The sequence below is a fragment of the Janthinobacterium sp. GW456P genome (genome assembly GCF_002127655.1).
In the GTDB taxonomy this organism is placed as follows: Bacteria; Pseudomonadota; Gammaproteobacteria; order Burkholderiales; family Burkholderiaceae_D; genus Janthinobacterium.
This window is the reverse complement of record NZ_NEHB01000005.1, coordinates 56720-171324: the sequence shown is the minus strand read 5'-3', so window position 1 is coordinate 171324 and position 114605 is coordinate 56720. Positions and strand designations below refer to the sequence as shown.

The window sequence follows — 114605 nt, the reverse complement described above, 5'->3', positions numbered from 1 at the left end:
TAGATGGCGAACGGCGCCGTCAGGTCTTCATTGATGATGGCGTCGTCGAGCTTGGTGCGCAGCGGGGCGAAGCGGTCGATGTCGGCTTGCACGAAGAACAGTTTTTCCGCGTCCAGGGACTTGAAATAGCGGTCGAAGATTTTCTCCGACATGGCGTCGTCGAGCGGCATGGCCTTGTAATGGACGCGCGTCAATACGCGCGATGCCCACAAGGCGGCCTGCGTTTGCTGGGCCAGCGGCTTCATGGGTAGCGGAGGAGCGGCGCTCTTGTCCGTCTGGGCTGCGCCAGCGTGGGCTGACAGGGCAAGCACCAGGGTGACCAGCATCATTTGCTTCTTCATCGGCTTCTCCGAAAATTAGTTAAATCACTTCAGGCGGCGCAGTTCTATCTTCATGCGCCTGCCGGCAAGACAGTAAGGGGATACACGACTGGTCTGCATATTATTCTACAGGATACGGCCTGGCAGTCTCCCAAGGAAGATCAGTTTCTTCCTGGAAGCTTAAACGCGGATTAAAGACGGCGTCTCATTCATTACAAAGTGAAACATTCGTGACAAAAATCACATCTCTCGCCAACAATCGATATCAACACGCCCAATTCAAATCAAAAAAGTCAATAGGCCGCTTGCACAATCCTTGACACAGATAATGCTTTTACAGGAAAAATTAATTCCTGCGGGAAACACTTAGTAACAAATGGCAAGCAACATGCTATCATCGCACCCTGAAATCCGGCTTGCCTGCGCGTGACTCCCAAAGCCGGAGCGCTTTCGTTTCAACAGTCTCCCCACCAGATCCCCTCCCCGCGTGTCATGTCATGACCAGGAATGGCCGAGCTGATTACCCTTTGCCAGACTCACACTATGCCTACAATTTCGTTCTCCCCCCGCCAATGGAGTGTCGGCGGCAAGATCACCGTTTTCACTTTCGCCCTGGTCAGCCTGATCCTCGCCAGCCTGACGACCCTGATCAGCATCCGTACCTCGAATGCCCTGGAACAGCGTGCCGAAGCGGCCGTCACCAGCGAACTCAATAGCGTCATGACGACCACGCAAGTCTTCCATACGGCCATGGTCAACGAAGCGGCCAGCTTCGCGCGCCTGTTCGCGGCCGAATTTCCCGGCCCGTTCACGGTCGACGCGGGCGCCATGGTGGCCGTGGCCGGCAAGGCCACGCCCGCGCTGGCCAACGGCGGCAAGGTGCTCAACCTCGACACGGCCGTGGTCGACCGCTATACGGCCCAGACGGGCGTGATCGCCACCATCTTTGCCGCCAACGGCGATGAATTCGTGCGCATCAGCACGTCGCTGAAAAAGCAGGATGGCGAACGCGCCATCGGTACCCAGCTCGACCACAACCACCCGAGCTACGCGCCGCTGCGCGCGGGCCAACGCTTCGTCGGCATGGCAACTTTGTTTGGAAAGCAATACATTACGCAATATGATCCCGTGCGCGACGCGGCGGGCAAGGTGGTGGGCGTGCTGTTCATCGGCCTCGATATCAGCAAGAATCTGGCCATGCTGAAAGAGAAGATTCGCCAGGTGAAGATCGGCCAGACGGGCTACATCTATATCGTCGACACGGCGCCCGGCGCCAACTACGGCCACCTGGTGCTGCACCCGAACAGCGAAGGCAAGAGCGCGCTCGACTTCAAGGCCAGCGACGGCCGCCTGTTCATCCAGGACATGCTGGCGCAGAAAGACGGCGCCATGCGCTACACGTGGGCGGCGCCCGGCGAAACGGCGGCCCTCGCGCGCGAAAAGCAGCTGTATTACCGTCAATTCAAGGAGTGGCAATGGATCATCGCGGGCGGCACGTTTACGGACGAGATCACGGCGGAAGCGCGCCAGCTGCGCAACCAGCTGGCCATTTCCGGCTTCATCGCCCTGCTCGTCTTCGCCCTGCTGCTGTACTGGCTCGTGCGCACCCTCGTGTCGCGCCCGCTGGCCGCCGCCGAAACGGCCGCCACGCAGATCGCCGCCGGCGACCTGACGGTGCACCTCGATACCAGCAGCCTGGACGAGATCGGCCGCCTGCTGCGCGCCATGAACCGCATCAGCGACAACCTGTCGCAAGTGGTCGGCAACGTGCGCGGCAGCGCCGGCCAGATCGCCACGGCCTCCGGAGAAATCGCCAGCGGCAACCTGGATTTGTCGAGCCGCACGGAACAGCAAGCCAGTTCACTGGAAGAAACAGCCGCCTCGATGGAGGAATTGAGCTCCACCGTGCGCCAGAACGTCGACCATGCGCAGCAGGCGAGCCGGCTGGCGCACGACTCGTCGAGTCTGGCGGCCGAAGGCGGCGCGGCCGTGGCGCAGGTGGCCAGCACCATGGACGCCATCCGCAGTTCCTCGGGCAAGATCGCCGACATCATCGGCGTCATCGACGGCATCGCCTTCCAGACGAATATCCTGGCCTTGAACGCGGCCGTGGAAGCGGCCAGGGCCGGCGAGCAGGGACGCGGCTTCGCCGTCGTCGCCACCGAGGTGCGCACCCTGGCGCAGCGCTCGACGGCCGCCGCGAAAGACATCAAGGATCTGATCCAGGCATCCACCGGCACGGTGGACCTGGGCCACGCGCAAGTGAGCCAGGCCAGCGCCACCATGGATACCGTGGTCGCCAGCGTGCAGCAAGTGAGCACCATAATGGCGGAAATAGCGCAGGCAAGCGAAGAGCAGCGCAGCGGCATCGAGCAAGTCAACCAGGCCATCGCCCAGATGGACCAGGTGACCCAGCAGAATGCGGCCCTGGTGGAAGAAGCGGCCGCGGCCGCCGACGCCCTGCAGGAGCAGGCGCATGAGCTGAACCAGGTGGTGGGCGTGTTCAAGCTGTAAGGTCATGCCTGGTGCTAAGATGGGGACGAATCCACCTTGCCAGGAGACACGATGCACGACGACTATGTTTTGATTGCCCGCCTGATGATCCCCACGGATGCGCACGTCATCCGCGGCTGCCTGGCCGCCGCCGGCATCGACGTGCTGCTGACGGACGACCAGCACATGCAGGCCGACATGCTGCTGGCGGCAGCCATCGGCGGCGCCCGCGTCATGGTGCGCGAACACGACGTGGCGCGCGCCAATGAAATCCTCGCCGCGTTCGAGCGGGGCGATCTGGCGCTGGCGGATGATGCCGATGTGGGCGTGCCGGTGGTGGAGTAACTCAGGAGTAAAAACAGCGCCCGCACGCCTGGCGGTATGCCTCATTCCCGCCAATGCTGATCTGCTCGCCTTCCTTGATGCGGCGGCCCTGCTCATCCACGCGGATGTTCATCGTGGCCTTCTTGCCGCACGTACAAATATTCTTCAATTCCTCGATATCGTCAGCCAGCGCCAGCAGATAGGCCGAGCCGGGGAACGGCTCGCCCTTGAAATCCGTGCGCAAGCCGTAGCAGATGACGGGCACGCCCTTCACTTGCGCCAGCTGGTGCAGCTGCTGCACCTGGGCCGTGCTGAGAAATTGCGCCTCGTCCACCAGCAAACAGGCGACCTGGGGAATATCGTCGAGGAAATTCGTGTCGGCATGGAAGATATCGACCTGGCGCTGCGGGCCCAGGCGCGACGTGACGCGGCCCACGCCGTAGCGGCTGTCGATGGCGGCCGTGTACAGGCGCACCTGCTGGCCCTGCTCTTCATAGTTGTGCGCGACTTGCAACAAGGCCGTCGACTTGCCCGCGTTCATCGCGGAATACCGGAAATAAAGTTTTGCCACTGCCGCCTGCCCTGTCTGTCTGGTTTTTCAAAAATACTGTTTAGTACCTTTTCGAGGCGTGATTATAAATCGCAATGGCGGGCTTGCGGCAGCTTAATAGTCCTGCCTGTGGTGCGGCAAGCGGGCGAAAAACGGCGCATACTCGCATCGCGCACCTTGGCGCCGATATGCGAAGCGCGCATATGCAAGCATATAAACATTCGTTCGCCGCACTCGTCCACCCGCCTACACTGCGCGGCACGGAAGGCGGCTCGGGACACGATCCGGAGCCGCTGTTTCTCTGACAGGAGCCACCATGAATGATCGAATGCCATCCCCCTCCCAGCCGCCAGCGCTATACAAGCTGATCGGCAACACCCCGCTGGTCGAAGTCACCAGGCTCGACACGGGCCTGTGCCAGCTGTTTCTGAAACTGGAATCGCAAAATCCCGGCGGTTCCATCAAGGACCGCATCGGCCTGTCCATCATCGAGGCGGCCGAAGCGGACGGCCGCCTGCAGCCGGGCGGCACCATCGTCGAGGCGACGGCCGGCAACACCGGCATCGGCCTGGCCCTGGTGGGCCGCATCAAGGGCTACCGCGTGATTCTCGTCGTGCCCGACAAGATGTCGACGGAAAAAGTGCTGCACTTGAAAGCGCTGGGCGCCGAAGTGCACACCACGCGCTCGGACGTGGGCAAGGGCCATCCCGAGTATTACCAGGATTACGCGGCGCGCCTGGCGCGCGAACTGCCGGGCGCCTTCTTCGCCGACCAGTTCAACAATCCCGCCAATCCGCTGGCCCATGAAACGACGACGGCGCCCGAAATCTGGGAGCAAAGCGGCCATGACGTGGACGCCATCGTCGTCGGCGTCGGTTCGTCCGGCACCCTGACGGGCCTGACGCGCTACTTCCGCAAGGCCCAGCCGAAGCTCGAATTCGTGCTGGCCGACCCGCAAGGCTCCATCCTCACCGAATACATCGACACGGGCAAAATCAGCGACACGAGCGGTTCGTGGGCCGTCGAAGGCATCGGCGAAGATTTTATCCCGTCGATCGCCGACATGGACAGCGTCACCAAGGCCTATACCATCACGGACCAGGAAAGCTTCGATTCCGCGCGCGCCCTGCTGCGCGCCGAAGGCATTTTAGGGGGCTCGTCCACCGGCACCCTGCTGGCCGCCGCCCTTAAATACTGCCGCGAGCAGACCAGCCCGAAGCGCGTCGTCACGTTTGTCTGCGACACGGGCACGCGCTACCTGTCGAAGGTCTACAACGACGGCTGGATGCGCGACCAGGGTTTATTACAGCGTGCCCTCTCGGGCGACTTGCGCGACCTGATCGGGCGCCGCTACGACGAGGGCGACGTCGTCAGCGTGGCGCCGGGCGACACCCTGCTGACCGCTTTCAACCGCATGCGCGCCAGCGACCTGGCGCAACTGCCCGTCATCGACGGCGGTCAATTGGTCGGTATTATCGACGAATCGGACTTGCTGCTGCACGTATCGGGCGACGCCGCCCATTTCGCGGGCCTGGTGGGCGCCACCATGACGACGCAGATCGAAACCCTGGCGCCATCGAGCGGCTTGCCCGCCCTGCGCGCCACCCTGGACCGGGGCTTGACGGCCGTCGTCGCCGACGAAAGTACGTTTTACGGGCTGATCACTCGTTTCGACCTTCTCAACCACTTACGCAGGACTTTATCTTGAGCCAAGACATCCCCCGCAAGAGCCATCTGGCCACCCGCGTCATCCACGCCGGCCAGTCGCCCGACCCGTCGACGGGCGCCATCATGCCGCCCATTTACGCCACCTCGACCTTCGTGCAGGACAGCCCCGGCGTGCACAAGGGACTCGATTACGGCCGCTCGCACAATCCCACGCGCTGGGCGCTCGAGCGCTGCGTGGCCGACCTCGAAGGCGGCAGCGCCGCGTTCGCCTTCGCCTCGGGCCTGGCCGCCATCTCGTCCGTGCTGGAATTGCTGGACGCGGGCAGCCACATCGTCGCCGGCGACGACATGTACGGCGGCACGTATCGACTGTTTGAACGAGTGCGCCGCCGCTCGGCCGGCCATGCATTCACGTATGTCGATTTGACCAATCCCGAGAATCTGCTGGCCGCGCTGCGCCCGGAAACGAAAATGGTGTGGGTCGAAACACCGACCAACCCCATGCTGAAGCTGGCCGACTTGCGGGCGATTGCCGACATCTGCCGCGAACGCGGCATCATCGCCGTGGCCGACAACACGTTTGCCAGCCCGCTGGTGCAGCGCCCCCTGGAGCACGGCTTCGACATCGTCGTCCATTCAACCACCAAGTACTTGAACGGCCACTCGGACATCATCGGCGGCATCGCCATCGTCGGCGCGGAAGAGCGCCAGGCCGAATGGCGCGAGCAGCTGGGCTTCCTGCAAAACTCGGTGGGCGCGATTGCCGGACCGTTCGACAGCTTTCTGGCCTTGCGCGGCGTGAAGACGCTGGCCATCCGCATGCAGCGCCACTGCGAAAGCGCCCTGGCGCTGGCGCAGTGGCTGGAGCAGCAAAAGGAAGTGCGCAAGGTGTTTTATCCGGGCCTGGCCTCGCACCCGCAGCACGCGCTGGCGCAGCGCCAGATGGACGGTTTCGGCGGCATCATCTCGATCGACCTCGATACGGACCTGGCCGGCGCGCGCCGCTTCCTCGAGCGCTGCGAGGTGTTCGCCCTGGCCGAAAGCCTGGGCGGCGTGGAAAGCCTGATCGAACATCCTGCCCTGATGACGCATGCCAGCATCCCGGCCGAACAGCGGGCAAAACTGGGCATCGGCGACGGCTTGATCCGGCTGTCGGTGGGCATCGAGGATATCGAGGACTTGCGCCACGACCTGCGCACGGCGCTCGATGCGATTTGATGTGGTGATTTGTCGGATTACGCTCCGCTAATCCGACACATTATTGGCCTGACGAACACCGCTCATTCCCCCGGCCGGTACCGCCGTTCCAGATGCCTGGCCACGTCCTCGGGATAAAACAGCACATCCTTGAACTCGCCGCGCGCATACATGGCCGCCTGGTCCCTGAAATGCGGCGAGCGCGGGTCGCCGCTCTGGCCGCCCGCGAGGAGGCTTTTCGCCTTGATGCGGGGGCCGAATTCCACGGCCGCGACAAAGCTGTTACCGCGTTCGCCGTAGATGCGTTTCGTGCTGCTCTTGCTGCTCTGTCCATACGCGGCCAGCGCGCCCCAGTTGCCCGACGCGTAAGGCACGGGCAAGCTGGGTTGAGCATCGTCGAACGGCTGCACGATATCGTCCGTCAGGCGCTGGAAGCGGTTGATCTCGCCCCACGGCGTTTGCCAGTGGCCGAAATCGCGCTGCAGCTTGTCGGCCGCCGTCGCCAGGGCCGCCAGCCGTTGTTCCGCGCTGACCTTCTGCGTGGCCAGAAAATCGACCACGGGCACGCCTTGTTCGCGCGCCTGCTTGCCACTCAGCTCGGCCAGTTCCTGACCCCAGAACACGGCCAGGGACGTGGCCGTGGATGTCAGCGAGTAGCGCCAGTCCCAGGCCCGCAGCAACGCGATCTTGTCGGCCAGCGCCAGCTGTTGCGCGCCGCCGGCCGGCAGCGCATCGTACGCGGCGAACAGCGGCGGCAGCAGCGCCTCGAACGCCGTCAGTTCGCTGTCGTAGGAGGCGGCGATCAGGCTGTCCAGGGTGAACCCCGTTTTATTCTGGAAGACCTTGACGGCATGCAGGCCGCGCGCATTTTCGCCATACACGGACATGTAGGCGGGATAATCGCCCTGGCGCGGGCTGTCGCCGCCCGCCGCCGAATACGGCCAGTTGTTCGTGTTCTGGATCCAGCCACTCTTCGGATTGAACAGGGTGATGGTTTGCGCCACCGTGTGCAGCCCTTGCCATTCCGTGGCCGGATCGCTGCCGTCGACGGGCTGCTTCCAGTTGAAGCGCGGGTCGCGCACGGGGATGAAATTGCCGTGGAAATAGGCGATATTGCCGTCCGCATCCGCGTACACGGTATTGTTCGATGAATTCGTGCGCAGTTCCATGGTCCGGTAGAACGCCGCGTAATCGCGCGCCTTGGTGCGCGTGTACGACTGCATCAAAGCCTTCAAGGGCTCGTTCATCAGGCGCACGGCCACCCAGCGCCCGTCGTGCGCGCGCACGATGGGGCCGTGATGGCTGTAGTAGACGGTGATGGTTTTCGATGCCATGGCGCCGTCGGCCAGTTTATAGGGCAAGGTGATGGGCACGGCTTTCAGGGACCGCAGCGCGCCGTCATAGCGGTAGAACCAGGCGCCGTCCCGCTCCACGATGCTTTCCAGGTATTCGTCGATGACGTCGCCGCCACCCGAGGTATGCATCCAGCCCAGGCGTTCATTGAACCCCTGGTAGACGAAGAACTGGCCCCAGGTGACGGCGCCATACGCGTTCAGGCCTTCGCCGCTGATGACGTGCACTTCGGGACGGAAGTAGAACGAGGTGTGCGGATTGATCATCAACAGCGCGTGGCCGTTCTTTGTGATCGCGGGCGCGATGGCGAAGCCGTTCGAGCCGCTGGGTTCCGGCTCCAGCCCCGTTTCCAGGCTGGCCAGCGCCACGCCGGCGGGCTGCGCTTGCTGGCCATAAAACGCTTCGAGCTGCGCCAGGTTGACCGATTCGATATCGCCGCCGATGCTGCCCTCGCTGAAACTGAGGGCCATCCACGGTTCGAAATGCGCGATCAGCTTGGGTTTCACGTGCGGATGCGTGGCCAGGTAAAAATTCAGGCCGTCGGCAAACGCATCCATGAGTTTCTGCAGCCACGGCGGGCTGGCGCGGTATTGTGCCTGCAGCTCCTGCGGATCGATGAAGAGCTTCATGCGCAGGTCGCGGTACAGCTCCCGCTCGCCCTCCACTTCCGCCAGCCGCCCCATCGCATTGATGTAATTGAGTTCCACGCGGGGGAAATCATCCTCGGCCTGCGCATACATCAAGCCGAAGACGGCGTCGGCATCCGTCTTGCCCGTCACATGGGGCACGCCCCACGTGTCGCGCGCGATGCTGACGTTGGCAGCCTGCGCCTGCCAGCGGGCCAGGTCCGTGGCGGAAACGGCGGGCGCGGCCAGCGCGGGAGCACTGGCCACAATGCCGCAGGCGATGGCGGCGAACAGGGCACGGCGAACTGGCATGAACTACTCCAATACTCAGGATGCGTCGATCAGCGTGGCAATCCGCTGGTTGAGTTCCACATTTTCCGCCTGCAGCTGCGCCACCCGCTGTTTCAAGGTGGCGATCTCGCCGCGCAGGCGCTCCGTTTCGGACGGCGCCTGCGCCGCGTTGTCCGCCCATGGTTCGTTGCCCGTCTCCGGCGTATCCTGCGAAACGTGAGGCGCTTTCGGCTCGCGCGGCGTGCGCGTGGCGGCGCGCTGTTCGCGGATTTCCTTGGCCGCCTGGCGTAATAATTTCTTGCCGCCGGCGACCGCCGCCACCTGCTCTTCCGGCGGCAGAGATGCCACGGTGGCGGCGGCATTAATCGAGATCGTGCCAGACCGGACGGCTGCCACCAGTTCCGGCGAAGCGGCTTTCTGGATCTTCTCGATCTGGCTGATCTGGTTGCTGCTCAACCTCGCCGCCTTGGCCACCTCTTCGCGCGTGCTCATGGGGGGCTTGGGCGCGTTTTCGCCATCGGGCGCGTCCGCCGCGCTGACGGGCGCCGGGCTGCGCGCGGCGACGATTTCCTTCTTGCGCAGGGCCAACACGCCGCGCTGGAAGTCCGACACGCTACGCCGGGCCAGGTGATTGTCGATCATCCACAGCATGACGTCGTCGAGCGAACTAAAACTGGTGTTCTGGATGGTCTTGAATTCGATGCCGTGCTGGCGGCAGATGGCGTAGCGGTTATGCCCGTCGATCAGCACGTCGTTCCACAACACCAGCGCATCGCGGCAGCCCTCGGCCAGCAGGCTGCGCTCGAGCGCCGCGTACTCGCTGGCGGTGAGCGGGTCGATATACGACTGCAGCACCTGATTGATAGTGATATTCATGGTTGTCCTCAATATTGCGGCGCGATGGTCCGCGCCGGCACGAATGCTACACCATCCGCCGTGCCTGGCCGGGTAAAATCACGGCGGCACAGCTCATACAAAAACACGGACCATGAAAAGAAAGTACGCCACCGCGATCATTTTTGCCGTCGCCGCCATCGGCTTCACCTGGGTCAGCCCCTACATCGCCATGTACCGCATCAGCATCGCGGCGAAATCCGTGCGCCTGGAAACCCTGGCGCAGCACGCCGACCTGCCCGCCGTGCGCGCCAGCGTGGCGCGCCAGCTGCGCGCGGCCGGCGAAACGGCGAATGACGATGATTTCAAGGAAATGCTCGACGCCATCGTCTCGCCGCCCGGCATCACGGTATTGATCTTGCACGGCAAGCAGGGGGCCGATGGCAAGCGCCACGATTTCGGCATGGCGTACCGCTCGTGGAATGAAGTGGTGCTGCGGCGCAGCGACGCCGGCCCCGCCGCCAGCCAGTTTCTGCTGCGCCGCCATGGCATCTGGGACTGGAAACTGATGGACATTACCCTGCCGCCGGAATTACTTTAAGGAAACTTGATCTAAAACAACACTTACTTAAACCGCCATGTTGATTTTGGGAAATATTATGTAGAATGCCAACACCTCAGGCGCACCGGGTCGCCAGGCATCCGAGAGATTGCACGATGAACAGAATGATGCTTCTCGCTGTAGCGGTACTGGTCGCGCTGGCCGGCGTCTTCTATGGCAGCCCGTACTTCACCATGAACAAGATCCGCGCGGCCACCATGGACGAAGATACGCAGGCGCTGGCCGCGCAGATCGACCTGGCCCAGTTGCGCGGCAGCCTGGGGCAGCAACTGCACACCCTGTTCTCGGCGCCGGAAGTGGCCGACGATATCAATCCCGAGGTCATCGATCCCTTGCTCGACACCATGCTGATGCCCGAAGGCATCGTCGCATTGATGAAGCTCAATGACCGCTACGAAAACCCGATCGCCAAGGTCAGCGACATCAGCGGCCGCAAGCGCAACACCAAGCCCGACTACAGGCTGCGCTACACCTCGTGGAACAGCGTGGTGGTGCAGCGCGCCCACAGCAAAAGCCATATCGGCGAACTGACCCTGACGCGCGACGGCCTGTGGCACTGGAAGCTGGTATCGGTGGCCCTGCCAAAGAACTTGCTGGCCGACGCGTAAAGCGCCCGCCCTTCGTGTCGTCAATCCAGCGGCGATCCGGCACCGGACACTGCTATCATCGGGTTTTGATTTCCAACGGAGGCAGCATGTCAGACCTGGTACAACACGCCCTGACCCACGCGGGCAAACCGGCCACCACGCCCTGGGTGGTGACCCTGGTCGGCGGTGAAAAACTCACCGGCCCCATTTCCCCGCTTAGCGACGGCTGCTACGCCATCGGCCTGGGACAAATCAAGTACTTTTCCAGCGACAAGGTCGCCTGCCTGAATGTATCGGGCGCGGGCGCATTTCCCATCTGATCTGAATATGGCAATGGACGACGCGCAGGACAGTAAGCCGGACAGCCTGGCGGCACACCTGCAGGCGCTGGAAGCGGCGCTGCAAAGCCAGGCGGTGCGCGCCGACAGGGCCAGACTGGCGGCCCTGCTGGACGACGACTTCGTCGAGTTCGGCAGCTCGGGCAATCTCTGGACGCGCGCGGCCACCCTGGCGGACTTGCCGGCGGAAGACTTTTGTCAGCGCAGCATCAGCGATTTCCAGGCCCGCTTGCTGGCCGACGATATTGCCTTGGTTACCTACCGCTCGCAACGCCACCCCAACGGCACCCAGCCCGCCAGCGCCAGCTTGCGCAGTTCGCTGTGGAAGCAGCGCGATGGCCGCTGGCAAATGTTTTTTCATCAGGGCACGCCGATTCCCGACTGATTCCCCCCCCGGATACTGTCCCATGCCCGCTCAAACGGCGCAGGAACCAGCATCCATGCCGACAAGTTGTTTTTTGACACGCAAAATATCATTGATTTAATGAATTTTTTGTGCAACAATGAATTTAATAAATAAAACAAATAAATTATTGAAATCGGTTTTTTAGTTGATTCCATCCTCACACCACGAATCCGTGTTCTGGATAGAAAAGCACTGCGCAGGGCACGCCCCGTCGCCAGGCAAGCGCCTGCCACCCGTCCCGCGCAAGCCCCCTTTCTAATCATCACCACGTATTTTGGAGAGACATCATGGATAAATTCACCGTACGCACCCAGCTCACTCTGGCTTTCGGCCTGCTGGTCTTTTTCCTCATTGGCATATCGATCCTGTCCGTGCGGAGCTTTTCCAACTTCAACACCAGTTTTGACCAGTATGTCAACGGCATCACCGCCCGCGCCAATACGGCGCACCGCGTGCGTGACGCGATTGACATGCGTGCCGTGGCGGCCAGGAATCTGGTGCTCGTCACCAAGCCGGAAGACCTGGAGAGCGAACGCAAACAGGTCTTGCATGCGCAGGCCGAGGTCGTCAAGAACATGCAGCATCTGCTGCAGCTGACACAGCAGCCCGAGGTATCGGATGAAGTGCGCGCCATAGTCAACAAGATCGACGGCATCGAAAAACGCTATTCTCCCGTGGCGCTGGCTATCGTCGACCTGGCGCTGCAAAAGAAAACCGAGCAAGCCATCGTCAAGATGAATGAGGAATGCCGCCCGCTGCTGGCCGCCCTCGTCGCCGCCAGCGATGAATATTTCGCCCTGACGGACCAGCGCTCTACCGCCATCTTGCAGGAAGACAACGAGCGCTACATTCTCAACCGGAATATCCTCATCGGCGCCAGCCTGCTGTCCATCGTGCTGGCAGGCCTCGCGGGCTGGCTCATCACACGCAGCCTGCTCAAGGCGCTGGGCGCCGAACCGAAGCAGCTGTGCGACGCCGTCAGCCTGCTGGCCGGCGGCGACCTGACAGGCAAACTCAACGTTGCACCGCACGATACCGCCAGCGTGCTGTCGGCGCTGCAGCGCATGCAGGAGTCGCTGACCACGGTAGTGTCGTCCGTGCGCCAGGATTCCGACACCGTTTCCCTTGCCGCCGCGGAAATTTCCAGCGGCAACAGCGATCTGTCGCTGCGCACGGAACAGCAAGCCAGTTCGCTGGAAGAAACCGCTTCGTCGATGGAAGAGCTCACCAGCACCGTGCGCAAGAATGCGGAAAATGCCCGTGAAGCCAATGTGCTGGCCACGACGGCATCGGACGTCGCCAGCAAGGGCGGCGCCGTGGTGGGGCAAGTGATGGGCACCATGGACCTGATCAGCGAATCGTCGCGCAAGATTGTCGACATCATCAGTGTCATCGACGGCATCGCCTTTCAGACCAATATTCTGGCCCTGAATGCCGCCGTGGAAGCGGCGCGTGCCGGCGAACAGGGCCGCGGCTTTGCCGTCGTGGCGACCGAAGTGCGCGGCCTGGCCCAGCGCAGCGCCAGCGCGGCCAAGGAAATCAAGGCGCTCATCGACGATTCCGTCAGCCGCGTCGACGCGGGCTCCAGGCTGGCGGCGCAGGCGGGCACGACGATGTCCGAGGTGGTTGCCAGCGTCGCCCGCGTCAGCAACATCATCGCTGAAATCACGGTGGCCAGCCAGGAACAGTCCACCGGCATCGAGCAGATCAATCAGGCGGTGACCCAGATGGATAGCGTCACGCAGCAAAACGCCTCGCTGGTGGAAGAAGCGGCGGCGGCGGCCGAATCGCTGCGCGAGCAGGCCGGCCACCTGGTGCAAACCGTGAGCATCTTCAAGACGCATGACAGCCAGGTGGCGGCGCACGCGCCAGCCCCGGCACGCGCCAGCGCCAAGCCGCTGCGCCTGGTACCGGCGCCCGCCACCAGCCCCGCCAAGCGCCAAGCGGCGCCGGCAAAAGCCCGTGCGCCGCAAGCGGAAGCCGTGACGGCCGGCGACTGGGAAGAGTTTTAAGCAGAGAGAGAGAGGCATGCGGCCGCGCATGCCCCGCGTCACACGCACAGGGGAGAGCCGCAGCCGGCCTCCCCTGTCGCGTTGCAACAACACGCCCCTCCCATAAAAATCCGCGGCAACTGTTGTATTTGTGCCGCCCCGGATCCCGCTACTACGCCGAAACGGCGCATGCTTTTTTGCGCCTCCGCAGGAAACCTCGTCGTTCTGTCCAGCCTCTTTTGTTGCCGCACAAGCCTGCCGGCACTCCACTATGCACCCGCCAGATATTGACGACAAATACGATTTTACTCGCGTATTGAGTCGAAAAGGATATGAATAGCCATCGTTGGAAAATGGCATGAATACCAAAATTTCCCGTGCTAGCATGATTTTTCGTTCAGCTGGCCAGCGCCAGCTTGCATGCCCCAACAACCTTGACCGACAGGAGCCGTTTCATGATGACACCGCATGCCAGCACAGTACGCCACACCCTGATTGCCCTGGCAATCAGCGCCGCCTTTCCGCTGCAGGCGATGGCACAGGATAGCGCCCCGGCGCCAGCCGCCGACGCGCCTGCCGCTCCGGCGGCACAGGCCGGTCCTGGCCAGCTGGAAACGGTGATCGTGACGGCACAGCGGCGCGCGGAAAACATCAAGGACGTGCCGATGTCCATCGCCACCTTGAAGGGCGACAAGCTCGACACGCTGACGGCAGGCGGCGCCGACATCCGCTTCCTCAACAGCCGCTCGCCCAGCGTGTCCGTCGAATCGGACTACGGCCGCACCTTCCCCCGCTTCTACATTCGCGGCCTGGGCAATACCGACTTCGACCTGAACGCCTCGCAGCCGGTGGGCCTGGTGATGGACGACGTGGTGCAGGAAAACGCCATGCTCAAGGGCTTTCCCGTGTTCGACGTGGATCAGGTCGAAGTGCTGCGCGGCCCGCAAGGCACCTTGTTCGGCCGTAACTCGCCCGCCGGCGTGATCAAGTTCGATTCCGCCAAGCCCGTCTTCAAGACGGAAGGTTACCTGAGCGGCGGCTTCGGCAAGGATGGCATGAAGAACCTGGAAGGCGCGTTCAACGTGCCCGTCAGCGACACGGTCGCCCTGCGCTTTTCCGGCCAGACGCAGCGCCGCGACGACCGCGTGCACAACCCGCGCCCCACCGGCACGCGCGACTTCGAAGGCTATGAAGACAGCGCCGCCCGCCTGCAGGTGCTGGTCAAGCCCACGCGCGACTTCACGGCCCTGTTCAACGTGCATGCGCGCAACCTCGACGGCACGGCCACCCTGTTCCGCGCCAACATCCTGAAACAGGGAACGAACGACCTGGTCGACGGCTTTGATTACGACAACTACCCGACCGACGGCATCAACCGCCAGCACCTGAAAACCAAGGGCGCCAGCATGCGCCTGAAATGGGACTTGCCCGGTGTCACCCTGCATTCGATCACCGGCTACGAAAAGCTCGATTTCTTCAGCCGCGCCGACGTCGACGGCGGCTATGGCGCCGTGTCCGCGCCGCCGATGGGTCCGGGCTTCATCCCGTTCTTCGTGGAAACGGCCGACGTGATCCCCAACCACAAGCAGATTTCGCAGGAATTCCGCGCCGAATCGTCTGCCCGCGGTCCGCTGCAATGGATAGGCGGCCTGTTCTACTTCAAGGAAGATATCCAGATCGACAGCATCGGCTTCAACAGCCTGGCGCCCGGCAACCCGCAAAGCCCGAACTACGCAACGCAAAACCAGAGCTCGAAGTCGTACGCGGCCTTCGGCTCGCTCAACTACACGGTCTCCGATGCCCTGAAGCTGCGCGCCGGCCTGCGCTACACGAACGACAAGAAGGATTTCTCGGCCAAGCGGGTGGAAGCGACCACGGCCGGCCCTTTCAACCTGAACGACACCTCGCACAACATCAGCTGGGACGTGAGCGGCACGTATGTGCTGACGCCGGCAACCAATGCCTACGCGCGCATCGCCACCGGCTACCGCGCGCCGTCGATGCAGGGCCGCCTGAACGGCCTGGCCGACCGCCCCTCGTTCGCGGGCGCCGAGAAAGCGCTGTCCGTCGAGGCGGGCATCAAGCAAGACCTGTTCGACAAGCGCGCGCGCCTGAGCCTGGCCATATTCCAGTACCGCGTGAAGGACAAGCAACTGACGGCTGGCAGCGGCGCCGTCAACATGAACCAGCTGATCAACGCAGACAAGGCCACGGGCCGCGGCGTGGAACTCGATTTCCAGGCGAATCTCAGCGATTCGCTCAGCATGACCCTGGGCGGCAGCTACAACCACACGGAAATCCAGGACAAGAAACTGTTTGTGCAAAGCTGCGGCAACGCGCAAAACAACCCGGCCAGCGGCTGCACCGTGACCGACCCGCTGGGCCCGTTCAAGGGCACGGCCTACATCGACGGCAACCCGCTGCCGCGCGCGCCGGAATGGCAAACCAACTTCACATTAAAGTACAGCATTCCCCTCGCCAACGGCGAGTTCTACGCCTACACGGATTGGGCCTACCGCACCAGCTACAACTTCTTCCTGTATGAAGCGAAGGAATACAAGGCCAAGGAACTGCTCGAAGGCGGTTTGCGTGTCGGCTACAAATGGGACAAATACGAACTCTCCGCGTACGGCCGCAACATCACCAACCAGATCCAGTCGCTGGGCGCGATCGATTTCGACAACCTGACAGGCATCGTCAACGAACCGCGCACGTATGGGGTGCAGTTCAAGGCGACGTTCTGATGGCGGGTAGCTAAAACCGCTCTGTCCGGCGCAAACCGGACAGAGCGGCTCAGACACAAGATGGCGTGATGCGCATCACCTGTGCTAGAATCTCGCCGCGCTGCCCGGATGGTGAAACTGGTAGACACTGGAGACTTAAAATCTCCCGCCTGTAAGGGCGTGCCGGTTCGATTCCGGCTCCGGGCACCAGCGCACAGAATTCAGAAACATCGAAAAAGCCATTAAACTCAATAAAATCAATGAGTTAGTGGCTTTTTTTACGTCCCGCCATTCCCCTTAATCCAGATTAAACCCGACAAAAACCAGTAGCGATTACGCCAAATTTACGCCGTGATAGCGCTGGCAACGCCATCATGGTGGCCCTGCTCGCCTGGCTGAAAGTTCACCAGCTCGACCGGATGACCAATGAGAAAACGCGCAAGCACGGCATCGCCTTCAAGTTCGAATTCAACAACCGTGAAACAGTCGATATCTCGCTCCAGCTGGACCTGACCGAGCGCATCGCGGTCAACCGGCGCGGCCGGTCGCCTGGACATCCAGCATCTGGCCGAGATAAAGCACATGCCGCCCTACCGGGACAAGTTCTGAAAGCAGTACGAGGCTCCCCCCTGCTGAAATGGGCCGCGCGGCACACTGACAGCACGTCCACCTAGTCGGTGCGGACCGTGGGCGAACTGTTGATCGTTTTTTTCCCCGAGAGACCACCTAACCCACGGCGTGATCGCCGCCATCACCGCCGGCAGAGTGACGTCAAACGCTCTCTAGAAAACCGGCTGACCATGGCCGTGCAGGGGCGATGCAAGCCTGCGAGGACGAGCTGGCGAGCACCATCAGCTTGTTCAAGCAGCCTCACGGCGGCGTCAAGGCCGGTGGCGCCATTCGAATCCAAAAAATGAACCTAATTAGTTCTCTGCTGACTAATAGAAAGCCGATCTTAACAATCCATCAAAAAGAAAATTATATACAGACACAGCCTCAAAAAAATAGTACCGGAATGAAATTTAATTTAGCATCAAATTATCAGATTGAGAAATTACTCAGCCAATTAAGGAAGACACACCAAAGCCAGCAATAGAATCAGTCGCTATTTATCATAACAATGAAATATAAAAATACAAAGTATTGAACAATCTCATAAGCGCTTTGCGTACATTCTCACCTGCTTGACCTCATCGCCAGAGGCGAAAAATATTCGTTATGCGTAATGCTTAGGGATCTGTCCGCCTTTCAGCAAGAATCCTAAGCATGAATTCAAAAATGGTTCATACTGGAGAAATTATCATGCACAACAAAAATGTTTATTGGGATGAGGCCATGATGCAGAACGATTTTCATCAGCCGTCAATATTAGCAATTGGCGACAGCTGGTTCTGGTATCCTCTTCCTGGCGGCTCATTATTAAGCAAATTAGGAAATTTGGTTGAAAAAAAGGAGCATTACATTCTAGCGCACGGAAATAACGGTGCCGAAGCCTACGATTATGTTTACGGAACCTATAAAAGAAGAATCCAGACCGCATTACAACTACATGGGGATTCTTTGTCGGCTGTTTTCATAAGCGGTGGAGGGAACGACTTCGCCGGCCTATCCGATATGCGCCCGCTGCTGCTAAAAGACTGCTCCGCCTGCACTTCGGCTGAAGCTTGCTACCGATCCGGTGATGATGAGCAAAGCCTGAACCGATTTTTAAATAAGGTGACGGGAAGCTTCATCGCTCTTATCGACAAGATAATTGGCGCAACGTGGAATACGACGCAGAATGCAAGCGGTCCAACGAAGATCTATTTACATAACTACGACTATGCTCGGCCAACAGGTATAGGCATCTTTGGTGCCGAAAGCAAATGGCTGCGAGCATCGCTAGTAGTCGCAAACGTACCTACCCACCTGCAGAATTCCTGCATCCGTTTTTTGATCGACGAGTTCACTTTGCGGTTGAATGGACTGGTCACTCGTTATCCCGGCCGAGTTCGTCTTGTCGATAGTCGTGGCACCTTAAATGACGACGACTGGGCTAACGAGCTTCATCCAACGTCGACGGGTTTCGAAAAAATTGCGCACGATGCGTGGCTACCCGTATTGCAAGGCGATGGACTTGCGCCAAAGTGATAACTAGTTCAAGAAAGGTATGGAGGCTTTCTCAATTCCAGAAAATCCTCTTGTATCTTGCCCAATAGCATGTGCTGGCCGAGGGGCGGCATCTACGCGTAACTCTTCCTTGTCTGTAAATTCCGACACCTCCATCACCTCCACTTCTTCAACTTGCCGCGACTGTCATCACGATCAATGCCCACACCCGGACTAACCTGCTCCCACTGATGTTTTTACAACACATCGCCCCCTCTCCCTCCTCCACAGCCCCCTACTGATATAATACTTACAATCAAGTAATATTCCGAAATGTGCGCCTCCAGGCTCCCGCAACCGTCTGTGTACTGCTAGCCCATGCGCTCTCTTTTCGACCACGAGATCATCAAACAGCTGCACAGCGGTGCCCGCTCACGGGTTTACCGTGCCAGGGCCGCCGATGGCACCGCGCTGATCGTCAAGAAACCCAATCAGCAGTTCCCCTCCTTTCAGCAACTGGCGCAATTCAAGCGCGAGTATGCGATCGCGCGCCGTTGCCGCCATCCTGGCGTGGCGAATCCGCTGGCGCTGCAGCTGCACGGCGGGTGCTGGACGATGATCGTCGAAGATTGCGGTGGCCAGGCGCTCGACCAGGTGTTGCGTGCGCAGGTGGCGGCGCGCAGGATGCCGTCGCAACCCGCCTTGGCGCTGGACGACTTTTTCGACATCGCGCTGCAACTGTGCGCGGCACTGGACGAGGTTCATCGTCAGGGCGTGATTCACAAAGACATCAATCCCGCCAATCTGGTGTGGAATGGCGGCCGGCGCCTGCTGCAGCTGATCGACTTCGGCATCGCCTGTGAACTGCCTTACGAAAGCCAAGGCATCGCCAATCTCCAGACCCTGGAAGGAACGCTGCGCTACATGGCGCCGGAACAGACCGGACGCATGAACCGGCGCGTCGATTGGCGCGCCGATTTCTATGCGCTGGGCGCCACCTTCTACGAACTGCTGGCCGGCCAGGCGCCGTTCGAGACGGGCGACGAGATGGAACTCGTGCATTGCCACATTGCGCGCAGTCCCGACTGGTCGCACCCGGCGCTGGCAAGCTTGCCTGGCCAGCTACTGCCGATCATCCAGCGGCTGCTGGAAAAAAATGCCGATCAGCGCTACCAGAGCTTGCAGGGTTTGCGCAGCGATCTGGAAGCATGCCGCGCGCAAAAGCCGGCGCAGGTTCTCAAGCTGTCCGACCACAACGGCCGTTTCCTCGTGCCGCAAACGCTGCACGGGCGCGAGGATGCCATCGCCGTGCTGCTGGCGGCATTTGAACGCAGCGCCGCGGGCAAGTGCGAGATGCTGCTGGTGGCCGGCCATTCTGGCATCGGCAAGTCGGCGGTCGTCAATGAAGTGCAAAAGCCCATCATCGCGCGGCGCGGCTGCTTCCTGTCCGGTAAGTTTGACCAGCTCCAGCGCGATGTGCCGTATGCCTCGCTGATCCAGGCCTTCCAGGGGCTGGTGCGCCAGCTGCTCGGCCAGCCCGAGGAAACGCTGCGGCAGTGGTCCGCCAAACTGCACGAAGCGCTGGGCAGCGGCATCGGCATGCTGGTCGAACTGATTCCCCAACTGGCGTTGGTCGTCGGCCCCACGGACGCGGTGCCCGCGTCGGACCCGGCACAGGCCCAGCTGCGCCTGGACCGCCTCTTTCCCCGCTTCGTCGAAGTGTTCGCCTGCGCCGGACATCCGCTGGTGCTGTTCCTTGACGACCTGCAATGGGCCGATGCGGCCACGTTGCGAATGATCGAACTGCTGATGGTCTCCTGCGACAAGAGCTGCATGCTGTTCATCGGCGCCTACCGCGACAACGAAGTGAGCGACGCGCATCCGCTGATCGCGCTGCGCGACAAGCTGCGCGCGCGCGAGGTACGCCTGTCGACGCTGTTACTGAGCGCATTGACCGAGCCGCAGGTGGCGCAAATGGTCTCGGCCACCGTGCGCGTGGCAACCCACGATTGTGCGCCGTTGACCAGTATTTGCTACCGCAAGACGGCCGGCAATCCCTTTTTTCTCAACCAGTTCCTCGCTTCGCTCAATGAAACGGGCCATCTGCGCTACCGGGCCGCCGACGATTGCTGGGACTGGGACCTGCCCGCGATAGAACAGGCCACATATACCGACAACGTGGTCGAGGTACTGCTGGAAAAAATCCGCCGCCTGCCCACGGTGACGCAGCATCTGCTGCAACTGGCCGCCTCCTGCGGCAACCGCTTCACGCTCGATACGCTCGCGCTGGCAGTGGATCGCGCGCCCCGCCGAACGCAGCAAGACCTGTGGCCGGCGCTCAGGGCAGGCTTGATCCAGCCGCTCGACGAACGCTATAAGTACGTCAGTGGCGACAACGATGCGGCCAACAGCGGCGTCGCTTACCGCTTCCTGCACGACCGGGTGCAGCAGGCCGCCTACCTGATCGCCGACGACGCTACGCGCGTGGCCAACCATCTGCTCATCGGCCGCTTGCTCCTGCGGCATACGGCGCCGCAGCACCAGGACGCAACACTGTTTGAAATCGTCGAGCAGCTCAACGCCGGTCGCGCGCTGATCAAAGATGCGGACGAGCGCGTGCAGCTGGCGACGCTCAATCTGCAGGCCGGCGTCAAGGCACGACGTTCCGCCGCGTTCCAGTCTACCCTGGAACACATGCGCATAGGTCTCGAGCTGCTGCCGGCGCAGACGTGGAAGGTCCATGTCGGCCTCTGGCTCGACCTGCAGCTGGGCGCGGCCGAAGCGGCTTACCTGTGCGGCCAGTTCGATACGGCCGAGGCGATTTACCCGCTGGTGCGCGCCCGCGCCTTGAGCCCCTTGCTGCAGGTGCGCTGCATCGCCATCCAGGCGCACCAGTATCAATTGCAGGGCCGCCTGCTCGACGCCATCGCCGTGCAGCGCGACGGCCTGGCCCTGCTGCACATCGACATTCCGCACGAGGTGGCGCAGATGAAAGCGCGCTTCAGCGACATTCTCGCCGATATCGGGCGGCAGCCTGGCGCGCACGCGCCCGACACCCTGCTGGCGGCCGATGACATGTGCGAACCGGACGCCGTAGCCGCCATGCAGATGATGCAGGGCCTGTGGATGGCCAGCTATTACGCCGGCCAGCAGGATCTGAGCGCGCTGATGGTGGTGTCGATGACGCGGCTGTCGATACAGCGGGGAAACAGCGATTTCAGCGCTGTCGCCTATGTCGGCTACGCGATGATGCTTGCGCTGTACAGCGGCGACATTGCACGCGGCTACGCCTTCGGGGCGATGGCGATGGCGCTGGCCAGGCGCCGTGCCAACCTGCAGACGCGCACGCTCACGGGCCTGATGTTCGGCGCGCTCTGCAATCACTGGACGCAGCCGCTGCGCAGCTCCGACGCCCTGTACGAAGAAGCGTTTGGCTGGGCGCTGGAAATCGCCGACTTCGTGCAAGTCGGCGTGGTGGCGGCCGTGCGCGCCACCGACCGCATCATCCTCGGCGACTACCTGCCGCACCTGATGCACGACATCGAGCACGACCTGGCACTGATGCGCGCCAACGGCCAGCAGGCGATGGCCGATTGCTGCGTCGCCGCCGCGGTCCAGCCGATCAAATGCCTGATGGGCCTGCTGCCCCGTCACGACAGCTACGATGATGGGGCTTTCAGCGAGGCGCGCTTCCTCGATCAGTATGGCGGCTCGCAGCTGTACCGCGCCTACTTCTTGCAGGGGAAAATACGCAACGCCTACTTGTTCGACAGCGCCGACGCCGAGCCGCTGGCCGGCCAGCTTGGCATAGTCACCCAGATCATGCGCGGCCAGGCCAAGGTTGCCGAGTGCAGCTTCTACGCCGCGCTGATCCTGATCCGCGCCTTGCGGCGCGATCCTGCGCGTGCCGATGCGGGCGATATGCTGGCCGTGGTCGACACGCTGCAAACGAGCCTCGCCGACTGGTCCAGGCAAGGCTCGGACAATAGCGACGCCAAGCACCTGCTGGTGATGGCAGAGATGGCACGCTACCGGAAAGACCTGCAGCTGGCCACGCGCTGCTACCAGCAGGCGATCGACGCGGCCGGCCTGGCGGGCTACGTCAACATGCAAGCGCTGGGCAATGAACTGTGCGGCGAATGCTGGTTCGACCAGGGACATGCGCGCGTGGCCGGCATCTTCATCCAGGACGCCATCGCGCATTACGGCCAGTGGGGCGCGCAGGGCAAGGTGGCGCAGCTGCAGGCGCGCCATGGCGCACTGCTGTCAAGGATGGATGGCCGCGGCGCGCAACGGCATTCCGTCTCCCACACGCACGGCAGTTCAGCGCTCGACCTGGTGTCGCTGCTGAAAGCGTCGCAGATCCTGTCCAACGAAGTGGGCCTGCGCAACGTGCTGACGCGCCTTATTTCCATCGTGTGCGAAAACGCCGGCGCGCAGGTGGCGCGCCTGCTGCTGCTGTCCGATGGCAGCTACCAGCTGGAAGCCAATATCGATGGCGATGGCGTCGCCGTCCTGCAAGCGCGCCCGCTCGACCTGAACGCCGCCAGCGACCCGCAGTTCCCGCTGTCGCTGCTGCGCTACGTCATTCGCACCGGCGCCGAGGTGATCGAGGACAGCATCACGGGCGCCTCGCGCTTTGCCGCCGACCCTTACGTGCAATTGCAGCGCCCGCGCGCCGCCATGTGCCTGCCGATACGGCACGGCGGCCAGATCGGCGGCATCCTGTACTTCGAAAACCGGCTTGCCGAAGCCTCGTTCACGGAGGAGCGCGTGGCGTTCCTGCGCATGCTCGGCGCACAGGCGATGATCTCGATCTCCAGCGCCAGGCTGCATGACAGCCTCGAACGGCGCGTTGCCGAACGCACGGAACAGCTGGAAGACGCCAACCGCAAATTGGCGACCTTGTCCATCACAGACGGTCTGACCGGCCTGGCGAACCGGCGTCATTTCGACGACGTGTTGCGTGCCGAATGTGCGCGGGCCACGCGCGTCGGCCGGCCGCTTGCCGTCATCATGCTCGATGTCGACTACTTCAAGCGCTTCAACGACAGTCACGGCCACCAGGCCGGCGACGCATGCCTGGTCCGGGTCGCGCATGCGCTGGCGGCCGGCATGCGGCGCGCGGGCGACCTGACGGCGCGCTATGGCGGCGAAGAGTTTTCGATCGTGCTGCCCAACACCGGCGCGGACGAAGCGCGCCAGATCGGCGAAGCACTGCGGCGGGCGATCGAAGATCTCGGTATCTCCCACGCGAACGCGGAGGCGCGGCAGGTGACGATCAGCGTCGGCATCGCGGTCCAGCCGGCACCGGGAGCCGCCGATCCGGACGCCCTGCTGCGCCTGGCCGATGCCGCGCTGTACCACGCCAAGGATGAAGGGCGCAATTGCGTGGTGCTCAGGGTGCTGCCGCCTGGCTGAGCGGCAGCGCCGCGTTCACGGCGCCGGCCGTGCCTCATTCGCTGCCATGGCTGCTCGCGCGCGCCTGCTCCCGCGCTTTTTCGCTTGACGCCAGCCCGTTGAAGAACAGATTGAGCAGCACGGCAACGATGGCGGCCAGGAGGATGCCGCTGTGCAGCAACGGCGACAGGACTTTCGGCATGTGCTGCGCATATTGCTCGGCTACCAGCGGCAGCATGCCGAAACCGATAGCCAGGGCCACGATGAACAGGTTGTTGCGGTTGCTCTTGTAATCGACGCCGGCCAGAATGCGGATGCCCGTGGCGGCGACCATGCCGAACATCACCAGCCCTGCCCCGCCCAGCACGAACGCCGGCACGGCTTCGGCCGTCTGCGCGATCTTCGGGATCAATCCCATGATGAGCAGGATGATGCCGGCCGCCACGCAGACCCAGCGGCTGCGCACGCCCGTCACGCCCACCAGGCCCACGTTTTGCGAAAACGAGGTGTACGGAAAGGTATTGAAGATACCGCCGATCAATGTTCCCAGACCATCGACGCGCAAGCCGCGGCCGATGTCGGCCTGTTCGATACGCTTGCCCGTCATCTCGCCCAAGGCCAGGAACATACCCAGCGACTCGATCATGACGACGATCATCACCAGGCTCATGGTCGCGATGGCAACCAGGTCGAAAGTCGGCATACCGAACTGGAACGGCGTGACGATGGCAAACGCCTTGGCGCCGGCCACCTTGGCGAAATCGGCCTTGCCCAGCGCAAACGACAGGGCCGTGCCGGCGATGATGCCGATCAACACGGCGATATTCGGCAGGAAACCACGGCCATACTTGGCCACCAACAAGATGACGGCCAGCACGAAGAAGGCGATGCCCATGTTGTCCAGCGCGCCGTAGCCGGGGTTGGCGATCATGGGCACGGGGCCAGGCGGCGCGGGCAAGCCGGCCGCCGTCGCGGCAGCGGCCATCTTGAGGAAAACGGGATCGGCAATCTGCGCCATGGCTGGCGGCCCGCCCATGGCCCAGTTTACGCCCACGCGCATCAGCGACACGCCGATCACGGCGATGATGCTGCCGGTGACCACGGGCGGAAACAGGGCCAGCAATCGGCTGATGAAGGGCGCGATCAGCATGGACACGACGCCGGCGCCGATCACGGCGCCAAAGATGCCGGTGATGCCCAGCGCCGGATTGTTCGCCATGGCCAGCATGGGGCTGACGGCGGCAAAGGTGACGCCCATCATGACGGGCAGGCGGATGCCGAAATGTTTGCCTAGTCCCAGGGACTGGATCAGGGTCACGAGGCCGCAGCAGAACAGGTCGGCGCTGATCAGCGCCGCCACCTGCTCGGGCGGCAGCTTGAGCGCGCGGCCGACGATCAGCGGCACGGCGATGGCGCCCGCATACATGACGAGCACGTGCTGCAAACCCAGGGTGAACAGTTTCCCGGCCGGCAGGATTTCATCGACGGGCGATGGCGCGGCAGGCGCGCGACCGGGCACGCCGCGGTGGATGGATTTCAAACGGGGAGAGGCCATTTACGCTCCATTTCCTCGGTTACCGCGCGCCGGATGGGCGCAGGTGAATGGAAAAAACAAGAGAGAAACGGGACAACAGGAACACACTGGCGGCAGATGGTGCATGCGAAGCTCCTTGGATGGGACGACCAGTTAGCAATGCATGCATCGTGCCAGGTGGATTGTATACAGAATTTTTGCCGAAAATCACCGGAGATCAAGCAATTCGACGGCGGGTGCACCGTTTTCTCGCATGCCGCCCCGCGCATGCACCAGAAGGCGGCAACGGCGGCAGTGCTGGCAGACTACTCCTCACCGACGGCTGGCAGCATGAAACTGGTGACTGGTGACTCTGACTTGTGCTTAGATGCCACTACAGGCATCGAGCAGCGCTTCCAGCTGAAGCACGTGGGCGGCCCGCAAGTGCTCGCGCGCCAGCAAGGCCTGTACTTGCTCGAAGATGCCGTGGGATGGCACCGCCGGCAAGACGGGCGCGACGGGGCGCGTGACTATGCATGGCGCGCTCACCTGCCACGCCTCCACCTGGGATGCTGGACCGCATGCCGCGCAGCCGGTCAGCAGACTCGCCAACAATACCTTGGCGACACTTTTGACACCTCGCCTCCTTGCCCGCCACCACGCGCTCTGCCGCCCCACGCGCTCACGCAGCGGCCTCATGGCATTTCGCTGGCGATCAGCGCCTCGGCGGCCAGGCAGGCACCGCCTGCGGGTTGCAGCGCCAGGATGCGCGCCGCAGCCGCTTGCGCGTCCGCCTGCCCGGTCTGCGCCGTGGCCAACGCCTGGCGTACCCGCGCCGACCGGCGTGCGCCCTCTTCCCGCATCGTATCGAGCGCCTGGCTCTGGCGCCGCAACACGGCTTGCACGTCGAGTACTTGCGCCGCGCACGCGGCACGGCCCGTTTCACGGCCCCAGCGTTGCGCGCAAAACACGGCTGCCCCCAGCAACAGCAGCATGGCCACAATGCTCAACGACGGCTTCATGCCAGCACCTTGCGCGCGACGCGGTACAAGGCCAGGCGTTCGGCCAGGCCGTTGACGCCACCGTTGATATGGCGCGTCACCCGTTCCTGGTCGCCCGCATCGGCCAACCGGTTCAGCCCGCGCGATTGCCAGAACCAGCCGGCCGAGCGACACGCAAAAGTCGTTTGCTCCAGCAACTGCGGCGCCGCCAGCAGGTCCAGGCCCAACGCCACGCCGCACGCCGCATAATTGGCGCGCCCCGTCACCTGCAGCAAGCCGCGCCCCTTGAAGCGCACGCCATCGCCGGCGATCACATTGCCCAGGTCCGCGCGACCTTCATAGGCAGCGCCGCTGGCCAACTCGCGCACGTAGCGCAACTGTCCCGATTCGTGGCCCACCTGCGCCAGGAACGCCGCCTGGCGCAGCGGCGTATCGATGCTGAACTCGGCCATCGCCGCATTCAGGGGCGCCAGGAACAGCGTAGCGCGGCGGCCGGCCAGCGGCATGATCTGCATCAATTGCGCGCCCGTCACAGCACGCCCCGCACATCCTTGACGACGGCGGCCGCATCGACCGCCAGTTCGCCGATATCCTTGCCGCGCCGCTTGTCGAACCAGCGCACGCTGGCGCCCAATACCCACCACGCGGGCAAGCCGGCCGCCACCATCAGCGGCGCGGCGATAAACAAGAAGCCCGTGGCCGGGTCGCCGCCATACAGGCCCGCCACGGTTTTCGCACTGTCGAACAGGCTGGGCCACCACGACAGCACGGCCGCCACGAGCAGCGGGCCGAGAAAGGTGGAAATGATGATGCTGGAACAAAAACGAATAAATGCCTCCTTCGTGGATTGGGGCCACATGAACATAAAGCCCAGCGACGTGGCGGCGGCGCCGGCCAGCACGGGCACGCCAAACAGTTTGATCAATGCGCCGCCGGCGGCGGTGGTTTCGAGGGCCATGATTGCCTTTCAGGTGGTGGAAATGAAAAAACCCGCCGAGGCGGGTTGAAGTGGTAACAAGTAGATGGCTAGCCAGCAAGCTCAAGTGCAGCAAGCCGCAGTTCCAGCTGATCCTGGCGGGCGGCCTGGCCACGCGCGATAAACAGATTTAATTCATCAGGACGGAAACTGTAGATACTGCCAGCGGGTTGGACTACCGTTCGAGCAGCTTGAACCGCGCCAGGGGCGGTATTTCCCACAGTGAGCATTTCGTCGAAGGCCTCACCAGCGCCCATGGCTTCATGGTGGTTCACAACAGGTGGGGGCATTTGATCCGGCGGCTGGATCTCGGGGTGCTCGGTGGTTTTTTCGCCCCACTCGTCATAGCAAATAAAGCCGTAGGCGAGCGGATCGAGCTGGTGACTTTCCATGACAGCGATTGCCCGTTGCACCGTCATGCCAACATGCTGACGCGCTGCAGCGCCCTTCTCCTTCACTGCATCCAGGAAGCGATACTTACCTATTTCTCTGGCCAATTGGCTTGCAGCCGCAATTTCGTGCTCAGACATGGCAAGGACTGGCGATTTATGCCTGGCGTCGGATGTCTGAACCGCACCAGAAGAAGCGTATACATTTGTCCAGCGCCGGTTGAAGCTGCCCAACCCAATCACATTGTCTTCGAATGGGTAGACGTAATCTCCTTGCACGCAAAGTATGGCAGTTAAAACACCTGCTCGCTTTACTGCGATATTGAAACCACCCAGTATTGCATTATTATCAAACCAAGCACGCCCATGCTCGATCGCATTGTTATAACTAAAAATATACGATGCCTGGCCCTGCGCCGCGTCCAGCGCCAGCGCTGTGTAGCCCCCTGCGGATTTGACCGCCACTGTATTCTGGCCAGGCGCATTGACCTGAAATCCGCCAGGAAACAGCATCGCGTCTGACGTACTGGTTTTGAAATAAATGGTTCCGGCACTGCTAGGCTCGTAGTTAATAATCGCAAACTGACCGTTGGAATTCTTCAACATATCCGCCGACGTGGATCCGGCCCCCGATGTCGCCTTTGTAATCAGCCTCATGATCGAACAATTGCCCGTTCCGCTGGCCTCGTTCACCACATCCAGATACCGATAGCCGGCAACCGGACGCTGCTCTCCCACGCTCACATTACCGTTAATACCAAGAGTCATGGTGTTCGTATCACCGGTATAAAATTTCAATGGAAGAAAGCTTCCCGTACCAATTTTCGCAGAAGACAGCCTGACACTATCAGCCCTGACGACGCCCAGCGAGGCCAAGGAGGTATTCTGCGGGTTATCGTCGGCATAGGCATTGAATTGCGCGACCGTACCGGTACCATTAGGCATCGCGCCAACAATAGTGGGACCATTCGCTGTTGTCGTACGCAACAGCACACGGGCATCATGAATCGCATTGGAGAAATCCCCGCCGATGACACCACCAAACACCGCGTTATATGCATTGGCTTTCAATGACAACGCGCTGTCCACCGCGGCGCTGACTGGTTTTGACGCGTCGGCGGTATTGTCTACATTCCCCAGGCCAACATCAACTTTGTTGCCGGAAATGGCCACCTTGGCCAGGCTGGTCGTTGCCGCCTTTTTCAGCTCAAGCTCATTCAACGCCGCCTGCACATTCGCTGCACTAATCCCGCCCACCGGCGTGCTGCTGATTTGCGACGCCACGTTGGCCGGTATCGTCACCCAGGCGCCAGCCTGGAATACGCGCAGGCAACCACCGTTCAGCACCGTGTCCCAGTAGGTCGCGCCGGCCAGCAGCGCACCGCCATTATTGTCGACGTCTGGCGGTAGCGCCTTGGCGCCAAGATAGCGCGCCTCAAGCGCTTTGAGGGCAGCCTCAGCCTTTGACGCAGCGATGGCAGCAGTGCCATCCGACTGTGCCGCCGCAGCGGCTGCAGCCGCCGAAGCGGCAGCGCTCGCGGCGGCCGCCGCGGAATTCTGCGGGATATCGACAATATCCTTCGCCTTGGCCAACTGGTTCAGCTGATAGATCAGATCCTGCTGGCCGTATTTAAAAGCATCAGTCATTACAGCTCCTCGACTTCAATGGTGGTGGTATATGCCTGGAAAGATGGCGTGGTGATGGCGGCCAAGTTGACCAGGCGTCCATACACCTGGTGAGTTTGCTCGAGCTCGACGTCGTCGCTGTCCGGAAACAGGCTGACGAATAGCGGATGCGACAGACCATTCCCGCGCACGATGCGCCACAGCTCGGCTCGATCCAGTGGCGTCATGTGGTCGAGCGAAATCGACAGTTTTCGGTACAACGCACCGCGCTCGACTTTCTGCTCGCCGGCGCCATTGCGGTACTGGCTGCTGGTATCGCCTGGCGTGACGCCAGCACCGTAAGATGCGTTCTGCTCGGGGCTCCACCAGGCGCCGGCCACCAGGCGCGCAACCTCAATGTAGCCGGCAGGGTTATCGGGGTCGACCAGGTCGATCACCAGTTTTTTGACGCTGCGCATCTGGAACCAGCTGCGGCCATACGTGCCACCTCCGTAGCTGAATGCATTCACACCGAGGGGCAGCGCCCCCCAGTTCCACATGCCCAGGCGCGCGTACTCGCATGCCGGCACGGTGCCGATATCGAAATCGGGTACGGCATCCCCTGGCTCGACGTAGCCGCGCACGCGAATCGTCGCCGTCGGCGTCAGGTTGCAAAATGGCAGAACCACGCCGCCGATGATCTCGGGCGTGGGCCAGGTGGCCGTAATGGTCAAAGCCTGGCCGAGCGATCGCAGCACGTCATACTTGCCCTCGTGCTGCAGGTTGGCCGGCCCCAGCGCGCCAGCCTGGCTGGACGCGGTCAGCACTGCCCGGTCGCCGGCGTTGTCATGGATGATGCGCAAGTTGTTCATACCTCACTCCGCGCTGGCCAAACAATGGCCTCAAGTTCTTCAAAGGAATTCGCTGCCGCGATCTGCTGGCGCAAGTGAAGGCCAATGGCGAATGCCTCGGCAACGTGCGCCCCCAGAGCTGCGCCAACGGCGATCATGCCGGCAGCATCGAGCGTCAGGTAGGTGTTATTTGATAAGGTCCAGTCAATGCTGTATGGCTGGACGGCAGCCTGCGCCATCATGGCGAGCTGCGTCGCACCAACTATGCGATCCTTGTCTGCCTGGTACACGACGCCATTACACGCGAAATCCGCGGCTTCCGCTGCACAGCGTGCCGCCTTGATGCGATCCCAAGTGCGCACTTTGACGCCATCCAGCGTTCTTGCATCTATCCACATGTCTGCCGCCACATCATATTCGTGATATTCGCTGGGCTGGGGCGGTATCGTCTTTCCTGTGCGCTCGTTTGTTTGAGTGCCGTCACTGTTAATAATTATTGTTCCCATTAAAAATTCCTTGCGATCACAATCGCCTGACATTGTTTAACATAAAGCTTGCCCATATTCGCAGCGGTAAGATATGCATTGGTGCCGGAAACACCGAACTGGACGGTGTCACCCACGTTGATGTCCAAAGTAAGTCCGTAGACCGTTGCGGCAGGAGCATCGCCGTCCTGCCGCTCCTGGACTCCGCTCAACCAGAGCCAGTCCCCGCCATTGATGCGATACCAGATGCTCAGTTGATCGTCGACCACCGCCGTGCAAACGATTGAAAAAAATACTCTGCCAGAGCGGATACGGAGCGCGGCAGGCCACCCTGGAGCGTTGTGCTTGAACAGTACTTCCAAATCCGTAAATACAGCTGCAGAACTGAGCGACGAAGCTTTAACAAATACCCCGGATGCGGACGACTGCAGGGAAATCGATGGATAGCCGGGCTCGAAAAATGCCGTTGCAGCGGAGGCGGTGCCAACAGACACGCGCGCAGATGAAAGGTCGCCAGAAAATGTACCTTTCACAGCGTCCAGCTCACCGGAAAATTTTCCTTTGGCTGCATCCAAGACACCGGCAAAACTGCCCTTCGCCGCTCTTAACTCTCCCGAGAAGGTGCCCTTGACGCCGTCCAGGTTGCCGCTAAAAACAGCACTGCCATTGATGATGGAAAAGCCAGGTGCATAGATATTGCCTGCCGCATCGATCTGCACATACTTTCCCAGTCCCGGATTGCCAAACAGCAATCCACTCTCGCTCAGATGGAAACCGCTACCGCCATTGTTTGGCCATGCATAGGCACTGGTGGGATAACCACTACCGCCGTGCAGCGTCGCGCTGTAAATATCGCCGGCAGTAACTTTGCCGAGATCGGCGGAAATCGCACTCAACTGCCCCACCTTCAGCGCATTCAAATACGGCGCCGCCCACTTGGTCGTACCGCTGGCCGGATTGAAAATACCATCGGACCGGTACAGCGATTCACCTGCGCCAAACAGCGGCGGCGACCCTTGCCATACCGTGCCGGCGCCCCAGGTATCAATCGGCGGATAGGATGTTGCCCCCTCCGTGCTGAGCATCGCCGGTACGCCGGCCAGAGACAGCAAACTGGTCTTGCTATAGCAGATCCGTGCCGAGTTTCCCGTCAGGCCGTCGAAAATCTTGCTCACCGTCTGGCTGGCCGTGTAGGTCAGACCGTCAGCCACGATGGTCGCCGTGATCGTCACACTGTCGCCTACCATGCCGGCATACGCCAGGGTGGCCACGTTGCCGACGCGCGTCAGCACGCTGGCATTGCTGGCGGTGAATGCCACCTGGCCCTGCATGTTCACCAGGCCGGCCGTGAAATCGATGCTGGCAGGGGCGGCGATAGTCGTGGCGGCCACCTTGAACGCCTGTGCAGTCGCCGCCAACAGCAGCACGCGGTCGTTGGCCGGCGCGAAGCGCGGCACGGTGTTCATGATGAGCTTGTCACGCTCCCCCACAATCGCGCTCATGCCAGCACCCCAACCGTCACTCTGCCCGTCAGCCACAGGCGCGACAGCATCACCACCACGCCCGGCACACCATCCTGCAAGCCAAAACGTTCAGCGCGCAAAGTTACGGGCTGCCCCAGTTCCAGCATCATCATCTCGGGTTCTCCATCGAATTCGTAAATGGTGCGCGGCACCTTGCTCAAGGCCAGGCGCCGCTGCGCTTCCGCGCGGGCATCGGCCCGCGTCTTGAGGCAGGTATCGCTCTGCACCGGGTCGTCGGACAGGCGGTAACGCGTGCGCACCGCCTCGTCGACCACGGTTTCGGTCAGCCATTCCGTGGCATACAAATCCGCATGCGCGGGCGGAATACTGGTCGTCAGGCCCGCCTGCAGCGTGTAGTTGCGGTCGAAGCCGATCTTCACGGCCGCCGTCACCGGCAGGCGCTGCGCGGGACGCAACGAGCGTTCGCGCATCTGCTCCGGACCGATCGCCAGCGGCACGCCGGCGGCAGGCAAGGCGATCTGCACCAAGCGCAACTGGCCGGTGCGCGACATGACCGCCTGGGCGCCCACGCTGGCTGCCAGCTGCTGGATGGCCTGCGCCTGGTTCGTGCGGTCCGCAACATACAGCCCCACCGGCTGCGGGTGGGCCGCATCGAAGGCAGCCAGATTGGCCAGGTCCAGGTCCGCCGCGGTAAAACGGTCGGCCACCTTGCCGTAGGCCGTGGCGATGCGCTGCACCAGCGGGGCGATGCGCGGCGCATAGCCGCCGCCCTTGTCGCCCTGCACGCTGGCCGTGATCGTGGTGGAAAACGGATCGGTCGTCAGCTTGAAGCGGCCCGCCTGGTCATTCAAGGCCACGGCGATCGGCTTGCCGTTCGTGCGCACCTCGAACGTCGATTCCACCGCGCCGAGAAAGCCGTATTCCAGGGTGGCGGGATTGGTCAGCAAGGGCGCCACGTTGTGGCACTCGCCGAACGGTATCGGCAGGATGGCGTCCTTGTTCGGCGTCGAGCCACCCAGTTTGGCTTCGGAGATCGGCGTATTCAGGCGCTGCAGTTTGTCGCGCAGCACCAGGTTGACCGACTCGCGCCCCGCACTGGCCACGTCGGCGATGATGCCGTCGAAGACCAGCCGGAAGTCGGCCCGCGGCCAGGAGGGATCGCCGGCCCAGGCCTTGATGGGCCGGTTCATCCAGACGTCGCCCAGCCAGCCATCGAGCGCGCCATCGGCGTTATCGAGTTCGATATCGCCGCCCGACAGCCCCGCCTCGCCGGACAGACTGACCTGTTCCGTGAAGGCCAGGCCGCCCTTGGCCAGCGGCTGGTACGCGGTATTCGCAGGCACCTCCTGCGGGCCGGTCACGTAGGGCCGCGAAGCGATATACCGCGTCACCTCGCTGCCGGCCACATTCACTTGCGCCTCGATCAGCACCATGCGGATGGCCGACGAGCTTTGCAGCCATTCCTGAAATTGCGCATCGGTCATGCGTATTCTCCTTTCACTGCACTGGCCCAGGCAGATGCCCTGGACGATTTGTCCACGCCATCGACCACCGTCCTGGCAGCGTTGGCGTTCGATTCGAAGGTGGCCTGGATGGTGGCGCCCGTTTGCGCCCGCTGGTCGGCACGCAAGCCTTCCAATTCGGCGCGCATGGCCTGGTTGTCTTCGCGCAGGCCGCGGATTTCAGCGACGAGAACGTCGGAACCAACGTTCGCGGCCGACGAATAGCGCACGGGGTCGAAGACGGCCGCCGTAACGGGAGAAGTCATCGCGGCCAGTGCCGCGACTACGGGAGGATTGCTGAACTGCACCCCGAGGTCTGCCGCACCGCCCATCGCCGCCCGCAGACCGGCAATGGCCTGCGCCACCGTCAGCACGCTGTCGTTAATGGTGATCAAGCCCGACACCTGGGCATTGAGCGCATCGAGGCTGGCCTGCTGCACATCGACCTGCGCCGCTGCCCATTTCAACGCTTCCTTGTTCGCTTCCACCACGCGGGCATAATCGGCCGCATAGCGGGCGTCGGACGCATTGACCACTTGCGATGCCGTCAAAAAAGCCTGTTCGGCGGCAGACAGCCCCGATTGCGCCGTCGTGTCGCCCGCATTCGCGGCCGCCAGGGTTTTCTCGAACTGCGCCCGCGCTTCCGCATATTTCTGCTCAGGCGTCAGCGTCGACTGGGCGCCCAGCGCCATGCTGGAATTGAGCCCGTTTAAGGTCGTTACCCACGATTTCGACTTTTCCAGCGCCGACTTGGCCGCCGCCGATTCCGTCTCGTAGGCCTTGGCCAGCGCGTCCTTCGCGCTGGTCACCGCCTTGACGGCCTGTATCTGGTCGAACAGCCCCCGATTGACTTCGGCGACGCTACTGCGTTGAGCCGCCAGCAACTGCGCTTCGCTTTGCGTCAGCTGGTTCAACTGCTGCTGCATATCCCTGCGCTCGCTGGCGATCTCGCTGGCCGTCTTGCTCACTTCGGCCAGCTCACCCGTGGCGGCGGAAAGGTCGGCCGCATAGTCGGCCGCCTTCTTGAACGGCTCGGCGATGGCAAGCAGCTGCACATACATGTTCTGGCCGGCGACCGTGTTCAAGTCCTGTGCCAGCACCAGCGCTTTGAATTGCTCGCTCGTCGTCACGCCGGACTGTCCCATCGCCGCCATCGCGCTGCGCACCGACTTGGTGACGGGGTCCATCTGCTCGGCTTCGCTCAGGAAGTTCTGCACGAAGAAGCTGGTGCCGCTGGTCAGGGTATCGAGATCGCCAGCCGCATTAATCAGGCTTTCGCTCAGGGCCACGGCGGAAAGACCGGAGCTGTTGAACGACTTGCCCAACACGGCCAGCACGTCCGACACCTGCGTGTAGTCATTCGCAACGCGCGCCAAGGTTTCCAGATACCCCTCGCCGACCTTCTGGTACTGCTCCAGGCCACCAACGCCAAACTTGGCCATATCATCGCCCAGCTTGGAGAATGCGGCTTCCAGCGCTTTCTGAATCTCGTCGCCCTTCAGGTCTTTCAGCGATATCTTTCCCATATCGACCACGAAGGACTTCAACCGCGCATTGAATGCATCACCGTCCATCCCAAGCACACCGGCCGCAGCCTTGACGGTGTCGGACAGGCCGAGAATAACTTTGCTGAACTGGTCGTTCGCTTCGCGATCAAGGCCACTCAAGGCCGTACGTTTCTTATCACTGGAAAACCAGCCGCCCGACGTTTTGGTATCCGTGTACTGACTGGCAGATACCCCGCCCGCCTGAATGCTGTCCAGCGTAGCCTTGTTCAACATCAGGCCTGTATCGATCGTCGTCGTTTTACCACCGAAGATGGAACCAAGGATGCCGCCCGTGATTTTTCCTACCAGCCCCCCCGTCAGCTTATCGAGTGTCAGTCCAATGACGCCGCCAGTGATTGCAACGGCAATCGCGGAAGAACCAAATGCCGCCGCGCTGCCCTTGTTATCCGCGGCCATAACGCCAGTTACGCCGGAATTACGCACCAACAGCCCGCCCAAGCCACCAATGCCTGTCGCCACCTGGCGCAGCGAATAGGCCATCGAGGCGGAATACGCCAGCCCCAGGCCGGAGTTTTTCTCCATGATTTCCAGTGAATTTGCAATCGAATTACTTTTCGCGCTGGAGTCCCCCAACACCGTACCCGTACCCGTGGCCGCCTGCCGGTCCCTGGCCGTAGTATCGGCACCGCCACCACCGGAAACAGCGACCCCAATTGCCAGCAGCATGCCAGCTACCATCGCAAATGCACCGATATTGGCGGGAAATGGCGCAGCCAACGACGCGGCGAGAGCCGACGTGCCATACGCGCTGGACTTGGCAGCTTCCGCGGCAGCTACTGGAGCAACAGAGGCCGCAGTACTGGTAATCTCGGCCGTGGTCGCCGCAGTTTTCGCCGTTGTCACAAGGGTGATATTCGTCAGCTTTTCAAACAGCGACTTGGCATTCATGGCAAATTCATAGGCGCGGAATCCCTTTTCCACCTTTTCCATGAGTTCATAGCCGGCCGACTTCTCTTTGAAAAAGCCCTTCGCGGCAGTCGCCATGTCGTGATACTGCTTGACCGTGGCCTTCTTCTTGTTTTCCTGCGCCTTTTCCTGCCCTTTTTCGGACGGGTCTTCTTTCACTTCCTTGGCGAAGTTGAAGTCGATATCCTCTTGCGCCTTGCCGAAGCCGACCATGGCAGCAGTCATTTTCCCGATAACCCCACCGACATTGCCAAAAGCCTTCTCCAGTTTTGTCGCCAATTTATCGGCAAATTCCCCTGTTTCCTTCCACTCCGCCTCACTGTATTTGCGCGTGGGCGCCGCCGGCGCCGCCGGTGCCGCCGGTGCCGCCTTTGCCTTGGCATCGGCAGCCTCTTTGCCTGCCGTGTCCAGCTTGTCCTGGCGCTGTTCATCAAACGCAAAAGCGCCATATTTGGCGCCTGCACCAGCTGTGGCGGTGCTACCTGCGGCGCGGAAAGCCGCCAGCCTCGAATAGGCATTGCCCAGGCCATTGACCACCTTGAATGCTTCGGCCAGCGACTTCGCCTCACCGCTATTCAATGCTCCCATGGCCTTCGAGGCGGCGGTGGCGTCGCGTGCCTGCTCCGCCAGGGCACGCAGCAATAGCGCCGACGACTCCGCCTCCGTATTGGCCGCCTTCATGCCCTCGGCCGCAGCCAGGCTGGCCTCGCTGATTGCTTTCAGTACCTGCGCGGTGTCGGTCGCTTTCGTCAAGTCAATGACAAGTTTTAATTCTGTTATCTCTGGCATGTCTGGCCCATTAAAAAGGCCGCGCATGGCGGCCGGGTTGAAAAATGCGGGTCAGCCCGCCGCATGCTGGTGCGACAGGAACAGCGCGTCGAGCTGGTCCAGCAGCTGGTGCTCGAACGGCTCGATGGCGATGCCGTGGCGCGCTTGCCAGGCGAGGATTTCCGTGCTGGCGATGGGGTTGACGGCCATGCCGTTCTGCCGCTTGCGGTTCAATTGCGCGAACCATTCCCACACGTGGGCCAGCTCGAACGGCATGGGTGGCGTTGCCTCTTCGGGCGGCGCGCGGAACAAAGGATGGCGCCGGGCGGCATCGATATGCTCGCCCTTGGCGTGACCATCGGCCGCCCGCGCCCCGCGCTCGAACTGGTGCCCGGCGTAGCGCAGCAGGCTGGCCGTCAGAGTTTCAAAAAATTCGACTCGTTTTCCAGCGCCGTGGTGACTTTTTCCTGCCAGGTCGGGTATTTGTCAAAGGCCGCTTCCAGCAAGGCAGCATCGAGCGGCACGGGCGCGCCGTTGCTGGTGAAGCCGTACCAGCCCGTGACCACGGCCAGCGCCAGGCGTTTCTGGTTGCCGTCGATGGCTTGCACCAGCAGTTCCGCGCCTTCGTCGGTGGAGGCGTCGATGGCCGTCTTGCGGCGCGCCGATTTCTTGTAGCCTTCGGCACGCACGGCGTTGTTGGCCAGGCGGTACTGCTCGCTGTTCTTGCCGACGATGGTCAGGCCGGCCACCGCTTCGCCGTCCGCGTCGAAGATGACGGGCACGTCGAAGGTGACGGGCGTGGCAGGCGCGTGGATATTGCCGATGTCGAAGCCTGCCTGGATTTTTTGTGCGTTGTTCATGTGTGCTGCTTTCTGTATGTAGTAAAAAGTAAAAGGGCCGCCATCACGGCGGCCCCGGTGCCGGCGCTAGCTGCTTACAGCGCGCTGTCCTGGATGGTCAGGGTGGTCGCTTCATGCTGCGCATCGGCGCCCTTGTAGCGCAGGACGTCGAAGGCGCAGGTGACGATCTTGTTTTTCTCGCCGTCGTCGATCTTGGCCGAGGTGATCTTGATGCGGCCCATGGCCAATGCCAGCACGTCGGCTGCCGGCGCCGTGCCCGATGCCATGGCGTAGGCCAGCGGGATTTCCGTCTCGGACTTGAAGTAGTCGAGGTAGGTGGCGTCCTGCAGCAGCACCGTGAACTGGCCCGAGCCCATCACCTTGCCGCGCGAGGCTGCCGTGGCGTATTTGGAACCGATCACGGGGTCGACCTTGACCTGGCCGTCGAGCGAGACGGACATGCCGGTGCAGATCTGCGACGGGATGCCGTTCACGGACAGCATCGCCGTGGCGCCCGAGAATTTGCCGGTGCCAGGCGCGGCCAGCGGTGTGGGGAAGTACGGCACGGCCGTGGTCGGGCCTTCCGCCTTGCCCATCAGCGTGAAGTCCAGGCTGGTGATGCCGTTCGGCTGGACGGCGATATCCATCTTGCTGACCAGCTGGTCGACGAAGCTGCGGTGCACGCCGATCTTCGGGTCCTGCACTTCGGCCGTGAACCAGTCGGTGGTGTGGCCGCTCAAGGGAGTGAAGCTGCGCTTGCCCACGGCCGCCACGCCGACCGAATCGCCGGCCGCCTTGACGATCATGGCCGAACCGTCCATGAACTGGCCATTCAGGTTGGTCGCCGTCACCGACGTGACGAAGAAATTCTTCGCGTTGTTGGCGGCGGCCGGTGCCGTCATGCCCGTGATGCGCACCACGCTGCCGGCGCGGAAGCCTTCCGCCAGCCAGGAACCGGCGCTGCGCGTCAGGCCGGAGGCGGCCGCCGCGATGGTGGTTTGCGCGGCAGCCACGCCGCCGGCCGTGAAGTCGCGGCGCAGCAGCGCCGCCATCAGCGGCGCATAGGTGCCGCACGCCGCTTCGGCCTTGATGGCGCCCGTGGTGCGGAAATTGCCCAGGCGGGTATCGCCCTGCTGCTGGCTGGCGTCGATTTCGGCGCTCGCGTATTTGTCCGCTTCCGTGTCGAAGGTGGCCGTGACGCGGGGATAAATCTGGCCGCCGCCGGCAGCGGCCTTGCTGCCTTCGGCGCTTTGTTTGCTGATAACGATCAAGCTGTCGATGCCGTTTGCTGTCGATGCCATAAGTAATACCTTTCGTGGGATGAAAAAAAAGACCACAGGTGCGGTCTTGAGGGGGGAACTGCCATGTATCGGGAAAATAAAAAGCCCGCGCGGTGAGGCGGCGGGCTGGCGTCCGGACGGCGCGAGGCCGTGCCGGATGGAATGGGCGATGGTGGCCATGAAGGCCGTTCGCTGCGCTGATTTCCCCTATCGGTGTCGCGCCTTGAGCGCGTCTATTACGAGTGGAGAAGCATGTGGTCCTGCTGTACTGCGGTGTTGCTGTCGCTGCTGTTACTGCCTGAACGAGACTCTATTGTAGGGGCGTTTTTTTTCAGTGCCAGGCATATTGCAAAACTTATTTAATGGCCCAGGCGGCGCATGGCGCGGGCGCCGTGCGACTGGAAGATGCCTTCCAGCTCGCTGACCATGTCCTTGATGCGTTCGAGCTCGAAGCCGCCGGAGCAGCTGATCGCCGCTTCGCCGCTGCCCTGGCAAGCCTTGCAGACGACAGGCGCGCCGGCCTGCATGGCGGCGACGACGCCCGTGCCGTGGCAAACCTTGCATTTGCTGTCGAGCCAATGCGCGAGCGATGCCTCGGCCACGCGGCGGTACAAGGTATTGGCCGCCTGCGCATCCCAGGCCGTGTGCGCCTTGACCCAGCGCCGCGCGCGGCCCTTCTGCGTCACGGCGGCCGTCCAGGCGCGCAGCAGCTGCGCCAGGTTGCCGGCATTGCCTTCGAACAGGCGGCTGACGGTGCCGTCCGCGTATTTGACGCGGCACAGCAAGGCGCCCATGTCGCCGGCCAGCGCGGCCGCCGCGATCACGTCCAGGTCGTGGTGGACGGCATCGTCGCGCAGGTTCTGCGACGACAGCGATGCGATGAATTTTTCTGCAAACCCCATGATTTTCTCCTCGTTGATACTTGTCTTAGTTTTCCCGCGCCGGCCCGAACAGGGCCGCCACCAGCGGATCGCGGCGCGCCGCACCGCGTGGCCAGCTGGCCGTGCGGCGCACCTGCGGCGGCAGTTCGGCCCAGCCGTCGACCTCGTCGTCCTGCTCGCCCAGCGCGTACAGGGCGGGGCGCTGGCGGCCCGGCTCCGTGCAATGGCGCTGCGCCAGGTGGATCTGCCCCATGCCGCACATGTGGCGCAAATAGCGGCTCATGGTACCCGCGTCGAGTCCCAGCAAGGCGGACAACTGCGCCGCGCTGGCCTGGCCCTGCTCGCGGATGTACTGCGCGATGCGGGCGATATGCAGCTGCGACTTCTTGCTGCGTCCCTGTAACTGGCGCCCCTGCCGCGGCACCGCCCTGCTTTCAACCGACTGACTGCTGTTCAACATCTGCCTGACCTCCCGTGGTGCTGCCCGCCAGCAGACGCTGTAGTGCGTTTGCGACAAGCAACAAGTAGACTTTATCAATCGCTAATGTTAAAGTCAAGCATTTGGTAATTTATCAAACGGTAAATTTCAGGTTTAATGTGGAGATGAATATGTATCAATACAGACGCGACCGCCTACTGGCCCTGATCCGCGAGCACTACGACAACACCCGCAAGAAAATCTCCGACGTCAGCGGCTGGAGCGAGGCGCGCATCTCGCAAATCCTCTCGCCCACGTACCGCGAAGGGCGCGCCTTCAGCGAAAAGATCGCGCGCAAATTGGAAGCGGACCTGCAGCTGGACAGCATGTACTTCGACCAGGGCGCGGCGCCCGACCAGGCGGCCATGGCGGCGCATGCGCTGGCCGCGCTTGGCGGCGCACGGCCGGTGGTGGTGGATGATGGCGAGGATGAACGCTTCTACCCGATCCGCAAGGTGAAGCTGCGCCTGTCGGCCGGCATCACGGGCTTTGCCATCGAACCGGAAACGCACGACGGCAGCACCATCAGCGTGCCGCGCAGCTGGGTGGACCGCAATGGCTACCACCCTGAAAAACTGGTGGCGATCAAGGTCAAGGGCGAAAGCATGGAGCCGGCCCTGTACGAAGACGACGTGGTGATCATCAATACGGCCGACAACCGGCCGGCCGACGGCATCGTGTTTGCCATCAACTATGAAGGCGAACCGGTGGTCAAGCGCATGGCGCGCGATATCGGCGAGTGGTGGCTGACCTCGGACAACCCCGACCAGCGCAAATACCACCGCAAGCTGTGCCGCGGCAATGAATGCCTGATCGTGGGCCGGGTCGTGCGCAAGGAAAGCGACCGGATCTGAGAACGAAATTTATCGTTTGATAAATTTCGTTCTCGTCATGGCGCTTACACCAGCGCTGCCTGGATCTGTTGCAGCGCCGCCGGATCATCCATCGACGTCAGGTCGCCCGGGTTGCGCCCTTCGCAGATGGCCTGGATCGAGCGGCGCAGCAGCTTGCCCGAACGCGTCTTCGGCAGCTGCGCCACGAACAGCACGCGCGCGGGCCGCGCCACGGCGCCCAGCTGGCGGTCAACCACGGCCATCACTTCCCGTTCCAGTTCCGCTTTCGCCTGGGCGCTGTCGAAGCCCTGCGGATGCTTCAGGATCACAAACGCCATCGCCACCTGGCCTTTGAGCTTGTCCTCCACACCCACCACCGCCACTTCCGACACGTTCGGGTGGCTGGTGATGCTTTCCTCGATTTCGCGCGTGCCCAGGCGGTGGCCGGCCACGTTGATCACGTCATCGGTGCGGCCCAGGATGAAGTAATAGCCATCCGCATCGCGCACGCCCCAGTCGAAGGTCGAATACACTTGCCTCCCGCTGAAGGTGGACCAGTAGGTGTCGACGAAGCGCGCATCGTCGCCGTAGACCGTCTGCATGCAGCCGGGCGGCAGCGGGCCTTCCAGCACCAGCACGCCCTTCTCGTTGGCGCCGCACTCCTCGCCCGTCGCTTCGTTGAGCAGCCTGACCTGGTAGCCGTACATGGCCAGGCCCGGGCTGCCCAGGCGCGTGGGCGTGTCGGCAATGCCCTTGGCCACCGAAAGGATAGGCCAGCCCGTCTCGGTCTGCCAGTAGTTGTCGATGATGTCCACCTTCAGTTCGTCGGCGATCCATTGCGAGGTGGTTTCGTCGAGCGGCTCACCCGCCAGGTACAGCGCCTTCAGGGAAGACAAGTCGTACTTGCGCATCAGTTCCACCGGGTGCTTGCGCAGCACGCGGATGGCCGTCGGCGCCGAGAACATGCGCGTGACCCGGTATTTTTCAACGATGCTCCACCAGATGCCCGCATCGGGACAGATCGGCAAGCCCTCGTACAGGATGGTGGCCATGCCGGCGATCAGCGGGCCGTACACGATGTAGGAGTGGCCCACCACCCAGCCGATATCCGAGGTGGCAAAGAAGGTCTCGCCGGGCTTGCCGCAGAAGTTGTACTGCATCGACGAGGCCAGCGCCACCGCATAGCCGCCCACGTCGCGCTGCACGCCCTTCGGCTTGCCCGTCGTGCCCGAGGTGTACAGCACGTACGAGGGCTCGTTCGATTCGAGCCAGGTGACGGGCACCCGCGCGTCCAGGTGCTGTTCGCGCAGGGCAGCGTAATCGACGTCGCGGCCCGGCATCAGTTCCATCGGCACCAGATGGCGGTCGACCAGCAGCACCTGCCGCGGCTTGTGTGCGGCGATACGGATGGCTTCGTCGAGCAGCGGCTTGTAGGCGATCGCCTTGCCATTGCGCGAACCGGCATCGGCGGAAAACACCAGCTTGGGCTGTGCATCGTCGATGCGGCTGGCCAGGCTGTTGGCGGCAAAGCCGCCGAACACCACGGAATGCACGGCGCCGATACGGGCGCAAGCGAGCATGGCAAACGCCGCTTCGGCGATCATCGGCATGTAGATCAGCACGCGGTCGCCCTTGACCACGCCCAGCGACTGCAACATGGCGGCGCAGCGCTCCACTTCGCGCTGCAGTTCGCGAAAGCTGTAGCTGCGTTCCGTGTTCGTTTCGGTGGAAATGGCGATCAGCGCGGCGGCATCGCCCTGGCTGTCCACCCAGCGGTCGACGGCGTTGTGGCACAAATTCGTGGTGCCGCCGACGAACCATTTGGCGAACGGCGGGCGCGAGTAATCGAGCACTTGCGAAAACGGGGTATGCCAGGCTATCTTTTCCGCTTCCTCGCGCCAGAAAGCGTCAGGCGTATCGATCGAGCGTTGATAAAATGCTGCGAAATTCATGTCTCCTCCAGTAGGCGTGCAATCTGTGTTTTTTTGTTCGTGCATGTTCTGCTTATCTGTTCATCTGCTTCCTCCAGTGTGGCTATGCTGTGTGGCGAGCAGCTGCCTTGAAAACAATGCCGGCTGCGCCGCCGCGCAACTGCTGCGTTCCCGCGCAATCCGCGCGCGGTTTTCCTCGAGGCTGGCATCATCGAGCGGCATGCCAAATTGCCCATCGGCAGACGCAATATCCTGCGGCGACATCACGCGCTGCAGCACGATATCGCCCAGCGCCTTCTTGAAATGTCCGGCCTCCCAGTACCAGCGAGTGGCAGTGCCGCGCTCATTGGCGGCGGGTATCGGCTCGCAGTTGTATGCGCCATAGCCGCTGAAATCAGTGAGGGAAATATGCGCGTCCGGGTAGCGCGCCTTGACCGCGCCAATTTCCCGCACCAGCTGTGCTTTCCATACTTCGAACAGGGGCCACAGCCCCGCAGCCTCGAACATGGCCAGCATTTGCGCGTGATACGGATAAATCACCAGCTTGATATCGGCCTCGGCGGCCGCCATCGCCAGCAACAAGGTGCGCAGCAATTGAAAGTCTTCGGTGGCAAGCCCCCGCGTCGATTTGCGGCGCAAGTTGGCGGCGCTTTCCTGCGCCCGCTGCGTGAACATCTTGTGGTAGCCATCCCGGCGCGCATGGGCGCCGTACTCCAGCAAGGGATTGAAGCCATCGGCCGACAAGGTGGCCGCCTCATCGTCGTGCTGAATGCGCAGCGTGTGCACCGCATCCCTGACGGAGGCCAGCGAAAAGAGCGCATCGAAGCGCCAGAAGGCGCGGCCATGCGCCGGCGCGGTCGCCGCTGGCGCCGGACGTGCGGACGGTGCGACGGCGGGATTGAGAAAATCGATGAATTCCATGCCCACGATGACCGTGCGGGGCCGGACGCCGGCCTGGCGCAGTCGCGCAAACTGGCTGGCGGATGTCGCCAGGCCCGTGCCCGGAATCGCCAGATTGTAGCCGGCGCCCAGCGCCGACAAGGCGCTGGCGCGCGGATCGAAACCGATCTCCGCGCGCGAATTGCCAAGGATGATGAAGCGCGGCTGCCTGCGCAGCGCATGTTCCTGCTTGATCTGGTTCTGGTAGCGGCTCAGGCCAGGCTTGACGGCATTGAAATTATCGCGCTGGACGACGCCATACAGGCCGTAAGGGTCGACGACCACGACGAAGGCGCCCACCAGCACGGCGCCCCCCGCCAGCACCAGCGCCAGTACGGCCAGATAGGATTTGAAAGGAGGTGCCGTCATGGTCCGCGCTCCCCTAGAATTGAAAATACAGGAATTCAGCGGGCCGGTTCAGGGCCAGCATGCTCGCCAGCGCGAGCACGGCGATGCCGGCCGCCCACGCAGGCGAGGCGCGCCAGGTGGGCCAGGCGCGCGGGTGTCGCCCACCGGCAGAAAAATCCAGCGCCGGATCAAAGTGGCGCATGATCTGCTGCGTATTCGGCAAGGCAAAGGTGATCAGCGCTGCCACCGCTATCCACGTCCAGCTTTCAATGAACACCGTGCCGCCGCCCAGGTAATAGCCCATGCCCATGGCGGCCAGCACAGGCTGAAACGGCAGCAAATGGGGTGCCAGCGCATCGGGCAAGTCCAGGCCGAAGCCGCCCGTCATGCCTTCGATGATTGTCAGGGCGGTTGCCATGTCGGGTGCGCGAAAGAAGACCCAGGCAATGCAGACGGCAATGAAAGTGAGGACCGTCGCCAGGATATTGCCAACGCGCGTATCGGACGGCAAATGAAGCTTGCGCGTCACCGTGCTCCAGGCCTTGTGGATAGCCAGGTAAGCGCCATGCAGCGCGCCCCAGACGATGAAATTCCAGCCGGCGCCATGCCACAGGCCACCGAGTACCATGGTGATCATCAGATTGAGATAGCGCCGCAGCGGGCCGCAACGATTGCCGCCCAGCGGGATGTACAGGTAATCGCGCAGGAAGCGCGACAGGGTCATGTGCCAGCGGCGCCAGAATTGCGCGATAGTGCGGGCCTTGTACGGAGAAGCGAAATTCAGGGGCAGGCGCACGCCGAATAATCGCGACAAGCCGATGGCCATGTCGGAATAGCCGGAAAAATCAAAGTACAGCTGGAAGGCGTAGGCGAGCACCCCGCCCCAGGCGATGAATAGCGAGGGCGCGGCCGCGCCGTCGAACAGCGGCGCCGCATACGGGCCGATGTTATCGGCGATCAGCACCTTCTTGGCCAGGCCGATGAAGAAAATCGTGCTGCCGATGGCGATATTGCCGGCCGAGAGGCGGAAGGTGCGCCGGTCGGCGAACTGCGGCATCATTTCCTTGTGGTGCAGGACGGGGCCGGCGATCAGGTGCGGGAAGTAGGTGACGAAGAGCAGATAGTGGACGAAGCGGCTTTCCTGCGCCTTGCCCTTGCAGCTGTCGACCAGGAAGGCAATCTGCGTAAACGTGAAAAATGAGATGCCGACCGGCAGAATCACGTGCAAAGCGGGCATGGGCCGCTCCAGCAATTGCGCCAGGCTGGAAAAGAAGAATCCCGCATATTTATAGTAGGCGAGCAGGCCGAGATTGGCGGCGATGGCGGCCGTCAGTATCCACCTGCGGCGCGCCGGCGGGCTGGCGCCCAGCCAGGCCGCGCAGCCGTAGTTGAAGACGACGGAGCCCAGCAACAGCGGCAGGTAGCGGTAATCCCAGTACGCGTAGAAGAACAGCGACGCCGCCGCCAGCCAGGCGGCAGCCCATAATTCGCTGCGCCGTCCCAGGATGAAAAAACCGGCCACCGTGATGGGCAGATACGCGAACAGGAAGACGTAAGAGTTAAATAACATCAGTTCACCCGTCGGGAAGTATGGGAGATCGCCAGCGTCTGCGCTGCACGCATCGCGGCTGACGCTCGTCCATTTTCCTTGTCGCTCAGTTTCTTTGCTAGCAGAAATATCAACTGATCTGCCTGCGCATCGGCCTGCCTGGCCTTAAAACGCGTCGCCGGGGATGCGCACACGCCCTTCCATCAGCACGCGCGCGCTGCGGCTCATGATGGCCTTGGTGACGCTCCATTGGCCATCGACCTGCTGCGCTTGCGCGCCCACCGTCAGGGTGCCCGACGGGTGGCCGAAGCGTACCGAGTCGCGGGGTCCGCCGCCGGCCGCCAGGTTGACCAGGGTGCCGGGAATGGCCGCCGCCGTGCCGATGGCAACTGCCGCGGTGCCCATCATGGCGTGGTGCAGCTTGCCCATGGACAGAGCGCGCACGAGCAGGTCGATGTCGCCCGCCTCCACCTTTTTCCCGCTGGACGACACATAGCCGGCCGGTTTGGCGACAAAGGCCACCTTCGGCGTGTGCTGGCGCTTGGCCGCCTCATCCAGATGGGCGATGAGGCCCATGCGCAGCGCGCCATGCGCGCGGATGGTCTCGAAGCGGGCCAGCGCGGCCGGATCGCCATTGATGGCGTCCTGCAGTTCCGTGCCCGTATAGCCGATGGCGGCCGCGTCGACGAAAATCGTCGGGATGCCGGCGTTGATCATGGTGACTTTTAACATGCCGATGCCGGGCACGTCGAGGTCGTCGACCAGGTTACCGGTCGGGAACATGGCCGAACTGCCACCATCGCCCCCCTCTTCCTCCGCGGCCGGGTCGAGGAATTCCAGCTTCACTTCAGCGGCCGGGAAGGTCACGCCATCGAGCTCGAAGTCGCCCGTTTCCTGCACTTCGCCCTGCGTCATGGGCACGTGGGCGATGATGGTCTTGCCGATATTGGCTTGCCAGATGCGCACCGTGGCAATGCCGTCGGCAGGCACGCGGGCCGCGTCCACCAGGCCGCTGGCAATGGCGAACGAGCCGACGGCGGCCGACAGGTTGCCGCAATTGCCGCTCCAGTCGACGAAAGGCTTGTCGATCGAGACCTGGCCGAACAGGTAGTCGACGTCGTGCTCCGGCTTCGTACTTTTCGCCAGAATCACCGTCTTGCTGGTGCTCGACGTGGCGCCGCCCATGCCGTCGATCTGCTTGCCGTAGGGGTCTGGACTGCCGATCACGCGCAGCAGCAAGGCGTCGCGCGCCGCGCCCGGCACTTGCGCGCTGGCGGGCAAATCCTGCAGACGGAAGAACACGCCCTTGCTGGTGCCGCCACGCATGTAGGTGGCGGGGATGTTGATTTGAGGGATATGGGTCATTGTTTGTCCGAAAGTAGGTCGGATTAGCGTGGCATCGCCACGCGTAATCCGACACATTGTTGGCGGGTTTCTCACAAATATTGTCGGATTACGCTACGCTAATCCGACCTACCCGATTTATGCCGCTTTCGAAGATTCGAGGAAATCCTGCGCGAATCGCTGAAGAACGCCACCCGCCTCATAGATCGACACCTCTTCGGCCGTATCGAGGCGGCAGGTGACGGGCACTTCGACCGTCTCGCCGTTCTTGCGGTGGATGACGAGGGTCAAGGTGGAGCGCGGCGTGCGCTCGCCCACGACGTCGTAGGTTTCGCTGCCATCGAGGCCCAGGGTCTTGCGGTTCACGCCAGGCAGGAACTCCAGCGGCAGCACGCCCATGCCCACCAGGTTGGTGCGGTGGATGCGCTCGAAGCCTTCAGCCACGATGGCTTCCACGCCGGCCAGGCGCACGCCCTTGGCGGCCCAGTCGCGCGACGAGCCCTGGCCATAGTCGGCGCCGGCGATGATGATCAATGGCTGCTTGCGCTCCATGTACACCTCGATGGCTTCCCACATGCGCGAGATCTTGCCTTCCGGCTCGATACGCGTGAGCGAACCCGCCTTCACTTTGCCGTCCTCGATGACCATCTCGTTTTTCAGGGTCGGGTTGGCGAACGTGGCGCGCTGCGCCGTCAAATGGTCGCCCCGGTGCGTGGCGTAGGAATTGAAGTCTTCCTCGGGTAAACCCATCTTCGCCAGGTATTCGCCGGCCGCGCTGTCGAGCATGATGGCGTTCGACGGCGACAAGTGGTCGGTGGTGATGTTGTCGCCGAGGACGGCCAGCGGACGCATGCCTTTCAAGGGCCGCGCGCCGGCCAGCGCGCCTTCCCAGTACGGCGGACGGCGGATATACGTCGTCTGCGGACGCCAGTCGTACAGCGGGCTGACCTTGATGCCATCGTCCGCCTGCGCGGCGAACATGGGGATGTACACCTTGCGGTACTGTTCCGGCTTGACGCTGGCGGCGACGATGGCGTCGATTTCCTCGTCGGACGGCCAGATATCTTTCAGCAGAACCGGCTTGCCATCGGCGTCATGGCCCAGCACATCCTTCTCGATGTCGAAGCGGATGGTGCCGGCGATCGCGTAGGCCACCACCAGCGGCGGCGAGGCGAGGAAAGCCTGTTTCGCGTACGGATGGATGCGGCCGTCGAAGTTGCGGTTGCCCGACAAGACGGCCGTCGCATACAGGTCGCGCGACACCACTTCATCCTGGATCACCGGGTCGAGCGCACCCGACATGCCGTTGCACGAGGTACAGGCGAAAGCCACCACGCCGAAGCCCAGTTGTTCCAGTTCCGGCATCAGGCCCGCTTCCTGCAGGTACAGTTCCACGGTTTTCGAGCCGGGCGCCAGCGACGATTTCACCCAGGGTTTACGGGTCAATCCCAGGCGGTTTGCATTGCGCGCGATCAGGCCGGCGGCGATCATGTTGCGCGGGTTGTTCGTATTGGTGCAGCTGGTGATGGCCGCGATGATGACAGCGCCGTCCGGCATCTTGCCCGGCTCGTTTTCCACCACGCCGGAAATGCCGCGCGCGGCCAGTTCCGACGTCGGCACGCGGTTGTGCGGGTTCGATGGCCCGGCGATATTGCGCACCACGGACGACAGGTCAAACGTCAGCACGCGCTCGTACTGCGCGTCGACCAGGCTGTCGGCCCACAAGCCCGTCTCTTTTGCGTACAGCTCCACCAGTTTCACCAGTTCGTCGTCGCGGCCCGTCAGTTTCAGATACTTGATGGTTTGCGCATCGATGTAGAACATGGCCGCCGTGGCGCCGAATTCCGGCGCCATATTGGAAATTGTGGCGCGGTCGCCCAGGGTCAGGTGCGAAGCGCCCTCGCCAAAAAATTCCAGGTAGGACGAGACGACCTTTTGCTTGCGCAAAAATTCCGTCAACGCCAGCACCGTGTCGGTCGCCGTGATGCCAGGCTGCGGTTTACCCGTCAGCTTGACGCCGATGATGTCGGGCAAACGCATCCACGAGGCGCGGCCCAGCATCACGCTTTCCGCTTCCAGGCCGCCCACGCCGATGGCGATCACGCCCAGCGCGTCGACCATCGGCGTATGCGAATCCGTGCCCACCAGGGTATCGGGATAGGCCACGCCGTCCTGCACCTGGATCACGGGCGACATGCGCTCGAGGTTAATCTGGTGCAGAATGCCGTTACCGGGCGGGATCACATCGACGTTTTTAAAGGCCTTCTTGGTCCAGTCGATGAAGTCGAAACGGTCTTCGTTGCGGCGGTCTTCGATGGCGCGGTTCTTGGCGAAGGCGTCGGGGTCGAAACCGCCGCATTCGACGGCCAGCGAATGGTCGACCACCAGCTGCGTGGGCACCACCGGATTGACCAGGGCCGGATCGCCGCCCTGGGCCGCGATGGCGTCGCGCAGGCCGGCCAGGTCGACCAGGGCCGTCTGGCCCAGGATGTCATGGCAGACGACACGCGCGGGAAACCATGGGAAATCGAGGTCGCGGCGGCGTTCGATGAACTGGCCCAGCGAGGCGTTCAGGGTGGCCGGGTCGCAGCGGCGCACGAGGTTTTCGGCCAGTACGCGCGAGGTGTAGGGCAAGGTGGCGTAGGCGCCTGGCTGGATAGCATCGACGGCGGCGCGCGTGTCGAAGTAGTCCAGCCCTGTTCCCGGCAAGGGTTTGCGGTGCAAGGTATTCATAGCGATGCTCATTATTTGCGGTCCTTGATCGGCACGAATTCCAGGTCTTCAGGACCCACGTAGTTGGCGCTCGGGCGGATGATCTTGTTGTCGATGCGCTGTTCGATGATGTGGGCGGCCCAGCCCGAGGTGCGCGAAATGACGAACAGCGGCGTGAACATGGCCGTCGGCACGCCCATCATGTGGTAGGACACGGCCGAGAACCAGTCCAGGTTCGGGAACATGTTCTTGATTTCCCACATGACCGATTCCAGACGCTCGGCGATATCGAACATTTTCGTGGAACCGGCTTCCAGCGACAGCGAACGCGCCACTTCCTTGATGACCACGTTGCGCGGGTCGGAAATCGTGTAGACGGGATGGCCGAAGCCGATCACCACTTCCTTGTTGGCCACGCGCTCGCGGATGTCCGCTTCCGCTTCGTCAGGGTTGTCATAGCGTTTCTGGATGTCCAGCGCCACTTCGTTCGCGCCGCCGTGTTTCGGGCCGCGCAGCGCGCCGATGGCGCCGGTGATGGCCGAGTGGATGTCCGAACCCGTGCCGGCGATGACGCGGCTGGTGAAGGTCGAGGCGTTGAATTCGTGTTCCGCGTACAGGATCAAGGACGTGTGCATGGCTTTTTCCCACGACGCCGACGGTTTTTCGCCATGCAGCAGGTGCAGGAAGTGGCCGCCGATCGAGTCGTCGTCCGTTTCCACTTCGATGCGCTTGCCGTTATGGCTGTAGTGGTACCAGTACAGCAGCATGGAGCCGAACGAGGCCATCAGGCGGTCGGCGATGTCGCGCGCGCCCGGCGCATTATGGTCGTCCTTTTCCGGCAGCGCGCAGCCCAGCACGGAGACGCCCGTGCGCATCACGTCCATCGGGTGGGCAGCGGCCGGCAGCGCTTCCAGCGCCAGTTTCACGGCCGACGGCAAGCCGCGCAAGGACTTCAGCTTGGCCTTGTAGCCTTTCAGTTCGGCGGAAGTCGGCAGCTTGCCGTGCACCAGCAGGTAGGCGATTTCCTCGAATTCGCAGCTGTCGGCCACGTCCAGGATGTCGTAGCCGCGGTAGTGCAAATCGTTGCCGGTCTTGCCGACCGAGCACAGCGCCGTATTGCCGGCGGTGACGCCGGACAGGGCGACGGATTTTTTAGGCTTGAAAGTGGCGGCTTGCGGTGCGGTCATTGTGTTCTCCAGATTGAATAGTCTCGGGTGCGTCACTGCGGGACCGCATGGCGGTCCCTGCTTCTTTACTTATTTCTGCTTATTTCTGCTTATTTCTTTTGCGCGGCGAACAGCGCGTCGAGCTTTTGCTCGAAATCATGGTAATTGATCGATTCATACAGCTCCATGCGCGTCTGCATGGTGTCGACGACATTCTTTTGCGTGCCGTCGCGGCGCAGCGCCTGATACACGTTTTCCGCCGCCTTGTTCATGGCGCGGAAGGCGGACAGCGGGTACAGGGCCAGGCCCACGTGGGCGCTGCGCAGTTCGTCCAGCGTGAACAGCGGCGTGGCGCCGAATTCCGTGATGTTGGCCAGAATCGGCACGTTGACGGCCTTGGCGAACGTGGCGTACATGTCCAGGTCCGTGATGGCTTCCGGGAAGATCATGTCGGCGCCCGCCTCGACGCAGGCGACGGCGCGCTCGAGTGCCGCTTCCAGGCCATCGACGGCCAGCGCATCGGTGCGCGCCATGATGACGAAATTCGGGTCCGTGCGCGCGTCGACGGCCGCCTTGATGCGGTCGACCATCTCTTCCTTGCTGACGATTTCCTTGCCCGGACGGTGGCCGCAGCGCTTGGCGCCCACCTGGTCTTCGATGTGCAGGCCGGCCGCGCCGAACTTGATCATCGATTTCACCGTGCGCGCCACATTGAAGGCGGACGAACCGAAACCCGTGTCGGCATCGACCAGCAGCGGCAAATCGCACACGTCGGTGATGCGGCGGATATCGGTCAGCACGTCGTCCAGGCTGGAAATGCCCAGGTCGGGCAAGCCCAGCGAGCCGGCCGCGACGCCGCCGCCGGACAGGTAGATGGCCTTGTAGCCGGCGCGCTTGGCCAGCAAGGCGTGGTTGGCATTGATGGCGCCGACCACTTGCAACGGGGATTCTTCCTGGACGGCCTTGCGGAATGCGGCACCTGCGGAGTATTGAGTCATGTGTTCACCTTATGGGTTTCGGATGGTCCCGAATGTTTCACGGAGTGGCTATGCGCATTGGTATTGCAAATGCCGTGCCAGGGCTATCCCGCCAGGCAGAAAAGCCGCTGGCGCAGAGCGAAAACGCAGGGAAGATGGCCATCCGGCGTCGCATCGCAGCTGTCACGCCGCGCAACAGCGATGTCACGTTTGGCGTCAAAAACGTTTCATTATTGTTTTATGAAACGCATTTTGAAACATTGAATGAAACATGCAACAGACAGGAGGACAGCACGATGAAAAAGGCGCGCAATAAAAACAGCCGGCGGGCGCCGGCTGCGTTATACAACTGAGACAACTGAGACAACTGCGACTACAAGGGAAAACTAGGCCAGTCGTACCAGCGGATTGGCGATGATGTTGTCGATCTGGCGCACGGCTTCCTCGCAGGCGGCGGCAATGGCGCCCTCCTCGTCGTCGCGCACGAATTGCATGGTCGAGCCTTCAAACACCTCCAGGCCTTCCGCCGTGGCGCGTTCGATGTCGCAGCTGGCCGACCATTTACCATCGGTGGTGGGCACGGCCAGGGGAACGATTTCCCAGCCTTTATAGTGAATTTTAGAACTGCTATTCATGGGGTGCCTCCTTTGACTGACTCAATAGGGGAAATCGTAGCATGAAGCGGGACCGCTAGCGACGTGTTTCACGCGCCGGCGCGCGGTCAGGCCGACTTTCTGGCTAAACGATTTACGCTGGCTCAAGGACGCAGCAGATTATCCACTTCCGTCCTGGCCACTTCCAGGCCCGCCGTGCAGGCGGTCTCGGGCGCCGCGTAGCCACCCAGGGTGCGGCCGCGCGTGATAGCCTGCGCTTCCGGCTCACCCTCGCGCTGCAGGCGGTAGCTAAAGTCCCATAAATCGTCGTTGTCCTTTTGCGGGGTCACGGAAATCGTAAAACCGCGGTACTGTTCGCTGCGTGCAGTGATATCGTTCATACATTCCTCCTTGGAAGAATGAGGTTACCATGCTGCAAGCGTCAGGGTGCGCACGACTGTGACGGGCGCATGCATGCCCGCATATCTGTTTTTCGCATGTCAAATGTCAATTTGCAGCATTTTTTTAGCGAACTCTGGCGATATAATGCCATTCCCTTGCCCGTCCCTTGCCGCCGCGATGACTCCACAAATCCAAGCTTTCTTCGACCCCGCCACCGCCACCGTCACCTACGTTGTCTACGAGGCCGATGGCCGCGACTGCGCCATCATCGATTCCGTGCTCGACTACGATCCCAAGGCGGGCCGCACCTCGACCGCGTCGGCCGACAAGGTCATCGCCTTCGTGCGCGAGCACGGCTTGCAATGCCGCTGGCTGCTGGAAACCCACGCGCACGCCGATCACCTTTCCGCCGCGCCCTACCTGCAGCAGCAGCTGGGCGGCGACGTGGCCATCGGCGCCGCCATCCAGACGGTGCAGCAGGCGTTCGCCGCCGTCTATCACCAGGACGGCGCCAGGGCCGATGGCTCCCAGTTCGACCAGCTGTTCGCGCGCGATCAGGTCTTTTATATTGGCAAACTGGAAGTGCGCGCGCTGCACGTGCCCGGCCACACGCCGGCCGACCTTGCCTACCAGATCGGCGACGCCGTCTTCGTGGGTGACACCCTGTTCATGCCGGACGTGGGCTCGGCCCGCTGCGATTTCCCCGGCGGCTCGGCGTCCCTGTTGTACCGCTCCGCACAGCGATTATTGTCGCTGCCGCCCCAAACCCGGCTGTTCATGTGCCACGACTATCCGCCCAACGGCCGCGCGCCGCGCTGGGAAGTGACGGTGGCCGAACAGCGCGCCAGCAATATCCACTTGCGCGACGGCATCACGGAAGAGCAATTCGTGGCCATGCGCACCCGCCGCGACGCCACTCTCGACATGCCGACCCTGATCCTGCCCGCCATCCAGGTCAACATCAATGCGGGCAAGCTGCCCGAGCCGGAAGACAACGGCGTGCGCTACCTGAAAATTCCGCTGAACGCGATTTGATGGCTGGCAGCCGCTAGGCTTCCTGGCGGCGCCGGCGCCATAGCTGCCGCTGGCCGACGTGCATTCGTTCCAGCTCGCCCGAGGCCAGCAGATACGCGAGCGCGGCCGCGACGATCTCCAGCGAAAAGCTGCCTTGTAGCCACCATTGCGCCACGCCTTCCGGCGTATCGGCGCCTTGCGGATACTTCTGCAAATAGCGGCGGATCGCGTTGACCGCCGTCTCGAGGTCGGAAGATGGCTCTGTCATCAGTTTCCTTGGCGTGGATGGTGTCGGCAGGCGGACGCGCCAACCTTACTCGCCCTGCTCCGGCGCCCGTCCAATCTCGCCATCGATATTGGCCAGGAACCACGCCAGCGACGACATCAGCGCCACGTTGCGCTTGAGGTTTTCCGGGTCGACCTTGTCCAGCGTGTCGGCCGGCGTATGGTGGTAGTGGAAATAGCTGTGGCTGTCGACGAGCGGCTCGAAACTGGGCACGCCGCCCGTTTCCAGGCGGTGCAAGTCGCCCGTGCCCAGCGCATCGCGGCGCGTAAAGGCGTGCGCGCCCATCGGTTGCAGCGCCGCGCGCAGCGGGGCAAACAGTTTTTCCGCCTTCGGCCCCACACTGGCGAGGATGCCGAACGGGCGGCCGGCGCCGCTGTCCATCTCGATGGCAGCATATTGTTTGCCGAGCGCCTGCTTGTGCGCCTCGAAATACGCCTGGCCGCCTCGCCCGCCGTTTTCCTCGTTCATCCAGGCGATCACGCGGATGGTGCGGCGCGGGCGGTAGTCGAGCTTTTTCAGGGTTTCCACCACGCCCATGGCCGCCACCACGCCGGCGCCGTCGTCGTGCGCGCCCGTCGCCAGGTCCCACGAATCGAGGTGGCCCGAGACCACCACCACTTCGCCGGCCTTGTCCGTGCCGGGCCAGTCGGCGATGACGTTGTAGCTGTCCGCTTCCGGCAGGTTTTGCGGCGTCAGGGTCAGGTGCATTTTCAGGGGGCCGCGCGCGGCCAGGCGGCCGATCAGCAAGGCGTCTTCCACCGTGACGGCGGCGGCGGGAATACGTTTATTCTCATCCAGGCCCGTGGCGCCCGCGTGCGGGATGCGGAAGTTCGCGCCGCCGATCGAGCGCACCAGCGCGGCGGCCGCGCCCAGCTCCGCCGCAGCCTTCGGCCCATTGAAACGGAAGCGCGAACCCTGGCCGTAGGTGACGCCGGCCAGGCCCCGCTCGGCCATCTCCTGGTCGAACGGCGTGTCGATCAGCACGATGGCGCCTTTCACTTCCGCCGCGCGCGCCTTGAGTTCTTCCAGGCTTTTGACGATGATCACGGGCGCCGTCAGGCCGGCGGCCGGAGTGGCGCCGGAGCCGCCCAGGGCGGTCAGCACCACGCGCTGCGACACGCCCTGCGGACGGCCCGCGTAGTCGACGATTTCCGCCGCTTCCACGCCGCGCACCCAGTGCGGCACTTTCACGGGCTGCAAGGTGACGGTGGCGCCCAGCTGGCGCATGGCGTCGGCCACCTGCTGCACGGCGGCCGCCGCGCCGGCGGAACCGGACAGGCGCGGGCCGATCAAATCCGTCATGTCGGCCAGGCGCGCGTAAGCCCAGTCGCTTTGCAGCGCCGTATCGCGCACCTGCGCCAGCGCTTGCGGCGTATTGCCCGGTGCGGCGGCAAAGGCGCCTGCGCTGGCGATGCAGCCAAGGGCGATGGATAAAACGGAACGGCGCAGCGGCGCGCCAGTCGGGATGGTATGCATGTGATGTCGGTTCCAGTCTACGGGGTCGAAACGGGTGCGCCGTGGCCATGGGCAAGGCGCGGCTGTCTACGATAGCGTATTTATTCTGTCATTGCAGCAACTTTTACAGGAGCGATTGCCTGTTTCCCCCAGAGTCGATTACCATCAGGATCACGATCGCTACCGGATACCGCCATGCTCAAGGGAACCCTCTGTACCGTCCGGCATTTGCAGGCCGCCGACCTGAATACCTATATGTCCCTCGTCAACGACCTGCCCTCGCGCGGCGAGTTTTTCTCCATGCAATTCAAGTCGCCCGAGGCCATGCGGCGCGACTTCCTGCAATCGGGCTTTGTCACCGAGGACAGCGAATTGTTTCTCATCGAAGACCATTCGCAGCACATCATCGGCACGATCACGCACTTCAAGAGCCGCACGCCAGCCTCGCGCGAGATCGGCTACCGCCTGTTCGACCGCCAGCGGGACGGGCGCGGCTACATCAGCGAAGCGACGCGCCTGGTGGTCGACTACCTGTTCAACGCCTATCCGTATCACCGGCTGGAGCTGCTGATGGACCCGCTGAACATCGGCTCCGAACGCATCGCGCAAAAGAACGGTTTTACCCAGGAAGGCTTGATGCGCCAGGCCTTCTTCATCAACGGCGTGATGCGCGATGTCAAAATGTACAGCCTGCTTCGGCCCGAATGGCAGGCGCGCCGGCGCTGACTTGTTACCGCCGGGGCAGGATTGTAATAAGTTGTATTAGACGTGGAACAAGCTCGCGACAGCAGATATAGTCCAGTCCATGCAGATCATTGTGGTCTCGCCGGAATGGAAGGAAATGCCATGTTGAACAAGAAACTCCTGGGTGCGGTAATGGTAGCGGCAGTGGCGGTGTCTTCGGCCGCAGTCGCCGGTGACCGCGACTTCAATACCGTTGCAGGCGCCGTTGTCGGAGCGGCCATTGGCAACAGCACCGGCGGACGCAATGGCGCGATCGTCGGTGGCGTGCTGGGCGCGGCCGTCGGCAACAGCATCAGCACGAATGACCGCTATTACGACCGTGGCGGCTATCGCGGCGGCTACCGCGAAACCTATTACGCGCCTGCGCCGCAGCCGGTGTACTACGCCCCGGCGCCGCAGCCCGTGTACTACGCGCCGCCACCGCGCTACTACGGCCCGCCGGCTGTCGTCTACGTGCAGCCGGGCCGCGGCTACTATCGCGACTATGACCGCCGCGACTACTATGACCGTGGCCACGGTCACGGCCATGGCTGGGGTCATCGCCGTTAAGCACCGTACGTCATCTGCACCATGAAAAACCTGCGCCAGCTTGCTGCCGCAGGTTTTTTTGCAAAACAGGCAAGGTATCGCGCCCGCACGATTTCGGCTAAGCTGTGTCCTACGATCAACATTGCTGGCCGCCTGGACCGCACCAACCGATGCATTTAATCAAAGACGCGCTCGACTTCGGCCCCTGGCTCGATGCCGCCGCCGGCACCAGCGTGGGCGCCGGCCCCCTGCCCCGGCGCGAAAACCAGGACAACTTCCTGCTGATCGATGCCAGCGGCCACGCCGTCTGCCTGTCGCGGCAAGCGCCGTTCCACTGCCAGGTGCCGGGCTGGCCGCGCGGCCACGTGCGCGCTGCCGTACTCGACGGCATGGGCGGCCACGGCCATGGGCGCGAAGCGGCGGAAGCGGCCGTGCAAGGCTTGCTGACCATACCCGCCTGCCTCGACACGGCCAGCCTGGCAGCCGAACTCGACGAGTTGCACACGCGCTTGCAGGATACCTTCGCCCGAACCGCGCCCGCCCAGGCGCGTCCGCCCGGCACCACCCTGACCTTGCTGGAAGTGCCGCCCGGCGAAGCCCCGCTGCTGTATCACGTGGGCGATTCGCGCCTGTATGAAATTGCCGACGGGGTTGCCAGCATCCTCACCGTCGACCACGTGCCGGCCACCGTGTACGCCATGCGCGGCGCGCTCGACGAGACGCGCTGGCGCGCCGCCGTGCACGGCGAACACCATCCGCAAATCTCGCAGGCCTTCATTTTAGGCAACGCCATCAGCGACAGCTTGCAGCTCGACAAACCGCTGCGCGGCCTTGATGCGGCCACCTTGCCGCCCTTCCTGGCACACCTGGGCGACCGCCGCGTGCTGCGCGTACGTCCCGGCGCCCACTATCTGCTGGCCAGCGACGGTTTCTGGGCCTGCGAGGATCCGCTGGCCCTCACGGCCCGCTGGCCCGCCTTGTGCGCCGGCAAAACCGCGGCGCAGGCCGTGAGCGCCCTGTTCGACGACTTTCTCTTGCATCCGCCAAAAGGCTTGCATAGCGACAACATTACCTTGCTGGCGCTGCGCTTCGAGGCGGCATTCACCGTCCCAGGCGGCTAGCGGCCAGGTAGCCGGCCGTGGCCGACACGGCCGACAGCACGGTGCCCCACGCCATGTCGATCGCCGTCAAGGCCAGCGGCCAGCCGCGCAAGGTCGCATAGTTGCTCAAATCATAGGTGCCGTAGGCAAGCAGCCCCAGCAGAGCGCCCAGCGCGGCCGCCGTGCGTCCGCGGCGCGCCCGCAGGCCGGGCAGGACGGCAAACACCACCAGCCCCGCCACGTACAGCAGGTAAAACAACACGGCCGGCGCCCAGCGGGGCGTGTCCGCCAATAGCGGTCCCAGCGCCGCGGCATACACGGGTTTCATCAGCACCGCCAGCCACAGGGCGTCGATGGCGAGGAATGCACACAAGGCGGCGCCATAGGCAATGGCAAGCTGGAGCGGGCGTTGGGCGGGCATGGTCATCTTTCAGCGTCAGGCAACGAGTTGGGGAATGGTTGCGCCAGCATAATGCAAAACGCCGCCACGCTCCCGGCGGTCTGTATAAAAATGAACCATGCCCGTGGCGCGCGGTCTGACGAAAGGACCTCGCCAACGCCACCAGGAGCATGCCATGAGCAATACCACCCCGTCACCGCAGGCCGGCGCCGCCGGCGCGCCCGACTACGCCACCATCAAGCAGCGCCAGCAAGCAGGCTGGGCCAGCGGCGACTTCGCCGTCATCGGCGTGACCCTGCAGCCGGTCGGCGAGTCGCTGGCCGAGGCCGCCGATATCCGCGCCCACGAAGACGTCATCGACATCGCCGCCGGCAACGGCAACGCCACCTTGGCGGCGGCGCGCCGCTTTGCCCGTGTCGTGTCCACCGATTATGTGCCGGCGCTGCTGGACAAGGGGCGCGCGCGCGCCGAGGCGGAAGGGCTGGCCGTGACCTTCCGCGTGGCCGACGCCGAAGCCCTGCCCTTCGCCGATGCCAGTTTCGACGCGGCTCTGTCGACCTTCGGCGTCATGTTCACGCCCGACCACCGGCGCGCGGCCAGCGAAATGCTGCGCGTGCTGCGTCCCGGCGGACGCATCGGCATGGCCAACTGGACCCCGGACGGCGTTATCGGCCAGCTTTTCAAGACTATCGGCCAATATGTACCGCCTCCGGCAGGCGTGGTGTCGCCGGCCCGCTGGGGCGAGGAAGCGTATGTGCGCGACCTGTTCGGCCAGGCGGCCGAGCAGGTGCACAGCCAGCGCAAGGTCTTCAATTTCCGCTACGCCTCCGCTCACCACTGGGTGCAGGTCTTCCGCGATTATTACGGCCCCGTCCACAAGGCCTTTGCCGCGCTCGACGCGGCCGGCGCCGAGGCGCTGGAACAGGAACTGCTTGCCCTGCTCGAACGCCTGAATACGGCGGGCGTCCACTCGCTGGTGGTGCCAGGCGAGTATCTGGAAGTCATCGTCGACAAACGGCGCAGCTGAACGCCGCTGGACTATCGATATCAAAATAACATATCCGGAAAGACATAAAATGTGTTTTTGAGCAATAGTTTCCATGACATGCATGGCAAGCTGTGACCAAGCGGATGAATTTAGGCAAAAAGGGCGCATTCAGACGCCGCGAAAGTTGCCAAGCAGGCGCAAAAGCGCGTAAGCTCTCATGTATAACAGAGGGCGCAATGTCCCCGCTCGATTCGAGTCAGAATGTCATGAAAAAATGCAGCAACCCGGAGCACCCGCACTGTACGTTCTGGGTCTTGCCTGGGGAAACAGTCTGCGCGGGCAACCACCCGCAAGCGACGACTACCCCCAGCAGCTACGACCTGTTGACCGCACTGCGCAGCGCCCGTTCCGAGCCATCGGCAACGGCGCTTCCGCACGCCCGTGCGCATGATGTCGCGATGCGCGATGCGGTGATACGCGATGCGGCTCAAGCGGTGACCAGCCCCGCGCCAGCCTCGCCCCCCGCCAGCCTGCCAACATTTACCCCAGTGCCCGCCGCACAGCCGGCCACTGCGCCAGCTTACCAGCCGATACATGCCCACCTGCACATCAGCGGCTTCGATCCCCGTGCGGCAGGCGGACGGCAAACGCTGAAAATGGAATTGCGCGGCATGAGCGCCAGCTGCGCGCCGCAGCTGACCTTGCGACTGCGCTCGGACCTGATCCCGCGCGGCGCCGTCCAGCATGATTTCGTGCGCACCACGCGTGGCGACTGGCGCCCCGTGTTTGTCGAGTTTTCCTCGCGTAACAAGGAACATGGGCAATACCAGATCGAAGTGGAAGTGCACAGCCATGTCGATGGCGCCGTGGCGCAGAAATGGGTGTGCACGTTTGTCATCCTCGTGCCGCGCCGCGACGCCACCCTGACGGAAATCCACCAGATCTTCCTCAGCACGCACAAGAACGTGCGCGTGATGGCCGACGACGCCTCGATTGCCCGCGTGACGGGCGGCGACGGTTGCAACCTCGACGTCACGGCGCGCAATGCCGGCATCGCCCACGTCGATTTGTCGGCCCCGCAAGGCAAGATCGACATGGGCTTTGCCACGATTGCCTGGGACGAGGAGTTGATCGAAGTCGACCTGCCCGCCGCCAGCCACTGCCATCCGCACCCGAGCCAGGCTGCCTGCCTCGTCAATGCGGCGCCGGAAGCGGGCGAACAGCGCCAGGTCCGCCTGTTCGCGCTGGAAGAATGCATGCTGGGACGCTTCGAGCTGGTGGACCCCGAAGCCGATGTGCTGCTCAGCCATTTCAGCCCCGACGGCCAGGACAATAATGGCTTGACGCGCCGCCTGTCGGGCCGCCACGCCATCATCCGGCGCAGCCAGCAAGGCTTTGAAATCGAGGACGTGTCGCGCTACGGCCTGCTGCTCGACGGCGTCTGGCCCGGCAAGCACAAACCCGTCGCCCTGCGCCTGGGCATGCGCATCGAATTGTCCGCCAGCATCAAGGGCATCGTCGTGCTCAGCGTCACGGCCATCCTCGCGCACGGCGTGATCCTGCACCGCATCGACCACGGCGCCCGCGCCGAGTGTTTTTACCTGCTGCTGCCCGACACCCAGCCCACGCCGGCAAGCCACCTTGCCACGCCGCAGGCCAGCGGCCTTCCCGTGCTATTCCACCGCCACGGCGGTTTCTGGCACCTGGACACGGCCAGCGGCAAGGAAACCGCGCTGGCCCCGGCCACCGCGCTCGACAAGCTCAGCGGCTTCGCGCGGCACAACCGCTTCGCCAGCGAACCGTATCCGGAATGCTGGATCATCCGCACCGAAGGCGCGGTGCTATGCGATAGCGGCGCGCTGACCGCCTGACGCCGCCACCTGCCCCCTGGCCGGCCCGCGCCGGAAAAATAATCAGTGCAACGCGGCTACGGCTTTTTCGGACGCTAGCGGGGCACCAGGATGAGAAAAATCATCGACAAGCCCAGAATAAACACCGCTTCGAGCGTAAACACGATGGCGGGAATCTGCAATTCGCGCGGAATTTTCATGGCGACACCTCTTCGAAACATGCGACTGCTTTCAGCATAGCGCGCCGCGCGCCAATTACATTATCAGCTGCATAACATACTTGGCCGGCCGGCATGACTTGCCGCGTTCGCCCGGGCGAGTCTCCCCGACACAGAATTTAACAATTTAATAGCAGATATTCTGCAAAAAGCCTCCCTTCACGCCCTTGAATACTGTATATTCATCCAGTTAATATCCCCCTGTATTTCACACAGCGTCCGCGCGGCGTTTTACATTTTCTATGGCTTCCAACAAAGCGCATCACGCGACCGGTTGGGCTGCCGGCGTGATCGCCGCGGCCCTCGTCGCGCACGCTGGCGCCGGCGGCCCCTATCAAGTGCTGAGCATGCTCGCCTTTGTCATGGGGGCGCTGGGCGGCACGGCGCCGGACTGGCTGGAAGTGGCCTGGTGGGCGCGCACGCACAAGCTGTGGATCACGCACCGCACGTGGACGCACTGGGGCCTGGCCTGGATCGCCCTGCTCATCTACACGTATCTGCAATTGCCGCACCACCTGTGGGCGCCTCCCTTGTTCGGCTTTGCCGCCGGCGGCATCATGCATCTGCTGGCCGACTGGCCCAATCCGCTGGGGGTGCCGTGGATTTTCCGCCGCCACTCGCTGCGCTGGTGGAAAAGCGGCCGCCACGACATCATCGTCATCAGCGCCGCCTGGCTGGCCGCCACCATCGTGGCCGACCATGTGTTTTTCGACGGCATCCACTGGCAGCGCAGCGTGCTGGCGTTCGAGGGCCTGCTGCGCTGGTGCGCCACTGCCCTGCAGCAAGCCTGGGCGGATCTGCAACAGTGGCAGGAGCGCTGGCGCCTCGGTGGCGGACAGTAATTGACGCCACCCGCATGGCAATGTGATAATGAGTATCATTCTCAAACAGCCCAGCCAGCCGGCACCCCGCGTTCCGTCAGCCCAGCCCATCCCTTGCCTGGAGAACGCAGTGAGCACCGTCAGTCCCACCCATGCCAGCCACCTGAGTACCTTGTACAGCGAACACCATGGCTGGTTGTATGGCTGGCTGCGCGGCAAGCTGGGCAACCGCGCCGAGGCGGCCGACCTGGCGCAGGATACGTTCTTGCGCCTGCTGGGCAAACGCGACACGACACCCTTGCGCGAACCGCGCGGCTACCTGGCCACCATCGCGCGCGGCTTGCTGATCGACCGCTACCGGCGCCAGGCGCTGGAGCACGCCTACCTGGAAGCGCTGGCGCAGCAAGCCGAGCCGATATCGGTCTGCGCCGAAACGCACGCCATCATCATCGAAACCCTGCTCGCCATCGACCACCTGCTCGACCGCCTGGGCGCGCGCACGCGGGCCATCTTCCTGCTGGCGCAGATCGAGGAGCTCAGCTATGTGGACATCAGCCGGCGCCTGGGCGTGTCCTTGCCGACCGTGAAAAAGCACCTGGTGCGCGCCTACACGGAATGCCTGCTGCTGGCGGCCGGCTGATGTTTGCCCCGTCCACGCCGCATTCGGCCCCAATCCCCCGCAAGGTGCTGGCCGCCGCCGCCCACTGGCATGTGGAACTCCAGTGCGGCAGCGCCGACCCGGCCGCCCTGCAGGCATGGCGCGACGCCAGCGCCGAGCATGAACGGGCCTGGGTCCTGCTGCGGCGCATGGACGGCCAGCTGGCCACGATACCGCAGGCGCTGGCCCTGCCCGCCCTGCAGGCGGCGCAGCAGCGCCGGCGCACGGCCGCGAAAGTGCTGGCCATGCTGGTGGCGGCCGGCGGCGGCATCGTGCTGGGCCAGGCGGGCTTGCAGTCCGCACCCTGGCAAGCGTGGACGGCCTCCTTGCGCACGGCGCCGGGCCAGCGCCGCCAGGTGACCCTGGCCGATGGCGGGCGCCTGGAGATGAATACGGATAGCGCCGCCGACATCGATTACAGCGCCGCGCGCCGCCGCATCCGCCTGCACCATGGCGAAGTCATGATCACGACGGCGCCCGATGCGCGCCCCTTCCTGGTCGAGACGCCGCACGGCGTGATCCGCGCGCTGGGCACGCGCTTCGGCGTGCGCTGCGACGACGGCGGCAGCACCGTCAGCGTCTACGAACACGCGGTGGAAGTGCGCTGCGCGGCACGCGCCGATGCCGTGCGGCGCCTGGAAGCGGGCCAGCAGCTCAGTTTTACCGCAAGCGCCGGCGATGCCGTGCAAGCCGTGCCGGCGCACCAGGACAGCTGGCTGCGCGGCATGCTGGTGGCCGCCGACTGGCCGCTGCAACAGCTGGTGCGGGAACTGGCGCGCTACCGGCGCGGGCGCCTGGCATGCGACGCCGGCGTGGCGCAACGCCCCGTCACGGGCACTTACCGGCTCGACGATATCGACGCCGTGCTGGAAAGCCTGTGCGCCTCGCACGGGCTGCAAGTGACCTACTTCACGCGCTACTGGGCCACCGTGTCGGCCCGGTCAACGTAATTATTTTCAGTTTTTTTGCGCCAGGGGTTGGTGTTTCGGAGCGCTGCTTCGGCTTGACAGGTAAGAAGCCGATTCATCCACCATTGACCATACCCTGAGCAGAAAGACCGAGCATGCAGCTGACCACCCCCGTCCTCCATCCCGCCGCGCGCGCCATCCGCCTGGCCGTCATCGCCATGGCGTGCGCCGCCCCCGCCGCGTTTCTCGCCGCGCCCGCGCTGGCGCAAGGCCAGGCCGCCGCTCCAAGCGCGGCACCGCAAGCCTACGCCATTGCGGCCGGCCCGCTGGCAACGGCCCTGAACGATTTTGCCGTCGCCGCCGGCGTCAGCCTGTCGACCGACCCGGCGCAAACGCGCGGCCTGCGCTCGCCCGGCGTGCGCGGCAGCCACAACGTGGCGCAGGGCTTTGCCCAGGTCCTGGCCGGCAGCGGCCTGGAAGCGGTGCAGCTGCCGAACGGCGCCTACGTGCTGCGCCAGGCGGCGCCCTCCTCCGCAGCGGCGGCCGGCGTGGAAAAGACCATGGCCCCCGTGGTCGTGAACGCCAGCATGGAGCGCGACCCCGTCAGTGAACACAGCAACTCGTATGCGGCGCGCGCCGTCACCGTCGGCAAGGGCGTGCAGACCCTGCGCGAGATTCCCCAGTCCGTCAGCGTCGTCACGCGGCAGAAGATGGATGACCAGAACCTCAACACCATCGACGCCGTGCTGGCCAACACCACCGGCATCACCATGTACGACAGCCCGATGGGCGGGCGCTACGTGTATTCGCGCGGCTTCATGGTCGACACTTACCAGTTCGACGGCGTCAACCGCGCCATGTACTACCCGCAGGCGAACAGCTTTACCAGCAATACGGCCATGCTCGATCGCGTGGAAATCGTGCGCGGCGCCACCGGCCTGCTGCAGGGCACAGGCTCGCCGGGCGCCGCCATCAACATGGTGCGCAAGCGCCCGCTGGCGGAAAAGCAGGTGCAGCTGGCGCTCAGCACGGGCCGCTGGAACGACGTGCGCGGCGAAGTCGACGTCACCGGTCCGCTGAACGAGTCGGGCAGCATCCGCGGCCGCGCCGTGGCCGCGCATGACCAGCGCGATTATTTTTATGACGTGGCCGACAGCCGCACGGACGTGCTGTATGGCGTGCTGGAATTCGACCTGGCGCCGGGCAGCAAGCTGACGACGGGTGCCAGCTACGAGAAACTGCACGCGACGCCCTTCTTTTCCGGCATGCCCCGCTACCGCGATGGCAGCGACCCGAAACTGCCGCGCGAGACCTTCCTCGGCGCCGACTGGAATCGCTGGGCTAGCCGCCAAACGGCCATCTTCGCCGAATTCGAGCACCGCTTCGACGCCGACTGGTCGCTGAAAGCCAGCGCCAACACCACGCGCGAACGGCATGACGTGAAATACATGTTCAGCCAGGGCGCGATCGATCCGGCCACCCTGGCCGGCATGATGATGTATGGCGGCGTGTTCGAGTATGGCAGCACCAACAAGGGCATCGACCTGTCGCTCGACGGCAAATTCAACGCCTTCGGCCGCCGCCACGGCTTCAGCGCCGGCATCAGCACGAACCGCCTGGAAAGCGACAGCGATTTCAGCCTGGCGCTGCTGCAGCAAGCGAACAATCCGCTGCGGCCCAATCACGGCGTGGCCGAGCCGAGCGACGCCTGGTTCCGCGAACACAGCTACCGGGGCGACCCCAGCGTCACGAAGATGACGCAGACGGGCGCCTACGGCGTGGCCCGTTTCAGCGTCAGCGATCCGCTCACCGTGGTGGCGGGCACGCGCGTGTCGAACTACAAATGGAACAGCGTGTACCGCGACACGGGCGAGGTGTACATCGATCCCTACCGCGAAAACGGCGTCGTCACGCCGTATGGCGGCGTGATCTACACATTCGACAAGCGCTGGTCCGGCTACGCCAGCGTCTCCGACATCTTCCAGCCGCAAAACCAGCGCACGGCCGATGGCGCCCTGCTCGATCCGCTCAAGGGGCGCAACCTGGAAGTGGGCGTCAAGGGTGAACTATTCGACGGCAAGGTGAATACCTCGCTGGCACTGTTCCGCATCGAGCAGCGCAACCGCGCGGAGCTGGACCTGGTCAACACCTGCTCGGCCGGCACGGAGTGCTATTTCTCGGCTGGCAAGGTGCGCAGCGAAGGCCTCGACGCGGAAATCAGCGGCGAAGTGGCGCCGGGCTGGCAGCTGTTCGCCGGCTACACCCTGAACAATTTCAAATACCTGGAGCAGACGTCGAACGCGGGCGTGATGTTCGCCAGCACCTACTCGCCGCGCCACATGCTGCGCGCGTGGAGCGACTACCGCCTGCCCGGCGCCCTGCAGAAGTGGAGCGTGGGCGGCGGCGTGAACTTCCAGACGGAGAGCTCGCGCGTCACGCAGAACATCACGGTGGCGCAAGGCGCGTATGCCTTGTGGAGCGCGCGCGGCGCCTACCAGATCGACCGCAACTGGACGGCGTCGCTGTCTGTGACGAACTTGCTCGACAAGCGCTACTACCAGACGGTGGGCGCGCCTGCATGGGGCAATTTCTATGGCGAGCCGCGCAAGGCGCAACTGACCTTGCGCGCGCGCTTCTAAGCCTGCTTCTAAGCCTGCTTATGCCGGAGGACGCAATGGCGCCTTCGGCAGCGGGATGAATTCCGTCTCGCCCGGCACATGTCCCATGCGCTGGGCGCTCCAGTCGTCGGCCGCCTGCGCCAGGCGCTCCTTGCTCGACGAGACGAAATTCCAGAACAGGTAGCGGTGGCCGTCCAGCGGTTCGCCGCCGATCACGACGAACTGCGCGGGACCGCCGCCTGCCGTCACCACGGGCACGTCGCCCGCTTGCAGCAAGGCCATGGTGTGCGGCGCGAGCGCCACGCCATCGACCAGCACTTCCCCGCTGATCGGATAGATCGCCGCTTCCGGCGGCAAGCCTTCCAGGCGCAATGCGCGCCCCGCCTGCAGCGCCACGTCCAGGTACACCGTCTGCATGTAGGTGCGCACGGGCGAGGTCTGGCCAAACGCCGTGCCGATCAAGACCTTGACGACGGCGCCGTCGAGCGGGACGACGGGAATGTCGGCCTGCGGCGTGTGCGTGAAGCTCGGCTCATCCTCTTCGTGCGCCTTCGGCAGCGCGGCCCACAGCTGCAAGCCGTGCGTGCGGTGCGGCTGGCCCGCCAGGTCGTGCGGCGTGCGTTCGGAATGCACGATGCCGCGTCCGGCCGTCATCCAGTTGATGGCGCCGGGCTCGATGCGCTGGTACGAGCCGATGCTGTCGCGGTGGTCGATCGCGCCCTCGAACAGATAGGTGACGGTGGCCAGGCCGATATGCGGATGCGGGCGCACGTCGTGGTTGGCGTCGGGCGCCACGTCGATGGGGCCGAAATGGTCGAAGAAGATGAAGGGGCCGACGGCCTGTTTCGCGCTTGATGGCAGCAAACGCCGCACGACGAAGCCGCCGCCCAGGTCCTTTTCGTGGCTTTTCAGGATGGCCGCGCTCATGCCAGCACCGTCGTGATTTCCGTGGTGACGGCTGTCATCAGCTTGTGGATCGGGCATTTTCCGGCCACGGCCAGCAATTCCTGGCGCTGCGCGTCGCTCAAGTCGCCCGTCAGGTGCAGGGTGGCGGCCAGGCGGTACACGCCCTTGCGCTCTTCGCTGGCATCGCGCTCGGTCGACACTTCCACATGTTCCAGGGGGATGCCCTTGTGTCTGGCGTACCAGACGACGGTAAGCGCCTTGCAGGCCGACAGGGCGGCATCGTACAGGTCGTGCGGCGACGGGCCGGCGTCGCCGCCGCCCTCCTCCACCGAGGCGTCGGCGGAAATGATGTGATCGCGCACGTGCACGATGTGGCGCATGGGCTGCGACTGGTCGCGGATGGCTTTGATGGTCATGGCGTTCCTTGGTGCGTTTGGAAAGCCACAATTTACACCGTTTGTCCGCTTGGCGCAGCCCGCGTCCCTGCCACCTGGTCATTCGATACGGGACGCGGCACCGGCCGCCTGCGCCATCTTGAGGCTGAATCGCTCAATCGAGCGTGCGCGCCACGCGAAAACCCACGATATCGTTCGACAGCACGGTGGAAAAGCCGTTGCGCAGGGCCGAGCGCAGGTAGCGCGGGTGGTATAGCCAGGAGCCGCCGCGCAGGATGCGCCGGCTGCTGTCGCTGCCCTCTTCCCATGCGCTGCCATCGACGGGCGCGCCTTCGTAATTGTCGTGCACCACGTCCTGCACCCATTCCCACACATTGCCATGCATGTCGAACAGGCCCCAGGAGTTCGGCGCGAACGTGCCGAGTGGCGTGGTGCCGCCCCGGTACACGCCGCGCGGGCCGCCGTTGTAGACATACAGGCCGTCGTAGTTGGCTTGCTCGGTGCTGATCGTATCGCCCACGTTGAAGGCCGTGCGCGTGCCGGCGCGGCAGGCGTATTCCCATTCCGCTTCGCTGGGCAGGCGATAGCGGCGGCCCGTGCGCTCGCTCATCCACGCCAGGTACAGCTGCGCGTCATTCCAGCTTACGCCCACCACCGGGTGCTGCTCGTTCTGCACGAAGCCGGGATTGTCCCAGTCCGTCTCGGAACCGCCCGTCCATCCGGTCGCCTTGACGAAGGCGCGCCATTCGCCCACGCTGACGGGATGGCGCGCCAGCGCGAACGGGCGCTCGATGCCGACCCAGTGCTGCGGCATCTCGCGCTCGAGCCATGCCTGCTGCGAGCCGGCCTGGATGGCGGCCTTGTGTTCCGTCTCGTGCGCGCCCATCTGGAAGCGGCCGCTGGGAATCAGTACCAGTTCCGGCCCCTGTCCCGAGCCATCGAGAAAATCGTCGCGCAAGACGCCTTCCGCATTGGGCACCGGTTCCGCGTGTTCCGCTTCCGGCGCAGGCGCGGATACCGGCGCGGGGGCCGCTGCGGCCGCTGCACGGCTGGCCTCTTCGCGGCGCGCCCGTTCCTGCTCCGCGCGGTAGGCCGCCTCCGCCTTGGCGACGATGGCCTTGCGCTGCAATTCCTGGTGTTCCTGCAAGGCCGTGGCGGCATCGGCTTCGCGGCGCGCGCGCAGCTGGCCGCGCAGCGCTTCCTTGCGCAACTTGCGCGCCTCTTCCGCTTCGAAATGGCGCTGCGCCTCCTGTTCCCGGCGCAGCTTGTCGAGCCGCTGCTTTTCCAGCGCGGCGGCCTGGATCTCGGCCTTGCGGCGCTGGTCCAGTTCTTCCTGGCGCGCACGTGCCTCTTTGGCCGCCGCCTCGCGGGCCTGTTCGGCCGCCAGCGCCGCCTCCCGTTGTTGCTGCGCCTGCTGCGCCGCGCGCGCCTGCTGCTGGCGCGCCTGCTCCGCCAGTTCCTCGGGCGACGGCCCGGCCGCGCGCTCCAGGTTTTCCAGCAAGGCTTGCACCGATTGCGGACGCAATTCGGGCGTCAGCGAAAACCCGTTCTGCAGCACCTGCCACTGCTGCGCGTTGAGCGCTTGCGGCGCCGACGGCAGATGGCTGGCGCTGCGCGCGTCGTCGAACGGCATGCGCCCTTCGAGCATCTGATAGATCATCACGGCCACCGCATACACGTCCAGCCGCGGGCTGGGCTGGCGCTGGTTGGCGCCGGCCTCGGGCGCACGGTAGCCGTGCGTGCCCGCATTCGGCATGTCCAGCGCCAGGCTGCTGTCCGCATTGCGCACGCGCGAAGCGATGCCGTAGTCGAGCAGCTTGACGTCGCCCTTTGCCGTCAGGAAGACATTGCCCGGCTTGATGTCGCGGTGCACCAGCTTGTGCTTTTCCCACGCATACGACAGGGCCTCGGCCACCGGCTGCAGCAGTTGCTGCACGGTGGACAGGGGCAGCGCGCCCTCGCGCGCCAGATAGTGCTCGAGGTCTTCGCCATCGAGGCATTCCATGATGATGAAATAGCTGGCCGTGGCCGGATCCTGCGCCCACTCGTAGACGCGCACGATGTTTTCATGCGCGAGCTTCCTCGCCTGGGTCGCTTCCTCGATCAGCAGCTTGGCATGCGTGGCGCTTTGCGTCAGCTGCGGCGGCAAGATCTTCAGCGCCACCATTTCGCTGCTGCCCAGCTCCGCGTGCGTGGCCAGGTCGGTCGCTTGCCACACCTGCCCCATGCCACCCGTGCCGATCAGCCGTTCGAGCCGGTAGCGGCGGTTCTGCGGGCCGATTTCCTGGCCCACCATGAAGCCCAGCTCCGTGCCCTGGCGTACGGGCAGCGGCGTGGCCACGGGAGCGGCGCCGGGCGGCGCGTACTCGGCGTCGAGGATGGCGTTCTTGCGGCGTTCAAATTCCTGCTCGCTGAGCAGCCCGTCGTCGTGGAGGGCGCGCAGTTCCCGCAGTTTGTCTCGTGCTTTTTGCATCATCTGGGGTGAAACGCTTCCATCAAGGCTGCAGGGCGACACCGCAGGCGGCGCAGAATTTATCTTCCGGGTGACCCGCGCGCTGCGCGTGGCCGTTCTTGCAGCGGGCCGGCGCTGATGCTGGCGCGGCGGAGGCAGAAGCAGCGCCCGGCTGCAGCGCCTGCGCCACGGCCACGCCCAGCTGCGCCTGCGCCGACAGGCCGTGCGCGTGCGCCGCGTTCTGCAGGTTGATCAGGTCGAGCTGCTGGCGCCGTTCGCGTTCCGCCTGGCCTTCCAGGTAGCTGCGCTCCTGCGCCACACTGTCCTGCGCCATGCGCAGCGCGTCGAGCGGCGCGACGCTGTTCTCGGCCGCCGCCAGCGCCGCCAGCGCGTGAATCTGCTCGGCGCTCATGCCCGCCTGCAGCTGCACCTTGAGCACTTGTGCCAGCGCGGCCGCATTCTGCCCGGCGGCCATGGCCACCTTGCCCGTATCGCTCAGCGAGCCGATTTTCTCGATGCGGTCGATCTCGATGCGCGCCAGTTCGGCCGCATGCGCCTGCTGCGCCAGCAACGCTTCATATTCTCCCTTCCAGCGCGCGTAATCGCTTTCGCGCTGCTGCGCCATGGCCAGCAAGTCGCGCTGCCACTGCGCTTCCTGTTCCAGCTGGCGCAGCTGCTGGCGCTGTTCCTCGATGGCCAGCGCGTCGAGCTGCGCCAGCTGCGATTGCTGCTGCAGCTGGCGTGCGTGCACGCCGTCCGCCTCGATGGTGCGCAGCAGCTTTTCCTGCTGCGCGATGGCGTCTTCGCGCGCGCCGCCGCGCCGCAGCGCCGCCACCTTTTCCGCGATTTCCGCCGCCTGCACCTGGGCCGCTTCATCCTTGTGCGCCTCGGCGCGCAGCAGTTCGCGCTTGCGTGCCAGCTGCATCTGGTCTTCCCACTCCTGCACCCGCTCGGCCTCGCGCTTGCGCGCCGCATTCGCCAGCATCAGGCCCTGCCAGGCCGCCTGGTGCTGCTCCGCCTCCAGCTGCGCCTCGCGCTGGGCCGCATCCGCTTCCGCCTGGCGCAGGCGCGCCAGCTGGGTGCGGCGGCCCGTCTCGTCGTCGATCAGCAGCGCGCTTTCCACTTGCTGCGCGATCGACTGCAAGTGGACCTGGTGCGTAAAGCGCTGCTGCGCCAGCTGGATCTGTTCGCGCCCGTGCAGCTGCGACAATTCGAGCTCGCTGCGCATCTTGATGGCGGCCAGCGCCCGCAAGTGTTCCCAGTTGGCCGCTTCATCGGCGCGCTGCGCGCCCTTCTGCGCCAGTTCCTGTTCCAGCTCGCCCAGCGCCAGCGCGGCGCCATGGTCGAGCGCCTGGCGCCGCGATTTCGCTTCCAGGATGCGCCCATACAGGTCGATCTGGCGCCCGCGCAGCGCCTGCAGGCGCTCCGCTTCCTGGTGGCTCAGTTCCGCCTTTTCCAGCGTCGCATCCTGCCGCAGTTCGGCGCGCCGGTGCGCATGGCGCGCCGCCAGTTCCTCGCGGCGGATGCGCTGCCACTCTTCCTCGTCATACAGCTGGTCGAGCTGTTTCATGCGTTCGAGGCTCTGCTGTTCCAGTTCCTGCGCCGGCAAGCCGCCCAGCCACAGGGTGCCGATGCTGGCGCCGGCATCGCCCTTGTCCGCGCGCTTGTCGTGCCGCAGGCTGAGCGTTTCCACGCGCGCCACGGCCAGGCCGGACGGCGCCAGGCGCTGCGTCAGGGCCGATTGCAGGCGCTCGTTCAATTCGGGCCGCAAGTCGGCATTCGCGTCCATCTCGCGCAGCGCGCGGCTGCCGATGAATTCCAGCGCAATCTGGCGCACGGACGGCAGCAGCAAGGCGTGCAGGTGGGCGCGCGTGACGGCGCCCGGCGCGCGCATGAACTGGCGCGCAAACGCGTCGGGCTGGCCCAGCGCGATGTCCACGCGCAGCGATGCGGCCACATCCAGCAACTCCGTGCTGGCCAGCCCGGGCAAGTCGAATTCCAGGCTGACGGCGTCGGCGCGCGCGATCAGCACTTCGGCCGGGCGCGCCGGCAGCAGCGCGGGCAGGCGCGCGAAGAAGGCGGCGCTGTCATAGTCGCCGGCCGGTATCAAGGTGAAAGCGTCCGATTGCACGATCCAGGCGCGCGACTCGGCGGGCACCTGCAGGCGGCGCGCCGCGCTGCCGAACAGCGAGGACAGTTCGCGCACGCCAAAGAACAGGGCCAGTTGCCCATCAGCAAGATGCCATTGATTGGCATGCAGCACCGCGTCGCTGTCGGGGGCGCCCAGCGACAAGCCGCATTGCGCGCAATAGCCGGCGGCGGCGCCGTTCTTGTGCTCGCAGCGCGGGCAGCGGGCGCCGCCAAAACCAAACAATTGGAACATGTGTGACTCCTGATGAGAATGATTGCGTGCGCATGTGTGCTACACGGCTGCCATGCCGATTCTAGCAGGACAGCCGGCGCGGCACCCGCCGCGCGCCGCGCGTGCGCCGGTCGTGCGCAACATGGCGCACAACACGGTGCAGTGTCAAATAATGCCATGCGGCAAGTGCATTCATATGCACGGATACAGGGCTAATTAGGCCTCAATTCAAGCGGTCGCCCGCGCAGGCATTTCAGCGCCGTTTTTTTGCAGGCCATCCCGCCAAAACCACGGCTGGTCGCATGCGCATGGCGCGCCGGTGCGCGCTTGGCTACAGTGCATGCATACCCACCCGCCACCGAAAGGAACGATCATGAAAACACTGAAAAACATGGAAGCCATCTTTACCGTTGCCGTCGCCATCGCCTGCGGCGCCAGCTATGCCAGCTTCAAGCAGCCGCAGGCCGCGCACGCCGCCGCGGCGCAAGCGAACGCCATCCCCGTGGTGGTGGTCAGCGCCAAGCGCCTGACGGAACAGGAAAAGAAAATCTCGCTGATCGAGGAACGCCAGGCCTTGCTGGGCAACACCACCGCCAGCGCCCTGTGAGCCACCGATGCCGACGCCACGCCGCCTGGCGCCAGTCTGAACACGACCGCGCCAGGCCGCCATTTGTATCCGCCACGGATACACGGACACACAGCAGTGTGTCAATTGTAATAAGTTGAATCAAAGGCGATCTCCCCTCCAGCAAGCGCCTATAGTCCATTTCACGCAATCACCGAAATGGAGCACAACATGAAACCCATCACACTCTACGCAGCAGCCATGCTTGCCATCAGCACCGCGGCCTTCCTGCCCGCGCAGGCCATGGCACAGAATCAGCTCGGCGTCAGCATTGTCGTCGGCAACGCCCCGCCTCCGCCACGGTTTGAAAGCGTGCCCGCGCCGCGCGCCGGCTATGTCTGGGCGCCCGGCTACTGGAACTGGGATGGCCAGCGCCATGTCTGGACCGGCGGCGAATGGCTGCGCGAACGGGGCGGCAACCAGTACCGCCGCGCCGCCTGGATACAAGAGAACAACCGCTGGCGCCTGGACCGTGGCGGCTGGGTCGCCGCGCAGGTGCAGCCCGTGCGCTATGACGAGATCCGCATCGCCCCGCCGCCACCGCGCCGCGAAGCCATCCCGCGCGCCCGCCACGGCTATGTCTGGGCGCCCGGCCACTGGGAATGGCGCAGCCAGCGCTACGCCTGGACGCCGGGCGTGTGGATCGCCGAACGCCCCGGCTACGTGTATGCGCCGCCCGCCTGGAACCAGCGCGACGGCCGCTGGCAGATGGAGCAAGGCCGCTGGTCGGCACGGGGCCCGAACGGCGCCCGCGACCGCGACGGCATCCCCAACCGCTATGACCGCGACAATGGCAACCGCCACGACCGCGACGGCGACGGCATTCCGAACCGCGACGACCGCCGCCCCGATAATCCCCATCGCAACTAATACGCCGCTGTCGTTCCCGCCAAGACCACCCATCGCGGTGGCCTTGTCATTTTCCGGACATATCCGTGTATTAAAATCGCGCGACGATCAATCACACTGCGCGAGAAAGATTCACGATGGCGATGGAAACTGCCGGTTTTACCTACGGCTCGGACACCTCGGGCCTGGTCTGGGGCTTCCTGTTTGGCCGCGAGGCGCAGCCGCTGGCGCTCGACTCGGCGGCCGCGCTGGCCTGGCTGGCCAATGGCGCGGCGCGCCCGGCGCAGGAGTTCGTCTGGCTGCATTTCAACCTGTCGCATGCCGCCAGCGAAAAATGGCTGACGGCGCATACGCAGCTGGCCGACGAATTCTATGAAACCCTGCACCAGGGTTCCCGTTCCACGCGCATCGAGCAGGCGGAAAACACCCTGATCGCCGTGGTCAACGACGTGGTGCACAATTTCTCGTTCGAGGCGTCCGACATTTCCACCATGTGGGCCAGCGTGGCGCAAAACCTCGTCATCACGGCGCGCCGCGCGCCGCTGCAGTCGATCGAGCGCCTGCGCCAGGCCGTCATCAAGAACCACGAGCCGATCCGCTCGTCGGTGGAGCTGCTGATCCATCTGCTGCGCGACCAGGCCGACGTGCTGGTCAACATCGTGCGCGATGCCGTGGCGCGGGTCGACGATATCGAGGATCACCTGCTGGCCGGGCGCCTGGTACCGAAACGCGAAGACCTGGGCGCCATGCGGCGCGTGCTGGTGCGGCTGCAGCGCCTGCTGGCGCCGGAACCGGCCGCCCTGTTCCGCCTGCTGCAGCGTCCGCCTTCATGGGTGTCGGAGCTGGACAGCCTGGAGCTGCGCCAGTCGACGGAGGAATTCTCCGTGGTGCTCAGCGATATGTCCTCGCTGCAGGAACGCATCAAGCTGCTGCAGGAAGAGATTGCCGCCAGCGTCAACGAGGAAAACAGCCGCAGCCTGTTCGTGCTGACCATCGTCACCGTGCTGGCCTTGCCGATCAATATCATCGCCGGCATGCTGGGCATGAATGTGGGGGGTATTCCGCTGGCCCAGCATCCGCAGGGCTTCTGGATCATCGTCGCCATCATCGTCACATTTACGGTCGTGGCGGGGTGGCTGGTGGTGCGCGTGCAGCGAAACAGTTAATTTCCGTCCCGGCACGGCCTGGCAGGCGAACGGCAGGCGCCGTCCGCCATCACTGCTTGCCGCGCTTAGCGGTGGTACTCGCCCGCCCGTTCAGGCTGATAGACGATTTCCTCGATCTTGACCTTCACCACGCCGCCCGGCATGGGCCAGGCCATGCTGTCGCCGACGGACAGGCCCAGCAGCGCGCTGCCGACGGGCGCCAGCACGGAAATGCGGTCGGCCTGGCCTTCCACATCCTTCGGATACACGAGCGTCAGGCAGAATTCCTCCTTGTTTTCCACGGTGAAGCGCACGGTGGAATTCATCGTCACGACGGTCGGGGGAATCTCTTGCGGTTCGAGCACCTCGGCGCGGCCCAGCTCATCGAGCAAGGCAGCCTTGTCCGGCGACAAATTATTACCCAAGGCATACAACAACGCTTCCAGTCGTTCCAGGTCTTGTGACGACAAAATAATTTTTGGTTTTTTTTCCAAGATATCCTCACTATTGATCATTAGGGCGGCGTCCGGTTTTGCTGGCGGCGACTTGCTTGGCCGCGGCAGACAAAACAAACAGCATCAGAACGTCCATCATCAGCGGATTATGGACGAACTCGCGTAGCAAGGCCATAGCGTTCGCGCATTCTTCATTAAAATTTATTAAAATCAATGACTTGCAATGGCCGATAACGTCAAAAAGTTAATCCGTGACGGAATGGCCGGGCACATTGAAGTTATTCCTGACGGCATTTTATTTGCCGTCAGCATGTTTTTAGAGAAAAAAACCAGCAGGCAAAAAAAGGATTAAAATTCAACTTGAATTATTATTAGAAAGACATGCCCCGCATTTTCCGCCTGTCTTGACGCCTTGCCCGCTGCCACCGGCCGTGCGGCAGGGGCACTAAATTGCAGCGTGCCCTGTACTTTCACGCTGCAAAATGACAATATGTCGGCCTTAGCAACACTTAGCAACACGTTGAGAGTTCCGGCTCACTTCGGTTTTCATCAGACTGGAACGTAAAGTATGGCAGGGCGAGGCGCGATCACACGGGGCGGCGGCAAGCGGGGCCGGCAGGAGGAAGCGTCATGATGACGCCATTGATCCTGCCATCCGTGCAATTACGCGGCGACCGGATAGCCCGGCTGAACTTGCTGGCCGCGGCGGCCATGCTGGCCATGGCCAGCCTGCTGCTGATCCTCTTCCAATTGTTTTCCCTCCAGGCATCCCTCCAGCGCAGCCTGCAGATCCAGGCCGACATGCTGGCGCCCGCAGCCACCGAGGCCATGCGCCAGGACAATCGCCTGGCGGCGCAACAACTGCTCGCTCCCCTCGCCGCCGCCCCGCATATCCGGCAAGCCCTGCTCTACAGTCCCTATGGCACGCCGTTTGCCCGCTATGCGCGCAGCAGTGTCGATACCGTGCCCGCGGCGCCGCGCAACGGCGTGCACCTCGATTACCTGGACGGCAGCGCCGCCATCCTCAAGACCTTGCCCGGCGGCGGCGCGCTGTATCTGCGCGCCAGCCTGGCGCCGCTGTACGCCAGCCTGGCGCAATTTGCCGCCTTCACCCTGCTCGTCTGCCTGTGCGCATTCGGCCTGACGTTCCTGATGGTGCGCCGCACGCGCACCGCCGCCCAGCATGCGGAAAGCCACTTGCACTACCTGGCCCACGTCGACTCCGTTACGCAGCTGCCGAACCGCCATGAATTCAACGACGCGCTGGCCTACGCGCTGGCGCGCGCCGACCGCCAGGACAGCAGCGTGGGCCTGCTGCTGCTGGACCTGGACAACTTCAAGGTGGTCAACGATACGCTGGGCCACCACTGCGGCGACCAGCTGCTCAAGCTCGTCGCCGAGCGCCTCGTGGCCATCCTGCGCGGCACCGACATCATCTGCCGCATCGGCGGCGACGAGTTCGTCGTCATCGTCGAACCGGCCGACGACGCCTCGGAAATGGCCAGCGTGGCGCGCAAGATCCTCGCCGTGCTGGCCGAACCGTTCGACCTCGAAGGCCACCAGTTGTATGTCAGCGCCAGCATCGGCGTGAGCCTGTATCCGTTCGACGCGCAGGACGTGGCCACCCTGACGCGCAATGCCGATACGGCCATGTACCACGCCAAGCACCAGGGCAAGAACCGCTACGCCGTGTTCAAGGCCGAAATGGAATTGCGCGCCCAGCGCCGCCTGCGCATGGAAGCGAACCTGCGCCGCGCGCTGCAAAACGAGGAACTGTATCTGCACTACCAGCCGCAGATCGACTTGCGCAGCGGGCGCATCGTCGGCGTGGAAGCGCTGATACGCTGGAACTGCCGCGAGATGGGTCAGCTGAGCCCTGCCGAATTCATCCCCGTGGCCGAGGAAAGCGGCATCATCGTCGACCTGGGACGCTGGGTGCTGCAAAGCGCCTGCCGCCAGGCCGCCGTCTGGTGCAAAGCGGGGTTGCTCGACTCGCTCGAGCACGTGGCCGTCAACCTGTCGGCCTGCCAGGCGCGCGACCCGGGCTTGATGGACGACATCCGCGCCATCCTGCACGAAACGCAGCTGCCGCATGGCTTGCTGGAGCTGGAAATCACGGAAGGGGTCTTGATGGACAACGTCCACGCCAACGTGGAACTGATGCGGCGCCTGCAGGAGACGGGCATCCACCTGTCGATCGACGACTTCGGCACCGGCTATTCCTCGATGTCCTATCTGAAGCGCCTGCCGATCGACCAATTGAAGATCGACCGCAGCTTCGTGCACGACCTGCCCGGCGAGGGCGAAGCCATCGTCACGGCCATCATCGCCATGGCGCACAGCCTGCACCTGAAGGTGGTGGCCGAAGGGGTGGAAACCTTGCAGCAGGTGGAATTTTTAAGAACAGCGGGCTGCGACAACGTGCAGGGCTTCTTCTTCGCGCGACCGATGACGGCGGCGCAGCTGACGGCATTGCTGCTGGAGCGGCGCGACTGGAGCACGCGCACGAGCTTGCAGGCTTGAGGTCTGGCCAACGATATTGTCGGATTACGGCCGTTGGCCTAATCCGACCTACGCCATGCACAGGCAGGTCGGGTTAGCGCAATGCGCCCATGCCCCCGTAGGTCGGGTTAGCGCGAAGCGCGTAACCCGACGCCGCCCCCACATCAGGCCAGCTTGGCCGAATGCTCGCGCGTGGCGTGGAATGTCAGCTTCGGCCAGCGCTCTTCCGTCAAGCGCAAGTTGACGCCCGACGTGGCCAGGTAGGCCATGTTGCCGGCCGCATCGTAGGCCACGTTGTGGCCCAGCGCGTTCTCGAAATCCTGCAGGACGCGCTTGTCGTCGCAGCTGACCCAGCGCGCGCTGCTGATGCTGGTGCCTTCGAACACGGCGTCGACGCCATATTCGTTGAGCAAACGGCTGGCCACCACTTCGAACTGCAGCACGCCGACGGCGCCCAGTACCAGTTCGCCACCCTGCACCGGCTTGAAGACCTGGACCGCGCCCTCTTCGCCCAGCTGCTGCAAGCCCTTGTGCAACTGCTTGATTTTCAAGGGATTACGGATGCGCACGGAGCGGAAGAAGTCCGGCGCGAAGTACGGGATGCCGGTAAAGGTCAGCATCTCGCCTTCGGAAAAACTGTCGCCGATCTGCATGTTGCCGTGGTTCGGCAGGCCGATGATGTCGCCCGCGTACGCCTCTTCCACTTGTTCGCGCGAGGAAGCCATGAAGGTCACCACGTTCGACACCTTGATCTCGCGCCCCAGGCGCAAGTGCTTGACCTTCATGCCGCGCTCGAAACGTCCCGAGCACACGCGCAAAAAGGCGATGCGGTCGCGGTGCGCCGGGTCCATGTTCGCCTGGATCTTGAAGACGAAGCCGGTGAATGGCTGCTCGGTCGGATCGACGGAACGCACGGTCGCGTCGCGCGGGCGCGGCGCCGGCGCCCAGTCGACCAGCGCGGAAAGAATCTCGCGCACGCCGAAGTTGTTGATGGCCGAACCGAAGAACACGGGCGTCTGCACGCCGGAGAGGAATTCCTCCAGATTGAACGGGTTCGACGCGCCATGCACCAGTTCCACTTCCATGCGCAATTGATCCATCTCCAGCGGGAACATCTCCTGCAGGCGCGGATTGTCGATGCCCTTGATGATTTCGAAGGCGCCATCGGCCTTCTCTTCACCGGCCTTGAACAGCATGATCTCGTCCTTCAGCAGGTGGTACACGCCGCGGAAGTTCTTGCCCATGCCGATAGGCCAGGTGACGGGCGCGCACTGGATCTTCAGCACGGATTCGAGTTCGTCGAGCAGGTCCAGCGGATCGCGCGTCTCGCGGTCCATCTTGTTCATGAAGGTGACGATGGGCGTATTGCGCATGCGGCAGACGGCCAGCAGCTTGATCGTCTGCGCTTCCACGCCTTTGGCCGCATCGATCACCATCAACGCCGAGTCGACCGCCGTCAGCACGCGGTAGGTATCTTCCGAGAAGTCCTGGTGGCCCGGGGTGTCGAGCAGGTTGACGACGTGGTCGCGGAATTCGAACTGCATCACCGAGGAGGCGACGGAAATGCCGCGCTGCTTCTCGATCTCCATCCAGTCCGACGTCGCGTGGCGGCCCGATTTACGCGCCTTGACGGTACCGGCCATCTGGATCGCGCCCGAGAACAGCAGCAGTTTTTCCGTCAGCGTGGTTTTACCCGCATCCGGGTGGGAAATGATGCCGAAGGTGCGGCGGCGCTGCACTTCGCGCGCGATCACGGCCGGCGCCTTGCTGCTCGCTGGCGCTGCGGCGTTGTCCGCGCTGTCGGTGGAATCGGGGGTGTTGATGTCGTTCTCGTTGGCCATATTGGTGACCATAATATGGCCCTCGCAAAAAACCCTCGATTTTACAGAAGGATCGGCCTCCCGTGTGAACTGCTTCGCTCTGGAAAACGGCAAAATCGCCCACTTCATCAAGGGGTCACAATCCGCAGGCAACATTGCGCTGCAGAAATGTTGTCACCCTACCCTGGAAACCCGATGAAAATGCTCCTCACCCCCGCCATCCGACTCATGCAGCGCCTGCGCCTGCTGCCCAAATTCATGCTTGTCTGCCTGGTCTTCCTGCTGCCGCTGGCGCTGGCGACCACCCTGCTGATCTCGGAACTGGGCAAGTCGCTGGCCCAGGCGCAGGACGCGCAGCGGGGCGTGGCCTATGTACGCCAGCTGCAGGAAGGCACGCGCCTGCTGCAGCAGCGGCGCGGCCTCGAGCACTTGCGCCTGAGCGGCAAGGCGGGCATGGACAACACGGCCCTCAACGCGCGCATCACGGCCGCGCTGTCGGCCCTGGCGCGCTTGCCGGCGGGCGCGGACTTGCCGCAGGCGGCCGAACTGACGAAGCAGTGGCAGGCGCTGCTGGGCCGCCAGGCGGGCCTCGCGGCGCGCGACAGCTACGCGGCGCACACGGCGCTGCTGCGCCAGTCGGGCAAGCTGGCCCAGCTGGTGGCCGACCGTTCGCACCTGAGCCTGGACCCGGACGCGGGCGCCAACCACCTGAGCGCCGTGTTTACCGCCACCTTGCCCGACCTGGCCGAGAGCCTGTCCGACATCGGCGGGCGCGGCGCCGCCTACATCGACACTGGCCTGTTCGAAGCGAACGAAGACCAGCTCGTCAACGCCAACGCGCTGATCGCGCGCCACGAGCTGGAACGCCTGCCGGCCCGCTTCGATGAAATCATTGTCGCCAGGCCGGAACTGCGCGCCAGCCTGCAGCCGGCCCTGAAAGCCGTGCCGGCCGCGCTGGCCTTCCTCGAACGCACGAAGAATGAAGTGACGAATTCCTACGACCAGACGTCGGGCGCGCAATTCCATGCGGCCGGCATGCAGGCGATCGATGCCCTGCACGCGCTGTCCGGCGCCTCGGCCAGCGCGCTCGACAGCCTGCTGGCGCAGCGCATCGCGCGCGACGAGGCGCGCCGCGGCCTGATCCTCGCCGCCATGCTGCTGGTGCTGCTGGCCGCCGCCTACCTGTGCGCCGGTTTCTATACCGCCTTCGCGCGCGATGTGACGCAACTGCGCGTGGCCGTCGGCGCGGCGGCGGCGGGCGACCTGTCGCAGCGCATCACTTCGCAGGCGCACGACGAGATCGGCGACCTGGTGCGCGACTTCGGCGCCATGACGCACGGCCTGGCTACCCTGGTGCAGGATATCCGCGGCGGCGCGGCCGTCATCGCGGCGGCCGGCGCCGACATCGCCCAGGGCAACGCCGCCCTGTCCGGCCACACGGCCACGCAAGCGGACGCGCTGGGTGCCACCGTGGACTCGATGCGCGAGCTGACGGCCACCGTGGGCCGCAACGAAGCCCACGTAGGACAGGGGCGCACGCTGGTGGCGACAGCGGCCGACGTGGCCCTGCGCGGCGGGCAGACCGTGGGCGCCGTGGTCGAGACCATGGCGTCGATCAAGGCCAGCTCGCACAAGATCGTCGACATCATCGGCGTCATCAACGGCATCGCCTTCCAGACGAATATCCTGGCCCTGAACGCGGCCGTGGAAGCGGCGCGCGCGGGCGAGCAAGGGCGCGGCTTTGCCGTCGTGGCGTCCGAGGTGCGCAGCCTGGCGCAGCGCTCGAACGAGGCGGCGCTGGAAATCAAGCGCCTGATCGGCGATTCGGTCGCCACCGTGGATGCGGGCGGCGACCTGGTCAATGCAGCCGGCAGCACCATGCGCCAAGTCGTCGATGCGGTGCAGCAGGTGGCCGTGGTGATCGGACGCATCAGCAGCGCGGGCGCCGAACAGAATGGCGAGATCGCCCGCATCAACCAGGCGCTGGCACAGATCGACGACATGACGCGCCAGAACGCGGGTCTGGTCGATGAGGCGCGCGCCGGTTCGCAGCGCCTGCACCAGGAAGGCGAGGCGCTGACGCACGCCGTCAGCCGCTTCCGCCTGGGGCAACACGAGGTGCCAGGCACGCGCCAGCCACCCGCCGCGACCGTGCGCGACGGCTTGCCCAGCGTGCGTCCGGCCGGCCTGTGGAGCGCCAACAAGCCGCGCGTCATATCACAAAATCGTGCGGAACGGCGCAAGGCTAGCTAGTCAAAAGTGCGCACGTAGGACAAGGACTACAATTCCGCCTCAAAGGAGACTACAAAGTGGCGACTGCTAATCTTATGTTCGCCACTTACATAAGCTCTTAAAGTAGCTACATCGCGATCTGCACCGCGCGGGTTGAAAAAACGCCGTTATCACATCAGTACGGCAGTTTTTTTTGGCCAGCAACGCGGCAGTCGCACTCCGATGTAAAAAGCCTGTGAGGAATACTATGAGCCATACTCAACTTATCGCCCCGGTCCAGAAGAATCAGCTGCTGCCGCGCGCCATGCCGGCGGCCGGACGGGAAATCAAGCTTGCGTCGCGGGTTAGCCTCAGCAGTGCACAACAGAATGAATTGCTGGCCGCCCTGCCGCGCGCGGCGCTCGAATCGCTGTTCGAAGACCTGGAACTGGTGGAACTGCCTTTCGGCAAAGAACTGTATGCCTACGGTAACAACCTGGAATACAGCTATTTCCCCACCACCGCCATCATTTCGCTGCTGTATGTCATGGAAGACGGCGCCACGACGGAAATCGCCGTGGTCGGCCATGAAGGCGTGGCTGGTGCCTCGCTGCTGGCAGGCGAGCGCGCCATGTGCACGGCCGTCGTGCAAAGCGCCGGCTACGGTTACCGCCTGAAAACGCAAAGCCTGCGCGACGCCTTCAACCAGGGCGGCGCCCTGCCCCAACTGCTGATGCGCTACACCAACGCCCTGTTTGCGCAGATGGCGCAGAACGCCGTCGGCGGCCGCCACAGCTCCATCGAGCAAAAGCTGTGCCGCTGGCTGCTGGATCGCCTCGACCGTTCGCCATCGAATGAATTGAAAGTCACGCAAGAACTGATTTCCATCATGCTGGGCGTGCGCCGCGAAAGCATCACGGCCGCCGCCGGCAAGCTGCAGGAAGAAGGCTTGATCCATTATCGCCGCGGCAATATCACGGTGCTGGACCGCGCCGGCCTGGAATGCTATGCGGGCGAATGCTACAAGGTCGCCAAGACGGAATACGACCGCTTGCTGCGCGACGTTTCACGCTGCTGATCGGGCAAGATAGTTAAAAAAATGGCCGGGCTGCATGCCTGGCCATTTTTTTATCTCAAAGAAAATTACGCTTCGGCATCCGCATTGATGTCTTCCAGCTCCGGCGTCAGCGGCATGGGAATCACGGCTTCCACACAAGTCCCCTTGCCTTCCGGCCCCTGGCGCACGGTAAGGGTGCCGCCCAGCAGCAAGGCCCGCTCGCGCATGCCCAGCAAGCCATGCGACATCGGTTTTTGCAGCGCGTCTTCCGTGATGCCGATGCCGTCGTCGATCACGCGCAGCACCAGGCCGTGCTCGTTGCGTTTCAAGGTCACGCTGACCATGCCGGCCCGTGCATATTTGAGGATATTCGTCAGCGATTCCTGCACGATGCGGAACAGAGCGATCGTCAAGGTCGCTTCGCGGTTATCGATATTGATGGCCACGTCCGTATCGCAGCGCACCGAGCTCATGCGCGCAAAATCCTCGCAATAGCTTTCAATGGCGGCGCACAGGCCCAGGTTGTCCAGCAGGCTGGGACGCAGGTCTTCCACGATGCGGCGCTTCAGTTCCACCGTTTCCAGCAGGGTCGCCTTGGCGTGGCGCAACTGCGCAGCCAGTTCCGGCTGCGTGTGCGCCAACTGCTGCGTGACGGCGCCCAGGTCCATGCTGATCGAGGTCAGGTTGGCACCCAGTTCATCGTGCAGCTCGCGCGCCAGGCGCGCTTTTTCCACTTCGTTGACACTGATCAAATGACGCGACAGCACGGATAACTGCTCGGTACGCTTACTGACCGTCGATTCCAGGGTGTCGTTGGCATTTTGCAATGCATACTCGACGGCTGCCCGGTTCTGGAAGCTGCGCCGCACCAGCTGGTAAAACATGATCAGCACGAGGATGGCCAAGGCATTGATGCCGATGCCGAGCAGCACGGCTTTCTGGTACTCATGATAAAAGGCGGCGCTGCCGGTCGACAGCGCTTCATTCTGCTCGCGCGTCATGATCACCACCTGCAGACGGATCTCGTCCATGGTGGCGCGGTCATCGGTCACACGGGAAATGTTGACGATCTCGGCCAACCCGCCCTGCTTGTAGACGTCGATCGACTGTTGCAACATCGACATTTTTCGGCGGATCAGGCTTTTCAGCTGGCCCAGGTTTTTCAGCTGGGTGGGACTGCCCGCCAGCAAGGCTTGCAGCTCATTGAATTCGTTGTCGATTTCGGTGGCAGCGGTCTTCGACGGCCCCAGATAGGTTTCGGAGCCGGAAATGAAATAGCCGCGCAAGCTGCTTTCCGCATCGAGCACGAGCACGTTCAAATACTGCAGGCGGTCGGCCACCCGGGCGCTCTGGCTGAGCAAGGCATTCGTGCCCTTCAGCGACTCCAGGTTATGGTAAAGGCTGAAACCATTCAATACAAGCAACAAGGCGCACGTCACGCACAGGATCGTCTTGTACAGGGGCAGGCGGTGATTCGGGGCCGGTTGAGCGGTGAAATACATCCTGGTGTGCATCCTTAGCAAGGTTCGGCGCGGGAGAGAGCGCCGGCGCCGGCCAATTATAGTCCTCGCCACAAACTGCTGCACTGCACAACATCAAGTCGTGCCCGGCTAGCTGGCTGAGCGATCATGTTTCCATGATCGCACCGCAGCGCTAGTCAAGCAAATTGTTTTTCATTGCGTAATAGGTCAAGTCGCTGTTCGATTGCAAGCCCATTTTTTCCATGATGCGCGTACGGTAGGTACTCACCGTCTTGATGCTCAGCGACAAGGCCACGCCGATATCGGACACGGTGGCGCCGCGCGCCAGACGCAGGAAGACCTGGAACTCGCGGTCCGACAATTCCGTATGCAGGGCGGCATTCGTGTCGCGGTCGAACGACTGCGCCAGCAGCTCGCCCACGGTGGAGCTGACATAGCGGCGTCCCTGGAATACGGTGCGCACGGCCGTCATCAGCTCATCGGCTTCGCATTCCTTGTTCAGATAGCCATTCGCGCCCATCTTGAACAAGTTCAATGCATATTGCTGCGCGGGATAGCCGCTGAGTATCAGCACGGGCAATTCCGGCTGGCCCTGGCGGATCGTGCGCAAGGTATCGATGCCGCTCTGATCGGGCATGGCTATATCGAGCAGCAATACATCGCAAATTTCGCGGCGGGCGATATCGAGCGCTTCGCGCCCGGTACCGGCTTCCGCCACCACACTGAAGTCGCTTGACGACGAAAAAATCTGTTTGAACCCAGCTCGTACTATTTGGTGATCATCACAAATGGCAACGCGTATCATTGTTTCCCCTTAAATTTTCCTGGCCTGGGAAAGACTACCGGAACCTGAACGCTGCTCCGGCTTAGCGTCACTAACAAAAACGCAACATTAACATTATATTCAAAATATGGCGCGCCGTAGGGTAGCGTCAGCATCAAGGCGTAGCGCCCATGCAGTATAGTCAACTTAGTCAACCGCTACCGGACAACCCGACCTATATTGGTACAAATCTTATTTTAGCAAGTTTAAAATCGCAATTAATTCCTTGCGTATCCACACGCGGTCCAGCGGCGCTTCCTGCGGCACGGCAGGCATGGCCGGCAGCACTGGCAGCTCGTCGGCAATGGCATGCGATGCGCCACGGCTGTCGAGCTTGTTGCGCGCGCCGCTGATGGTAAAGCCCTGCTCGTACAGTAATTCGCGGATGCGGCGTATCAGCAGCACCTCATGGTGCTGATAATAACGGCGGTTGCCGCGTCGTTTGACCGGCTTGAGCTGGGAAAACTCCTGCTCCCAGTAGCGCAATACGTGCGGTTTGACGCCGCACAACTCGCTCACCTCGCCGATCGTGAAATAGCGTTTCGCCGGAATGGGCGGCAAGGCGATCAACTCGGTTTTACTGATGCGCTCGTTCATCGCCACTCACTCAGGCAGCACGTGCCAGCGGACTGGTCTCTTCGACCATGCTTTTCAGCTTCTGGCTCGCATGAAAGGTCACGACACGGCGCGCCGTGATGGGAATCTCTTCGCCCGTCTTCGGATTGCGGCCCGGCCGCTGCGGTTTGTCGCGCAACTGGAAATTGCCGAAACCGGACAGCTTGACAGCCTCGCCACGCTCGAGCGCATTGCGGATCTCGTCGAAAAAGGTCTCGACCATATCCTTCGCTTCGCGCTTGTTCAGGCCCACTTGCTCGAACAACAGTTCGGCCAGTTCCGCCTTGGTCAAGGTGGGTAAATCTTTTTCCGCTTCCTGGCGCACTTTGGCAACCAGCATGGCCCGATGCAAATCGGCGGCCAGTGCGGATTGCAATACGGCGGAATCAACGTCGCTGTTATTAATTTTCCTGCCCTGCCTTTTCTGTGCGCCCGAGCTCGCCACATGGCAAGCTCGTCTACGGTTGACGACGGAAAGGCCGTCACGCAAAAAGCGACGGCCAGTCCGGTAATTACGAACGCAGTTTCGCGTCGTGGCCCTGCTTGGCGGCATCGATCAGGACAGCCATCAGGCCATCGACGACATCGTCTTGCAGGGTGTTTTGAGTATCTTGCAAGCTAATCCGGAAAGCAAGGCTTTTTTCATCCGCTTCCAGACCTTTTCCACGATATTCATCAAATAAAACAATGGCTTGCACGATACGCGCCGCAGGGCTTGCCTTGGCGGCGGCATGGAAGCTGTCGAGCAGATCCTGCACGGCCACCGATTGCTTGACGACCACGGCCAAGTCGCGGCTGGCACCAGGGAATTTCGAGATTTCCTGGTACACGGGCACGACCCGCTGCGTCAGGGCTGCCGCGTCGACTTCGAACAGCACGGGCGCCAGCGGCAAGTCATACTTTTGCATCCAGCGCGGGTGCAATTCGCCGATGAAACCGATGACCTTGCCATCGAGCTCCACGTTGGCCGAACGGCCCGGATGCAGGGCCGGATGTTCCGCCTTGGTGAAACGCAAGACCAGCGGCGCGAACAGCGCTTCCAGGTCCGCTTTCACGTCGAAGAAGTCGACCGTGCGCGCAGCCTGGCCCCACTGCTCGTCCGCCACCGCGCCGTAGGCCATGGCCGCCACGCGCTTGGGCTGGGCGTAGCCGGCCACCGACAGCGGGCCGTTTTCCACGCTGTCGTCGCGCTGGTAGATGGCGCCCACTTCGAAGATGCGCACGCGGTTCGTCTTGCGGTTCAGGTTGTAGCGCACGTTGGCGATCAGGCTGCCGATCAGCGAGGAACGCATCACGCTCATCTGGCTGGCGATCGGGTTCTGCAATTTGATCGGGTGCGTGTTGCCCGAGAAATCGCGCTCCCACGCCGCATCGACAAAGCTCATGTTAACCACTTCCTGGAAGCCCAGGTCGGCCAGCTCATGACGTACCGCAAACAGCGAGCGGGTATTTTCCGGTGCAATCTGCATCACGTTCGCTGCCACGGGCGGCAAGGTCGGGATGTTTTCAAAGCCGTACACGCGCGCCACTTCCTCGATCAGGTCTTCCTCGATCTCGATGTCGAAACGGTAGCTGGGCGACGTCACGGAAAACACGCCGTCGGCCAGCGTGAACGGCAGGGCCAGGCGCGTGAAGATATCGGCGATCAGCGCATCGGTCAGCGGTACACCGATGACTTTTTGCGCGCGCGCCGTGCGCATGGTCACGGGCTGGCGTTGCGGCAAGTTCACTACATGGTCGTCGACGGGACCGACGGTGGTGGCCGGCGTGCCGCAGATTTCCACGATCAGGGCCGTGATGCGCTCGATGTGCTCGACGGTGGTGGCGAAATCGACGCCGCGTTCGAAGCGGTGCGCCGCATCGGTCGAGAAATTCAAACGGCGCGCGCGGCCTTGAATGGCGTTCGGCCACCAGAATGCCGCTTCCAGGTAGATGCTGTCCGTCTCGTCCGAGACCGAGCTGGCGTCGCCGCCCATGATGCCGGCCAGCGATTCGATTTCCTGCTCATCGGCAATGACGCCGATCCACTCGTCAACGGCAACGGTGTTGCCGTTCAACAGCTTCACGGATTCGCCCGCCTTGCCCCAACGTACGTCGAGGCTGCCGTGGATCTTTGCCAGGTCAAACACGTGGCTGGGACGGCCCAGTTCCAGCATGACATAATTGGAAATGTCGACCAGGGCCGACAGCGGACGCTGGCCGCTGCGCTCGAGGCGCTGCTTCATCCAGTCCGGCGTGGCGGCGCGGGCGTTCAAGCCGCGGATGACGCGGCCCGTGAAACGGCCGCACAGGTCCGGCGCGCTGACCTTCACGGGCAGGATTTCATCGCTGGAAACCGGCACGGTGCGGAACTGCGGCGCATTCAGGGGTACGCCCGTGAGGGCCGACACTTCGCGCGCCACGCCCAGCACGGACAGGCAGTCCGCCTTGTTCGGCGTCAACTTGATCGTGAATTTCAAGTCGTTCAAAGCAAAGTAATCGCGGAAATTCTGGCCGATCGGCGCGTCGTCCGGCAATTCCATCAAGCCGGCGTTTTCTTCCGACAATTTCAATTCGCGCGCGGAGCACAGCATGCCTTGCGACTCGACGCCGCGCAGCTGGCCCACCTTGATTTCAAACGGCTTGCCATCGGCGCCAGGGGGCAACACGGCGCCCGCCATCGCGCAGACGACTTTCAAGCCCGGGCGCACGTTGGGCGCGCCGCAGACGATGTTGAGCATGGTGCCCGTGCCGACATCGACCTGGCACACGTTCAGGCGGTCCGCATTCGGATGTTTTTCCATCTCCAGGACCAGGCCCACCACCACGTTCGAGAACGGGGGCGCGACAGGATCGACGTCTTCGACTTCGAGACCGGACATGGTCAGCAGATGGGCCAGTTCGTCCGAAGTCATCTTCGGATCGACCATGGTACGGAGCCAGTTTTCGGAAAATTGCATAATCAAGCCTTCAAAGGGTCAAAGCTCACAGCGCGAGCGCACGGGCGCTCAAGCGCCATGAATCAAACGGAACAACGCTTAGTTGAATTGCTTCAGGAACCTTAAATCGCCCTCGTAGAACAGGCGCAGGTCGTTGATGCCATAACGCAGCATCGTCAGGCGTTCCAGGCCGGAGCCGAAAGCAAAACCGATGAATTTCTCGGGATCGAGGCCAAAGTTCTTCACCACGGTCGGATGCACCTGGCCGGCGCCCGACACTTCCAGCCAGCGGCCTTTCAATGGGCCCGAGCCGAAGGCGATGTCGATCTCGGCCGACGGTTCCGTGAACGGGAAGTACGACGGACGGAAGCGCACCTGCAGGTCGTCCGTCTCGAAGAAGGCCTTGACGAAGTTCAGGTACACGCCCTTCAGGTCGGCAAAGCTGATGTCTTCGGCGATCCACAGGCCTTCGACCTGGTGGAACATCGGCGAATGGGTGGCGTCGCTGTCGACGCGGTAGGTACGGCCCGGCGCGATGACCTTGATCGGCGGCGTGTGCGTGCGCGCATAGCGCACCTGCATCGGGCTCGTGTGCGTGCGCAGCAGCAAGGGCTTGCCATCGGTGTCGTTGCCATCGATGTAGAAGGTGTCCTGCATGGAACGGGCTGGATGGTTTTCCGGGCTGTTCAGCGCCGTGAAGTTGGTCCAGTCGTTCTCGATTTCGGGGCCGTCGGCCACGTCGAAGCCGATCGAGCGGAAGATTTCCTCGACCCGCTCCCACGTGCGCATCACGGGATGGATGCCGCCTGGCATGCGGCCACGGCCTGGCAGGGTCACGTCGATCGCTTCGGCGTTCAGACGGCCTTGCATCTGGGCATCGGCCAGCGCATCACGGCGCGCCGTCAGCGCGTCTTCGATCTGCACTTTGACGGCGTTGATCAGGGCGCCCTGCGCCTTGCGCGCATCCGGGTCCAGTTTGCCCAGGCCCTTCATCATTTCGGTAATCTGGCCAGTCTTGCCCAGGTAGCGGGCTTTGGCGTTTTCAAGTGCGGCAGCGTCTGCGGCGGCGATAAAGTCAGCCTGGGCCGAGACGACGAGTTCTTCTAGGGAGTTCATGCGGCATTTCCTGTTTTGGACATCAATTCTGGACTCGGTTAGCTAAAATCCAACAATCAAAAACGGAAACGGGGCATAAGGTTCACACCCCTGCCCCGCTCTTTATAACGTCACCCTGGGGATGACGTTGTGCAATAACCGTGCTTACGCAGCGATTTTTGCTTTCACTGCGTTGACAATCGCAGCGAATGCTGGCTTGTCCATCACAGCCATATCGGCCAGGACTTTACGGTCCAGTTCGATATTTGCTTTTTTCAGACCGTTCATGAATACGCTGTACGTTACGCCATGCTCACGGGAAGCGGCGTTGATACGGGCGATCCACAGGCGGCGGAAAACGCGTTTCTTGTTGCGGCGATCGCGGTAAGCGTATTGGCCAGCGCGCATAACTGCTTGCTTGGCAACACGGTATACACGGCTGCGGCGACCACGGTAGCCTTTAGCTTGAACAAGAATCTTTTTATGACGGGCACGAGCTGTAACCCCACGTTTTACTCTAGGCATAGTAACTCCTTAAATTGAGTGTGAGATTAAGCAGTCGGCATCATGCGCATGACGGATGTGACATCCGATGCGTTGATGTTACGGGTACCGCGCAACTGACGTTTGTTCTTGGTGGTCTTCTTGGTCAGGATGTGGCGCTTGAACGCGTGACCCGACTTGACAGTTCCACCTGGACGCACGCGAAAACGTTTTTTCGCGGAGCTTTTGGTCTTCATTTTAGGCATAGCAATCTGTCCTCTTACGGACAGCTCCATTTATAACAGGATTGCAGGTGGCAACACGACGCTGCGCTTAGATGCCTGCTTTCACATGTTGTGCAGCGGATGCGAGTCCGCTACAGTTCACGCGGCCCGCACATTGCTGAGCGAGCCGCGCAAATTCTGCCTGGGGTTTGACGCCGCGCCAATGCTGGCACGCGCTGTGTTCACCCACAGTAAAACGCTATTGTAGCTTACTTCTTCTTCTTAGGCGAAAGAACCATGATCATTTGGCGGCCTTCCATCTTCGGGAACTGCTCGACCTGGCCATACGGCTCCAGATCGGCTTTCAGACGTTCCAGCATGCGGAAGCCAATATCCTGATGCGCCATCTCGCGGCCGCGAAAACGCAAGGTGATCTTGGTCTTATCGCCGTCTTCAAGGAACTTGATGAGATTACGCAACTTGATATTGTAGTCACCATCATCAGTCCCCGGACGGAATTTGACTTCCTTCACGAGGATGATCTTTTGCTTCAATTTGGCTTCGTGAGCTTTCTTTTGCTCCGAATACTTAAATTTGCCGTAGTCCATCAAACGGCACACCGGTGGCTGCGCGGTAGGCGCAATTTCCACCAGGTCGACATTTGCCTCTTCCGCCAGGCGGAAGGCTTCAGCCAAACTTACGATACCGAGTGGCTCGTTATCGACCCCGCTTAAACGCATTTCAGGGGCAGTGATTTCGCCATTGATGCGATGTGACTTGTCAGTAGCTATTGTAATTTCCTTTAAAAATCTTGTAAGACGGTCGTGCAGCGAGTTTCCTCGTCAGGCCTTGGTGTCGACTTCATGTTTGAGTCGCTCAATCAGGGCATCGACGGACATGACGCCCAGATCGACATTGCCCCGCGCCCGCACGGCCACTGTATTCGCATCCCGCTCTTTGTCGCCAATCACTAAGATGTAAGGCAATTTTTGTACGGAATGTTCACGTATTTTATAGGTAATCTTCTCGTTACGCAAATCAGCCTGTACGCGCAGCCCCGCTTTGCGCAGTTTTGTTGTAACTTCCTGTACATAGTCAGCTTGAGCGTCGGAAATATTCAACACCGACACCTGTACCGGCGACAACCACAGCGGCATGGCGCCCGCATAGTGTTCGATCAGGATGCCGATGAAACGTTCCAGCGAACCCACGATCGCGCGGTGCAGCATGATCGGCACCTGGCGCGTGTTGTCCACGGCCACGTATTCGGCGCCCAGGCGGCCCGGCATCGACGGATCGATCTGCACGGTGCCCACTTGCCATGCGCGGCCCAGGCTGTCTTTCAGGTGGTATTCGATCTTCGGACCGTAGAAGGCGCCCTCGCCCGGCAATTCCGTCCATTCCACGCCACAGGCGCGCAGGGCCGAACGCAAGGATTCCTCGGCAAAATCCCACGACTCTTCCGTGCCGATGCGGTTATCGGGACGCAAGGCCAGTTTCACGTCGATATTCGTAAAGCCGAACGCCGTGTACACATCCATGGCCTGCTGGTGGAAAGCCGTCACTTCGCCGGCGATCTGCTCTTCCAGGCAAAAGATGTGGCCGTCATCCTGCGTAAAACCGCGCACGCGCATCATGCCGTGCAAGGCGCCCGAAGGTTCATTGCGGTGGCATTGGCCGAATTCGCCGTAGCGCAATGGCAAGTCGCGGTAGCTGCGCATGCCATTGTTGAAAATCTGGATATGGCCTGGGCAATTCATCGGCTTCAGCGCATAGGCGCGGTTTTCCGATTCCGTGATGAACATGTTTTCACGGTAATTATCCCAGTGACCGGTTTTTTCCCACAGGCCACGGTCGAGGATTTGCGGCGCCTTGACTTCCTGGTAGCCGTTGACCTGGTACACATTGCGCATGTATTGCTCGACCTGCTGCCAGATGGACCAGCCCTTCGGGTGCCAGAAGATCAGGCCCGGCGCTTCTTCCTGGAAATGGAAGAAATCAAGCTGCTTGCCCAGTTTGCGGTGGTCGCGCTTTTCCGCCTCTTCCAGGTTGTGCAGATACAGTTCCTGGTCTTCCTTCTTGGCCCAGGCCGTGCCATAGATACGCTGCAGCATCTCGTTTTTCGAGTCGCCGCGCCAGTAGGCGCCGGCCAGCTTCATCAGTTTGAACACTTTCAGCTTGCCCGTCGACGGCACGTGGGGGCCGCGGCACAAGTCCGTAAACTTGCCTTCGGAATACAGCGACACTTCCTGGTCGGCCGGGATCGAGCCGATCAGTTCAGCCTTGTACGCTTCGCCGATGCCCTTGAAGTATTCGATGGCTTCGTCGCGCGCGACAACCTTGCGCGTGACTTGCTCGTCCTTCTTGGCCAGTTCCGCCATTTTCTTTTCGATCGCCGTCAAATCTTCCGGCGTGAACGGGCGCTTGTAGGCGAAGTCATAATAAAAACCGTTGTCGATCACGGGACCGATGGTCACTTGCGCGTCCGGGAACAATTCCTTGACGGCATACGCCAGCAAGTGGGCCGTCGAGTGGCGGATCACATCCAGGCCATCGGCGTCCTTGTCCGTGACGATTGCCAGTTCCGCGTCTTGCTCGATCAGATAGGAGGTATCGACCAGCTTGCCGTCGACCTTGCCCGCCAGGGCAGCCTTGGCCAGGCCGGTACCAATATTGGCCGCAACCTGGGCCACGGTGACCGGGCCGTCGAATTGACGGGCGGAACCATCGGGAAGTCGGATTGTAAGCATATTGATCTCCATATCGGCGCTGGCGCCAGGTAAAACTGCAATGAATGGTGTGGACTGAAAAACTGAAAGGAAAACGCAGACGCAAAAAAACGCGGACTAGCCGCGTTTTTCACTTTTTTGAGACAAAGGAAACCCGTTCGACTAGCGTCACTCCCAAAGCTTGGTAGTAGTTCGCGGTGTCATAACCGGTTTACCCTTTCTCTCTAACTGCATTCTGGTGGGCGGTGAGGAATTCGAATCCCCGACCCCTTGGATGTCGACCAAGTATTCTAACCAGCTGAACTAACCGCCCGTAAAACTTTTGTTGATCATTTTATTTTAAATGACCGCTTGCGGCTTGCGCCAGCTTAAAAACCATCTACTGCTAAATTCTGGTGGGCGGTGAGGAATTCGAATCCCCGACCCCTTGGATGTCGACCAAGTATTCTAACCAGCTGAACTAACCGCCCCGAAGACCAGCATTATAGAGAGGCTTTCCCAGAATGACAAGGGCTGTTTTACAGGAAACTTTAATCTGTTTTTCATCCGCTTCCCGGGCGTCAGCCCTCTTTATATAGAGTCGGCCCGGCGCGCGCGGAATGCCGCTAGAATCGCGGCATGAACTCCACCCTATTCGCCTGGCTGAAAACCCTGAGCCGTCTCTGCGGTTTTGAAACGGCCGACTCCTTCCCGCCCAATCATCCCTACGCGCGCACGCGCTGGGAAGCCGCGTATTTCGATATCGCCTCCGACGTGAAACCCGACGAAATCGAACGGCGCCTCTGTGCGGCCATCGCCAACACGCCGAGCGTCTTCGCCTACATCACCAATCCCACGCCGCGCATGCAGCGCGCGCTGCTGAACGTGATCCACGACCGGCTGCGGCGCCAGCCCGGCGCGGGCGCCACCGACCTGGTCCTGTTGTTGATCAATGCCTACGCCAGCGACCACATCACGGAAGCCGTGCCCGGCCTACGCGCCCTGATCCTCAATACCGCACAGGAAGACACGAATCTGCGCGTGCATGCGATCCTGGAATTATTGGTGGGCACGCCACGGGGACTGGACGTGATCGACATGTAGTCGTCACGCATGATTGGCGGGCACATGGCGCGCCCGCCAGCGCATGAACGGTGTTTCCACCACGCTATACAAGAGCCAGCCAGTGACGATACTGACGGAGATACTGATGAGTATCGCCGGCAGGCTATCCGGCCCATAAGCAAAGTCTTGCAAGAAGGGGCGCAGCACAATGCACAGCTGCTTGTGCAGCAAATAAATCGCATACGACCACAGGGCCAGGCTGGCCGCGCCGGGCACGCGCAGTTTATATAAGGCGCTGGCCGGGCTGAGCGCGGCGATCAGCAGCAAGCTGAAACTGGCGGCCAGAGCCGGATAGCCGAACACCGTTACCGCATAGCCATAGTGATCGTTAAGAAACACATAAAACATCAGCGCCGTACCGGCAATTCCTGCCAGCAAGGTGCGGTTGCCATAGGAGGTCAGGCGCGCCCAGGCGCCAGGGTGGAAATTCTTCAGCAGCGCCAAGGCCACGCCCGCCACCAGCTCGTCGAAGCGGCACCACGAGGCGTAATAAATATACTTGTAATAGCCGAGACCGCCGCGCGGCACGTGCACATACTCATCCCACAGGTAGGCGCGCACCAGCATGCCGGCGATCAAGCTGGCGGCCACGGCCAGCCACGCCCACAGCAGCGACTTGCGGCAGGCGGCGATCAGCAGCGCCACGGCCGGCAGCAGCACATAGAACTGCTCTTCCACGCACAGCGACCATGCATGGGAAAACGCCGTGCCCGGTGTCAGATTGATGTTTTGCGTAAAGGTCAGAAATTTCCACAGTGGCAGCAGCGCGCTGTCGCCACGAAACGCGGGCCACACATAATACAAAGCCAGCACGACATAGAAATTGGGCAAGGTACGCAGGAAACGCCGCGCATAGAATCGGGGCAAGGAAAACCCGTGTTCGCTGCGCAAGGCCGCGAAGATCTGGTTGCCGATCAGATAGCCGCTGAGGGCAAAGAACAGGTCCACGCCCGCCCAGCCGATCTCTCCCCAGAAACCGAACGCCCCGCCCTCGCTGACGAACAGCAAATAATGGTTCATGAAGACGAGCACGATGGCCAGCGCGCGCAAGGTATCGAGGCCATACAGGCGGGAAGGATGGGACGTACTGGACATGGAATCGGCAAGGAAAACAACGGTGGCGCCGATCATGCCACGGCGCACCTTGCCGTGGCCAACTTTTTGCGGGCGTGCAAGGCGAATCCCGCTAAAATATGCCGACCCCGCTTTCCCTTCCCGCAACCGCATAGGATATGTCCAGCATGAGCAGCGCACTCCACTTCAAGTCCATCAACTACACGGGCCAGGGCAGCGGCCCGCGCCTGATCGTCACCGGCGCCGTGCACGGCAATGAAACCTGCGGCACCAAGGGCATCCACCGCGTGATGGCTGAACTCGACAGCGGCGCCCTCTCCATTGTGGCCGGCAGCGTCACGTTCGTGCCCATCACCAACCCGCTGGCCTACGCCAAGGGCGTGCGCAGCGGCGACCGCAACCTGAACCGCAACCTGTTCCCGAACGACCATCCGCAGGATTTCGAAGACCGTATCGCCAATTGGCTGTGCCCTTTGCTGGGCCAGCACGACGTGCTGCTGGACTTGCACTCGTTCAATGCCGACAGCCAGCCTTTCGTCATGGTGGGGCCGCGCAACAACGATGGCCCGCTGCAGCCGTTTCAACAGGAAGACAAGGAACGCGCGCTGGCGCGCCGCCTGGGCGTGCGCCGCTTCGTCGATGGCTGGCTGCATGCGTATGGCCAGGGCGTGCAGCGCCGCCTGGGCAATAGCGACCAGGTGGGCCTGGTCTTGCGCTACGGCGTGGGCACGACCGAATACATGCGCTCGACGGGCGGCTACGCCCTGACGCTGGAATGCGGCCAGCACGCGGACCCGGCCGCGCCGGATGTTGCCTACCGCGCCATCATGAACACCCTGGCCTTCCTCGGCTTCATCGACGCGCCGCAGCCTGAACCGATCGCCGACGCGGACATGGAAGCGCTGAACATGGTCGTCGTGCACGACAAGCTGCATGCAAGCGACCGCTTCATCAAGACCTGGTCCAGCTTTGACAAGGTCAAACAGGGCGAGCAGATCGGCGTGCGCGCGGACGGCACGCCAGTGACGGCCGAGTTCGACGCCTACATCCTCTTCCCGGACGTCAACGCGCAAGCCAATGCCGAGTGGTATTACCTGGCGCGGGTAGCCAGCAGCTTTTGATTAGTGGCCGACCGACCTGGAGAACAGGTTAATCACCAGCACGCCGGCAATGATCAGCCCCAGGCCGATCAAGGCCGGCATATCGAGGCTTTGCTTGAACCAGAACCAGCCGACGGCGGAAATGAGCACGATGCCCACGCCCGACCAGATCGCGTAAACGATGCCGGTAGGAATGACCTTCAGGGTCAGCGACAAACACCAGAAGGCGATGCTGTAGCCGAGCACGGTGATGATGCTGGGCCACAAGCGGCTGAAGCCCTCGGACGCCTTCAAGGCGCTGGTGGCGATCACTTCGGCGATGATGGCGATGGCCAGGTAGAAATACGTCATGGCAAGACTCATGCTGGCATCCCTATTGCGGGCTGAGCAATTTCAAGCCCAGGATGCCGGAGACGATCAGGGCGATGCAGGCGATGCGCGCGGCGCTGGCCGGTTCGCCCAGCACCATGATGCCGAAGATGGCCGTGCCCACGGTGCCGATGCCCGTCCAGATGGCGTAGGCCGTGCCCAGAGGCAAGGTGCGCAAGGCCAGGCCCAGCATCACCACGCTGCCCAGCATGGACACCGCCGTCAAGACGGAGGGCACGAGGCGGGTAAAACCGGCGCTATATTTGAGGCCGATGGCCCAGCCGATTTCCAGCAAGCCCGCCAATACCAGAATGATCCACGCCATCTATTTCTCCCGAGGCGGCAGGGTCGTCCCCGCCATGCAGCCCCCACATCGAGCGGGGTCGTCCCCACAGGAGCAAAAGGAAAAGTATACCATCGGGTGAAAACTCTTGCCCCGGGCACACTATCGCTAGTGCCACCGCTCTAATCGAAAGTTGCCAAAAAACATGCACATGGCAGCATAATTGGGCATTCACACACACCCGGGAACAATGATGCTGCTACTGGCCCAAATCCTTACCGCCCTCATCCTGCTGCTGCACGTCTACATCGTGCTGCTGGAAACCGTGCTGTTCAATGCGCGCGGACGCAAGGTGTTTGGCTTGTCCAAGGAAAAGGCGGAGGTCGTGCGCCCCGCCATGTCGAACCAGGGCTGCTACAACGGCTTTCTGGTGGCGGCACTGGCGCTGGGCTTTTTTCACCCGGACGCGGCCATCGCCCATGCATTCACCGTCTTCGGCCTGGCCTGCATCGCCGTGGCCGGCGTGTGGGGCGCGGCCACCGTCATGACGCGTATCCTCTATCTGCAAACGGTTCCTGCCGTCATCGCCCTGCTGCTGTTCCACTTCGCCTGATACCTGGCGGGACGGTCGACCGGGCGCCCCGCCACCCGCTTGCCTGACAAATCCAGTTCCCAGCACGTTTTTTATTTATATCGTAAAGTTACGATATTGAAATTCACAAAAGACGATACATATATCGCTTGAAGACGAACATCGACCAGGAGAAACAGCATGGACATCGACGCCATCCACAAGGCGCTGGCCAATCCCGTACGACGGCAGATTTTGCAGTGGCTGAAGGAGCCGGAGCAGTATTTTTGCGAACAGGACCATCCGCTCGACTTTGGCGTCTGCGCCGGCCTGATCGACCGCCGGCTGGGACTGTCGCAATCAACGGTCTCGGCGCACCTGGCCACCCTGCAAAAGGCCGGTTTAATTTCCGCCAGGAAAGTTGGCCAATGGAGCTTTTTCAAGCGCAATGAAGCCACCATCCAGGCCTTTCTGGACCACATGCAGCAAGGTTTGTAATAGCAACCCCATCCATATCGCCGTTCGCGGCACTCTCGACAGGAAAGATAGCAACCATGACCACTTTATTCGATCCCATCACCATTGGCAGCCTGCAACTGAAAAACCGCATCATCATGGCGCCGCTGACGCGTTCGCGCGCCGGCAATCCGGGCCGCGTGCCCAACGCCCTGATGGCCGAGTACTACACGCAGCGCGCCTCGGCCGGCATGATCATCTCGGAAGCGACGGCCGTCACGCCGCAGGGCGTGGGCTATGCCGACACGCCCGGCATCTGGTCCGACGAGCAAGTGGAAGGCTGGAAACACATCACCAAGGCCGTGCATGACGCGGGTGGCCTGATCGTGCTGCAACTGTGGCATGTGGGCCGCATTTCCGCGCCCGTCTTCCTCGATGGCGACCTGCCCGTGGCGCCCAGCGCCGTCAAACCGGCCGGCCATGTCAGCCTGGTGCGCCCGAAACAGGAATACGTCACGCCGCGCGCGCTCGATGCGGAAGAAATTCCCGGCATCGTGGCGGCCTACCGCCTGGGCGCCGAAAATGCGAAAAAAGCGGGCTTCGACGGCGTGGAAATCCATGGCGCCAATGGTTATCTGCTCGACCAGTTCCTGCAAGACAGCACCAACTTGCGCACCGACAACTATGGCGGCTCGATTGAAAACCGCGCCAGATTGATGCTGGAAGTGACGGACGCGTGCATCGAAGTATGGGGCGCCGACAAGGTCGGCATGCACCTGGCGCCGCGCCGCGACGCGCACGACATGGGCGATTCGAACCCGCGCGCCACCTTCGGCTATGTGGCGCGCGAACTGGGCAAACGGGGCATCGCTTTCATCTGCGCGCGCGAAGCGCTCGGCGAAGACCGCCTGGGCCCCTACCTGAAGCAGGAATTCGGCGGCGTGTACATTGCCAACGAGAAAATGGACAAGGCGGCGGCCGAAGCCTTGCTGGCCAAGGGCGAAGCCGATGCCGTGGCCTTTGGCCTGTGGTTCATCGCCAACCCCGACCTGCCCATCCGCCTGCACAGCGACGCGCCGCTCAATCCGCTGAACCCGGACACCCTGTATGCACCGGATGCTGCCGGCTACACGGACTACCCGGCACTGGCGGCACAAGCCTAAACAGCGCCCTGAGCACACCCTGAGCGGCTCTGCGCCTCTCCCCCCACGCGGCGGGCGCAACGACCCCAACGCAGTTCCTGCGCAATGATCGTGGCGGCCGCCGTTTTTGCCTGTTTTTCAGCGCCATCGGCGCCGGGCCGGCCGGGCCGGGCGGCGCGCCTGCACGCTGCTGAAGACGCGGCGTATCACCTCGGCCGGTACGGCATGCTCGCGCAGATAGGCCGTCGCGACCGTCCGGCCGAGGGCGTGATGAAACGCCACGCCACGCTCGACGAGCTCGGCCATCACTTTGTCCGTTCGGACATTGTTTCCATGTACATCATCGACATTGTTTTTCATGCCATGGCTCCCTATCGGGTGAATCAACCCTGCATCAAGTTTTGACCACATACCGTGCATTTAGTGCCCGGCACAGGAAGCAAGCATGGTTAAAATGGCAGTACAAACAGCGCCGACACCGCATGGATAGCGGCCTCGACTGCTTGTCGCCACCGCCAGCCCCGTATAGAATGCCTGCGCAGAATTTTTGCTTCAAGGAAAATGGCCACCAGCGCCATCCCATTAAAACAGTGTCACTGAAGGGTATCAATGGACGATTTATTTGTACAAGCGGGCGACTTGCCGACCTGGCACCAGCGCTGCGCGCTGCGCGTGCTGCACCTGTTCGGCTGGCGCATGCGCTTCCGCCCCTTGCCGGGGCCGCGCGGCATCGCCGTCGTCTACCCGCATACGTCCAACTGGGATTTCATGGTCGGCCTGTTCGGCAAATGGGCGCTGTCCTTGCCGTTCCGCTGGCTGGCCAAGGATTCGCTGTTCCGCGGCCCCATGGGCAAGGTGCTGCGCTACCTGGGCGGCGAACCCGTCGACCGCAGCACCACCAGCGGCACGATCGGCCGCCAGGCCGAGCGCATGCTGGCCGCCGACTGGTACTGGCTGGCCATCACGCCGGAAGCGACGCGCAGCTACCGGCCGAACTGGAAAAGCGGCTTTTATCACCTGGCCGTGGCCGCCAAGGTGCCGCTGTTGCTGGTCTACATCGACTATCCGAACAAAGTGCTGGGCGTCGTCGACCATTTGTACTTGACAGGCGACAAGGACGCCGACATGGCGGCGATTGCCGCCGTGTATGCGGGCCACCAGGGCTTGCATCCGGAAAAAGCGGCGCCCATCGTGCTGTCCGACAAGCGCCCCGGCGCTTAATTCATTCCCATCAGCACCACGCCAGCGGCCGTCAAGGCCACGCCGGCCAGGCGCAGCACGCGCTCGGCCAGCACCTGGCCAATGCAACGTCCCGCACACAGCAGCACGGCCGAGGCCAGCATGAAACCGCACGCGGCCGACGCGGCCGGCAATTCCTGTCCATGCGCATTGCCATGCGCCAGCGCAAACAGGCCCACCAATCCCATGCCTAGCCAGTTCGGCAAGGCCAGCGCCAGCGCGATGGCCAGCCCCACCAGCGCCACCGTGGCGGCGATGCCCGTTTCCAGCCCCAGCACCGTCAGGCCCGCCATGCCGGCCAGCGCGCCGAGCAGCATCATGCCGAGGAAGGTGGCGGGCTGGGCCAGGCTGCCGCGCTGCTGGCCGCCCCAGAGACCCACGCCCAGCATGGCCAGCAAATGGTCGATGCCCGTGAACGGATGGGCGAAACCGGCCAGGAAGCCCACGCTTTCGCCATGGCCTGGGTGGGCCATGGCAGGCAAAGCCAGCAGGCACAGGGCAGCCACGGCGGCCGTTTTCTTCATCAGTCTTGCGCTCATTGCAGCTCCTTGCCTGGTTGATCGAGCAAACCTTGCTCGCGGATAAAATCGATCACGGCCTGCACGCCGTCGCCGCTGCGCAGGTTGGTGAAGACAAAGGGGCGCTCGCCGCGCTGCTGCCTGGCGTCGCGGGCCATCACGCCCAAGTCCGCGCCCACGTGCGGCGCCAGGTCCGTCTTGTTAATGATCAGCAAATCGGAACGCGTGATGCCGGGCCCGCCCTTGCGCGGAATCTTTTCGCCGCCAGCCACGTCGATCACGTAAATCGTCAGGTCCGACAGTTCCGGGCTGAAAGTGGCGGCCAAATTATCCCCGCCCGATTCGACCAGGATCAAATCGAGATTGGGAAAATCGGCCTGCATGCGCGCGATCGCTTCCAGATTGATCGACGCATCCTCGCGGATGGCCGTGTGCGGGCAGCCGCCCGTCTCCACGCCCATCAGCCGCTCGGCCGGCAAGGCATCGGCGCGCAGCAGGATTTCCATGTCTTCCTTGGTATAGATGTCGTTCGTGATGACGGCCATGTCGTAGCGCTCGCGCATGCCCTTGCACAGCATTTCGCACAGGGCCGTCTTGCCCGAGCCAACGGGCCCGCCTATGCCCACGCGCAAGGGATTGGAGGTAATCGATGTCATTGTTGCTCTCTCATAGAATGATTCAGGAACGGTAAAGCCGGCTGTACTGCACTTCGTGCCGCATCGACAGCAGCGACAGGCCCGGCGCCCAGTTGCCCATCTCGTCGTCTGCCAAGGTTTGCGCCGTGAGGGCCGCCGCTTCCAGGTCCGGCCGCAGCGACAGCAACAGGCGCTGGCCCGCCACCTGCCCCAGCGGCACGGATTTCACGCAAACGAGCACCTGGTTTTCCGCCCAGGCGAACAGCATGGCCAGCAGCGCCTCTTCGCGCGGAATGGCCAGCGCCGCCACGGCGCAGGCATACGCGGTGGGCAGGGCCACTTCCGGCTGGCCCTGCAGCATGTCGATCAGGACACCGTCCGCCACGCCCAGTTCGGCCAGCAGCTTGGTCAAGGAATAGCCCATCTGGATGGTTTCGGCGCGAAATTCCGCCGTGTCGCGCGAAGCGATGAAACGCTCGCTCCAGCGCTGCACGGCGCGCAGATCCTGCGCTTCAAACGCCTGCATCAAACGCCAGCACAGGGGCGCTTCCCAGCGCGCCACCACCTGCGCCAGGTGTTGCGCGATCCAGTCGCGCGCCGTGGCCGCATCCGTCACCAGGTTTGACTCCAGCGCCGCTTCCAGCCCCTGCGAATAGCTGTAGGCGCCGATCGGCAAGGCCGGACTGGCAAACTGCAGCAGATGCAGCAGGGCCGACGCCTGCATCACGCAGTGTCACCGGGGCGGTGGATTTTCTGCCGCAGCGGCACGGGCGCCAGCAAATGCTGGCCGTGGCCGTCGTGGTGGCCATGGCCGCCGCCGTACGCGCCCGCTTCCGGCTCGAACGGTGCCTCTTCCTCCGTCACGGTCGCCTGCAAGCCTTCGAGCATTTCCTTCAGCACCACGTCCTTGCGGATGCGCAAAAAACCGTCGCCCACCTGCGCCTGCGTGTGGCGGTTCCCCAGGTGGAAAGCGCAGCGCAGCAGGGTATGCGCGTCCGCGCAGCGCACCAGATAGGTCGGTTCGCGCGCGGCGACGATCCGCACCACCTGCCCGCCCGGCCCCGTCATGCGCTCGCCGTCGCGCAGCACCGTGCCGCGCACGGTGAACACGGCCACGTCCTCGCCATTTGACAGCACGGCGCGCAACCGGCATTTTTCGCGCTGGTCATAGGGCAGTACCAGTTGAGCAACGGCGGCGCGATGGTCTTCTGCCGTCAGTTTGGTATGCAAAGTGAGCATGCTTGTCTCCCGCTTAAAATAGAAAATAGCGCTGCGCCATGGGCAGCACGGCCGCCGCCTCGCACACGAGCAGCTGGCCGTCGGCGCGCACGGCGTAGGTTTCCGGGTCCACTTCCATGTGCGGCGTGGCGCCGTTGTGGATCATGTCCGCCTTGCGCAAGCCGCGCATGTTTTTCACGGCGATGATGGATTTATTGAGTTTGAGCTGGTGCCCGATATCGAGGTCGTAGGCCGCTTGCGAGACAAAGGTGAACGACTTTTTCAGGCCGCCGCCGAAGGCGCCGAACATCATGCGGTAATGCACGGGCTGCGGCGTGGGAATCGAGGCATTCGGGTCGCCCATCTGCGCGGCCGCGATCATGCCGCCCTTTAAAATCATCGACGGCTTGACGCCGAAGAAGGCCGGCTTCCACAGCACGATGTCGGCGATCTTGCCCGCCTCGATGGAGCCCACCACGTGCGAAATCCCGTGTGTGATGGCCGGGTTGATCGTGTACTTGGCGATGTAGCGCTTGGCGCGGAAGTTATCGCTGCGCGCCGTGTCTGGCGCCAGCGCCCCCCGCTGCACCTTCATCTTGTGCGCCGTCTGCCAGGTGCGCATGATCACTTCGCCCACGCGGCCCATCGCTTGCGAATCGGACGACATCATCGAGATGGCGCCGATATCGTGCAAGATATCTTCCGCGGCGATGGTTTCGCGGCGGATGCGCGACTCGGCAAAGGCCACGTCTTCGGCAATGGCCGGGTCCAGGTGGTGGCACACCATCAGCATGTCCAGGTGCTCGTCGAGCGTGTTGACGGTGAATGGGCGCGTCGGGTTGGTCGACGAGGGCAGCACGTTGGGCTGGCCCACGGCGGCGATGATGTCGGGCGCATGGCCGCCGCCCGCCCCTTCCGTATGAAACGTGTGGATGGTGCGGTCCTTGAAGGCGGCCAGGGTGTGCTCAAGGAAGCCGCCCTCGTTGAGGGTGTCGCTGTGCAGCGCCACCTGGATGTCCATGCGCTCGGCGACGGACAGGCAATTGTCGATGGCGGCCGGCGTGCTGCCCCAGTCCTCATGCAGTTTGAGGCCGATGGCGCCCGCGCGCACCTGCTCGACCAAAGGCAGCGGCAGGCTGACGTTACCTTTTCCCATGAAGCCCAGGTTCATCGGGAAGGCGTCGGCGGCCGCCAGCATGGCGTGCAGATGCCATGGTCCCGGCGTGCACGTGGTGGCGGCCGTGCCCACGGCCGGCCCCGTGCCGCCGCCCAGCATGGTCGTCACGCCGCTCATCAGGGCTTCCTCTATCTGCTGCGGGCAGATGAAGTGGATGTGCGTATCGACGCCGCCGGCCGTGACGATCATGCCTTCGCCGGCGATGATTTCCGTCGCGCCGCCGATGACCAGGGTCACGCCGGGCTGGATGTCGGGATTGCCGGCCTTGCCGATGCCGAAGATCAGGCCGTTTTTCAGGCCGATATCGGCCTTCACGACGCCCCAGTGGTCGAGGATGACGGCATTCGTGATGACGGTGTCCATCACCTCGGCCGCGCAGCGCTGCGACTGGCCCATGCCGTCGCGGATCACCTTGCCGCCACCGAATTTCACCTCTTCGCCGTAGACCGCGTAGTCATGCTCGATCTCGATGAACAGTGCCGTGTCGGCCAGGCGGATGCGGTCGCCCTTGGTGGGGCCGAACATCTCGGCATACGCGCTGCGGGGAATGCTGGCCATCTCAATCCTTTCCCGGTGGAGTGTCTTGCAGTTCGCCCATCACTTCGCCATTGAAACCGTACACCTTGCGCTCGCCCGCCAGCGCCACCAGTTCCACCGTGCGCTGCTGGCCCGGCTCGAAGCGCACGGCCGTGCCGGCCGTGATATTGAGGCGCATGCCGTAGGCGCGCCAACGCTCGAAGGCCAGCGCCGGATTGACTTCAAAAAAGTGGAAGTGCGAACCGACCTGGATGGGCCGGTCGCCGCGATTGGCCACCACCACGGTGGCCGTGGCGCGCCCCGCATTCAAGCTGATTTCACCTTCTTCCAATTGGTATTCGCCTGGGGTCATGAGGGGCTCCTGTCAATGTCGCTTGTATGGTTACGGTATCGGGTGGTGCACGGTCACCAGCTTGCTGCCATCGGGGAAAGTCGCTTCCACCTGGATGTCGGGGATCATCTCGGCGATGCCGTCCATGACGTCGGCGCGCGAAAGTATCTTGGTGCCGTCCGACATCAGCTGCGCCACCGACTTGCCGTCGCGCGCCCCTTCCATGATGGCGGCGCTGATCAGGGCTACCGCTTCCGGATAATTCAATTTCAAGCCGCGCGCCAGGCGCCGTTCGGCCAGCAGCGCGGCCGTAAAAATGAGCAGCTTGTCTTTTTCGCGGGGTGTCAGGTCCATGGTTTTCCTTGCGCTTCTTTCCTGCGCTTCTTTTATGATTAAGTGTTCCAGATGCGGGGCACGACGGCCTCGCGTCCCAGCATGGCGGGGCGCAGCAACTGCCAGGCGGCCAGCATGATCGCGCGCGCCGCCTCGCTGTCGCCGCACAGCAGGCGCACCACCACCAGCGCTTTCATCTGCGTCGCGCCAAACGCGGCGCCAGCCGGCACGGCGATCGCGCGCACGGCCGCCAGCACGGCGGGAGAAAGGGGCGTGCCGACGGCGATCAGGGTGGCGCACACCGTGTGCCCGCCCAATCCCAGGGGGCTGGCCATCAGGGCGCCGCCCGCGGCCAGCACGCCCGGCTCCCACCACAGCAGCTTGCCGCCGCGGCGGATCCGCACCTGCTGGCTGATGCTGCCCGTCTTAAAAATTTCGCCCGCGGCGCTGCGGCCCAGGCAAACGATGTCGCAGCCGATGTAGCCGGCGTCCGCCGCCAGTTCCACCTCATGGCGCAGGCGCACGCAAGCCTGGTCGAAGAAAATGCTTTCCTGCGGCAGCCACTCGATCGCCGCGCCGCTGACCGCGCGCAGCACGATGTGCTGGCCCGAGACATGGCCGTTGGCGCGATACCATTTGGCGGCGCCGGGCGAGGTCAGCAAGGCGTGCGCGCCCTCGCCCACCGTGGCGTCGACGGCCAGCTGGTCGCCGCCCACCACGCCGCCAGGCGGATGGATGATGATGGCGTGGCAGACGGCATCGCCTTCCGGGTACAGGGGCTTTTGCACGCGCAGGGGGCCGCTGTGCGTGCGCTCGACGAGGCGGCTGACGCCATCGTGCAGCGCGAAGCCCAGGCGCAGGTGCGCCTGCCAGGCGCCGTGTGCGCCGGCTGGTGGAGGCATGACTGGATGGCTGCTGTCTGGCATGCGGGGCAATCGCGTAAATAAGCGATTACCTAAGCAGGATATGTGCCAGCGTCAGGGGAAGAAAAAGTGAACATTGCGCACCGCGTTGCAGCGGATGCACTGCCATGGTGCATCGGCCGCACCGCGGCGCTTATGCCTGGGCCATGGCCAGGGTGCGCCGTTCGCGCAGCAAGGCCGTAAACAGTGCGGCGCCCAGGGGGCGGCTGAAATAATAGCCTTGCATTTCATCGCAGCCGTGTTCCGTCAGGAAGTCGACCTGCTCGCGCGTTTCCACGCCTTCGGCGATGACGCGCATGTCGAGGTTGTGCGCCAGCGAGATGACGGAGCGGGCGATGGCCGCGTCGCTGCTGCTGGTGGTGACGTCGTCGACGAAGGATTTGTCGATCTTCAGCACGTCGATGGGAAAGCGCTTCAGGTAACCGAGGCTGGAATAGCCGGTGCCGAAGTCGTCGAGCGAAATGCCCACGCCGATGTCCTTCAGGCGCGTGAGGGCCGCCACGGCCTTGTCCGGGTCGCCCATCACCGTGCTTTCCGTGATCTCGATGCCCAGGCAGGCGGGCGCGATTCCGTACTTGCGCAGGGCCGCCTCGACGAACGGCACCGTGCGGTCCTGCGCGAACTGCTTGCCGGACAGGTTGACGGCCACCTTGATGCTGCCCAGGCCCGCATCGTGCCACACGCGAATTTGCGCGCACACGCTTTCAAGCACCCACTCGCCGATGGCCGTGATCAATCCATATTCCTCGGCCAGCGCGATGAACAGGCCGGGCGGCACCTTGCCCAGCACAGGGTTATTCCAGCGCAATAACGCTTCCGCACCCAGCATGGCGCCCGTGCGCAAGCACATCTGCGGCTGGTAGTGCACTTCGAATTCGTCGCGGCCGATGGCGCCGCGCAGCTGCTGCTGCATGGCCAGGCGGGCGCGGATATCGCTGCCCATGCGCTCGGTGAAGAAGGCGTAATGGTCGCGCCCCATTTCCTTGGCGCGCACGAGGGCCGTGTCGGCGTGGCGCAGCACGTCGTCGAGGCTGTCGCCGTCGGCCGGGCACATGGCGATGCCGATGCTGGTGGTCAGCGCCAGGCGCTCGCCGTCAACACTCAATTCTTCGCGCAAGCCGGCCAAGATGGTTTGCGCCAGCCCCAGGGTACGCCCCAGCAGCGCGTCGTCCTGCAGCAGGATCTGGAATTCGTCGCCGCCTTGGCGCACCACGGTGTCGCCCTCGCGCACGCAGCCGGACAGGAAGCGCGCCACCACTTGCAGCGCCTTGTCGCCGACGGCCTGGCCGTGCGAATCGTTGATGTTCTTGAAGCGGTCCAGGTCCAGGCACATCAGCACCACCTGCTGGCTGTCGCGCACGGCGTTCGCGCGCGCCTGTTCGAAGCGCTCGCGCAGCAGCACGCGGTTCGGCAAACCCGTCAGCGCATCGTGGTAGGAGAGGAAATCGATCAGATGCTGCTCGGCCTTGCGCTCGCTGATGTCGAGGAAGACGCCCACATAGTTGACGACGGCGCCATCGGGCCCATGCACGGTGGAGACGCTAAGCAGGCAGGGATAGGTGTCGCCGCTCTTGCGCCGCGTCTGCACCTCGCCCGACCAGCAGCCGCTGCTGCGCAAGCCCTGGCGCAGGGCCAGCAGCACCGCTTCGCCCGTGTATTCGGCATGCAGGCGCATGATGTCCGTGCCCACCACTTCCTGTGCCGCATAGCCGGTGATGCGGGTAAAGGCGGGATTGGCCGTGACGATGATGCCGGCCGGATCGGTGATCAGGATGGCGTCCTGGGTCGCTTCGAAGACCTGGCCCGACAGGCGCAGCAATTCTTCATTCGCGCGGCGGATCTGCACTTCGCGCGCCAGGGTGCTGGCTACCTGCTCCAGTTCGGCCGTGCGTTCGGCCACGCGCCGTTCCAGGTTGGCGCGCTCCTGCGCCAGTTGCAGCTGCGCCCGCGCCAGGCGCACATGGGCATCGGTGCGGGCCAGGATTTCCTCGGCCTGGAAGGGCTTGGCGATAAAGTCGACGGCGCCCAGCGCAAAGCCGCGCACCTTGTCGTCCGTATCGTACTGAGCCGACAGGAAGATCACCGGCACCTGCTGCAGGGAAGGTATCTCCTTCAGGCGGCGGCACACTTCAAAGCCGTCGAGGCCGGGCATGCGCACGTCGAGCAGAATCAGCTCCGGCGGGCGCGCCTGGGCCGTCCACAGGGCCAGTTCGCCGTTCGGCGCCTGGCGCACCGCGTAGCCGGCGCCGCCCAGCAAATCGCTCAACAGCTTCAGCGAAGCCGGCGTATCTTCAACGATCAGTACTTCGCCCTTCGAGTTCACTTCCGAAAAATCGCGGTGCATGTAGCAGTTCTCTCAGCTTTGGATGAGGCGCGGCGGTCGGTTGCCGCGCTGGACAAGACATTTCTTTGCGATGAACTACGTACTATCATCATAATCTTTATTGCAATTTAGCACCATCCATTGGCGCCACTCCGTGCGTCTTTTCTGCGAATCCGATGTTGTCAGCCCACACTTTCACGCCTGCGCCAGCGCACCCTCATTTTCCAGCAAGCCGCACAGCTGGCGGTACTGATGCTGGTCGAGCATGGCCTGCAGCGGCGCCAGCAACGGCGCCGCCGCCGCCGGCAAGGCTGCCAGCAGCAGGGCCACCCTGGCCAGGTTCAGTTCGCGCAGCGCCACCAGCAAGGCGGCGCGTTCTTCCCCTGTCAGCAGCAGCAAGTCTTGTGCCCGCAGTGCCGGCAACGCCTCGGGCGCCGGCGCCACGGGCAGCGGCACAGGCGCAGGCACGGGCGCTTCGGCCGCCTGCGCGGGGATGCTGAAGCGGAAGGTGGCGCCCTGCCCCGGCGTTGACTCCAGCGTCAGTTCGCCGTTCATCAGCTGCACGAATTCGCGCGAGATGGCCAGGCCCAGCCCCGTGCCATCCTTCGGTCCCGCGCTGTCGGCCTGCACGAAGGGCTGGAAAATGCGCTGCTGGTCCTCCGGGGCGATACCGATGCCCGTGTCGCTGACGGCGAACGACAGCGCCCATTGGTCGCCATCGCGCCGCTCGCCGCGCACGCGCAGGGTGATTTCGCCGCCGCCGGCGAACTTGACGGCGTTCGACATCAGGTTCAGCAGCACCTGGCGCAAGCGTGTCGCGTCGAGCAGCACGGCCGCCGGCAGGTCCGCGCAATCGAGGCGCAGGGACAGCCCCTGCTGCTCGGCGCGCATGCCCAGCATGTCCATCACTTCCTGCAGCAGCGGCGCCAGCGCCACCACGGCCGTCTGCGCCTGCAGGCGCCCCGCCTCGCCCTTCGACAGTTCGAGAATTTCATTGATCAGGGTGAGCAAATGGTTGCCCGAGCGGTGAATGATGGCCAGGTTGCGCTTCTCCTCGTCCTGCATGTTCGGCGAGGCGGCCATCAGGCGCGAAAAGCCGATCACGGAATTGAGGGGCGTGCGCAGCTCATGGCTCATGTTCGCCAGGAAGGTGCTCTTGGCGCGGTTGGCCGCCTGCGCCTGGCTGACGGCGACCGACAGGGCGCTCGTGCGCTCGGCCACCAGTTCTTCCAGGTGATGGCGGTGGCGCAGCAGTTCCAGTTCGGCCTCGCGGTGCGCCGTGATGTCGTAGTTCGAGCCCACCAGGCGCACGGGCCGGCCCTGGCCGTCGCGGAAGATCACGGCGTCGGCCTTGATGTAGCGGATGCTGCCGTCGGGCCACAGGATGCGGTATTCGTGCGTGAACGCCTGGCCGGCGCCCAGCGCCGCGCGCAGGGCCTCTTTGGTGGCCGGCAGGTCCTCGGGCAGCAGCGCCGCGCGCCAGATCGCCGCGGGCGGCACGCCGCTGTCCGCCTCGGCCTTGAACTGCGCGTACAGCTGCTCGTCCCATTGCAGCTCGCCGCTCGCCACACTCCAGTCCCAGATGCCGATGCTGGCCGCGCCGGTGGCCATCTGCACGCGCTCCTCGCTGCGCTGCAGGGCGCGGTAGCGGCTGTCGAGCAGCGCCACCATGTCGCGGATGGAACGGTACAAGGTGCGCAGCTCGCCCAGGAACCACGCTTTCGGCGGCGTGCCGGACGCTTCGCCCTGCCCCGCCTGGATGCCAGCCGCATACTGGCCGATCGCCTTCAGGGGCTTGAGCATCAGGCACCACATCAGCAGCCAGATGCTGGCCACGAGGATCACGTCGAGCGCCACGATCATGGCGCCGATGCCCAGCGCGCGCTGGCGCAGCTGCGCGTGCAGCAGGGCCGGCGTCGCATACACGGCCACGCTGCCGATGACCTGTCCTCCCATCGTCACGGGGCGCCGCTGCACCAGCCAGTCCGGCTCCGCGGACAGCGAGGAAAAGCTGCCGATGGCGCCGGACGCGGTGCGGCGCAGGACCAGCGCTTCCTTGCCGATGCCCGGCGTGAGGGAACTGGCCACCAGTTCGCGCTTGCCCAGCATGCTGCGCATGATGGCCTGCATCTGCTTCTCATCGAGATTCCACAATGGCAGTTCGATGGCCACGGCCAGCTGGTCCGCGCTCACGGACAGGCTGCGGTGCAGCTGCTGCCAGCGCTGCTCGCGTTCGGACTGGTAAAACAGCACGGCAAACACCAGCAGCAGCGCGGTGACGACAAAGGTCAGCGCCACGCTGACGGCCAGCACGATGGAGACGCCGCCCAGGCGCGCATCTTTGGGTGCGTATGCCGTCATGCGCCTTCGCCCTGCGGCTCGCTGGTTGGCTGCGCCAGCAGGGCGCACAGCGGCTGGTACTGGTGCTGCTCCAGCATGGCGGCGATGTGCGCGGTCAGCTGCGGCAGGCTGGTCGCCACGCCGGCCAGCACGATGGCGCTGCGCCGCAAATCGAGGGCTTGCACGGATTCGAGCAGCGCCTGCCGCTGGGCGGCGCTCAGCTGGCCCAGCGCCTGTTGCAGGTCGAAGGCGGCGGCCGGCACGCGCGGCGCTTGGGCGGCAGTGCGCTGGAAGCGCAGGCCCAGTTGCTGCTCCAGCATGGCGAACAAGTGTTCCTGCTCGATCGGTTTGCGCAGGAAGCCGTCGGCGCCGGCCGCCAGCGCCTCCTGCTTTTCTTCCTCGAAGGCGGAGGCGGTCATGATCACCAGGCGCGGCTGCACCAGCGCCGGCTGCGCGCGCAGCCAGCGCGTCAGCGCCAAACCGTCCATGTCCGGCATGCGCCAGTCGCTGAGCACGATGTCGTAGCGTTGCGCCGCCAGCATCGCTTGCGCCTGCACGCCGCCCGCCGCTTCCTGCAACTGGAAGCCCAGCGGCGCCAGCAAGCCGGCCAGCAGCTTGCGGCAGTTGTCGTCATCGTCGACCAGCAGCACCATGCGCCCGCGCTGGGATGGCGGCAGGCGCGCCACGCGGCCAGGCGCCTGCGCCGCGAGGGCCGGCTGCCGCAGCGCGGGCGCGTGCAGCTCAAAACTGAAGCGGGAACCGGCGCCCAAGGTCGATTCGACGCGCAGCTCGCCGCCCATCAGGCGCACGAATTCGCGCGAAATGGTCAGCCCCAGTCCCGTGCCCGCCTGCGCCACGGCGCTGTCGGCCTGCACGAACGGTTCAAAGATGCGTTCCAGGTCCGCGTCCGCGATGCCGCTGCCCGTATCGCGCACGGCAAACGCCAGCGCCATTTGCCCATCGTCGTCCGCCTGGCAGGTCAGCGACAGGGTCACGCTGCCCTGCTCGATGAACTTGAGCGCGTTCGACAGCAAATTGAGCAGCACCTGGCGCAGCTTGGCGCCGTCGAGGCGCACCAGCGGGGGCACGCCGTCGCGCTCGAGCCGCAGCGCGATGCCCTGGTCGCTCGAACGCATGCGCACCATCTCGAGCACCTCGTCGAGCAAGCCATTCAAGTCCACGGGTCCCGTTTGCAGCTGCATGCGGCCCGCCTCGATTTTCGACAATTCCAGGATATCGTTGATCAAGGTCAGCAAATGGTGGCCGGCGCGGTTGATGATGGCCAGGTTGTGTTTTTCTTCCTCGAACATGCTGCTCGAATCGGCCATCATCTGCGAAAAGCCGATCACGGAATTGAGCGGTGTGCGCAATTCGTGGCTCATGTTGGCGAGAAAAACGCTTTTCGCGCGGTTCGCCGATTCGGCCTCGGTGACGGCCACCGACAGGGCGGCCGTGCGCTGCTGCACCAGTTCTTCCAGGTGGTCGCGGTAGCCAAGCAGCTCCTGCTCGCTTTGCTTGCGCTCGGAAATGTCGACGATGCCGCTGCGCACCAGGCGCCGCCCGTCCATCGGCAAGCGCACCAGCCGCACTTCGCAGGGAAAGACGCTGCCGTCGGCGCGCCGCACATGGCGCTCGACCAGGATAGGTTCACCCAGCATGGCACGGCGCAGATGCTCTTCCATCATCAGACCCAAAGGCATGCCGTCGGGCTGCTCCGTGCTATACAGGTCGAACGGCCCGCGCGCCAGCAGCGCTTCGCGCGACATGCCCAGCATGCGCTGCGCACTGCTGTTGGCATCGATGAAGCGGTCCTGATCCAGGTCATACACGACGATCGCTTCAGGCGCATGCTCGACGAGGATGCGGAAGCGCTGTTCGCTTTCGCGCGCCTCGCTCTCTGCGCGGCGCAGACGCCGCCGCTGCAGCAGCAAGGCGCTCAGCAAGGCCGCCATCACGATGAAGACGCCGGCCGCCAGCAGCACGGCGGCGCGGTGTTCGTGCCACAACTGCGGCGGGCGGTTGAAGAACAGCGTGTCCGGCGGCAACTGGCTGATGTCGGCATCCCAACGCTGCAGCTGTTCCCAGTCGTACATCGGCACGGGGCGGACCGGCGGCAGCAGGGCGCCCGGCGCGGCAGGCGTCTTGCCGTCCAAGACGGCCAGCGACAGCTGCGCCACCTGCTGCGCGGCCCCTTCGATGTGCAGGAGGGAGCCGCCCAGGATGCCCTTGCCCGCGCTCGTGTTGTACATGCCGAAGGCGGGCACGTTCGCCAGCCGCGCCAGTTCACCGGCAAACTGCACGGGCGTGGCGATGGCGCCGGCCACGTCGCGGTTGACGTTGCCGGCCACCAGCAGCGTATCGGCGGGCAGGTGCGCCACCTTCACGCGCATCTGCGCCAAGGTCAGGCCGTCGAGATACTCGATATAAACCCTGCCCTGCCACGCCTGCGCCGCCTGCTGCATGCTGCGTTTCAAGGCCTGGTCGGCCTCGCTAGTGCCGACGGCCATGACGATGGTTTTGGTTTCCGGGAACAGCGCCATCGCTTGCGCCAGGGTGCCGGGAAAATCGACGTTCGCCTTTTGCTGCCAGATGGCGAGCGGACTGCCGGCAGGCAAAGCCTTGCCCGAGGTATTAATCGCCAGCACGGGCACGCCGCGCGCCAGCGGCACCAGGTCGGACAACAAAAAATCGAGCGCCGGCTGCTGCATGGCGATGATCAGGTCGGCCTTGCGCCCCATCATCTGTGTGTATCTTAAAAGCAACAAATCACGCATCTCGTTGCGCAGCGCCGGGTCGCCCTGGGTATTGAGGTTCAGGTGCTCGACCATGATGTCTTCGCTGGCCAGGCCCGCCGCAGCCATGGCGGCCACATAGGTGCGCGTGTACGATTCCACGCCGGCGCGGCCGTAATCGTAGGCGTTGAGGAACAGCACGCGCTGCCCCTGGTGCGGCGGCGCGGCGGCTGGCGCCGCGGCTGGCACGGCGGCCGGTGCCGCGGCGACACAGAATGCCAGCAGCAATGCGCGGCCGCAGCGGCGCACCGCTGCCCTGCCCGTCGCACCGCCA

Annotated in this window: 102 protein-coding genes and 3 tRNA genes (2 of these 105 running past the window's edge); 41 read left to right on the top strand and 64 right to left on the bottom strand. The window is 63.4% G+C overall.

The window, feature by feature from the left end:
* On the bottom strand, positions 1-341 hold the start of the coding sequence (locus CBW66_RS07520; protein WP_086136659.1) for a carboxy terminal-processing peptidase. 1927 nt of this gene lie to the left of the window's left edge; 341 of the gene's 2268 nt are visible here — the first part of the coding sequence; it begins with the start codon at positions 339-341; its stop codon lies beyond the left edge, outside the window.
* Between the two features lie 522 nt (positions 342-863).
* Between CBW66_RS07520 and CBW66_RS07515 the strand changes: the two genes are divergently transcribed.
* Both CBW66_RS07515 and CBW66_RS07510 read left to right on the top strand, forming a co-directional pair.
* Positions 864-2834, top strand: a complete 1971-nt coding sequence (locus CBW66_RS07515) for a methyl-accepting chemotaxis protein (protein ID WP_172402207.1) — start codon at positions 864-866, stop codon at positions 2832-2834.
* A gap of 51 nt (positions 2835-2885) precedes the next feature.
* Positions 2886-3158: a DUF2007 domain-containing protein gene (locus CBW66_RS07510; protein ID WP_086136658.1), complete on the top strand. Its 273-nt coding sequence runs from the start codon at positions 2886-2888 to the stop codon at positions 3156-3158.
* 1 nt (position 3159) lies between these two features.
* On the opposite strand, the gene CBW66_RS07505 is transcribed toward CBW66_RS07510, so the two are convergent.
* A complete protein-coding gene (locus tag CBW66_RS07505) occupies positions 3160-3708 on the bottom strand; it encodes a thymidine kinase (protein ID WP_086136657.1) in 549 nt (182 codons plus the stop codon).
* Positions 3709-4015: 307 nt separating this feature from the next.
* Here CBW66_RS07505 and CBW66_RS07500 point away from each other — a divergent pair, with 307 nt between their 5' ends.
* On the top strand, positions 4016-5395 hold the full coding sequence (locus tag CBW66_RS07500) for a cystathionine beta-synthase (RefSeq protein ID WP_086136656.1): 1380 nt from the start codon (positions 4016-4018) through the stop codon (positions 5393-5395).
* Positions 5392-6573, top strand: coding sequence for a PLP-dependent aspartate aminotransferase family protein (locus CBW66_RS07495; protein WP_086136655.1), 1182 nt, complete (start codon positions 5392-5394; stop codon positions 6571-6573). The genes CBW66_RS07500 and CBW66_RS07495 overlap by 4 nt, the downstream gene beginning before the upstream one ends.
* A gap of 62 nt (positions 6574-6635) precedes the next feature.
* On the opposite strand, the gene CBW66_RS07490 is transcribed toward CBW66_RS07495, so the two are convergent.
* Positions 6636-8843, bottom strand: a complete 2208-nt coding sequence (locus CBW66_RS07490; protein WP_086136654.1) for an acylase — start codon at positions 8841-8843, stop codon at positions 6636-6638.
* Positions 8844-8858: 15 nt separating this feature from the next.
* Positions 8859-9698: a hypothetical protein gene (locus tag CBW66_RS07485; RefSeq protein WP_086136653.1), complete on the bottom strand. Its 840-nt coding sequence runs from the start codon at positions 9696-9698 to the stop codon at positions 8859-8861.
* 112 nt (positions 9699-9810) lie between these two features.
* On the opposite strand from CBW66_RS07485, the gene CBW66_RS07480 reads away from it, so the two are divergent.
* The 11 genes from CBW66_RS07480 (at position 9811) to CBW66_RS07435 (ending at position 23832) form a co-directional block, all read left to right on the top strand.
* Positions 9811-10257, top strand: a complete 447-nt coding sequence (locus tag CBW66_RS07480) for a DUF2939 domain-containing protein (RefSeq protein ID WP_086136652.1) — start codon at positions 9811-9813, stop codon at positions 10255-10257.
* A gap of 125 nt (positions 10258-10382) precedes the next feature.
* Entirely contained in the window at positions 10383-10886 is a 504-nt protein-coding gene (locus CBW66_RS07475; RefSeq protein ID WP_070222954.1) for a DUF2939 domain-containing protein, read from the top strand.
* A gap of 86 nt (positions 10887-10972) precedes the next feature.
* A complete protein-coding gene (locus CBW66_RS07470) occupies positions 10973-11185 on the top strand; it encodes a hypothetical protein (protein ID WP_086136650.1) in 213 nt (70 codons plus the stop codon).
* 7 nt (positions 11186-11192) lie between these two features.
* Positions 11193-11588, top strand: coding sequence for a DUF4440 domain-containing protein (locus tag CBW66_RS07465; RefSeq protein WP_216354568.1), 396 nt, complete (start codon positions 11193-11195; stop codon positions 11586-11588).
* Between the two features lie 308 nt (positions 11589-11896).
* Positions 11897-13621, top strand: a complete 1725-nt coding sequence (locus CBW66_RS29670; RefSeq protein WP_086136648.1) for a methyl-accepting chemotaxis protein — start codon at positions 11897-11899, stop codon at positions 13619-13621.
* A 437-nt stretch (positions 13622-14058) separates the two neighbouring features.
* Positions 14059-16344, top strand: a complete 2286-nt coding sequence (locus tag CBW66_RS07455) for a TonB-dependent receptor (protein WP_086136703.1) — start codon at positions 14059-14061, stop codon at positions 16342-16344.
* A gap of 102 nt (positions 16345-16446) precedes the next feature.
* Positions 16447-16533, top strand: a tRNA-Leu gene (locus CBW66_RS07450).
* Positions 16534-16697: 164 nt separating this feature from the next.
* Positions 16698-16997 carry a phage tail protein gene (locus CBW66_RS07445; RefSeq protein ID WP_086136647.1) on the top strand — a complete coding sequence of 100 codons (300 nt, stop codon included), beginning with the start codon at positions 16698-16700 and terminating at the stop codon, positions 16995-16997.
* 143 nt (positions 16998-17140) lie between these two features.
* Entirely contained in the window at positions 17141-17419 is a 279-nt protein-coding gene (locus CBW66_RS28395; RefSeq protein WP_086136646.1) for a hypothetical protein, read from the top strand.
* Between the two features lie 170 nt (positions 17420-17589).
* Positions 17590-18453, top strand: a complete 864-nt coding sequence (locus tag CBW66_RS07440; protein ID WP_205701155.1) for an SGNH/GDSL hydrolase family protein — start codon at positions 17590-17592, stop codon at positions 18451-18453.
* 336 nt (positions 18454-18789) lie between these two features.
* On the top strand, positions 18790-23832 hold the full coding sequence (locus tag CBW66_RS07435) for a diguanylate cyclase (protein ID WP_086136645.1): 5043 nt from the start codon (positions 18790-18792) through the stop codon (positions 23830-23832).
* A gap of 34 nt (positions 23833-23866) precedes the next feature.
* Here CBW66_RS07435 and CBW66_RS07430 read toward each other — a convergent pair whose 3' ends face one another.
* The 16 genes from CBW66_RS07430 to CBW66_RS07355 all read right to left on the bottom strand — a co-directional run bounded on the left by CBW66_RS07430 (position 23867) and on the right by CBW66_RS07355 (position 40319).
* A complete protein-coding gene (locus CBW66_RS07430; RefSeq protein WP_230492216.1) occupies positions 23867-25366 on the bottom strand; it encodes a nucleobase:cation symporter-2 family protein in 1500 nt (499 codons plus the stop codon).
* A 342-nt stretch (positions 25367-25708) separates the two neighbouring features.
* Positions 25709-25873 carry a hypothetical protein gene (locus CBW66_RS28935; RefSeq protein ID WP_170932937.1) on the bottom strand — a complete coding sequence of 55 codons (165 nt, stop codon included), beginning with the start codon at positions 25871-25873 and terminating at the stop codon, positions 25709-25711.
* Between the two features lie 146 nt (positions 25874-26019).
* On the bottom strand, positions 26020-26346 hold the full coding sequence (locus CBW66_RS07420; RefSeq protein ID WP_086136643.1) for a hypothetical protein: 327 nt from the start codon (positions 26344-26346) through the stop codon (positions 26020-26022).
* Entirely contained in the window at positions 26343-26840 is a 498-nt protein-coding gene (locus CBW66_RS07415; protein ID WP_086136700.1) for a glycoside hydrolase family 19 protein, read from the bottom strand. Before CBW66_RS07415 ends, CBW66_RS07420 begins: the two co-directional genes overlap by 4 nt.
* A gap of 14 nt (positions 26841-26854) precedes the next feature.
* Positions 26855-27283: a hypothetical protein gene (locus CBW66_RS07410; protein ID WP_086136642.1), complete on the bottom strand. Its 429-nt coding sequence runs from the start codon at positions 27281-27283 to the stop codon at positions 26855-26857.
* 68 nt (positions 27284-27351) lie between these two features.
* A complete protein-coding gene (locus tag CBW66_RS07405; protein ID WP_086136641.1) occupies positions 27352-29337 on the bottom strand; it encodes a tail fiber domain-containing protein in 1986 nt (661 codons plus the stop codon).
* Positions 29337-30167: a hypothetical protein gene (locus tag CBW66_RS07400; RefSeq protein WP_086136640.1), complete on the bottom strand. Its 831-nt coding sequence runs from the start codon at positions 30165-30167 to the stop codon at positions 29337-29339. The genes CBW66_RS07405 and CBW66_RS07400 overlap by 1 nt, the downstream gene beginning before the upstream one ends.
* Entirely contained in the window at positions 30164-30652 is a 489-nt protein-coding gene (locus CBW66_RS07395; RefSeq protein ID WP_170932936.1) for a DUF4376 domain-containing protein, read from the bottom strand. The genes CBW66_RS07400 and CBW66_RS07395 overlap by 4 nt, the downstream gene beginning before the upstream one ends.
* On the bottom strand, positions 30652-32133 hold the full coding sequence (locus CBW66_RS28390; RefSeq protein WP_139841546.1) for a hypothetical protein: 1482 nt from the start codon (positions 32131-32133) through the stop codon (positions 30652-30654). Before CBW66_RS28390 ends, CBW66_RS07395 begins: the two co-directional genes overlap by 1 nt.
* Positions 32130-33599, bottom strand: a complete 1470-nt coding sequence (locus tag CBW66_RS07385) for a hypothetical protein (RefSeq protein WP_086136637.1) — start codon at positions 33597-33599, stop codon at positions 32130-32132. The genes CBW66_RS28390 and CBW66_RS07385 overlap by 4 nt, the downstream gene beginning before the upstream one ends.
* Positions 33596-36907 carry a hypothetical protein gene (locus CBW66_RS07380; RefSeq protein ID WP_139841545.1) on the bottom strand — a complete coding sequence of 1104 codons (3312 nt, stop codon included), beginning with the start codon at positions 36905-36907 and terminating at the stop codon, positions 33596-33598. Before CBW66_RS07380 ends, CBW66_RS07385 begins: the two co-directional genes overlap by 4 nt.
* Before the next feature lie 24 nt (positions 36908-36931).
* Complete coding sequence (locus CBW66_RS07375; protein ID WP_070289667.1) at positions 36932-37135, bottom strand: hypothetical protein; 204 nt, start codon at positions 37133-37135, stop codon at positions 36932-36934.
* A 140-nt stretch (positions 37136-37275) separates the two neighbouring features.
* Positions 37276-37719, bottom strand: a complete 444-nt coding sequence (locus CBW66_RS07370; protein ID WP_086136635.1) for a hypothetical protein — start codon at positions 37717-37719, stop codon at positions 37276-37278.
* Between the two features lie 74 nt (positions 37720-37793).
* Positions 37794-38999, bottom strand: a complete 1206-nt coding sequence (locus CBW66_RS07365; RefSeq protein WP_086136634.1) for a phage tail tube protein — start codon at positions 38997-38999, stop codon at positions 37794-37796.
* A 338-nt stretch (positions 39000-39337) separates the two neighbouring features.
* Positions 39338-39880 carry a zinc finger-like domain-containing protein gene (locus CBW66_RS07360; RefSeq protein WP_086136633.1) on the bottom strand — a complete coding sequence of 181 codons (543 nt, stop codon included), beginning with the start codon at positions 39878-39880 and terminating at the stop codon, positions 39338-39340.
* 25 nt (positions 39881-39905) lie between these two features.
* Positions 39906-40319 carry a FeoC-like transcriptional regulator gene (locus tag CBW66_RS07355; protein WP_086142938.1) on the bottom strand — a complete coding sequence of 138 codons (414 nt, stop codon included), beginning with the start codon at positions 40317-40319 and terminating at the stop codon, positions 39906-39908.
* A 149-nt stretch (positions 40320-40468) separates the two neighbouring features.
* Here CBW66_RS07355 and CBW66_RS07350 point away from each other — a divergent pair, with 149 nt between their 5' ends.
* Positions 40469-41191, top strand: coding sequence for a S24 family peptidase (locus CBW66_RS07350; protein WP_086136632.1), 723 nt, complete (start codon positions 40469-40471; stop codon positions 41189-41191).
* A gap of 44 nt (positions 41192-41235) precedes the next feature.
* Here the strand turns inward: CBW66_RS07350 and CBW66_RS07345 are convergent, their stop codons facing one another.
* The 7 genes from CBW66_RS07345 to prpB form a co-directional block, all read right to left on the bottom strand.
* Positions 41236-43122, bottom strand: coding sequence for a propionate--CoA ligase (locus tag CBW66_RS07345; RefSeq protein WP_086136631.1), 1887 nt, complete (start codon positions 43120-43122; stop codon positions 41236-41238).
* A gap of 60 nt (positions 43123-43182) precedes the next feature.
* Positions 43183-44409, bottom strand: coding sequence for a hypothetical protein (locus CBW66_RS07340; protein ID WP_086136630.1), 1227 nt, complete (start codon positions 44407-44409; stop codon positions 43183-43185).
* 13 nt (positions 44410-44422) lie between these two features.
* Entirely contained in the window at positions 44423-45958 is a 1536-nt protein-coding gene (locus tag CBW66_RS07335; protein ID WP_086136629.1) for an MBOAT family protein, read from the bottom strand.
* A gap of 144 nt (positions 45959-46102) precedes the next feature.
* Entirely contained in the window at positions 46103-47302 is a 1200-nt protein-coding gene (gene prpF, locus CBW66_RS07330; RefSeq protein WP_086136628.1) for a 2-methylaconitate cis-trans isomerase PrpF, read from the bottom strand.
* Between the two features lie 117 nt (positions 47303-47419).
* Positions 47420-50014 (bottom strand): Fe/S-dependent 2-methylisocitrate dehydratase AcnD, encoded by a 2595-nt coding sequence (gene acnD / locus CBW66_RS07325; protein WP_086136699.1) that lies wholly within the window; start codon positions 50012-50014, stop codon positions 47420-47422.
* Between the two features lie 11 nt (positions 50015-50025).
* The gene (prpC, locus tag CBW66_RS07320) at positions 50026-51180 is read right to left on the bottom strand and encodes a 2-methylcitrate synthase (protein WP_086136627.1); all 1155 of its coding nucleotides are present in this window, start codon (positions 51178-51180) and stop codon (positions 50026-50028) included.
* Between the two features lie 89 nt (positions 51181-51269).
* Positions 51270-52157 carry a methylisocitrate lyase gene (gene prpB / locus CBW66_RS07315; RefSeq protein WP_086136626.1) on the bottom strand — a complete coding sequence of 296 codons (888 nt, stop codon included), beginning with the start codon at positions 52155-52157 and terminating at the stop codon, positions 51270-51272.
* Positions 52158-52207: 50 nt separating this feature from the next.
* Here prpB and CBW66_RS07310 point away from each other — a divergent pair, with 50 nt between their 5' ends.
* On the top strand, positions 52208-52489 hold the full coding sequence (locus CBW66_RS07310; RefSeq protein WP_086136625.1) for a hypothetical protein: 282 nt from the start codon (positions 52208-52210) through the stop codon (positions 52487-52489).
* Between the two features lie 33 nt (positions 52490-52522).
* On the opposite strand, the gene CBW66_RS07305 is transcribed toward CBW66_RS07310, so the two are convergent.
* Positions 52523-52771, bottom strand: a complete 249-nt coding sequence (locus tag CBW66_RS07305; RefSeq protein ID WP_034751890.1) for a hypothetical protein — start codon at positions 52769-52771, stop codon at positions 52523-52525.
* A 122-nt stretch (positions 52772-52893) separates the two neighbouring features.
* Complete coding sequence (locus tag CBW66_RS07300) at positions 52894-53130, bottom strand: hypothetical protein (protein ID WP_086136624.1); 237 nt, start codon at positions 53128-53130, stop codon at positions 52894-52896.
* Positions 53131-53308: 178 nt separating this feature from the next.
* On the opposite strand from CBW66_RS07300, the gene CBW66_RS07295 reads away from it, so the two are divergent.
* On the top strand, positions 53309-54166 hold the full coding sequence (locus CBW66_RS07295) for an MBL fold metallo-hydrolase (protein WP_086136623.1): 858 nt from the start codon (positions 53309-53311) through the stop codon (positions 54164-54166).
* 13 nt (positions 54167-54179) lie between these two features.
* Here the strand turns inward: CBW66_RS07295 and CBW66_RS07290 are convergent, their stop codons facing one another.
* Both CBW66_RS07290 and CBW66_RS07285 read right to left on the bottom strand, forming a co-directional pair.
* Entirely contained in the window at positions 54180-54413 is a 234-nt protein-coding gene (locus CBW66_RS07290) for a hypothetical protein (protein WP_086136622.1), read from the bottom strand.
* 45 nt (positions 54414-54458) lie between these two features.
* Entirely contained in the window at positions 54459-55907 is a 1449-nt protein-coding gene (locus tag CBW66_RS07285) for a M20/M25/M40 family metallo-hydrolase (RefSeq protein ID WP_086136621.1), read from the bottom strand.
* A gap of 174 nt (positions 55908-56081) precedes the next feature.
* Here CBW66_RS07285 and CBW66_RS07280 point away from each other — a divergent pair, with 174 nt between their 5' ends.
* The 3 genes from CBW66_RS07280 to CBW66_RS07270 all read left to right on the top strand — a co-directional run bounded on the left by CBW66_RS07280 (position 56082) and on the right by CBW66_RS07270 (position 58279).
* Positions 56082-56612: a GNAT family N-acetyltransferase gene (locus tag CBW66_RS07280; RefSeq protein ID WP_086136620.1), complete on the top strand. Its 531-nt coding sequence runs from the start codon at positions 56082-56084 to the stop codon at positions 56610-56612.
* A 120-nt stretch (positions 56613-56732) separates the two neighbouring features.
* Positions 56733-57179 (top strand): glycine zipper domain-containing protein, encoded by a 447-nt coding sequence (locus tag CBW66_RS07275; RefSeq protein ID WP_086136619.1) that lies wholly within the window; start codon positions 56733-56735, stop codon positions 57177-57179.
* Positions 57180-57328: 149 nt separating this feature from the next.
* A complete protein-coding gene (locus CBW66_RS07270; RefSeq protein WP_086136618.1) occupies positions 57329-58279 on the top strand; it encodes a PP2C family serine/threonine-protein phosphatase in 951 nt (316 codons plus the stop codon).
* Here CBW66_RS07270 and CBW66_RS07265 read toward each other — a convergent pair.
* Positions 58260-58679 (bottom strand): DUF2177 family protein, encoded by a 420-nt coding sequence (locus CBW66_RS07265; protein ID WP_086136698.1) that lies wholly within the window; start codon positions 58677-58679, stop codon positions 58260-58262. The genes CBW66_RS07270 and CBW66_RS07265 overlap by 20 nt on opposite strands.
* A gap of 154 nt (positions 58680-58833) precedes the next feature.
* On the opposite strand from CBW66_RS07265, the gene CBW66_RS07260 reads away from it, so the two are divergent.
* From CBW66_RS07260 to CBW66_RS07235, 6 genes are all read left to right on the top strand, one after another.
* Entirely contained in the window at positions 58834-59685 is an 852-nt protein-coding gene (locus tag CBW66_RS07260; RefSeq protein ID WP_086136617.1) for a class I SAM-dependent methyltransferase, read from the top strand.
* 227 nt (positions 59686-59912) lie between these two features.
* Entirely contained in the window at positions 59913-61517 is a 1605-nt protein-coding gene (locus tag CBW66_RS07255) for an FHA domain-containing protein (protein WP_230492217.1), read from the top strand.
* A 439-nt stretch (positions 61518-61956) separates the two neighbouring features.
* A complete protein-coding gene (locus CBW66_RS07250) occupies positions 61957-62556 on the top strand; it encodes a metal-dependent hydrolase (RefSeq protein WP_086136616.1) in 600 nt (199 codons plus the stop codon).
* 109 nt (positions 62557-62665) lie between these two features.
* Complete coding sequence (locus CBW66_RS07245) at positions 62666-63175, top strand: sigma-70 family RNA polymerase sigma factor (RefSeq protein ID WP_230492218.1); 510 nt, start codon at positions 62666-62668, stop codon at positions 63173-63175.
* Positions 63175-64143, top strand: coding sequence for a FecR domain-containing protein (locus tag CBW66_RS07240; RefSeq protein WP_172402206.1), 969 nt, complete (start codon positions 63175-63177; stop codon positions 64141-64143). Before CBW66_RS07245 ends, CBW66_RS07240 begins: the two co-directional genes overlap by 1 nt.
* A gap of 113 nt (positions 64144-64256) precedes the next feature.
* Complete coding sequence (locus tag CBW66_RS07235; RefSeq protein ID WP_086136613.1) at positions 64257-66740, top strand: TonB-dependent receptor; 2484 nt, start codon at positions 64257-64259, stop codon at positions 66738-66740.
* Between the two features lie 18 nt (positions 66741-66758).
* Here the strand turns inward: CBW66_RS07235 and CBW66_RS07230 are convergent, their stop codons facing one another.
* The 4 genes from CBW66_RS07230 to CBW66_RS07215 all read right to left on the bottom strand — a co-directional run bounded on the left by CBW66_RS07230 (position 66759) and on the right by CBW66_RS07215 (position 72855).
* Positions 66759-67646: a pirin family protein gene (locus tag CBW66_RS07230; RefSeq protein WP_086136612.1), complete on the bottom strand. Its 888-nt coding sequence runs from the start codon at positions 67644-67646 to the stop codon at positions 66759-66761.
* On the bottom strand, positions 67643-68041 hold the full coding sequence (locus CBW66_RS07225; RefSeq protein ID WP_086136611.1) for an OsmC family protein: 399 nt from the start codon (positions 68039-68041) through the stop codon (positions 67643-67645). Before CBW66_RS07225 ends, CBW66_RS07230 begins: the two co-directional genes overlap by 4 nt.
* A gap of 133 nt (positions 68042-68174) precedes the next feature.
* Entirely contained in the window at positions 68175-70496 is a 2322-nt protein-coding gene (locus CBW66_RS07220) for an SUMF1/EgtB/PvdO family nonheme iron enzyme (RefSeq protein WP_086136610.1), read from the bottom strand.
* Positions 70497-70515: 19 nt separating this feature from the next.
* Positions 70516-72855, bottom strand: a complete 2340-nt coding sequence (locus tag CBW66_RS07215) for a hypothetical protein (RefSeq protein WP_086136609.1) — start codon at positions 72853-72855, stop codon at positions 70516-70518.
* A 352-nt stretch (positions 72856-73207) separates the two neighbouring features.
* On the opposite strand from CBW66_RS07215, the gene CBW66_RS07210 reads away from it, so the two are divergent.
* From CBW66_RS07210 to CBW66_RS07200, 3 genes are all read left to right on the top strand, one after another.
* Positions 73208-73441 (top strand): hypothetical protein, encoded by a 234-nt coding sequence (locus tag CBW66_RS07210; protein ID WP_086136608.1) that lies wholly within the window; start codon positions 73208-73210, stop codon positions 73439-73441.
* A gap of 189 nt (positions 73442-73630) precedes the next feature.
* On the top strand, positions 73631-74329 hold the full coding sequence (locus CBW66_RS07205; protein WP_086136607.1) for a YXWGXW repeat-containing protein: 699 nt from the start codon (positions 73631-73633) through the stop codon (positions 74327-74329).
* Between the two features lie 116 nt (positions 74330-74445).
* Positions 74446-75474 (top strand): transporter, encoded by a 1029-nt coding sequence (locus CBW66_RS07200; RefSeq protein WP_170933056.1) that lies wholly within the window; start codon positions 74446-74448, stop codon positions 75472-75474.
* A 65-nt stretch (positions 75475-75539) separates the two neighbouring features.
* Here CBW66_RS07200 and rnk read toward each other — a convergent pair whose 3' ends face one another.
* Positions 75540-75947 (bottom strand): nucleoside diphosphate kinase regulator, encoded by a 408-nt coding sequence (rnk, locus tag CBW66_RS07195; RefSeq protein ID WP_170933057.1) that lies wholly within the window; start codon positions 75945-75947, stop codon positions 75540-75542.
* A 184-nt stretch (positions 75948-76131) separates the two neighbouring features.
* On the opposite strand from rnk, the gene CBW66_RS29665 reads away from it, so the two are divergent.
* Entirely contained in the window at positions 76132-76260 is a 129-nt protein-coding gene (locus CBW66_RS29665) for a hypothetical protein (protein ID WP_268992730.1), read from the top strand.
* A gap of 278 nt (positions 76261-76538) precedes the next feature.
* Positions 76539-78431, top strand: a complete 1893-nt coding sequence (locus CBW66_RS07190; protein WP_086136606.1) for a bifunctional diguanylate cyclase/phosphodiesterase — start codon at positions 76539-76541, stop codon at positions 78429-78431.
* A gap of 143 nt (positions 78432-78574) precedes the next feature.
* Here CBW66_RS07190 and CBW66_RS07185 read toward each other — a convergent pair whose 3' ends face one another.
* Positions 78575-80251, bottom strand: a complete 1677-nt coding sequence (locus CBW66_RS07185; RefSeq protein ID WP_086136694.1) for a peptide chain release factor 3 — start codon at positions 80249-80251, stop codon at positions 78575-78577.
* A 174-nt stretch (positions 80252-80425) separates the two neighbouring features.
* Here CBW66_RS07185 and CBW66_RS07180 point away from each other — a divergent pair, with 174 nt between their 5' ends.
* Both CBW66_RS07180 and CBW66_RS07175 read left to right on the top strand, forming a co-directional pair.
* On the top strand, positions 80426-82483 hold the full coding sequence (locus tag CBW66_RS07180; protein ID WP_086136605.1) for a methyl-accepting chemotaxis protein: 2058 nt from the start codon (positions 80426-80428) through the stop codon (positions 82481-82483).
* Positions 82484-82709: 226 nt separating this feature from the next.
* Positions 82710-83519: a Crp/Fnr family transcriptional regulator gene (locus CBW66_RS07175; RefSeq protein WP_034783188.1), complete on the top strand. Its 810-nt coding sequence runs from the start codon at positions 82710-82712 to the stop codon at positions 83517-83519.
* 65 nt (positions 83520-83584) lie between these two features.
* On the opposite strand, the gene CBW66_RS07170 is transcribed toward CBW66_RS07175, so the two are convergent.
* The 12 genes from CBW66_RS07170 to CBW66_RS07115 all read right to left on the bottom strand — a co-directional run bounded on the left by CBW66_RS07170 (position 83585) and on the right by CBW66_RS07115 (position 94336).
* Positions 83585-85000 carry a CHASE3 domain-containing protein gene (locus CBW66_RS07170; RefSeq protein WP_086136604.1) on the bottom strand — a complete coding sequence of 472 codons (1416 nt, stop codon included), beginning with the start codon at positions 84998-85000 and terminating at the stop codon, positions 83585-83587.
* A gap of 151 nt (positions 85001-85151) precedes the next feature.
* Complete coding sequence (locus CBW66_RS07165) at positions 85152-85784, bottom strand: response regulator transcription factor (protein WP_034783185.1); 633 nt, start codon at positions 85782-85784, stop codon at positions 85152-85154.
* Positions 85785-85994: 210 nt separating this feature from the next.
* The gene (locus CBW66_RS07160; protein WP_086136603.1) at positions 85995-86399 is read right to left on the bottom strand and encodes a MerR family transcriptional regulator; all 405 of its coding nucleotides are present in this window, start codon (positions 86397-86399) and stop codon (positions 85995-85997) included.
* A 10-nt stretch (positions 86400-86409) separates the two neighbouring features.
* Entirely contained in the window at positions 86410-86757 is a 348-nt protein-coding gene (locus CBW66_RS07155; protein ID WP_010399205.1) for an integration host factor subunit alpha, read from the bottom strand.
* A 172-nt stretch (positions 86758-86929) separates the two neighbouring features.
* The gene (pheT, locus tag CBW66_RS07150; RefSeq protein ID WP_086136602.1) at positions 86930-89356 is read right to left on the bottom strand and encodes a phenylalanine--tRNA ligase subunit beta; all 2427 of its coding nucleotides are present in this window, start codon (positions 89354-89356) and stop codon (positions 86930-86932) included.
* A gap of 78 nt (positions 89357-89434) precedes the next feature.
* Positions 89435-90451 (bottom strand): phenylalanine--tRNA ligase subunit alpha, encoded by a 1017-nt coding sequence (pheS, locus tag CBW66_RS07145; protein ID WP_034751917.1) that lies wholly within the window; start codon positions 90449-90451, stop codon positions 89435-89437.
* A 144-nt stretch (positions 90452-90595) separates the two neighbouring features.
* Positions 90596-90955, bottom strand: coding sequence for a 50S ribosomal protein L20 (rplT, locus tag CBW66_RS07140; RefSeq protein WP_010399214.1), 360 nt, complete (start codon positions 90953-90955; stop codon positions 90596-90598).
* Positions 90956-90981: 26 nt separating this feature from the next.
* Positions 90982-91179, bottom strand: a complete 198-nt coding sequence (gene rpmI / locus CBW66_RS07135) for a 50S ribosomal protein L35 (protein WP_038493025.1) — start codon at positions 91177-91179, stop codon at positions 90982-90984.
* Between the two features lie 227 nt (positions 91180-91406).
* Positions 91407-91928: a translation initiation factor IF-3 gene (infC, locus tag CBW66_RS07130; RefSeq protein ID WP_071650129.1), complete on the bottom strand. Its 522-nt coding sequence runs from the start codon at positions 91926-91928 to the stop codon at positions 91407-91409.
* Positions 91929-91979: 51 nt separating this feature from the next.
* Positions 91980-93887: a threonine--tRNA ligase gene (thrS, locus tag CBW66_RS07125; protein WP_086136693.1), complete on the bottom strand. Its 1908-nt coding sequence runs from the start codon at positions 93885-93887 to the stop codon at positions 91980-91982.
* A gap of 215 nt (positions 93888-94102) precedes the next feature.
* Positions 94103-94179 (bottom strand) — tRNA-Val (locus tag CBW66_RS07120).
* Between the two features lie 80 nt (positions 94180-94259).
* Positions 94260-94336: transfer RNA gene (locus CBW66_RS07115), tRNA-Val, on the bottom strand.
* A gap of 148 nt (positions 94337-94484) precedes the next feature.
* Here CBW66_RS07115 and CBW66_RS07110 point away from each other — a divergent pair.
* On the top strand, positions 94485-94949 hold the full coding sequence (locus CBW66_RS07110; RefSeq protein WP_086136601.1) for a hypothetical protein: 465 nt from the start codon (positions 94485-94487) through the stop codon (positions 94947-94949).
* 3 nt (positions 94950-94952) lie between these two features.
* Here CBW66_RS07110 and CBW66_RS07105 read toward each other — a convergent pair whose 3' ends face one another.
* On the bottom strand, positions 94953-96065 hold the full coding sequence (locus tag CBW66_RS07105) for an acyltransferase (RefSeq protein ID WP_170933058.1): 1113 nt from the start codon (positions 96063-96065) through the stop codon (positions 94953-94955).
* Positions 96066-96211: 146 nt separating this feature from the next.
* Between CBW66_RS07105 and CBW66_RS07100 the strand changes: the two genes are divergently transcribed.
* The gene (locus CBW66_RS07100) at positions 96212-97165 is read left to right on the top strand and encodes a succinylglutamate desuccinylase/aspartoacylase family protein (RefSeq protein WP_230492219.1); all 954 of its coding nucleotides are present in this window, start codon (positions 96212-96214) and stop codon (positions 97163-97165) included.
* On the opposite strand, the gene CBW66_RS07095 is transcribed toward CBW66_RS07100, so the two are convergent.
* A complete protein-coding gene (locus CBW66_RS07095) occupies positions 97166-97495 on the bottom strand; it encodes an SMR family transporter (RefSeq protein WP_086136599.1) in 330 nt (109 codons plus the stop codon).
* A gap of 22 nt (positions 97496-97517) precedes the next feature.
* The gene (sugE, locus tag CBW66_RS07090) at positions 97518-97838 is read right to left on the bottom strand and encodes a quaternary ammonium compound efflux SMR transporter SugE (RefSeq protein WP_070217981.1); all 321 of its coding nucleotides are present in this window, start codon (positions 97836-97838) and stop codon (positions 97518-97520) included.
* A gap of 211 nt (positions 97839-98049) precedes the next feature.
* Here sugE and CBW66_RS07085 point away from each other — a divergent pair, with 211 nt between their 5' ends.
* The 5 genes from CBW66_RS07085 to CBW66_RS07065 all read left to right on the top strand — a co-directional run bounded on the left by CBW66_RS07085 (position 98050) and on the right by CBW66_RS07065 (position 101186).
* On the top strand, positions 98050-98409 hold the full coding sequence (locus CBW66_RS07085; protein WP_086136691.1) for a DUF1304 domain-containing protein: 360 nt from the start codon (positions 98050-98052) through the stop codon (positions 98407-98409).
* A gap of 159 nt (positions 98410-98568) precedes the next feature.
* On the top strand, positions 98569-98865 hold the full coding sequence (locus CBW66_RS07080) for a helix-turn-helix transcriptional regulator (RefSeq protein WP_070217983.1): 297 nt from the start codon (positions 98569-98571) through the stop codon (positions 98863-98865).
* A 56-nt stretch (positions 98866-98921) separates the two neighbouring features.
* Complete coding sequence (locus CBW66_RS07075; RefSeq protein WP_086136598.1) at positions 98922-99986, top strand: alkene reductase; 1065 nt, start codon at positions 98922-98924, stop codon at positions 99984-99986.
* An 84-nt stretch (positions 99987-100070) separates the two neighbouring features.
* Positions 100071-100370 carry a hypothetical protein gene (locus CBW66_RS07070; RefSeq protein WP_086136597.1) on the top strand — a complete coding sequence of 100 codons (300 nt, stop codon included), beginning with the start codon at positions 100071-100073 and terminating at the stop codon, positions 100368-100370.
* 204 nt (positions 100371-100574) lie between these two features.
* Positions 100575-101186: a 1-acyl-sn-glycerol-3-phosphate acyltransferase gene (locus CBW66_RS07065; protein WP_086136596.1), complete on the top strand. Its 612-nt coding sequence runs from the start codon at positions 100575-100577 to the stop codon at positions 101184-101186.
* Here CBW66_RS07065 and CBW66_RS07060 read toward each other — a convergent pair.
* From CBW66_RS07060 to CBW66_RS07010, 11 genes are all read right to left on the bottom strand, one after another.
* On the bottom strand, positions 101183-101743 hold the full coding sequence (locus tag CBW66_RS07060) for a HupE/UreJ family protein (RefSeq protein WP_230492220.1): 561 nt from the start codon (positions 101741-101743) through the stop codon (positions 101183-101185). The two genes, CBW66_RS07065 and CBW66_RS07060, sit on opposite strands and share 4 nt — an antisense overlap.
* A complete protein-coding gene (ureG, locus tag CBW66_RS07055; RefSeq protein ID WP_086136594.1) occupies positions 101740-102378 on the bottom strand; it encodes an urease accessory protein UreG in 639 nt (212 codons plus the stop codon). The genes CBW66_RS07060 and ureG overlap by 4 nt, the downstream gene beginning before the upstream one ends.
* Positions 102379-102400: 22 nt before the next feature.
* Positions 102401-103081 carry an urease accessory protein UreF gene (locus tag CBW66_RS07050; RefSeq protein WP_086136593.1) on the bottom strand — a complete coding sequence of 227 codons (681 nt, stop codon included), beginning with the start codon at positions 103079-103081 and terminating at the stop codon, positions 102401-102403.
* A complete protein-coding gene (ureE, locus tag CBW66_RS07045; RefSeq protein WP_086136592.1) occupies positions 103081-103596 on the bottom strand; it encodes an urease accessory protein UreE in 516 nt (171 codons plus the stop codon). The genes CBW66_RS07050 and ureE overlap by 1 nt, the downstream gene beginning before the upstream one ends.
* Positions 103597-103609: 13 nt before the next feature.
* On the bottom strand, positions 103610-105310 hold the full coding sequence (gene ureC / locus CBW66_RS07040; RefSeq protein WP_086136591.1) for an urease subunit alpha: 1701 nt from the start codon (positions 105308-105310) through the stop codon (positions 103610-103612).
* Between the two features lies 1 nt (position 105311).
* Entirely contained in the window at positions 105312-105641 is a 330-nt protein-coding gene (locus CBW66_RS07035) for an urease subunit beta (protein WP_034751935.1), read from the bottom strand.
* 30 nt (positions 105642-105671) lie between these two features.
* A complete protein-coding gene (locus tag CBW66_RS07030; protein WP_034751936.1) occupies positions 105672-105974 on the bottom strand; it encodes an urease subunit gamma in 303 nt (100 codons plus the stop codon).
* A gap of 38 nt (positions 105975-106012) precedes the next feature.
* Entirely contained in the window at positions 106013-106855 is an 843-nt protein-coding gene (locus CBW66_RS07025; RefSeq protein WP_230492221.1) for an urease accessory protein UreD, read from the bottom strand.
* A 154-nt stretch (positions 106856-107009) separates the two neighbouring features.
* A complete protein-coding gene (locus CBW66_RS07020; protein ID WP_086136590.1) occupies positions 107010-109220 on the bottom strand; it encodes a GGDEF domain-containing response regulator in 2211 nt (736 codons plus the stop codon).
* A 174-nt stretch (positions 109221-109394) separates the two neighbouring features.
* A complete protein-coding gene (locus tag CBW66_RS07015; protein WP_086136589.1) occupies positions 109395-111560 on the bottom strand; it encodes a HAMP domain-containing sensor histidine kinase in 2166 nt (721 codons plus the stop codon).
* Positions 111557-114605, bottom strand: partial view of a PAS domain-containing hybrid sensor histidine kinase/response regulator gene (locus CBW66_RS07010; RefSeq protein WP_086142919.1) — the 3' portion only. Its footprint extends 17 nt past the window's final position; the window shows 3049 of its 3066 coding nt (coding positions 18-3066); its start codon lies beyond the right edge, outside the window; its stop codon occupies positions 111557-111559. The genes CBW66_RS07015 and CBW66_RS07010 overlap by 4 nt, the downstream gene beginning before the upstream one ends.

What these genes read in the sequence shown, in the direction of transcription:
- CBW66_RS07515 (WP_172402207.1), top strand. Translation starts at nt 864, where the DNA reads ATGCCTACAATTTCGTTCTCCCCCCGCCAATGGAGTGTCGGCGGCAAG.
- CBW66_RS07510 (WP_086136658.1), top strand. Translation starts at nt 2,886, where the DNA reads ATGCACGACGACTATGTTTTGATTGCCCGCCTGATGATCCCCACGGAT.
- CBW66_RS07500 (WP_086136656.1), top strand. Translation starts at nt 4,016, where the DNA reads ATGCCATCCCCCTCCCAGCCGCCAGCGCTATACAAGCTGATCGGCAAC.
- CBW66_RS07490 (WP_086136654.1), bottom strand. Translation starts at nt 8,843, where the DNA reads ATGCCAGTTCGCCGTGCCCTGTTCGCCGCCATCGCCTGCGGCATTGTG.
- CBW66_RS07485 (WP_086136653.1), bottom strand. Translation starts at nt 9,698, where the DNA reads ATGAATATCACTATCAATCAGGTGCTGCAGTCGTATATCGACCCGCTC.
- CBW66_RS07480 (WP_086136652.1), top strand. Translation starts at nt 9,811, where the DNA reads ATGAAAAGAAAGTACGCCACCGCGATCATTTTTGCCGTCGCCGCCATC.
- CBW66_RS07475 (WP_070222954.1), top strand. Translation starts at nt 10,383, where the DNA reads ATGATGCTTCTCGCTGTAGCGGTACTGGTCGCGCTGGCCGGCGTCTTC.
- CBW66_RS07470 (WP_086136650.1), top strand. Translation starts at nt 10,973, where the DNA reads ATGTCAGACCTGGTACAACACGCCCTGACCCACGCGGGCAAACCGGCC.
- CBW66_RS07465 (WP_216354568.1), top strand. Translation starts at nt 11,193, where the DNA reads ATGGCAATGGACGACGCGCAGGACAGTAAGCCGGACAGCCTGGCGGCA.
- CBW66_RS29670 (WP_086136648.1), top strand. Translation starts at nt 11,897, where the DNA reads ATGGATAAATTCACCGTACGCACCCAGCTCACTCTGGCTTTCGGCCTG.
- CBW66_RS07455 (WP_086136703.1), top strand. Translation starts at nt 14,059, where the DNA reads ATGACACCGCATGCCAGCACAGTACGCCACACCCTGATTGCCCTGGCA.
- CBW66_RS07445 (WP_086136647.1), top strand. Translation starts at nt 16,698, where the DNA reads ATGGTGGCCCTGCTCGCCTGGCTGAAAGTTCACCAGCTCGACCGGATG.
- CBW66_RS28395 (WP_086136646.1), top strand. Translation starts at nt 17,141, where the DNA reads ATGCAAGCCTGCGAGGACGAGCTGGCGAGCACCATCAGCTTGTTCAAG.
- CBW66_RS07440 (WP_205701155.1), top strand. Translation starts at nt 17,590, where the DNA reads ATGAATTCAAAAATGGTTCATACTGGAGAAATTATCATGCACAACAAA.
- CBW66_RS07435 (WP_086136645.1), top strand. Translation starts at nt 18,790, where the DNA reads ATGCGCTCTCTTTTCGACCACGAGATCATCAAACAGCTGCACAGCGGT.
- CBW66_RS07430 (WP_230492216.1), bottom strand. Translation starts at nt 25,366, where the DNA reads ATGGCCTCTCCCCGTTTGAAATCCATCCACCGCGGCGTGCCCGGTCGC.
- CBW66_RS07420 (WP_086136643.1), bottom strand. Translation starts at nt 26,346, where the DNA reads ATGAAGCCGTCGTTGAGCATTGTGGCCATGCTGCTGTTGCTGGGGGCA.
- CBW66_RS07415 (WP_086136700.1), bottom strand. Translation starts at nt 26,840, where the DNA reads ATGCAGATCATGCCGCTGGCCGGCCGCCGCGCTACGCTGTTCCTGGCG.
- CBW66_RS07410 (WP_086136642.1), bottom strand. Translation starts at nt 27,283, where the DNA reads ATGGCCCTCGAAACCACCGCCGCCGGCGGCGCATTGATCAAACTGTTT.
- CBW66_RS07405 (WP_086136641.1), bottom strand. Translation starts at nt 29,337, where the DNA reads ATGACTGATGCTTTTAAATACGGCCAGCAGGATCTGATCTATCAGCTG.
- CBW66_RS07400 (WP_086136640.1), bottom strand. Translation starts at nt 30,167, where the DNA reads ATGAACAACTTGCGCATCATCCATGACAACGCCGGCGACCGGGCAGTG.
- CBW66_RS07395 (WP_170932936.1), bottom strand. Translation starts at nt 30,652, where the DNA reads ATGGGAACAATAATTATTAACAGTGACGGCACTCAAACAAACGAGCGC.
- CBW66_RS28390 (WP_139841546.1), bottom strand. Translation starts at nt 32,133, where the DNA reads ATGAGCGCGATTGTGGGGGAGCGTGACAAGCTCATCATGAACACCGTG.
- CBW66_RS07385 (WP_086136637.1), bottom strand. Translation starts at nt 33,599, where the DNA reads ATGACCGATGCGCAATTTCAGGAATGGCTGCAAAGCTCGTCGGCCATC.
- CBW66_RS07380 (WP_139841545.1), bottom strand. Translation starts at nt 36,907, where the DNA reads ATGCGCGGCCTTTTTAATGGGCCAGACATGCCAGAGATAACAGAATTA.
- CBW66_RS07375 (WP_070289667.1), bottom strand. Translation starts at nt 37,135, where the DNA reads ATGCCGTTCGAGCTGGCCCACGTGTGGGAATGGTTCGCGCAATTGAAC.
- CBW66_RS07370 (WP_086136635.1), bottom strand. Translation starts at nt 37,719, where the DNA reads ATGAACAACGCACAAAAAATCCAGGCAGGCTTCGACATCGGCAATATC.
- CBW66_RS07365 (WP_086136634.1), bottom strand. Translation starts at nt 38,999, where the DNA reads ATGGCATCGACAGCAAACGGCATCGACAGCTTGATCGTTATCAGCAAA.
- CBW66_RS07360 (WP_086136633.1), bottom strand. Translation starts at nt 39,880, where the DNA reads ATGGGGTTTGCAGAAAAATTCATCGCATCGCTGTCGTCGCAGAACCTG.
- CBW66_RS07355 (WP_086142938.1), bottom strand. Translation starts at nt 40,319, where the DNA reads ATGTTGAACAGCAGTCAGTCGGTTGAAAGCAGGGCGGTGCCGCGGCAG.
- CBW66_RS07350 (WP_086136632.1), top strand. Translation starts at nt 40,469, where the DNA reads ATGTATCAATACAGACGCGACCGCCTACTGGCCCTGATCCGCGAGCAC.
- CBW66_RS07345 (WP_086136631.1), bottom strand. Translation starts at nt 43,122, where the DNA reads ATGAATTTCGCAGCATTTTATCAACGCTCGATCGATACGCCTGACGCT.
- CBW66_RS07340 (WP_086136630.1), bottom strand. Translation starts at nt 44,409, where the DNA reads ATGACGGCACCTCCTTTCAAATCCTATCTGGCCGTACTGGCGCTGGTG.
- CBW66_RS07335 (WP_086136629.1), bottom strand. Translation starts at nt 45,958, where the DNA reads ATGTTATTTAACTCTTACGTCTTCCTGTTCGCGTATCTGCCCATCACG.
- prpF (WP_086136628.1), bottom strand. Translation starts at nt 47,302, where the DNA reads ATGACCCATATCCCTCAAATCAACATCCCCGCCACCTACATGCGTGGC.
- acnD (WP_086136699.1), bottom strand. Translation starts at nt 50,014, where the DNA reads ATGAATACCTTGCACCGCAAACCCTTGCCGGGAACAGGGCTGGACTAC.
- prpC (WP_086136627.1), bottom strand. Translation starts at nt 51,180, where the DNA reads ATGACCGCACCGCAAGCCGCCACTTTCAAGCCTAAAAAATCCGTCGCC.
- prpB (WP_086136626.1), bottom strand. Translation starts at nt 52,157, where the DNA reads ATGACTCAATACTCCGCAGGTGCCGCATTCCGCAAGGCCGTCCAGGAA.
- CBW66_RS07310 (WP_086136625.1), top strand. Translation starts at nt 52,208, where the DNA reads ATGCGCATTGGTATTGCAAATGCCGTGCCAGGGCTATCCCGCCAGGCA.
- CBW66_RS07305 (WP_034751890.1), bottom strand. Translation starts at nt 52,771, where the DNA reads ATGAATAGCAGTTCTAAAATTCACTATAAAGGCTGGGAAATCGTTCCC.
- CBW66_RS07300 (WP_086136624.1), bottom strand. Translation starts at nt 53,130, where the DNA reads ATGAACGATATCACTGCACGCAGCGAACAGTACCGCGGTTTTACGATT.
- CBW66_RS07295 (WP_086136623.1), top strand. Translation starts at nt 53,309, where the DNA reads ATGACTCCACAAATCCAAGCTTTCTTCGACCCCGCCACCGCCACCGTC.
- CBW66_RS07290 (WP_086136622.1), bottom strand. Translation starts at nt 54,413, where the DNA reads ATGACAGAGCCATCTTCCGACCTCGAGACGGCGGTCAACGCGATCCGC.
- CBW66_RS07285 (WP_086136621.1), bottom strand. Translation starts at nt 55,907, where the DNA reads ATGCATACCATCCCGACTGGCGCGCCGCTGCGCCGTTCCGTTTTATCC.
- CBW66_RS07280 (WP_086136620.1), top strand. Translation starts at nt 56,082, where the DNA reads ATGCTCAAGGGAACCCTCTGTACCGTCCGGCATTTGCAGGCCGCCGAC.
- CBW66_RS07275 (WP_086136619.1), top strand. Translation starts at nt 56,733, where the DNA reads ATGTTGAACAAGAAACTCCTGGGTGCGGTAATGGTAGCGGCAGTGGCG.
- CBW66_RS07270 (WP_086136618.1), top strand. Translation starts at nt 57,329, where the DNA reads ATGCATTTAATCAAAGACGCGCTCGACTTCGGCCCCTGGCTCGATGCC.
- CBW66_RS07265 (WP_086136698.1), bottom strand. Translation starts at nt 58,679, where the DNA reads ATGCCCGCCCAACGCCCGCTCCAGCTTGCCATTGCCTATGGCGCCGCC.
- CBW66_RS07260 (WP_086136617.1), top strand. Translation starts at nt 58,834, where the DNA reads ATGAGCAATACCACCCCGTCACCGCAGGCCGGCGCCGCCGGCGCGCCC.
- CBW66_RS07255 (WP_230492217.1), top strand. Translation starts at nt 59,913, where the DNA reads ATGAAAAAATGCAGCAACCCGGAGCACCCGCACTGTACGTTCTGGGTC.
- CBW66_RS07250 (WP_086136616.1), top strand. Translation starts at nt 61,957, where the DNA reads ATGGCTTCCAACAAAGCGCATCACGCGACCGGTTGGGCTGCCGGCGTG.
- CBW66_RS07240 (WP_172402206.1), top strand. Translation starts at nt 63,175, where the DNA reads ATGTTTGCCCCGTCCACGCCGCATTCGGCCCCAATCCCCCGCAAGGTG.
- CBW66_RS07235 (WP_086136613.1), top strand. Translation starts at nt 64,257, where the DNA reads ATGCAGCTGACCACCCCCGTCCTCCATCCCGCCGCGCGCGCCATCCGC.
- CBW66_RS07230 (WP_086136612.1), bottom strand. Translation starts at nt 67,646, where the DNA reads ATGAGCGCGGCCATCCTGAAAAGCCACGAAAAGGACCTGGGCGGCGGC.
- CBW66_RS07225 (WP_086136611.1), bottom strand. Translation starts at nt 68,041, where the DNA reads ATGACCATCAAAGCCATCCGCGACCAGTCGCAGCCCATGCGCCACATC.
- CBW66_RS07220 (WP_086136610.1), bottom strand. Translation starts at nt 70,496, where the DNA reads ATGATGCAAAAAGCACGAGACAAACTGCGGGAACTGCGCGCCCTCCAC.
- CBW66_RS07215 (WP_086136609.1), bottom strand. Translation starts at nt 72,855, where the DNA reads ATGTTCCAATTGTTTGGTTTTGGCGGCGCCCGCTGCCCGCGCTGCGAG.
- CBW66_RS07210 (WP_086136608.1), top strand. Translation starts at nt 73,208, where the DNA reads ATGAAAACACTGAAAAACATGGAAGCCATCTTTACCGTTGCCGTCGCC.
- CBW66_RS07205 (WP_086136607.1), top strand. Translation starts at nt 73,631, where the DNA reads ATGAAACCCATCACACTCTACGCAGCAGCCATGCTTGCCATCAGCACC.
- CBW66_RS07200 (WP_170933056.1), top strand. Translation starts at nt 74,446, where the DNA reads ATGGCGATGGAAACTGCCGGTTTTACCTACGGCTCGGACACCTCGGGC.
- CBW66_RS29665 (WP_268992730.1), top strand. Translation starts at nt 76,132, where the DNA reads ATGGCCGATAACGTCAAAAAGTTAATCCGTGACGGAATGGCCGGGCAC.
- CBW66_RS07190 (WP_086136606.1), top strand. Translation starts at nt 76,539, where the DNA reads ATGATGACGCCATTGATCCTGCCATCCGTGCAATTACGCGGCGACCGG.
- CBW66_RS07185 (WP_086136694.1), bottom strand. Translation starts at nt 80,251, where the DNA reads ATGGCCAACGAGAACGACATCAACACCCCCGATTCCACCGACAGCGCG.
- CBW66_RS07180 (WP_086136605.1), top strand. Translation starts at nt 80,426, where the DNA reads ATGAAAATGCTCCTCACCCCCGCCATCCGACTCATGCAGCGCCTGCGC.
- CBW66_RS07175 (WP_034783188.1), top strand. Translation starts at nt 82,710, where the DNA reads ATGAGCCATACTCAACTTATCGCCCCGGTCCAGAAGAATCAGCTGCTG.
- CBW66_RS07170 (WP_086136604.1), bottom strand. Translation starts at nt 85,000, where the DNA reads ATGTATTTCACCGCTCAACCGGCCCCGAATCACCGCCTGCCCCTGTAC.
- CBW66_RS07165 (WP_034783185.1), bottom strand. Translation starts at nt 85,784, where the DNA reads ATGATACGCGTTGCCATTTGTGATGATCACCAAATAGTACGAGCTGGG.
- CBW66_RS07160 (WP_086136603.1), bottom strand. Translation starts at nt 86,399, where the DNA reads ATGAACGAGCGCATCAGTAAAACCGAGTTGATCGCCTTGCCGCCCATT.
- CBW66_RS07155 (WP_010399205.1), bottom strand. Translation starts at nt 86,757, where the DNA reads ATGCTGGTTGCCAAAGTGCGCCAGGAAGCGGAAAAAGATTTACCCACC.
- pheT (WP_086136602.1), bottom strand. Translation starts at nt 89,356, where the DNA reads ATGCAATTTTCCGAAAACTGGCTCCGTACCATGGTCGATCCGAAGATG.
- pheS (WP_034751917.1), bottom strand. Translation starts at nt 90,451, where the DNA reads ATGAACTCCCTAGAAGAACTCGTCGTCTCGGCCCAGGCTGACTTTATC.
- rplT (WP_010399214.1), bottom strand. Translation starts at nt 90,955, where the DNA reads ATGCCTAGAGTAAAACGTGGGGTTACAGCTCGTGCCCGTCATAAAAAG.
- rpmI (WP_038493025.1), bottom strand. Translation starts at nt 91,179, where the DNA reads ATGCCTAAAATGAAGACCAAAAGCTCCGCGAAAAAACGTTTTCGCGTG.
- thrS (WP_086136693.1), bottom strand. Translation starts at nt 93,887, where the DNA reads ATGCTTACAATCCGACTTCCCGATGGTTCCGCCCGTCAATTCGACGGC.
- CBW66_RS07110 (WP_086136601.1), top strand. Translation starts at nt 94,485, where the DNA reads ATGAACTCCACCCTATTCGCCTGGCTGAAAACCCTGAGCCGTCTCTGC.
- CBW66_RS07105 (WP_170933058.1), bottom strand. Translation starts at nt 96,065, where the DNA reads ATGTCCAGTACGTCCCATCCTTCCCGCCTGTATGGCCTCGATACCTTG.
- CBW66_RS07100 (WP_230492219.1), top strand. Translation starts at nt 96,212, where the DNA reads ATGAGCAGCGCACTCCACTTCAAGTCCATCAACTACACGGGCCAGGGC.
- CBW66_RS07095 (WP_086136599.1), bottom strand. Translation starts at nt 97,495, where the DNA reads ATGACGTATTTCTACCTGGCCATCGCCATCATCGCCGAAGTGATCGCC.
- sugE (WP_070217981.1), bottom strand. Translation starts at nt 97,838, where the DNA reads ATGGCGTGGATCATTCTGGTATTGGCGGGCTTGCTGGAAATCGGCTGG.
- CBW66_RS07085 (WP_086136691.1), top strand. Translation starts at nt 98,050, where the DNA reads ATGCTGCTACTGGCCCAAATCCTTACCGCCCTCATCCTGCTGCTGCAC.
- CBW66_RS07080 (WP_070217983.1), top strand. Translation starts at nt 98,569, where the DNA reads ATGGACATCGACGCCATCCACAAGGCGCTGGCCAATCCCGTACGACGG.
- CBW66_RS07075 (WP_086136598.1), top strand. Translation starts at nt 98,922, where the DNA reads ATGACCACTTTATTCGATCCCATCACCATTGGCAGCCTGCAACTGAAA.
- CBW66_RS07070 (WP_086136597.1), top strand. Translation starts at nt 100,071, where the DNA reads ATGATCGTGGCGGCCGCCGTTTTTGCCTGTTTTTCAGCGCCATCGGCG.
- CBW66_RS07065 (WP_086136596.1), top strand. Translation starts at nt 100,575, where the DNA reads ATGGACGATTTATTTGTACAAGCGGGCGACTTGCCGACCTGGCACCAG.
- CBW66_RS07060 (WP_230492220.1), bottom strand. Translation starts at nt 101,743, where the DNA reads ATGAGCGCAAGACTGATGAAGAAAACGGCCGCCGTGGCTGCCCTGTGC.
- ureG (WP_086136594.1), bottom strand. Translation starts at nt 102,378, where the DNA reads ATGACATCGATTACCTCCAATCCCTTGCGCGTGGGCATAGGCGGGCCC.
- CBW66_RS07050 (WP_086136593.1), bottom strand. Translation starts at nt 103,081, where the DNA reads ATGCAGGCGTCGGCCCTGCTGCATCTGCTGCAGTTTGCCAGTCCGGCC.
- ureE (WP_086136592.1), bottom strand. Translation starts at nt 103,596, where the DNA reads ATGCTCACTTTGCATACCAAACTGACGGCAGAAGACCATCGCGCCGCC.
- ureC (WP_086136591.1), bottom strand. Translation starts at nt 105,310, where the DNA reads ATGGCCAGCATTCCCCGCAGCGCGTATGCCGAGATGTTCGGCCCCACC.
- CBW66_RS07035 (WP_034751935.1), bottom strand. Translation starts at nt 105,641, where the DNA reads ATGACCCCAGGCGAATACCAATTGGAAGAAGGTGAAATCAGCTTGAAT.
- CBW66_RS07030 (WP_034751936.1), bottom strand. Translation starts at nt 105,974, where the DNA reads ATGGACCTGACACCCCGCGAAAAAGACAAGCTGCTCATTTTTACGGCC.
- CBW66_RS07025 (WP_230492221.1), bottom strand. Translation starts at nt 106,855, where the DNA reads ATGCCTCCACCAGCCGGCGCACACGGCGCCTGGCAGGCGCACCTGCGC.
- CBW66_RS07020 (WP_086136590.1), bottom strand. Translation starts at nt 109,220, where the DNA reads ATGCACCGCGATTTTTCGGAAGTGAACTCGAAGGGCGAAGTACTGATC.
- CBW66_RS07015 (WP_086136589.1), bottom strand. Translation starts at nt 111,560, where the DNA reads ATGACGGCATACGCACCCAAAGATGCGCGCCTGGGCGGCGTCTCCATC.